This window comes from Frankia sp. ACN1ag (assembly GCF_001414035.1).
GTDB classification, from domain to species: domain Bacteria; phylum Actinomycetota; class Actinomycetes; order Frankiales; family Frankiaceae; genus Frankia; species Frankia torreyi.
Window position 1 is genome coordinate 1 of sequence record NZ_LJPA01000004.1, and the last position, 115,343, is coordinate 115,343.

The following is a 115,343-nucleotide window of genomic DNA, read 5'->3' on the forward strand; positions in this document are numbered from 1 at the left end:
CATGGAGAAACACACGGTGGCCGCTCTTCCGTCCACACCACGCCGCACTCGAAGCAAGAGATCACACACCGACCACTGTCGCTGTAGTACTAGCCACACCAGGCGCACCGCCGCGAGCCGCGCAGCCGATCGAGCAACGGGCGACGGTTCGTGCGTCGGCGGCGGATGCATGGGAGCGCGCCTCCATGGTTCCTCCACAGGGTTCGGCGTCCGATTTATCCCTGCGGAAGAGACGGACGGCGCCGCTACCCTGCACACCGCCTCCCGCGGATGCCCTGGTGTCGCCTGCGAGGCGCCCGGTTCGGCGCAGTGGGATCTTCTTGTCGTCGTCGTTCTCGCCGACCCATCAGGCGTTTGCGGAATGCCAAATTTCGGTCATTTCGCTCTTGCGGTACGCCCAGCGTCCCGGTTCACTGCCGATTTCTCGGTCCGGCCCGCCACGTTCTTCTCGGGCGAGCCCGTCGAACCAGCGCACCGCCCCGCATCGCGGTCGATGTCCGGGCGGTATAGTCCTCTCTGGCGAGTATCGCCATAAAGCAGTGATGATGTGCGTGCCGGGGGCTGCATGACGTCGCGAGAGTTTTTCACACAGCGTTACCGCCGCCTTCTGCTCATCGCGCTCTTTCCTCTGGCGGTGGCCGCATGTTCGGGGTCGTCGTCCGGCCCTGCGGGGGCGCCGTCGGCATCCACTCACGTCGCACTGTCAGGGTCGTCAGAACCGGCGGACCATTCGTTGCCTGCGGACACCGTCACGCCGCGTCCGGAGCACCCCACGCCGACCGATGCCTCGCCCTCGGCCGGCTCCGCCTGGTCGCCGCTCGCCACGTCTCCCTCGCCGTCCGATCCCTCGCCGTCCGACTCCCCCTCCCGGTCCCCGCACGTTCCTCGGCAGGACGTCAGCTCACCGGGTCACGGCGGCCCGCGGGGGGCCAGCTCGGCGGGGGCCAGCTCGGTGAGTCACGCTGCGCCGACGCTTGGCCCGACCCGACCGGCGTCCCCCGACGCAGTACAGGCGCGTCCGGCAGCGGATGAGCCTTCCCCGACCGCGACATCGATGCCCGCGGCCGCCCGTGCCCCCTCCCAGGCGGCCGCTGACCAGCCCGTGGGGCAGGCGGTTGCCGGCGACCAGGCAGAACCGGCACGTAGCCGAGCCGAGCCCGCCAGGTCCTCCCCCGATGGCTCCAGCGTCCTCAACGCCCACGATCTTCCGCCCGCAGGAGTGGATCTCAGCCTTGGCGCAGCCATCGGCGGCGATCTTGCCACCTGCCGGGAAATCGCCCAGGAGTACAGCGGGCCGGGCCCGGTCATCCTCATCAATGGGCTGGACCGCAACGGTGCGGGCCTGGGCCTCCTGCGGAATTACCAGTTCTGCCCGGTTGGATTCGGTCCAGGCACGCGCTTGGCCATCACGTTGACCGCGCCCTCCAATGAGGTGGTACAAAGCATCGAGATCTGCATGATCTGCGACGACCCGGCAGCCGCCGGACTGCTGGACGCGCTGCACTGGACACCCTTTCTCGGCACCCCGACCGGCAGGTACACCGTCGCGGCGACCGACGGACGCCAGGTCTGGCAGACCGCGTTCACCCTGCTCCCGGGAGCCACCAGCCCGCTGCTGGTCATCCGCGACTACAACAACGATCTACATCCCGGCGACGAGGCCGTGGTGGAACTCGCCGGTTTCCGGCCGCGCGACCGGGTCGCGATCGACTTCTATTTCGCGGGCGATTCACCTACGAACAGCGAGTACCGGACGAGCGTCGTCCTGCAGACGGATGACCAGGGAAACGCGCGGTACCGACTGGTCACCGATGCGGATGATCCGCGAGGCGGATGGAACTTGCTGTCCCGACCCGCGGGGGGTTTCCCGCAAGAGCCCCCGAGCTACGACATCATGGTCCGTTTCCACCTTGGCTGACCGGCGGCGAGGACGGACGCGGGCCTGGCTTCGGGCGAAGGCCCTCGGCGGGACATGAGGATGGGTACGACACAGCACCGGCCCGCTGAGCCTGCCGGCACGAAGGACGTGGACGTCTTCGTGTCGCACGTGGTGGACGACGCGCCGTGGGCCACGTGGGTCGCGGCCGTCCTGGAGGACTGGGGACTGTCAGCGCGAGTGCTCGCCTGGGACCTGCCTCCCGGCGCCAACTACGTGCTGTGGACGGACGCCCAGATGACGGCCGCCCGGCTCACCATGGTGATCTCCTCCGCGGCCTACTTCGATACTCCGTGGAGTTCGCAGGTGTGGACGGGGGCACTCGTGTCCCGATCGGTGATCCCGCTGCGGGTGGAGGCCTGTCCGCTGCCCGGCGTGCTGGCGACAATCGCCCACGTCGACCTGTTCGACGCGGACGAGACCGAGGCACGACGCCGTGTTCTCGTCGCCGCCGGCGTCGAGGTGGTCGCGCGGGTCGCGACGAGCGGCTTTCCCACGGATCGGACGACCGCCGGGATCGATACCACGAAGTTCCCGGGCGCCCCGCCGCCGGCCGAGGTCGGGTCGTCGACTGCCGAGGTCAGGGCATCGCCCACCGACGCTCCGCCGGTATCGGCGGACGCGCCCACCAGCCGTTCGCCCGGCGCTGACGCCGCCCGGTCACGACGGTGGCTGCCGCGGGCCGGCCTGGCCCTGCTGACTACGCGGGCGCTCATCGTGACCGTCGGCGTCGCGATTGTCGTCGCCGGTGCCGTCGCGGGCCTGCTGATGATCCGGGGCAACTCCGACGGGCTGCCGTCCGCCCGGATGGTCGGCGATCTCCGGGTCGCCGTCACCGCGTTCGACGAGGTCGACGATGCCGGCAAGCGCCATCCGTCGGCATCGACGACCGACGCGGCGACGCTGGTCGCGGACCAGATGGTGCGCAGTCTCCAGCCCGTCCAGCAGTCACTCGCCGTCCAGGTCTGGGGTCCGTCGAAGATCGGACGGGCGCCCTCCGGCCACGGTGACCAGGCCGGTTGGGCGGATCAGGTAGTCCGCAGGAGCAACGCGAACATCGTGGTGCGGGGCGTCCTGCGGGCGGCCGGGGCCGACCGCGTCGTGTTCACTCCGGAGTTCTTCATCGACCGGAGCCTCGTCCCCGGAGCCGAGGAACTGGCCGGCTACTACCAGTTCGGCGCGCCAGTGACGGCTCCCGCGGGACTGGCCGACAATCCGGTCTTCCAGCGCGAGGTGCGCACCGTTCTCGCCGCCCGTGCCGGTGCGCTGGCCTGGTTCGTCCTCGGCGTCGGGCACTACGCGCTGGGCCACTTCGACGATGCCACCGCCGATCTGCAGAAGGCCGCGGACTCACCCGGCTGGCAGGATTCCGACGGCAAGGAGATCCTTTATCTGTTTCTTGGCAACACCGCCAGCAAGACGGGTCGATACGGCGCTGCGATCGAATGGTTCGACCAGGCGATCCGCATCAATCCGCTGTTCGGCCGTGCCCACACCGGTTACGCCGAGGCCCGCTTTCTGCTGTCCCGCGGACACTGCACGACCGACACGGTGAAGGTCGACGATCTGCGCCAGTCGATCGGCGTCTACCAGCAGGCGGCCGGCGAGGTGGCCCCACCGTACGAAAGACTTCTGAAAAGCAAGATCGACCTTGGCCTCGGTCGGGTCTATGCGTGCCTGAGTCAGGCGGCCGTGAGCGCGGACTGGGACGCGGCCCGGCACCATTTCCATCTCGCCATCGAGGAAGGAACGGGGGATCCCGCCGGCCGGACCGTGCAGTCGGAGGCGTGGGCGGGCCTCGGACTCGTCGAGCTTCCACCGCGGGGTGTAGCCGATCCGGCGGCCTACCAGCGGGCCGTCGACGCCTACCGCAACGCCGTCGCCCTCGCGGACGNCTCGACGCGCAGCGCCCAACTGCTGACGCTGCTCGGCCACGTCCAGTACACCAGCGGTGACCGCACGGGTGCGCAGAAGTCGTTCGAACAGGCCGCGAAACTGGATCCGACCAACCGTGCCCGTTACCTGGCCGAACTCGCGAACCTGTCGAGCCCTACCCCGTCAGCGCCGGCGCCGCAGGCCTGACGCCACGTGTGCCCGACCGGCGAGCGGCCCGCCGACGGGCCCCCGGCCGGGCGGCCAGGTGTTCGAGGGCTCAGGTGCGTAGCTGCTGGCGGAGGCCGGCGAAGGTGTGGATGACCTCGCCCAGCGTGGTGTCGGGTGGGTAGGCCGAGGGCTGGACCGCGGCGGCGGAACCGTCGCCGGCCGGACCGAACCGGATGGCCCACAACATCGTCTCCGCGACCGGCAGGAGGGCGACGACGGCGTCGTTGTCGTCCTCCATCTGGGCGGTCAGCCAGCCGATCCGGTCGGACTGAAGGGCGCAGACGAAGGTGACCTCGCCCGCGCCGCTGACGGGATTGGAGCGCAACTGCGCCCGCTGGCTCGCGACGCCGAGGGCGGCACCGAGCCGCTCGGCGACCCGCTCGCGTTCGTAAAGCGAGGCGTCCTGCGCCAGCCGGACGATGACACCGTGCAGCTCACGCTCGCAGTGGATCTGGGGCTCGATCACGGCGTCCTCGCCGAAGTACCAGGCGAGGACCTCGGGCAGCACGGCCCGCAGGTCCGCCGCGGCCGGCTGCACCATGGCGAGCCCCGGGTACTGCGGGGACCAGGCCGACCACGAGGGGCCGTCCTGGCGCACGATGAGTGTGACGGGCCTACCCACGATGGATCATCTCCAGCGAACTCCTCCGCCGTCCCGCCGCTTTGATCAGTATCCGCGCTCGCGGGGGCGCCTGGGAGCCGTTTGAGCTAAAGGTCGTGCCGATTACGCCCAACACGGCTCTTTCCCCGCGCAACAATCACGCCGGCGGACACGCCGATCGCGGGATGTCGGGACGATCCGGCCGGCGCCGATCGTGCGCGAGACACCGCACGACACGAGACACCGCCACGACAGAGGAGTCGAACACCGTGACGGACGGCAGCCATGGTCGTCATATCCGGCCGGATGAGGGGCCGTTGCTGCGCCGGCTGCGGCTGGCCGCGCTCGCCGACTCGCCCGCCGCCTTCTGGCAGACCCTCGAGGCGGCGCGGGCGCAGCCGGCGGCCGAATGGGCGCGGCGTGCCGGCGCCGGGGCGGACTCCCCGACGGAGCTGGTGGCGATCGTGGAACGGGCCGCCGAGGCGGTCGGCATGGTGCAGGGGTTCACCCCGACCGGCCGGCCCTGGTTACGTGAGCTGGGTGCCATGTGGGTCGCACCCGCGGCCCGGGGGACCGGCGCCGCGGACGTCCTGCTGGCGACCGCGGTGACCTGGGCCGCCCGGGCCGGCGCCGAGGCGGTGAAGCTGTGGGTCGCTCCCGCGAACCTGCCGGCGCGACGGCTGTATATCCGCAACGGCTTCGTTGTCCTCGGCGGTCCGCGACCGGTCACGGACGATCCGGCGGTCAAGACGTTCGTCCCGATGCTGCGGCCGCTCCACCCTCCTCGGGCCGGGCGGCGGCGATGACGTCGTGGACGAAGGAGAGCTTCGCCTGGACCGCGGGCGTCAGGACGAACGGATAGAGGTCGTCGCGCCCCATGCTGCGGTTGATCGCGTTGAGGGCGTAGGTCAGCGGCAGCCACTGGGCGATGATCTCGGCAAGCTCCGGCGAGCTCCGGTCGAGCCCGTCCGTGCCTGGCCGCGGCAGGTCGGCGGGCTCGGCGGCGAGGCTGCGCGGCGCGACCCCGAACGAGTCGAGATCCGGGCCGGCCACCCGCAGACCGAACTCGGCGGCGGTTCGCAACGTGTCGCGGATGTGCAGGTAGTGGGCGAAGGTCTCGGCCCAGTCCTCCCACGGGTGCATCGTGGCGTAGGCGCTGACATGGGTCTCGCGCCAGTTCGGCGGGGGACCGTCGGCGTAGTGCCGGTCGAGGGCGGCGGAGTAGTCGAGGCCCGCGTCGCCGAACAGGTCCCGGAACCGGGCGGCGCGCCCGGGATCGGCGTCGACCAGCGAGGACCAGTAGTAGTGACCGGTCTCGTGCCGGAAGTGCCCGAGCAGCGTGCGGTAGGGCTCCCCGAGCTGGGTTCGGACCGTCTCGCGATGGGCGTCGTCGGATTCGGCCAGGTCCAGCGTGATGACGCCGTCGCTGTGCCCGGTCACCACCTTCTGCTCGGTGCTGCTCAGCAGGTCGAACGCGAGCCCGGTCGCCGGGTCGTCGGCATGGGAGACGACGGGCAGGCCGAGTTCGAGCAGTTGGGCCACGAGCCGGCGCTTGGCCGCCTCCGCCCGTTCGAACTGCTCCTTGCCCACCGGATCCGTGTCCGCCGGCCGCGTCCGCGTCAGCCGGCAGCAGACGCACAGCCCACCGGGCGAGGCGGGGTCCGCCGGGGGCGCGGATCCGCCCACGGCGGGGCGTCCGGCAGCAGCCTCGGCGGCCCTGGCGGCCTCGGCCAGCCGGTTCACGGGCGCCGGCACGGCGATGAGCCAGTTGCAGCCGGCCAGCCGCGCGTTGGCGCAGCGCCGGTAGCGGCGCCGACGCGACGCCGGAACGGCCTCGAGAAGATCTCGGGCGATCGGGTCCGTCCCGGCACCGGCGCGCGGTGCCGCGAAGGGCTGCGGGACCGCCGGGCCATCCGTCGCCGGCCCGGCGCCGAGCCCGGCCCCCACCTCCGCGACCGGTGGCAGCTCGAAGAACTCTGTCGCAGGTTCGTGGACGTCGTCACGGTCCGCGGCGCCTGCCGCCGGCGGCGAGTCGGGCACCAGCGTGAGAACCCGGCCACGGTCCGGCTCGAAACCGAGCGGCGCCCCACATCGCAGGCAGGCGGTGTTCTCGAAGAAGACGAGCTGCCCGCACCGAGCGCATCCGTTGACCTTCACCGGGTTCCCCTCGTCGCACGGCGCCGGCCCGCGGGCGGCAACGGGACAAAGTCCCCGGATCCGCGGTGTACCGGCGCCAATTGGCCACGGCATACCCCGCCGCACCCGCCGCACGCACCACATTTCCCGCCGCGCGCCCAGCCCGCACGGACCCGGGATCCACCGCCGACATCACGAGGTCCGGGGCGGGCACCGCACCGCCTCACCCCGAATGACCCCACCGCCGGTAACCGTCCAGAAACCCGATGGAGATTCGGCATCCCGGACCGGGTCGACCGGGCGCCGCAGGTGATGCCTTCGCGACGGACGTCACGGATACCCCGGTAGGTCCGGTCACGGATCGGGCAGTTATCCTTGACAAGCCCCCGAAAAATCCTCCACGGAGGACCAACGCGAGGAGGTGGCCGCTGTGAGTCCTGGCGGGTGCTCCAGTAACGGCCGCTTCCTGCTAGTGGACGCCAGCCGGCGTTGAGCTCCGGCCGGAGCGCCCCGCGCGCCCGGCCCGCGTCCACGAACCCGGGGTTGACGACTCCCGGGGCACTGCTCGGAAGTCGGCCGAGGTCCGGCCCCGGCCCCCACTCGGGGCGCCGCATGGTCGACCGCCGCTTCTTCGGCCCGGGGTGACGTTCACCTGTCCCGCCGCGGCCTGGCCGGCGCGTCTGCGCGCCGGTGCCGACTTCCGGATCCGTGTGGCCCTCGGCCACGGGATCTGATCGGGCAGTGCACGAGCAGGTGCGGTCGATTGATGTCGTGTCGACCTGAGGCCGCCGTGGCGACAGCGCGTGCGGCCTGCTCGAGGAGCGCGCGCGAACCGGCGCTGGCCGCCTGCGCGCGGGTGGGGAGCTTCCATGACCATCTCAGCAACGCGAACGACGGACCGTCGAGGTCTGGGCACCGATCGTCTCGATCTGCCGGTCTCCGGCCGGGTCGCGCTACTTCCCCGGGTGGATCGGGAGACGGTCAGCCGCTTCGCGGAGACCATCGCCCGTTTCCTGGGCACCGGGCGTTATCTCGCGATCCAGACGGGCATCGTCATCGTCTGGATCGCCCTGAACATCGCGGTGCCGCTGCTGCGCTGGGATCCCTACCCGTTCATCCTGCTGAACCTGGCCTTCTCGACCCAGGCGGCCTATGCGGCACCGCTCATCCTGCTCGCCCAGAACCGTCAGGACGACCGCGACCGGGCCTCCCTCACCGAGGACCGGGCCGTCGCCGGCCGCATGCGCGAGGACACGGAGTTCCTGACCCGCGAGGTCGCGGCCCTGCGGCTCGCTCAGAGCGAGGCGGCGACGCGCCAGTACGTCCGGGGGGAGCTGGCTGGCCAGCTCGAAGCACTGCGCGGAGATCTCGAAAGCCTGCTCCGGGAGGCCGTCGAGCTCCCCCGTCAGCCCCAGGCCGCCCGGCGATCCGGCGAGACCGCCCAGCCCGGCGCGATCACCCAGCCGGGTACGTCGGCTCATTCCGGCGCGGACGACCGTGAGTCGACCGGTTCGGCCGCCTCACCGCCCGCGGCCCGCGACAGCGGTGCGGATTCCGCCGAGGATGCCGACGGGCCCGCCCTCGCCCGCCCCAGGGCGCCGAAGCGCCCCAAGGGTGCCAAGCGCGCCCGAGCCGCAAAGATCGCGTTGACGAACACGCCCGTCGACGCCCCGACGGGCAGCGGCTCCCCGACCGAAGGATCGCCGGCAGACACGGCGAGCCGCGACGGCGCGAGCGAGATCTCCCCGTCACCCGTCGGAGTCAGCCAGGCCGGGCACGCCGGTGGTATCTCCCGGACCGATGAGACCGATGAGACCGAACCGGTCGACGCCGGCCCCGGGTCGACGCCGGCGCACCTCGTCGCGAACGCGGTCGACGGTTCCCGCCCCGCCGCCGCGGGGATCGCGGGCGCGCCGGTGGCGGCCGATCCGGTTGCGGCCGACCCGATGGCAGCCGACGCAGCCAGGGCGGACACGGACGCCGGCGGCTCCGCCACCCACCGGGCGGGCCGGGCGGTGCCCAGTCGCGGACATCATCGTTCCCCGCTGCACGCTGGATCGGCCCGCCGATCGGCGGAACGCCCGAAATCGGGCGATTCACCCACGGTGAACGCCACTTCGCGACACGTCTCGTGACCGCCCGCGCGGGAGCGGCCCGAGCCAGTAGCGTTCTGTAGGTGCGTGCCGGCCGGTCGTGTCGCTCCCGTCCAACCCTGCAAGCCGGTTCAAGCCTGCCAGCCGGTTCAAGCCTGCCAGCCGGTTCAAGCCTGCCAGCCCGCCGCGCCCTGATCCTCACCCTCACGACCATGGGCCTGCTGTTCGCCCCTGTGGCGTGGCTTGCCCCGACCCTGGCCGCCGCCGCAGCCGCGACGCCGACGGCTCCCGGGGCGGGGGGTCAGGCCATCGGCGGTGCTCAGGCCGGAACCGGAGGCCATACGGAAGCGGGCGGCCAGGCGGGCGTCGGCGCCCCGGCGGATCCGACGGTCACCCCCGAGCCGGCGCCCGAGGGCACCCCCGCCCCGCCCGCACCGGCGGGGCTGACCGCGCAGGCCTGGCTGGTCGCGGACGCCGGCAGCGGCGCCGTCCTCGCCGCCTCCCGCCCGCACGCGACGGATCTGCCGGCCAGCACCATGAAGATCCTCACCGCGCTGACCGTGCTTCCCGGCCTGCCACCGGACCGGGTCATCACCGTCGACGAGAACGCCCCCCGGGTGGACGGCACCAAGGTCGGTCTGGTGCCCGGCGTCGGGTACACCGTCCGGGATCTGGCAACGGCGATGATGATCTCCAGCGGGAACGACGCGGCGGTGACCCTCGTCGAGGCCGCCGGCGGCACCGCGGCGGTCCTGGCCCGGATGAACGCGCTGGCCAGGTCTCTGGGCGCGCGCGAGACCGTCGCCGGCGATCCGACCGGGCTGGACAGTCCGGGGCAGGTCACCAGCGTCTACGACCTCGCCGTGCTCGGCCGCGCCGCGCTCAACGACCCGAGCGTGCGGGGATATCTCACCATCCCGCGGGCGTCCCTCGCCGGGCGCGGCGACCAGCGCTTCGAGATCCAGAACCACAACTCGCTGCTCCGCACCTACGACGGCGCCGTCGGGGTGAAGAACGGTTACACGGTGGCGGCCGGCGCGACGTTCGTCGGGGCCGCCACCCGCGGCGGTCGGACACTCATCGTCGCGTTGCTGCGCGCGGCCCCCGCCTACGGCACCGACGCCCGCGCCCTGCTCGACTGGGGATTCGCGCACGCCGGACAGGTGACGCCGGTCGGCTACCTGCCGAACCCCGCGGCGTCCGTGGCCGGCGACGCGACCCGGCCCGCGGCCGCCGCGCAGGCGGTCGCGCGGCCCGCGGCGGCGCCTGTCCACCGAGCGGACCACTCGGGCGGTCTCGTCGGCGACATCGGCCCGATGACCTGGATCGCGCTCACGCTCACGGCGGGCGCCTGCGTCGTGACGGCCCTCACCCGACGCGCGGCCCGCGGGCGTCGGCGGCACCGCGGGCCCGGCCCGCCGGTGGTGGGCACCTCGTCGGCTGTTCCACCGACCGGCGCCGCGCATCGGCTCGGCGCGCGGCCACGCCGAGCCGTGCCCCCTCAGCCAGAACCGCCGGAGGTCTCCGACGGGTGGCGTCGGCGCAGCAATGCGCGCAGCCTGGCGGCCAGCGTCGCGCCCGAGCCGGTGGTCACGGACCCGACGGAGGAGTATGGCGTCGTGGAGCTCGGCTCCGACCGGTTCGACGGCGACGGGTTCGACCCGGGCGGGTCCGGCGGGGCAGTGCCCCGGGCGGACGGAGAGTCGGCCCCGTGGGGCTCGGCGGGCCGCGAGGCGTCCCGGTTCGGCGACCCGTTCGGCCGGTGAGCCTCGGGGGGCACGGCCGTCCCCGAGGGGTACACGTCCGAGGCGTAGGGCGCGGTCACCGTCCAGGCGGCGACGAACAGCGTCCAGCGCATCACGATGTTGATCCAGATGAGCAGCCCGACGATGACCGCGAACGTGCCGTAGACCGGGTTGCCCGTGGTCTTGCCGATCAGCCAGGTCCCCGCGACNTTGAGGATCTCCAGCCCGACCGCGCCGAGGACTGCGCCGCGCACCGACCGGCTCCGGTCGGTCTGCCCGGGCAACCGCCAGAACAGGTAGAGGAACACCGCGGTGTCGATCGCGAGGGCGACGAGCAGGGCCAGGATGCCGGTGACCCACGCGGCGGCCGTGCTGCCGGACAGCCCGATCCAGTCCAGAAACGTCCCGGTTGCCGAGGTCGACAGGCTGGTGACCACGAGTGAGGCCAGCAGTGTCAGCCCCAGGCCGGCGAGGACGGTGATGTCCCGCAGCCGCCGCATGATGATGTTGCCGGCGTCGATGTCCTGGTGCCAGACCAACCGCAGGGCGTCGCGTAGCGCGTCGATCCAGGCGAGACCGGCGAGCAGCAACCCGAGCAGACCGATGATGCCGACACCGACCTTGGCGTTGCCGATCGACGTGACGTCGAGTCTGTCCGCCAACCCCGGCAGGTAGTCGTTGATCTGCCTGGTCAGGCTGTCCTGCACGTCGGGGTAGGCGTCGACCACGAACCCCGTGACCGCGAAGGCGAGCGCGACGATCGGAAAGAACGACAGGAAGGCGAAGTACGTCGCCGACGCCGCCAGCCGGTCCCCGCCGTCGGCCGTGTAGCGGGAGTACGCCCGAATGATGTGGTCAAGAAACGGACGTTTCGCCCTTACCGCCCCGGCGGTGTCGGAAACCGTGCCGACGCCGGCTCGAACCGCCTCACGAGGTTTTGTCACACCCGTCGATGTCCCCCCGACGACGCCTGGTCATTCTTGTGAACCGAGGCCGGCGCGTCGTCCTCCGTCGCCATTCGGTTCGGACTCGTCCCCCTGCTGACCGAACGGGTAGAAGCGTAGTTGCCGCCAGCGGAGGTCGGCCCCTCTTTCGTAGAGTCCGAACCCCCGCACCTCGAACTGTGCCTGATAGTCGGCCAGCGCCTCGTAGGCGCGGTCGAGGCCGTCCTCGGCGATGTCGTGAGCCACGGTGACATGCGGGTGGTAGGCGAAGTTCAGCGGCCGGTCCAGCGGGCCGGACCGCACCGCCGCCGCCAGCGTCGCGCAGCGGGCCGCACCGGCGACGAGAGCGACGAAGACAACGGGCGACAGTGGACGAAAGGTCCCCGAGCCCTGCAGACGAATCGTGAACGGAGCGTTCGGCGGGGCGATATGCGCGAGATGACGTTCTATCGCCGGCAGGTCGGCCAGTCTGACCGTCGTCGGCCCCAGCAGGGTGACATGCGGAACGATGAGAGCGGCATTGGGATCCCCGAGCCGCTCCCGCCAGTCCTGGAGCTCGGTCCGGTAGGGCTCCGGAATGCCGATCGCGACGCCGATGTCGGCCAGGTCCACCGCGTCGACCGGACGGGCCGGATCCGCCGCGCGCACGACGGCGCCTGGTTCGAGTGACCTTTCAGTCATGCGCGACCGGCACCGTGGCACGCGCGGCGCCCGCGGCATCCTAGCCGAAGATCGTAACTCTCGGTACTCGCGGGCGCGCCATCACCGGGTCGGTGACCGGCCGTCGGGGTCGGTGTCGCCGAGGAAAGCATGCCGACATCATGGCCCACGGACCCCGCCTGTCTCCCGCGGACCAGAAGACCGCGACCCGCTCACCCGCAGATCCGGCCAAAACAGCGACAACCCGCCATATGGACAGGGACGATCGTGGGAGGATTCCGACAAGGGCAACCGGCGGACGCCGCCCGCCCGTCGCACCGCGGTCCGGTCACGCCGAGGGATTCACCATCTGGGGGCGGGCCTGCGCCAGCACGTCATCCGACAGGGGTGGCCACACCCGGCGCGCCCAGTCCCCGAAGTCTCGATCACACAACGTGACGCAGGCGAGCCGGGCGACCGGATCCACCCACAGGAACGTTCCGGCCTGGCCGAAATGGCCGAAGGTCGTCGGGGCGTTCGTGCGGCCGGTCCAGTGCGGGTTCTTGCTCCCGCGGATCTCGTAGCCCAGCCCCCAGTCGTTCGGGTCCTGGCGGCCAAAGCCAGGCAGGACGCCGGCCAGCCCCGGGAAGGCGACCGAGGTCGCGGCGGCCGACGTCGCGGCCGACAGGAGGGTGGGGGCGAGCAGCTCGGCGGCGAAGCTGCGCAGATCGGCCAGGGTCGCCGTCACCCCGGCGGCCGCCGAGCCGGTGAGGCTGGCCCGCCGCATCCCCAGCGGCTCGAACACGGCCTCGGCGAGGTAGTCGGCGAAGGCGATCCCCGTCGCCCGGGTTACCACCTCGGCCAGCCGGTCGAAGCCGGCATTGGAGTAGATCCGGCGGGTGCCCGGCGCGGCGAGGACCTTGTCGCCCTCGAACGCCAGCCCGGAGGCATGGGCGAGCAGGTGCGCCACGGTGGACGACTCGGGGCCGGCCGGGTCGGCCAGCCCGATCGCGCCCTCCTCCACGGCGATGAGCACCGCATAGGCGCTGAGCAACTTCGACACCGAGGCAAGCCGGAACGGATGATCGTCCGGCCCCGTCCGGCCGAGCTCTCGGACCGTCCCGGCGTCGGGAGCGTCGTCGAGGCCGAGGACCGTGACCGCCACCGTCCTGACCGGCCACTGNGAAACCTGAACCAGTGCGTCCACGCCACGCACTGTACGAACTCCTCCGCCGGGCCGTGGTCCCCGCCGGACCCGGACGGACCCGGACGACCCGGACCGGACGACGAACGGCCACGGCAGGCACCGGGGGCGCTGGCGCACCGTCCCATGGTCGGCTGCGAGACTGGCGGGCGTGCAGACCCCGTCCTCAGCGCCCACCCCGTCCGGCCCACGTCCGATCCCGGCGGGACCAGCGAAGGACATCGACACCATCACGACGGCGACCCCGATCGTGCGCGTCGACGAGTCGGCGGATCTGCCCGACCGCACGATCGACGTGCTCATCGTCGGTGGCGGTCCGGCCGGCTGCGCGGCGGCGCTGGCGGCGCTGCGGGAACGCCCCGAGGCCAGCGTCGTCATCGCGGACGCCGCCGCGTTCCCCCGGGACAAGACGTGCGGCGACGGCATCGCCCCGCACGGCCTGGACGTGCTGCGCGACCTCGGCGTCACCGACGCCGTCGCCGGCTACCAGCCGGTCGACCGGATGCGGCTGCGCACGCCGGGGGGCGCCGAGGTGGCCACCCCGTCGGCTCGGGCCAGCTACGTGGTCCCCCGGGAGGTCTTCGACGCCCGTCTCGTGGCCGCGGCCCGTGCCCGCGGCGCCCACCTGGTGCGACGCCGGGTGCGGACCCTGGAGTTCGCCGACCGGCCGCGGCCCGACGGGCGGGGGCGCGAACCGGTCGTCGTCGTCAACGGCGCGCTGACGGCCCGGGTCGTCATCGGCGCGGACGGCGCGAACTCGGTTGTGCGACGCGGGCTGAACCTGGCGGCGAACCCGCCGGAAGCCATGGCGATCGCGGTGCGGGCGTATGCCGACCTCCCCGCCGACGAGCGTCCGCCCGAGCAGTTCATCCACATGACCGACGACGGCTGGCCGGCCTACGCGTGGTCGTTCCCGATCGGCGACGGCCGGGCGAACATCGGCTACGGCATGCTGCGCTCCCGCCTGACCGGCGGCGACGACGGGACGAGCGCGAAGACGGTCCTGCACCGCACCCTGGCCCGGATGCTGCCACAGACGCCGGCGGACCCGACCACGCTGCGGGCCCACCACCTGCCGCTGTCGACCCATCGGCCGCGCCAGCCCAACGGTCCGGTTCTCCTCGCCGGCGACGCCGCCTCGCTGATCAATCCCCTGACCGGAGAGGGCATCTACTACGCCCTGCTGTCCGGCTCCCTGGCCGGGCAGGCGGCGGTCGGGGCGGCGAACCCCGCCGGCGCCGGACGGCGATACCGACGCTCGCTCGACGCTGAGCTCGGTCGGCACCTGCGGCACACCGCGCTGCTCGCCGGGCTCGTCGGCCGGCGCCGCACGATGATGGACGCCGCGGTGCGGGCCGCCCGCACCCGCACCGAGCTCTACGACACCCTCGTCGAGATCGGGCTCGGCCGGGGCACGATCCCGGCCAGTTCCCTCACCCGGCTCGCCGTTCGACGCACCATGTCCGGACGGCGCTGACCGCAGCCGGCCCCACCCGGACCAGCCCCACCCGGACCGGCCCGACGCCGTCCGCGCCACCGCGGGACCGCCTTCCAGGCGGAGGAGGACGTCAAGGTCCCAGGTAGGGCACCGCGGAGGTAAGCATGATCACCGATGCCCCGAGCAGCACCAGGATCACGGTGTCGAACGCCCGCCCGCGCACGGCGAGCAGGCCGACCCGCCGCGTGGGCAGCGCAAGGCGGGCGAGTCCCGCCAGGGCCAGCACAGCCCCGACCACCAGCATTCCGCGGCGCCACCGGTCCTGGTAGACGAGCGTCAATCCGACCGCAACGCCAACCAGCACCGACGCGAACACCATCTCGCGCCGCAGCCAGCCGACGATGCCGGACCCGCCGGCTCCGGTCGCGCCGGCCACCGCAGGTGCGGTGGGCCCAGCAGTCGAACCGGGCTCCCCGAGTGCATCCGGCCCCAGGGGTGCACCGGGCCCAGCGAGAGCACCGGACCCCGCGAGGGCATCAGGCTCGACCGAAAAACCAGGCCCAGCATGGGCATCAGGCCTCGAGGCCACGGGTGCCACGAGCGGTCCACGGTCCGCGGAGGCGTCGGGTGGCCAGGCAGATGCGGGCAGCTCCGTCGGATCCGGCCCGGCTGCTCCCGCCGCACGCCGGGCGGACGGTCGCCGGTCCACAGCAGGACCCCGCGCCCCGAGTCTCGGACGGGTATCGACCTCACGGGCCGCCCTGCGTTGCTCCCCGCCGCGGCGCGGCCCGCCGCGCGCGACACGAGTGGACGCAGGGTCGGCCGGCACCGGCGGCACCGGCGGCACCGGCGGCACCGGCGGCACGGGTCGGTCGTCCCGGCGGCGCGGCTCGCGGTGGCGGTCAGCGTCGCCGCGGCTGCGATCGTCGGGGTACCACGGCTGCGGCCGGACGCGCGCCGATCGGTGCCCCGACACCGCACCCTGCCGACCGGGTCCCGCGCCGCCCCGCGCATCCCCCCGGCCCCCCTCCACGGGCCAGCCCCCCTCCACGGGCCAGCCCGCATCGCCGGGCCAATCCGCATCGCCGGGCCAGCCCGCATCGCCGGCCCAATCCGCATCGCCGGGCAAGCGGGCGCCGACGGGACGGCTCCGAGCGTCGTACGGGCCATCGGCCCCGGCCGGATCCTGCTCGGGCCAGTGCGGCCGGGCGGTCACGTCATGCTCGCCCTGGCCGGCGTCGGGCCGGGGCAGGTCCTCGGGCCGGGGCGGGTCGGGCCGGCGTGGCGCGTCGGTCACCCCCACCTCCGGCGCCGGTCAGCTTCGTTTTCGGACGGGCCTGCCGTGCTGATCGTGGCGATGCGCCGCCGTCACCGGCGGTCCCACCGCGACAGGACGGTGCAGAACACTCATCCAACCAGCACGACGGATCCTCAGGACACACGGTAGGCCGTGCCCCGGCCATCCACCCGCCACCCGCCGGATCTGAAGCGTCCAGATCGTCCAAAAGTCGCGTGTTACTGACCCCCAACCGGGGATCACTGGCCAAAGGATTGCCCCAGCGCCCCGGAGCCGGTCACCTGTGGTCGTGCGGGAGCCGGCGCGAGGGACGGGCGCGGGCAGGTCAGGGACGAGCGTGGATCGATGGAAGCGAGGTTGGACAGAAGTGGACGGGCCGAGTCTGCGGATCGAGATCACCGGCGAGGTCTTTTCTCTGCGCACCGAGGTCACGACGGTGGGGCGGGGGCCGGGCGTCGACGTGCCGCTCGCCGATTCCAGCGTCTCCCGGCTGCACGCCGAAATCGTGCGGCGGGGCCCGTATCTCTACGTCTGGGATCAGGGGCTGTCCCGCAACGGCACCCGGGTCAACGGTCAGCCCGTAGGCCGGCGGATCCTCCGCGACGGCGATGTCATCCGGTTCGGTGCGGCGGGCGTGCGCTTCCAGGATCGGCGTCCGCTGATCGAGTTCACCATCGAGGCGGGCAGCGGGGCGACGGCCCGGGACCGGACCGCCGAACTGCGCGTCCCCGACCCGCCCGATCTCACCCGCCGGGAATGGGACGTACTGCGCGCCCTGTCCCGCCCGGCCGGCGCGCCGGGTGCCTTCGTCATCCCGTCGTCGACTCGCGAGGTGGCCGAGGATCTCGTCGTCACCGAGGGAGCGGTCAAGCAACACCTGCTGCGGCTCTACCGCAAGTTCGACATCGCGCCGGGACCCAACCGGCGGGGACGGTTGGCGAACGAGGTGATGCGCCTCGGGATCGTTCGCCTGGACGTGGCGGAGCCGATGCAGCACTCCTGAGTTCCCCGAGCAGCAGGCGCCGGGGAGGCGGCCCTTATATCACAGGCGGGTATGCAAGCAGGTCATCACCCCATTCGGCCACATCGGGAACACAATGCTCAACACCCCCACCTGTGGGCGTCCCACGCGCTTAGGGCAGACTTCCGGCCGCGGTGCCCACTTGGAGGGAGTTCGACGTGGCAGACGAATCGCCTCACAGCAAGAAGCTTCAGGAACTGATGTTCAGAGCCTGGGAAACCTTCGGTGACGCCCGGCACCTGGACAGCGACGACAGGGTGTTCGTCNAGGCGCTGGCGCGGCAGACGGCCGATCGGATCTCGGTGCTGTACGGCGCGAGCTGGCGCGACGCCCTGGACTGGGTCGCGCAGCGCTACGTGCCCAACGGCGACCAGCCGGGCGGGACGGCGGCGGCGGCGAGCGCGCCGACGGCCACCACGGCGAACGGCAGCGCGAGCGGCCGGCGGGGCTCCGCCGCCGCGGAGGCGAACGCCGCGTCCTGAAGCGGTGGCACCGGGCGGCGCGACGCGCCGCTGGGCGGCGCCACCGACGAGTCATCCCGGGGCCCATCGGCGCCGGGATCTGATCCACGGCCGCCTGGTGCGCGGGTCCCCTCGGGGAGCGGGTGGTCCGCCGAGCACGGCACGGCGGCGGTCGCGTCCTCGAACCCGGCCGACGGCCGGCCAGGGCCGGACCCGCCGGGATCGCCTCACCCGACGGGCTCATTGCCTCCGCCGGCCGGACCGGACCCACCCGAGGCCGCGGACCCGGCGGTGGAGCGCGCCGGGCCGTCCCCGCACGGTGCTCCAGCCGCGCCCGAGCCGGCGCGCGCGGGTCCGGACGCCACCCGACGCCCGGACCCGTCGTCCGGCGCGCCGGAGGGGCCGGACGGGCCGGGGCCGCCGCCGGATCCCCCACCCGAACGGCCCGCCGACGCCCACGAACCACGGCCGGCGTCGGCGCCGAACGCGCCGGCTCCCCAGCCCCCGGGTCAAGCGGTCATCGAACCGGAGCATCCGCGGCCGGCGCCACCGGCGCGGTGGGCCCCCCGGCGGTTCCGTTGAACCTGCCCGCCGGCTTCCCCGTCGCCCCGTCGAGGGGCCCGGCGTCAGTGCGCGAAGTGGCGTACCCCGCTGAAGTAGAGCGTCACGCCGGCCTCCCGGGCAGCCGCGATGACGAGTTCGTCGCGCACCGATCCGCCCGGCTCGACCACGGCCCGAACTCCGGCCTCGGCGAGCACCTCGAACCCGTCCGGGAACGGGAAGTAGGCGTCGCTGGCCGCTACCGCGCCCTTGGCGCGGTCCGCCGCCCGGGTCACCGCGAGTCGTGCCGCGTCGACCCGGTTGACCTGTCCCATCCCGACGCCCACGGTNGCGCCGTCGCCGGCGAGCAGGATCGCGTTGGANTTGACCGCACGCACCGCGCGCCAGGCGAAGCGCAGGTCCGCCAGCAGCGCCTCGTCCGCGGGGGATCCCGCCTCCAACGTCCAGCCCGACGGCTCGTCGCCCGGTTCCTCGACCGCGTCCCGCGACTGCAGCAGCAGTCCGCCGCTGACCTGACGCAGCTCGATCCCGCGCTGATGCGGGGGCGCGGGGCACTCCAGCAGGCGGATCGACGGCTTGCGGGCGAGGATCTCCACGGCACCATCCTCGTAGGACGGCGCCACGACGACCTCGGTGAAGATCTCCGCTATCNGCTCGGCGAGCTCCACCGAGACCGGCCGGTTGGTGGCGATCACCCCGCCGAATGCGGAGACCGGGTCGCAGGCGTGCGCCTTGCGGTGGGCCTCGGCGATCGTCGCGCCGATCGCGATGCCACACGGGTTGGCGTGCTTGATCACGGCGACCGCTGGCTCGGCGAAGTCGTACACCGCGCGGCGGGCCGCGTCGGTGTCGGTGTAGTTGTTGTACGACATCTGCTTGCCGTGCAACTGGCGAGCCGTGGCGAGGCCTGGCTGCCCCTGGCCACCCGCCTCGACGTAGAGGGCGGCGCGCTGGTGCGGGTTCTCGCCGTAGCGCAGCACGTCCGAACGGTGCCACTGCGCGGACAGCACGTCGGGCCAGCCGGTCTCCCGGGCGACCTCGTCGGGGGCGACGACCCCGGCGAACCACGAGGACACCGCGACGTCGTAGGCGGCGGTGTGGGCGAACGCCTTCGCCGCGAGGCGGCGGCGGGCCGGCAGATCGTAGCCCGAACCGCGGACCGCCCCGGCCAGCTCCGCGTACTCGTCCGGCGAGACGACCACGGCGACCGACGCATGGTTCTTCGCCGCCGCGCGGATCATCGCCGGGCCACCGATGTCGATCTGCTCGATCGCCTCGTCCTCGCTCGCGCCGCCGGCCACCGTCGCGGCGAACGGGTAGAGGTTGACCACGACCAGATCGAACGGGGCGATGTCGAGTTCGGCCAGGACGGCCGCGTGCTCGGCGTTGCGCAGGTCCGCGAGCAGACCGGCATGGACGTGCGGGTGCAGCGTCTTGACCCGCCCGCCGAGCACCTCCGGAAAGCCGGTGACGGTGCTGACCGGGATGACCGCCAGCCCGTGGCGAGCCAGCACGTCCGCGGTCGACCCGGTGGAGACGACCTCGACGCCCGCGGCCAGGAAGGCCTCGGCGAGGACGTCAAGCCCGCTCTTGTCGTACACGCTGACGAGCGCCCGGCGCAGCGGCCGTCGCCCGGTGGGGATCACCTCAGCGGACTCGGATCCCCGGGCGGCGCCGCTTGCGCCCGCCGTGCCTTCGCCCGATGACGTCATGATTCCTCCTGGACGTGAGCTGAGCCTCTGCCGGTACCTGAACCTCGCACCGACGCGCGCAGGTCGGGGGCGCGCCGGTCCCCGGCCGGAACCGCCTGCGCGCTCCCCGACCGCACGATCTCGCCGATCGTCGCGACGAACAGTCCCCGCTCGACGCCCTGGATCCGGGCGCGAAGGGTCTGCTCGCTGTCGTCCGGCTCGACCGGAACCGGACGCTGGGCGATGATCGGCCCGGTGTCGACCCCCTCGTCGACCCAGTGCACCGTCACCCCGCTCACCTTCACCCCGGCGGCGAGCGCGTCGCGGACCGCGGAGGCGCCCGGGAAGGCGGGCAGCAGCGAGGGATGGGTATTGATGGTCCGGAACCGGCCGATCACCTGCCGACTGAGAATCTTCATGTAGCCCGCCAGGACGAGCAGATCGGGCTCGAACCCGGCGATCCGCTCGGCGGTCGCCGCGTTGAAGGCCTCCCGGTCGGGATGATCCTCGAGCCGGACGGTGAACACCGCGACGCCACTGCCTCGGGCCCGCCGCTCTGCCCCGGTGTCGTGGCGATCGGTGCCGACCGCCACGACGGTCGCGCCGAACTCGGGATCCGCGGTCGCGTCGAGAACCGCCTGCAGGGTGGTTCCCGCACCCGAGGCGAGTACGACGAGGCGANCAGACACTTCACCCTCCGTGACCAGAATGGGACGGCCCGATGGACCCGGGCCGGACGCCCCGAGCGACCGGAGCGTCGGCACGCCGCGGACGCCAGGGGGACGGGCCGCCACCGCGCGCTGACCGCCACCGCGCGACGCTCACGTCCCCGACCGCGGCGAAGGACGACGCGTCCGACTGTACTGACTGGACCACCTGCGCCGCACGGGACAGCCCAGGAGCACCCCGCCGCCGCGATCACGCCGCCGGTGCCCACCCCGTCACGAACTCGGCCAGCCGAGCCTCGATCGCCGTGGCGGACGGGATGTCGCGGCCCGCCGGGGCGGCCAGCGGCGCGGTCATGGACAGCAGCCCCGCCAGCCGGTCGTCGTCGTCCCCACCGGCGCCCGCCCCGCACGAGCAGCCAGCGATAGTCCGGTCGCCGGCGCTGTCCGCCCCCGGGTCGAGCTGGCCGAAGTCGGGCCCGTCGAGCAGGTCGCCGGGCCGGCACAGGTAAAGCTCGGCCAGCCGGGCCAGCACCGTGGCCGAGGGCGCCCGACCGCCCTTACCCGGCCAGCTCTCCCAGTACGACCAGGTCTTACCGGTCTTGGCCGGTCCCCGTTCCGGCCATCGTTCGTTCCACCGGCGCGCCGCCTCCTCCTGAGTCCAGCCATGGGCGAGACGGAACGCCACCAACGCACCGAGCCGATGACGAGCCTTGAGCCTGTGGGCGATGCGACGGTAGGACCAGCCGAGTGCCCGCAGGCGCCTGGCCTCGGCTCGGATGTGGGCGACCGCGACCGGCACGACGACCTCCGTAAGGATGATCCAACGCCGGCACACTAACCCACGCCACGGACATTTTCCGGCGACGATCCCGCCGCCCGACACCGGCCGACGCGGCTCACCGGGTGCGCCGCTTACCAGGTGCGCCGCTCACTGGGTGCGCCGCTCACTGGGTGCGCCGCTCACTGGGTGCGCCGCTCACTGGGTACGCCGCGACGGCCGCGCCGAGAGCCCGGACCCGGGCAGCGACATCCGGCGCCGCCAGAACGACGGCTCCGCGTCCTCGGCCAGGAACGGCCGCTCGGCGCGCCGGGCGGCCAGATCGATGCCGCCGAGCAGCAGCAGGCCGACGGCGGCGACCTCGCCCCCGGCGAGCAGCCCGCACACCCAGCCGGCGGTCGGCCCGTAGTGGCCGTCGACCCCGCCGACCCGCCCGATCGACGCCTGGATCGCCAGCCCGGTGAGCAGACCGCAGGTCACGCCCGCGAGCAGCACGGTCGCGAGCCGGTAGCGCGAGCGGCTCCCGGCGGTGGACCGGTGGACCATTGCCACGAGCACGATGCCCGCGACGATCGGCACCAGAGCCAGGACGACCCACCCGGGCCGCGGCAGCGCGTTCGGGGGCAGCGCCGCCAGCACCGGGAGGTCGGGCAGCTCGGCAGGATGGACCGCATCGACCCGGACCAGGCCGGGTCCGGTCCGGAAGCCGGGCCCCAGGGCGTAGGCCAGGCCCCACAGCACCAGGTTGGGGACGAGCGCGAGCTGCGTCGCCGCGAGCCCGATCCCACCGAGCACCCCGACGTCGAGCGCCCGCTCCGCCCCGGCCACCTCGGGCAGCGTGGCGGCGAGCACCAGGGCGACGCCGAAGGCGGCGATGGCGATGAGCGACGCGAACGCACCCGCCCCGCACAGCAGGGAACTGCGCAGCATCCCGGGCAGCGTGCGCCAGGCGGTCCGCAGCCGGTGGCGACCGGCGAGGGTGCCGAGCAGCGCGGCGGGCAGACCGAGCGCGATCGTGCCCAGCGCCGCGGACAGCAGGGTCGGCCGCGCCGGGCCGGAACGCACGACAAGCGCGACGAGCACGACGAACAACGTCTGCGCGCCGACAACGCCGACGATGTCGGCCATCACCGCCCCCCAGGGGACGCCAATGAGCGCGCCGCGCCGGCCCCGGTTGTCGGCCCCAACCGCCTCGCCGGAACCGCCCGTGCCGCCGGCACCGGAAGCCCGGCCCGTCGCCAGCGCCTGCCGGCCGGTCGGGTCACTGCCTGCGCCGGCCGCACCGCCGCCGGCGGCGTCCGGCGTCCGATCCGTCCCGTCCCAGGGGGATCCGGGCCCACCTGGCCGCCCCCAACCCGGTCGCCCCCAACCCGGTGGGCCCCAGCTCGACGGGCTCCAACCAGGGCGGCTCCGGCCCGCTCGACCTTCGCGGCCGCGGCCCTCGCCGCCCTCGCGCCCGCGGCCCTCGCCGCCCCGGCCTGGGCGCAGCAGTGCGGAACCGCTTGGCGCGGGGGCGGCCGCCGCCCGCCGGTGCGCGGCGCTGAGCGCCGCGGCCAGGGGGAACAGCGCCAGCCCGAGCGGCCGGAAGGAGATGACCCCGTCCGGCAGCCGCAGCGTCGTGCCGTGGGCGACAAGCCACAGGTCGGCCCCGACGCGCAGGGCCGCGGCGGGCCCGGTCGACGAGCCGGTGTCCGCACCCCACACGACCAGGACGATGAACTCGATGAAGACCAGTCCGGCCGCCGACGCGGCGATCGCCGCCGCCGCCGGCCGGCCAACCCGCTGCCACAACCGGTCGAGAAGCTGGCCGGCGGGGCCGGGACGGTGGGGGAAGGCGGGCACGTTAGGACGCTCGCACGCGGCTGCACGCCATCCCGGACAACACGCCGTCCGGATCCCGGAAATGCCGGGAACATCCCGAACGTCCGCGCCGCCCGGCGTCAGGCGGCGGGACGCCAGGCGCAGCGGCTAACGGTCCGCCGGCGGCTGCTGACCGTAGGCGCCCGGAGGCTGCGCCTGGCCATAACCAGGCTGCTGCTGAGGCTGCGGCGCCTGGGGCTGGGACTCCTGGTGCTGGGGCGCCTGAGGCTGGGGCGCCTGCGGCTGGGATGGCTGGCCATAACCAGGCTGCGGCTGGCCGTAGGCAGGCGGCTGGCCATAACCCGCAGGCGGCTGGCCGTAGCCCACGGGTGGCTGGCCATAACCCGCAGGCGGCTGGCCATAGCCACCCTGAGGCGCCTGGCCGTAGTTGCTGGTGGGCGGCGCACCGTAGCCGCTCTGCTGCGGCTGGCCATAACCACCCTGAGGCGGCTGCCCATAACCGACAGGAGGCTGGCCGTAGCCCTGCTGGGGCTGGCCATAACCGGGCTGGCCATAGCCGGGCTGGCCGTAACCGCCCGTCGGGGCGCCGTAGCCGGGCGTCGGCTGCTGGCCATAGGGCTGGCCGTAGGGAGGCTGGCCAGGAGGCGGCCAGGCACCGGGCACGCCAGGGCCACCCGGTCGGCCGCGGCCGGGGATGGTTGCACCGTTCGACAGCGCCGACAGGACACCGAAGACCGTCTGGGCGATGGCGGCGACGAGGGCGAGATAGAAGCCGTAGCTCGGCCCGGCATCCAGACCTTTCGCCACATCGGGGAACCTGATCCACCGGATGAGCAGGAGCAGGGCGGCGAACGCCGAGGCAGCCGGCAGAATCCACAGCGCCGACACCGGGCCGACATCCGGGATGCGGAGGTCGGCGAACAGGCGCGCCACGAGCAGACCGGCTACCGCGAGCACCAGCAGCACCGGGAACCACGAGTTGAACCCGAGCCCCCAGCCGTTCTCGTGCAACTCCGTGCTGCGGCCGAAGAACGCGTAGCTCACCGAGTACCACGGCAGGAAGCTCACGATGAACATGACCAGCCCGGAGGCGATCACGCCGATGTCGTTGGTCGCGACGCTACGACCGCCGATCTGTGCCACGACGGGAACCCCACTTCGTCAGGTCGGTCGGCACGACGACGCCGGTTCGCCCACGCACCGATGCAGGAGTCTTGCAGTCGTGGGGAGGTGAGGGAAGACATCCGCGTCCCTCACCTCCCCACGACCCACGACCCCTGGACCGTCTGGATGACGAGCCGCCGCGGGGCGCGGAGGCTCATCATCTAAACAGATCTACAACGACCGCATGATGTCAGCCATCAGGCGGGCGGTCTCGGACGGGGTCTTGCCCACCCGCACACCGGCCTTCTCGAGGGCTTCCTTCTTGGCCTGCGCGGTTCCGGACGAGCCGGACACGATGGCGCCGGCGTGGCCCATCGTCTTGCCCTCCGGCGCGGTGAAGCCGGCGACGTAGCCGACGACCGGCTTCGTCACGTGCGCCTCGATGTGGGCCGCGGCCCGCTCCTCGGCGTCGCCGCCGATCTCACCGATCATCACGATCGCGTCGGTGCCCGGGTCTGCCTGGAAGGCGTCGAGGGCGTCGATGTGGGTGGTGCCGATGACCGGGTCGCCACCGATNCCGACGCAGGTGGAGAAGCCGAACTCGCGCAGCTCGTACATCATCTGGTAGGTCAGCGTGCCGCTCTTGCTGACGAGGCCGATGCGGCCGCCGGGGGTGATGTCCGCCGGGATGATGCCGGCGTTGGACAGGCCGGGGCTGGCGATGCCCGGGCAGTTCGGCCCGATGATCCGGGTGGTGCCCTTGGACTGGCAGTACGCCCAGAACTCGGTCGTGTCGTGGACCGGCACACCCTCGGTGATGACCACCGCGAGCNGGATGGCCGCGTCGATCGCCTCGATCGCCGCGTCCTTGGTGAACTTCGGCGGAACGAAGATCACCGATACGTTCGCGCCGGCCTGCTCGATCGCGTCCGCGACGGAGCCGAACACCGGCACGCCCTCGACCTGCTGGCCGACCTTGCGCGGGTTCACCCCGGCCACGACGTTCGTGCCCGCGGCGAGCATCCGCTTGGTGTGCTTGGTGCCCTCCGAGCCGGTGATGCCCTGCACCACGACCCGGCTGTTCTCGTCAAGCCAGATAGCCATCGGTTCGCAATCCCTTCGCCCTGGTCAGGCCGCGGCCGCGGCGAGCTCGGCGGCGAGCTTCGCCGCGCCGTCCATCGTGTCGACCGGCTTGACCACCGGGAGGTTCGCCTCGGAGAGGATGCGACGACCCTCCTCGGCGTTGTTGCCGTCGAGGCGCACCACCAGCGGGGTGGTGACGTCACCGACGATCTTCAGCGCCTGCACGATGCCGTTGGCCACGGCGTCGCACGAGGTGATGCCGCCGAAGATGTTGACGAAGACACTCTTGACCGACGGGTCGCCGAGGATGATCGACAGGCCGTTCGCCATCACCTCGGCCGAGGCGCCGCCGCCGATGTCGAGGAAGTTCGCCGGGCGCTTGCCGCCGAACTCCTCGCCGGCGTAGGTCACCACGTCCAGCGTCGACATGACCAGGCCGGCACCGTTTCCGATGATCCCGACCTCGCCCTCGAGCTTGACGTAGTTGAGGCCCTTCTCCTTGGCCTTCTGCTCGAGCGGATCCACCGCGGAGACGTCGACGAACGCGGCGTTCTCCGGGTGCCGGAAATCAGCGTTCTCGTCGAGGCTGACCTTGCCGTCGAGTGCGACGACACGGCCGTCGGCGGTGAGGATGAGCGGGTTCACCTCGACCAGCGTCGCGTCGGACTTCACGAAGACGGTCCACAGCTTCGCCAGCAGCTCGGCGGCCCCGTCCAGCGCGGACTCGGGCAGCTTGGCGGCGACCGCGATCTCGCGAGCCTTCGCCGCGTCGACGCCGGTCAGCGGGTCGATCGCGATGCGGGCCAGCGCGTCCGGGTTGGTCGCGGCCACCTCCTCGATCTCCATGCCGCCCTCACGGGAGGCCATGGCAAGGAAGGTCCGGTTCGCCCGGTCCAGCAGGAAGGAGGCGTAGTACTCCTCCGCGATGTTGCTGGCCTCCTCGACGAGCACCGAATGGACCGTGTGGCCCTTGATGTCCATCCCGAGGATCGCCGTCGCCTTCGCGAAGGCGTCATCCGGCCCATCGGCCACCTTGACACCGCCGGCCTTGCCTCGGCCGCCGGCCTTGACCTGCGCCTTGACGACCACCTTGCCACCGAGTTCGGTGGCGATCGCGCGCGCCTCCTCAGGGGTGGTCGCCGTCTTCCCGGTGGGCACCGGAACGCCATGTTCGGCGAACAGCTTCTTCGCCTGGTATTCGAAGAGATCCACGGTCCGTCCAGTCGGATGCGGTCGTACGGGTTGGGTTACGTAGGGGGGCACAGAACGCCTGCGAGCCTACTGACGAGGCGGTTACGGCGCGCGTCACGCGGAGTGCCCCCGTGCGCAGCCGCCGGCGGCGACGAGCCGGGCGACACAGGGGCCGGCCGGTGCCGCCAATGGTGCCATCGCCCGGGCCCGGCCGGCCGGGTGCCCACGTCAGGCCCATCGATACAGGACAAATGAGGTGCACATCGCGCCCCGAGCGGCGCCGGCACGTCGCGCGGGGCCGGATCGCGCGTACGAGAAAAGACGCTGAGCGTGACCACCGCACGCGGCACCGCGAGCTGCCGTGGCCGAGGTCACGGAGTTGACCATCGGATATATGTCAGAAATCACACGGGAACAACACCGATCGTGGTCGACCTTCTGGCTGTTCCCGCCGGCTCGGCACGGAATTCACCGCACCGCGAGGACGATCAGCAGGCTGACGACCGTCAGCCCGATTCCGGTCCAACCCAGCGCGATCCCGAGGGCGGCGAGCCGCCGCCCCCGCTGGTTGTGCCGCCGAATCTGAGCCTGGGCCACCGAGCCGACCACGATCGCGGCAACGCTGCCCAGCCCGAAAAGCCAACCCAATGCCAGGACAACCGACAGCAGCGCCCGGCCGTTGAGGCCGTGTTCCACCGGGGTGGTGGGCGGGAACCGCCGAGCGTCCGGGCCCTCCCCGTCCCCGCCACCACCCACCGTCACGGGAAGGCGACGCCCGCGACCGCCCGGCGCCGCGACGGTCCCGCCCGGCGCGGCCGCCCGGCGCGGCGGCAGAGCGGGCAGCGGTGGGGCGGGCAGCGGCGCATATGCCGGGCGAGCCGACGACGCCCGGCTCGACGACGCCGGGGTCGACGGCGCCGGGGCCGAGGAGGGAGCCGAACTCGCGGGCCTGATCCACACCTGGAACTCCGACGGATCCGGCGGCCTCGCCGGCGGGGTCGGGTCCGGCGGCCGGATGGTGTCCTCCGCCTGGTCCGCCCGCGGCCGCGGGCGCGTCTCGCGAGACGCGGGCCAGGCGCCCCGATCCGGTGCCCGACTCTCCCCCGGGCCAGGACCGTCCGGGCGCGATCCGGGACGGATCTCGGGTGGCGCGGGACGGATCTCCTGGGGCGCGGGACGAGCCGGGAGTTCCCCGGGCCGCCCCGCACCCGCGGCGCGCGGGTCAGGCCGAGGTTCACGCCGGGGCCGGACGGGCGCCCGCGAGTCCGGTTCGTCGATGTCGTAGGTCCAGGGCGAGACGACCGGTTGGGATCCGGCGGGCGTCGAGGGCCCAGGGGGGACCCTGCCGGCCGGAGGGCTCGGGGTCGACGGCACAGAGGACGACGGCACAGAGGACGAGGGCGCGGAGGACGACGGCGGCAGTGGCGAGGGCGGCAGCGGGGTCAGCCGGGAGGCCGGCAACGGCGGTGGCGGCGGGATCGTCGGCGGCGGCGAGACGGCGGGCCGGAACGCGGACGCGGGCGGCGGCGGGCCGACCGGCCAGGGACCTGAGGCGGGTGGCGGCCCCTGGACGGCGGGCGACCAACCACCCGCGATGGACGGTCGGCCGTCGCCCGACGCGGCGGGGTCGGGCCGCCCGTCCCCCTCGGGCCCGTCGGCGGCACGCTCGCGGTCCCCGCCGGTCCACTCGCCGACGGGCAGGACGGTAAGACCCTCGCTCGCCGCCCGGGCCGTGCCGGTCCAGGTGCGTTCGAGGAAGTCACCCGCGACGGCATCGGCCTCGGTCACCCCCTGGACCTCCCGGCCGACCAGCGAGGCAAGCAGGGCGGAGGCGGTCGGCCGCTGCCGGGGGATCTTGGAAAGGGCCCCGGCCACCGACGTGAGCAGGTAGGCAGGCAGTGCGTCGAGGTCCGGGGTGTCCCGTTGTACGCGCAGGGCGAGCTTGTCCGGTGTCTCGGCGTGGAAGGGGTGGCGGCCGGTCGCCGCGTAGGTCACGCAGCTCGCCCACGCGAAGATGTCCGCCGAGGAGTCCGACGCATCCCCGCGCATCTGCTCGGGCGACATCCACGCCAGGGTCCCGATCACGTGCCCGGTGCGGGTCAGCGTGCTGCTGTCGCTGATGTGGGCGACACCGAAATCGATCACCTTCGGCCCGTCCCACGCCAGCAGGATGTTCGACGGCTTCAGATCACGGTGCACGACGCCCGCGGCATGGATGGCGACCAGCGCGTCGGCCAACCCGACCGCGAGGCCGCGGACGAGGTGGTTCTCCAGCCGGCCGCGGGCCCGGACCGCCTCGGCCAGGCTGATGCCCTCGACGTACTCGGTGACCATCCACGGTGCCGGGGCGTCGGTGTCTGCGTCGAGCACGGCGGCGACCGCGTTGCCCCGCACCCGCAGCGCCGCATGCACCTCGCGCTCGAACCTGCTGCGGAACTCGGCGTCCTCGGCGAGCTCCTCGGCGGCCACCTTCACCGCGACCGGATGTTGTTCCGGGGTGAAGCCGAGATAGACGGTCCCCATCCCCCCGGCGCCGATGCGGTTCTGCAGGCGGTACGGGCCGATCTGGCGGGGGTCGTCCTCCAGCAGCGGTGTGAGCATCCTTCTCCTCACTCCACTGATCTCGCGGGTACTGATCTCGCGGGTACTGATCTCGCGGGTACTGATCTCGCGGGTGTGGTGCGGGCACCCACCCGCTCAGGGGGCTGTGAACGAAAGGGTATGTCGCTGACTGCCGTGAAGCAGACTGCACGGTAGGTCACAGATGTCCCTTCCCTTCTGGCGTCGGGAGACATCCGAGCATCGCCCGGGGTGCGGCCAGTGAGCGTCCCGATGCGGCGTGTCCTGCAACACCGCCTCCGCCCGGGCCACCGCTCCGGCCGTTGCCGGCCCCAAGATGCGGAGATGGACAGTGACAGCCGACCGGGGCGGCAGACGTCCGCCGACTGGCGGGCAGACCTGCTCGCCGGCATCACGTTGAGGCCGGCGGCGGCCCCCGCGGTCAACCGTCTCGGCTGGCCGGACTACGACGGACGGCCGGCGCTTAGGTGGGGTGCCGGCCCGATCGCGGGAGTGCCGGCGGTCGCGGCGGTCTGGGACTTCGCCGTCCACGGCGGCAGCTTCGGCGAGGCGGACGCCGCCGGCTTCGCCGAGGCTGCGGCCGCGGCGGTCGCGAGCCGCCGGCCGCTGGTGTCGTTCCTGCGCAGCGGCGGTACCCGGTTGCAGGAGGGCGTCGCCGGGCTCGTCGGGCTGCCCCGCGCGGCCCTCGCGCTCGCGACGCTCGATGCGGCCGGGGTCGGCCACGTGGCCATCGCCGACCAGCCGACGACCGGCGGAGTCTGGGTCACCATCGGCTCGCGCTGTGACCTGCGCTGCGCGGTCGGCGGGGCGACGGTCGGCTTCGCCGGTCCCCGCGTGGTCGCGGCGACGACCGGGGCGCCGCCGCCCGCCGGCAGCCACACCGCGGCGTCCGCCTTCGCCGCCGGCCTCGTCGACGCCGCGCCCGCACCCGACGGCGTCACCGACTGGCTGCACCGGGCATTGATCGCGCTGACCCCGCCGAGCCCGATCGAGCCGGCGGCACGGGCGAGTCCGCCGAGGCCGTCGATGCCGTCGAGGCCGCTGGCGCCGCCGGTACGCACGGTGCGGGCCGATCTGCCGGCGGGTTTCGAGAAGGTGGCCGCTCGCTCCGGCTGGGAACAGGTGGTGGCGGCCCGGACCGGCGAGCGTGCGGACGGTGCGACGGTGCTGCGCGCGCTGCTGCCCGACGGGGTCGATCTCGTCGGGCCCGATTCGCTGGTCGGTGCCCGCATCGGTGCCCTGCTCGGTGCCGGGACCGCGCCGCACGGCGGTGGCGGGACCGCCCCGCACGGCGGTGGCGGGATCCGCGCGGTGGTCGTTGCGGTCGGGGCCCGGCGCGGCAGCGCGCCGGGCCCGGCGGGGTACCGGCTGCTTGCCCGGGCCGCCCGGCTGGCGGGCAAGCTCGGGGTCGGGCTGGTGACGCTCGTCGACACCCCGGGCGCGGCCGGCGGCGCGCACGCCGAGTCCGCCGGGATCGCCGCGGCGATCGGGGACGCGATGGCGGCGGTCCTGGCCTGCCCCTCCCCGACCGTGTCTGTGGTGCTCGGCGAAGGCGGGTCGGGCGGCGCCCTCGCCGCAACAGTCACCGATATGGTCGCCATGACTCCGAACAGTTACTTCACGGCGCTCTCACCGGAAGGCGCCGCGACGACCCTGCGCATCCCGGTCGAGCAGGCGGCGGACCGGGCGGGGCTGCGCCCGACGGATCTGCACCGGCTCGGTTTCGCCGACTGCCTGCTGCCCGCGACCACCTCGGATCAGGTGGCGCAGGCGGCCGCGGGGCTGCTCGCCGAGCTCTCCTGGCAGGACCCGACACAGCGGCGGGAGTGGCGCCAGCAGCGATGGTCGACAGAACTACGTGACAGTCTGTAATCTTTTTGCGTTTCTCGATCCGGTCCCGGCGAGATCGGGCGAACGCGCACGGGTCCACCCCGCGACGGCGTGACGGCGCGACCAAGGAGGGTGATCGGCCATCGGCGAGCCGCTACCACCAGCACCCAGGCAGGCACCGACCCGCCGCGCGCTCGTCGCGGGTCTACGCGCCACCGGGGACAGCGCCCGCGGACTCGCCGTCGAGACCGCCTGGATCGCCGCTCATCTGGCCCTCTACCCGGCGAGCGCGCTGCGCCGCCAGCCGGACCGAGACGACGAACCGTACTCCCTCGACGGTCTGCCGCCGTTGCAGCGCGGCCTGCTGGTGCGCGCGCCCGATGCGGCCGGGACGCCGATCCTGCTGGTCCACGGGCTGGTCGACAATCGATCGGTCTTCGTCCGCCTGCACCATCAGCTACGCCGGCGGGGCTTTCGCCGGGTGCGGGCGGTCGAGCTGCCCCTGTGGACCACCACCGTCGAGGAGGGAGCCCGGGTGCTCGCCGATGCGGTGGCGGCCGCGGCGGGCGACGGCGGCCGCGTACACATCGTCGCCCACTCCCTGGGCGGCCTGGTGGCCCGCTACCACGTCCAGCGGATGGGCGGCGACCGGCAGGTCGACACGCTGATCACCCTCGCCACCCCGCACGGCGGCACCCGGCTGGCCGAGCTCGTACCCCGAGCGCTGCCCTATCCCCTGCTCGCCCAGTTACGGCCGGGCTCGCCGCTGCTGGTCGAGCTCGACCGCCCAGCGCCGGGGTGCCGGACGCGGTTCGTCGCGGTCGCCGCCGGGCGGGACACGGTGGTCCGCCCGGCCCAGGCCGCGCTTAACCATCCGGACCTGGACGCGGTGAACGTCACCGTCCCCGGGCTCGGTCATCACTCGCTGGCGTTCAACGGGGCGGTGACGCGCCGGGTTGCCGGGTGGCTGGCCGGGACGACGGCGCCGGAGCGGTCGGAGCTTCTCGACCGGGACTCAGAGCTTCTCGACCGGGGCGTAACGCAACAGCAGACGCTTGGTCCCGGCGTCCGCGCCGAAATCGATCGTCGCCTCGGCCGAATCCCCCACCCCGCCGGTGGCGACGACGACGCCGAGGCCGAAGCTGTCGTGGGTCACCCGGTCGCCCTGGCGCAGCTCCAGCACGGGCCGCGCCGAGGGGCGGCCGCGGCCGGCGAACGGTGAGTTCGGCAGCGCCTTGCGGGCCGGTGTGCCCCCGCCGCCCGCACGGCCGCCGCCCTGCCCGGCCGTGCCCGACCCGAACCCGCCCGACCCGAACCCGCCGGTGCCGGAGCCGCCCCAGGGCCGGGCGGCCGGCTCCGGCGCCGCCTCGACGAGACGGCGCCAGTCGACCAGCGCGTCGGGCACCTCGCCGAGGAACCTCGACGGTGGGTTGTACGCCGGCTGCCCCCAGGCGCTACGGACGACCGAGCGGGTCAGGTACAGCCGGGAGCGGGCCCGGGTGACCCCCACGTAGGCCAGCCGGCGCTCCTCCTCCAACTGGGTGGGGTCGCCCAGGGTCCGCAGATGCGGGAAGACGCCGTCCTCCAGGCCGGTGAGGAAGACGACGGGGAACTCCAGGCCCTTGGCGCTGTGCAGGGTCATGAGGGTGACGACGCCGTCGGAGCCGTCGTCGGTGGGGACCTGGTCGGCGTCGGCGACCAGCGAGACCTGCTCGAGGAACTCGGCGAGGGTGCCCTCCGGATTGCGCTCGGTGAACTCCTGGACGACGCCGACCAGCTCCTGCAGGTTCTCCACCCGCCCCTGGGCCTCGACCGTGTCCTCCGCGAGAAGCTCGGACAGGTAGCCGGTGCGTTCGAGGACCGCCTCGACGACGACCACCGGTCCGTCCGCCTCGATCGCGCGTAGCTCGGCGAGCAACGCCGCGAACTCGCGCACGGCCTTCGCCGAGCGGGTGGCGATCCCCGGCACCTCGCCGACGCGCTCCAGCGCCGCAGCGAACCCGATCCGCTCGACCTCGGCGAAGCCGGCGAGCGCCGCCTCGGCACGGTCCCCGATGCCGCGCCGCGGCACGTTGAGGATGCGGCGCAGGTTCACCGTGTCGTTCGGGTTGGCCAGCACCCGCAGGTAGGCGAGCAGGTCGCGGATCTCGCGACGCTCGTAGAAGCGCACCCCGCCGACGACCCGGTAGGGCAGCCCGACCCGGACGAAGATCTCCTCGAAGACCCGGCTCTGCGCGTTGGTCCGGTAGAACACCGCGACGTCCGCGGGCCGGGCCAGCCCCGCGTCGGTGAGCCGGTCGACCTCCTCGGCGACGAAGGCGGCCTCGTCGTGCTCGTTGTCGGCGACGAAGCCGACGATCTTCTCCCCGTCCCCCGCGTCGGACCACAGCCGCTTCGCCTTGCGCTGGTTGTTGCGCGCGATCACCGCGTTCGCAGCGGACAGGATGGTCTGGGTGGAGCGGTAGTTCTGCTCCAGCAGGATCACCGCGGCGTCGGGGAAGTCCTCCTCGAACTCCACGATGTTGCGGATGTTCGCCCCGCGGAAGGCGTAGATCGACTGATCGGCGTCACCGACGACGCAGAGCTCCGCGGGCGGCACGGCGCCCGACGCCCACGTGACGGTCGAGACCGGCGGGTCCGCCGACGCCCCCGACCCCGGCACGTCGGCCTCACCGTGCGCGGGCTGGCCGACGAGTTCCCGCACCAGGACGTACTGGGCGTGGTTGGTGTCCTGGTACTCGTCCACCAGCACGTGCCGGAACCGGCGCCGGTAGTGCTCGGCGACGTCGGGGAACGCCTGGAGCAGATTGACCGTCATCATGATCAGGTCGTCGAAGTCGAGCGCGTTGGCCTGGGCCAGCCGCTGCTGGTAGGCGGCGTAGACCTCGGCGACGGTGCGCTCCTGGTGGCTGCTCGCCCGGTCCCGGGCGGCCTCCCAGTCGATCAGCTCGTTCTTCAGGTTGCTGATCTGCGCGGCCAGCCCGCGTGCCGGGTGCCGCTTCGGGTCGAGGTCGAGATCCCGGGTGACCAGCGTAATCAGCCGCTGCGCGTCCGCGGCGTCGTAGATGGAGAAGGAGGACCCGTAGCCGAGCCGCTTCGCCTCTGACCGCAGGATGCGCACACAGGCCGAATGGAACGTGCTGACCCACATCGCCCGCGCCCGCGGGCCCACCAGCGCGCCGACCCGCTCCCGCATCTCGGCCGCGGCCTTGTTCGTGAACGTGATCGCCAGGATCTCCCCGGGCCGGACGCCCCGGGCCGCCAGCAGGTAGGCGATGCGATGAGCCAGCACCCGGGTCTTGCCGGAGCCCGCGCCCGCCACGACCAGCAACGGCGCGCCGATGTGCACCACGGCGGCCCGCTGCTGCGGGTTGAGCCCGTCGAGCAGGCCTTCGGCGTCGAGCCGGGGTGCCCCGCCGCCCGCGTCGCCACCCGCGGGCGAGGCGAGCACCGCCGGGCCGAACAGGTCGTAGGGCACGCCGCCGCCGACACCCGCGGCCGACTCGCCGAAGGCGCGGGGGGACTCACCGAACAGAGTGCTCATCAGACCTCGATCATACGTTCGACGCCGGACTGGTCGGAGCCGGGCTCGCCGGGGATGTGCCGCCTCCCGGACGGGCCGGGCGGCGGCCTGCCGCGGGGCGGCCCGTCGCGAAGTGCCACCCGGCCGCGACGTCACCGACCCACGTATCGCCACCTTATGGTCACCTCGGCCGCCCACCGCCCGGCGGGCCGGCTCAGGCCGTGGTCCGCAGCTCGCCGACGTCGTCGGTCGCGACCGCGGCCAGCGACTTGACTCGGCTGGCCACCCCGGGATCGATGTTGCCTCCCGACAGGATCGCCACGGTCGGCCCCTGGGCGAGGCCGCCGTGGCGCAGCAGCGCCGCGATCGGCGCGGCTCCGGCCGGCTCCACCGCGAGGCCGGCCCGCCGCAGCAGCACCATCGCCTCCCAGAAGGCGGCCTCGTCCACGGTCACCACCTCGTCGACCAGCCTGGTGGCGAGCGCGAAGGTCAGCGCGCCCGGTTCGCTCACCGCCATACCGTCGGCGATCGTGCGGGGCCTCGCCGCCGAGCGGGGCAGCATCGGCCGCCCTGACAGCCGGCTGCCGGGGATGACCGGGATGACCCGGCCGCGAGCCGCGGCGCCCGGCACATCGGTGACCGGCAGATCGGCAGTCAGCGGGACGGCGCCCGGCAGATCGGCGCCCACCACCGCGGTAAGCCGCCGACCGGCTCGCAGCGATATGGCGAAGGCGGGGGCCAGCACCGACTGCACCCCGATCACGCGCACCCCGGGTCGGCGGGCCCGCAGTGCCGCGGCAACCCCGCTGACGAGCCCGCCGCCGCCCACGCCGACCAGGACGGTGCCCAGGTCCGGCACCTGGTCCAGCAGCTCGAGGCCGATCGTGCCCTGCCCAGCCACCACAGCCGGGTCGTCGAAGGGATGCACGAGCAGGCGCCCGCCGCGAGCGGCGAAGTCGGCGGCCGCCGCGAGCGCGGCCTCCACGCCTCCAGGCACCTCCTCGACCCGCGCGCCCCACCGGCGGGTCCGGGCGACCTTGACGGGGTTCGCCCCCGCCGGCACGAAGATCGTCGCCGGGACGCCGAAGGCGGCCGCCGCGAACGCCACCCCCTGGGCGTGGTTGCCGGCACTGGCCGCGACGACCCCTCGGGCACGCGCCGCCGGGTCCGCGGTCGCCACTCGGTGGTAGGCGCCACGCAGTTTGAACGAGCCGGTGTGCTGCTCGTGCTCGCACTTGAACCACACGGGCGTGCCAAGCGCGGCCGACAGGCCGGGATCATGCACGACCCGGGTGCGCCGCGCCACGCCGTCGAGCACCCCGGCCGCCGCCTCGATGGCCGAGACACTCAGATCCGCCGCGGCACCCGGATCCGCCGCGGCACCCGGATCCGCCGCGGCACCCGGATCCGCCGCGGCACCTGGGTCCGCCTCAATGCTCAGGTCCGCCTCGCCAGGCCCGGGGTCACCGCCCCCGGGCGTGGGTTGGTCGTCTGCGGCTGGTGCGGTCATGATGCCTCTCCCGGCGGCTGTGCGGCCACCTCGCCGTGACCGCGGCAACAAAAAAGCCCCCCGCCGAGCAGGCGGAAGGCATGGCGCGCGGACCCGGAGCTCGGGTGCGCGCCTAAGTAATGGCCATCTTGTGCACGGTCACGATTCCCAGCGTGCTCCGGACTTGCCGGGACGTCAAACCGGGGGCGCCCGGCGGCGGTCAGGCCGCCGGGCCGGCCCCCTGCCGGCGAGCGGTCGGGCCTACTCCCACTCGATGGTGCCCGGGGGCTTCGAGGTGATGTCGTAGACGACCCGGTTGACCTGCCCCACCTCGTTGACGATCCGGTTGGAGATGCGTTCGAGCAGCCCGTAGGGCAGTCGCGCCCAGTCGGCGGTCATCGCGTCCTCGCTGGTGACCGCGCGCAGAACCACCGGGTGCCCGTAGGTGCGCTCGTCGCCCTGCACGCCGACCGACCGCACATCCGCGAGCAGCACCGCGAAGACCTGCCAGATCTCCCGGTCCAGCCCGGCCCGGCGGATCTCGTCGCGGACCACCTCGTCGGCAGCCCGGACCACGTCGAGCCGCTCGGGGGTGACCTCACCGATGATGCGAACGGCGAGTCCCGGGCCGGGGAACGGCTGGCGCCAGACGATCTCCTCGGGCAGGCCGAGCTCCTCGCCGAGGCGGCGGACCTCGTCCTTGAACAGGGTGCGCAACGGCTCGACCAGCCCGAACCGCAGATCCTCCGGCAGGCCACCGACGTTGTGGTGCGACTTGATCTTCGCGGCGGTCGGGGAACCGGACTCGATCACGTCGGGGTACAGCGTCCCCTGCACGAGGTGCTCGATCGTCGCACCCTCGGCCTCGGCGCGGGCCTCCAGCTCGCGGGCCGACTCCTCGAAGACCCGGATGAACTCCCGACCGATGATTTTCCGCTTGCGCTCCGGGTCGGTCACACCGGCCAGCGCCGCGGCGAACCGGTCGGCCGCCTTCACGTGCACGAGATCGACGCCGGTGGACGCGACGAAGTCCCGCTCGACCTGCTCGGCCTCGCCCGCCCGCAGCAGGCCGTGGTCCACGAAAACGCAGGTCAGGGCGTCACCGACGGCGCGGTGCACGAGCGCCGCGGCGACCGCGGAGTCCACCCCGCCGGACAGCCCGCAGATCAGCCGGCCCGAGCCGACCTGGGCGCGCACCGCCGCCACCGCCTCGTCGACGATGTTCACCATGGTCCAGGTCGGCCGGCAGCCCGCGCCCACCAGCAGGAAGTGCCGCAGCACGTCGAGTCCGCGCTCGCTGTGCACCACCTCCGGATGGAACTGGACGCCGTAGAGGCGGCGGGCCGGATCCTCGAAGGCGGCGACGGGGGTCGACGGGGTGGACGCCGTCACCCGGAAGCCGGGCGGCGCCGCGGTCACGGAATCACCGTGCGACATCCACACCTGCTGGGCGACCGGAAGGCCGTCGAACAGGACGCCTGGCTCGGTCACCGACAGGCGAGTCGCTCCGTACTCCGCTGTTCCGGTGCGGGCGACCGAGCCGGCCAGCGCCTGGGCCATCACCTGGTGGCCGTAGCAGATGCCGAGAATGGGCAGCCCGGTGTCGAACAACGCGGGGTCGACCCGAGGCGCTCCCGGCGAGTACACCGACTTCGGCCCACCGGAAAGGATCAGTGCGGACGGTCTGCGGGCGAGGATCTCGTCCACGGGCATGTCCCACGGCACGATCTCCGAGTACACATGGCATTCACGAACCCGCCGAGCGATCAGTTGGGCGTACTGCGCGCCAAAATCGATCACCAACACCGTGTCGTATCCGGGATGCCCCGGCGCACCGGCGCCCACGGGCGTGCCGGGCCTGGCCACCGGCGCCGTCGGGGCGCCCCCCGCCGGGCCCACGGCCCCCGGTCTCGCATCGTGACCAGCATCGCTGCGCTGCAACTCGCTCACCCCGCAAGCCTACGGACCCCGCGGCACCTGTGGGCCAGGCCTGCTCGGGCGGCCTTCCGGGCCCGGCCGCCGCCCGTGGGCGTCGTTCACGCGAGCGGGCGGCGCATCGCGGGCACCCCCCGAAGACCCGTAAGGACGGATGTCGCAGATGCCTGCTTTGCGCCTTCAGTGCCACTCACTGGGACAACCGCTACGTCACGATGGGCGTACGTTGTCGGGCTTCGCGAGGGTTACGCAGACGGTGACTCCGTGCGCCGTGACCACAACTGGCGTGCAGCCACCAACGCGCTTACGGTAGGCGCCTTTCGGATGCCGACTTCGTACCGCTATGGTGCCTGGCAAGGGACATCAGGGCCCGATACCGAGCCATCCTGGTACGACGTGTTCCGGGAGGCTGGCGGAGAGGTTGCGAAGGTACGTGCGCAGACAACCGATGGCCAGCAGCACGGGCATCGCCGCAGATCCGGAGCCGACCTCGGCGCCGGGTTTGCCCGTGGACACCGAAGACGGCGGGCACCGCGACGATCGCCCCACGGCGCCACCGGACCCCGCGGGGTCCGGTCTGGCGCGCCTTCGTCGCGCCGCCACCAACCCCACCAACTGGCGGGTCCGCACCAAGCTGATCGCGATTCTGGCCGTGCCGGTCGTCGCGATCCTGGTCTACTCCTCCATCGAGGCCAGCGCGGTGCTGACCAGCACCCGTGACGTGAACCGAATCTCGGATCTCACCGAGATCAGCCGGTCCGCGTCGACGCTCGCCCATGCCCTGCAGACGGAACGGACGTACAGCACCGGCTTCGTGGCGAGCGGCCCGGTCGGTTCTCGCGACGCCGCCGCCGTCCCGCCCAGCCAGGCGGCGGTGAACGATGCCTACCAGGCCTACAAGGCGGTGGCCAACGGACGGCGTGGTTCCTTCGGCAGCGAGGTTCGGCGAGCCCTCGACGACGTCCAGACCCGGATGGACTCGCTGCCCGCGAAGCGGCAGACGATCCAAAGAGTTGTCGACCCGAAAGCCGTCCAGACGACCTTTCAGCCGATCATCGACTCCCTGGTCAACCTGGTCCAGCTCATCCCACAGGGAAATGACGACCAGCAGCTCGACGACGGTGTCAATACGGCCTACTTCCTCATGTCGGGGACGGAACTCCTCGCGCAGCAGCAGGCCCTCGTCTACAGCCTGCTTCCGCGCGGCAGCAACCAGCTCTTCACTGAAGGTGACTATCGCGAGTTCCTCTCGGCCGAGACGCAGCGAGCACGGGAGCGGGACGACCTCGAAAACGTCGCCGGACCAGCCCAGCACGCCATCTACAACCCGACAATCGACACCGAAAACAATGGCGACATCCGCAACACCCAGATTTACGTCGAGGAGGTCCTGGACGCGCCCATCGGCCAGCCGCTGACCGTCATCGAGTCGGAGAAGTGGAACCGGGCGACCCAGGAGACCATCGACACCAGCACCGCCGCCACGGACAAGCTCCTGGCGCTCGTCGACGACCGGGTCGACACCCTGCGCGGCAACATCCAGCACCGGGCGCTGCTGTCCGGTCTGCTCATCGTGCTCATCCTCGCCGCCGCCCTGCTGTCCGCGCTCGTCGTGGCGCGGTCGCTGGTCCGACCGCTGCTGGCGCTACGGACCGCGGCGCTCGACATCGCCGACCGCCGGCTGCCGGAGGCCGTCCGCCGCCTGCGTGACTCCACCGACCAGGACATCGACGACTCGATCGAACCGGTCGGTATCAACACCGACGAGGAGGTCGGTGAAGTCGCCCGGGCCTTCGACGAGGTCCACCGTGAGGCGATCCGGCTGGCCTCCGAGCAGGCGTCGCTGCGAAACAACGTCAACGCGATGTTCGTGAACCTCTCCCGGCGCAGCCAGGGGCTGGTCGAACGCCAGCTCCGCCTGATCGACGACCTGGAGAACCGCGAGCAGGACCCCGACCAGCTCTCCAACCTGTTCAAGCTGGACCACCTCGCCACTCGAATGCGGCGGAACAACGAGAGCCTGCTGGTCCTCGCCGGCACGGACACCGCCCGCCGCTGGACGCACCCCGTGCCCCTCAACGAGGTGGTCCTGGCCGCCATCTCCGAGGTGGAGCAGTACACCCGGGTGAAGCAGACCTCGGCCGCGCCGGTGTCCATCGCCGGCAACGGTGTCAGCGACGTCGTCCACCTCGTCGCCGAGCTGCTGGAGAACGCCACCTCGTACTCGCCGCCGGTCACCGAGGTGCTCGTGACCAGCCATTCACTCGGCCCCGGCGCCGGCGCGATGATCGAGATCGAGGACCAGGGCATCGGCATGCCGGCCAAGGAGCTCGAGCGGGTCAACGAGCGGCTGGCCAATCCCCCGGTCGTCGACGTGTCGGTGTCGCGGACGATGGGCCTGTTCGCCGTCGGCCGGCTGGCCGGCCGGCACGGTATTCGCGTCCAGTTGCGCGAGTCGGCGTCGGGCGGCATCACCGCCGTCGTCCGGCTGCCCGCGAAGCTGGTCACCGGCGACAGTGCCGCCGGCACCGCGCCCGGCCGTCCCCCGGCCCTGAACCGGCCCTCGACCGCCCCGGCGATCGGCGGCCCCGGCCCCGGCGGACGGCCCGCGGAACGCGCCGAGCGACCGAGTGCCGAGCGACCGAGTAACGGCGTGGCGCCCGACCGCGCGAACGGGGCGGCGACCCCGGCGGGTACCGGCGCGAGCAACGGGATGAGCAACGGGCACCGGCCCGAGTCGGAACCCGCGACGCGGGAGAACGTCTTCGACGACTCCAGCGGTCCGCGGCGCTTCCCCAACACCGGCCCGTTTCCGCTGACCGGCCCGCTGGCCGCGCAGCTCGGCTCCGACCGAACCGGCCCGATGCCCACCACGGACCGGCGCAACTTCGGTCTGGAGGAGTTCTCCCCCGGCCTGGACGACCGCAACGACCGCAACGACGAGACCGGCGGCACGGCGCCGACCCCGTCGACCGCGCCACGCGAGGTCGACGGCGGCACCCCACGCCGGGCTGCCCAGTTCCCGGGTACTGCGCCGCAGGACCGGGCGCCAGACGGCCCCGACGACGACCGCGACCCGCGGGACTTCGACAGCCAGGAGATCGACCTCGGCGTCCGGCCCGGCCACGACACCGGGCCACGCGGCCGCGCGGCGACACCGCCCGGCGGTGCCGCCACCGGCGGCGCGGCTCCCCGCGGTGCGTCACCCGGTGGGGTCACCCCCGACACCGAGGCCATCGACCGGCGCGGGCCGGCGGCCCGGCGCGACCAGCCCGCACCGGACGTCACGAGCCCCGTGTCGTTCGGGGACAACCGCTGGCCGACCCGCCCCCGGCCGGCGGACACCGAGCCCGCCACGGGCGAGCAGCCCGAGGCGGCGCCGAAGCTCCCCGTCCGGGAGCGCCCGAACCTCCGGGACCGCGCCGATCACGACGCACCCCGGCAGCCGGTCGAGCCGGTCATCACACGCCCGGGCGACGTGTTCGCCCGGGCTGAGGACCGGCCCGAACCACAGGCACGGCCGCGCCCCGAGCCCGCCACCGGATCGCAGGCACCGACCGGCCTGCGGCCGCCGATCCGCCCGCAGACGCCGGCCGGTCCCCAGCCACGGACCGGCCCCCAGCCACAGGCAGGACCGCAGACGCCGACCGCGCCCGGCCGCGTCGCGGAGCCGGCGCCTGCCGAGATCACCGGCGAGCAGGCCACGGCCGAGTCGGAGACCGACGACGTCGAAACCTCGCCGATCTTCGACTCCGTATCCGCGTGGTTCCAGCGCCGGACGCCGGCTGACGCGGCATCGGCCCAGCGCAAGGCCCCCGCGGCCGCCGCGGCCGCCGCGCGTGCGGCCGGTGAGCCGCCGGCTGCGGTCCCGGCCCGGCCGGTCGGGCGTCCCGGCATCGGCGGGGCCTTCGGGCAGCGTGGTCCGGCCCGTCCGGCCGCCGAGCCTGGCACGGGTGCCCGCCCGGCGCCGGCGGCCGAGCCGGCCGCCCCGGCGCCGGTACCCGCGTTCGCGGCGCCGCACCAGTCCCCGCCTCCCGGCGGCCCGCTGCGGCCGGGGTCCGGCCCGCAGCCCCAGCCCGCGGCGGCCCAGTCCCACCAGCCGCCGGCACAGCACCAGTCGGTGCCACAGCACCAGTCGGCACAGCCGCCGGACCGGGGAGGCTGGAGCTCTCCCGGGGACGCCGGCTGGCAGGCAGCCGAGTCGTTGCGCCAGCCCAGCACCGGTGGCGTGACGCGATCGGGCCTGCCGGTGCGAGTTCCCATGACCCATCTCGTGCCCGGCAGCGCCGAACCCGCGCCAAGCCGGGGTCCCGCCGAAACCTCGACCAGGTCTCCCGAGGCCGTCGGTGGCCGGCTTGCCAGCTTCTACCAGGGCGTGCGGCAGGGACGTGATGTCGGAGTCGACACCACGAGGAATCCTCGACGTGACCCGNAGGAGGAACGGTGACACCCGTGAGTTCTGAGGCTCAGAACCTCAACTGGTTGATCAACAATTTTGTCGATCGCGTCCCGGGTGTCGCCCACACCGTGGTGGTGTCCGCGGACGGGCTGCTGTTGGCCGTCTCCGACGGCTTCCCCCGCGACCGGGCCGACCAGCTCGCCGCGGTGGCCTCCGGGCTGGTGAGCCTGACCCAGGGGGCGGCGCGCGTGTTCGAGGCGGGCGCCGTGACGCAGAGCGTCGTCGAGATGGAACACGGCTTCCTGTTCATCATGTCGATCAGCGACGGGGCGAGCATGGCCGTGCTGGCAGCGCCGTCGTGCGACATCGGCCTGGTCGGCTACGAGATGGCCCTGCTGGTCAGCCGGGCGAAGGATGTCCTCACCCCGGCGCTGCGCGCCGAGCTGCAGGGAACGCTTCCGCGGTGAACGAGCGGCAGCACAGGGAGTCAGGGTGAGTATCGATCCCGAGAACGCGCCCGGTCCGGTCGTCCGTCCCTACGCGATGACCGGCGGGCGTACTCGGTCACGCTACGAGCTCGCCATCGAGGCGCTCGTCTTCACGACGCCGCTCGGCGAGGAACGGGCCATCGGCCTCAACCTCGAGCAACAGACCATCGCCGCCATGTGCCGGCAGGTGCGATCCATCGCGGAGATCGCCGCCGGGCTCCGGGTGCCTCTGGGCGTCGCCCGTGTGCTGGTCGGCGACATGGCGGACGAAGGCTTCGTCCGCGTCCACCAGCAGCCTGACCGCGACGAGGCACCGGATCTCGCGTTGCTCGAAAGGGTTCTCAGTGGCCTTCGAAAGCTCTGACAACAGACGGGTCAACTCCTCCGTCGCCACGACCTCGGTGAAGATCGTGGTGGCGGGAGGATTCGGCGCCGGGAAGACCACCTTTGTGGGCTCGGTGTCAGAAATTGTCCCGTTGCGTACCGAGGCCGTCATGACCGAGGCGGGAGCCCACGTCGACGACCTCACCCACCTGTCCGACAAGACCACGACCACGGTCGCGATGGACTTCGGCCGCGTCTCTCTCGATGAGGACCTGATCCTGTACCTGTTCGGGACGCCTGGGCAGTACCGCTTCTGGTTCATGTGGGACGACATCGTCCGGGGCGCCATCGGCGCGATCGTCCTGGCCGACACCCGCCGGCTGGCGGACTGCTTCGCCGCCGTCGACTACTTCGAGCAGCGTCAACTGCCGTTCGTCATCGGCGTCAACTGCTTCGACGGAATCCTTCGGCACTCCATCGAGGATGTCCGCGAGGCGTTGCAGATCAGCCCGACCGTGCCGATCATCACCTGCGACGCCCGCAACCGGGACTCGACCAAGAGCGCGCTGATCGCCGTGGTCGAGCACACGATGTCGCGGGCAGCCGCTCGCGCCTGACCCGCTACAACGCCTGACCCGCTACAACGCGAGGGGCCCCGGGACGCGCGTCCCGGGGCCCCTCGCGTTGTGCGTCGGCGGGCCGCCGCTCAGACCGGCGTCGGGAGCGGGCTCAACTGCGCGTCCACCCCGACCTTGCTGTTGCCGCTGTTGTTCACGACCTTGAGCGCGAAGTCGTTGTCGACCTGGTCCCACTGCCCGCCGACCAGGGCGGTACGGGCCACGTTCTTCGGCACGTTCGACTGGGATCCGAACGCCACCGGGCCGACGATCGTCTGGGCGTCGACCTCCTTGACGGCCGCGGNGATCGCCTCCCGGTCCAGCGAGGCGGCGCCGCCGAGTGCCTTCACCGCCACCTCGAACAGCGCATAGGTGAAGCCCAGCGCCTGCGTCCAGCCACGACCGCGGGCGCTGGCGAAGTCACTGGCCAGATCCTGGGAGGTCTTGTTGGTCAGCGAGCTGCGGTAGGGATGTGACGGCGACCAGGCGACCTCGGTGGTCAGCCCGTTGCCGTTGGACCCGAGCGCCCGGACGTCCTCCTGGAAGATCAGCGCCTTCGACACGGTCAGCGCCTTCGGGGTGAAGTCCGCGGTCCGGGTCTGGCGCCGGAAGGCGGCGAAGTCCGCGGCCTGGGCGATCCCGACGACGGCCTGGACGCCGGCGGCCTTGAACGCGGTCAGGTACGACTCGAACGACGCCGCTCCCGGCTGGTAGCCCGAGCTCGCCGGCGAGATCAGCTGAAAATCGAAGTTGCGGATGGTGGGAATTCCGAAGTCTGGATTGGCGAATGCCTGACCGTCATCGTCCGCGGGATACATCAGCCCCACCTTGGTGATCCCGAGCTGGCGCCACATGGCCACATAGGTGGCGACGACGTCCTCCATCCCCCAGTAAAAGTGGTAGGTCCAGTGGAAGGGCATGTCGACGTTACCGCCGCGCCCGTTCCACCAGGACTGCCAGGGGGCGTTCGTCGAGATACAGGGAACCTGGTTGATCTCGCACTGATCGGCGACCGGAATGGCCGTGTCCGAGGTTCCACCGACCAGGACGATGTCGACCTTGTCCTTGAAGATCAGGTCGGTCGCGGCGATCCCGGCCCGGTGCCGGTCGGACTCCGAGTCGCGGACGAAAATCTCCACCGGGTAGCTGCGGCCGCCCACCTTGACCCCGTCGGCGAGGAGCGACTGCATCGTCTGGACGACGTACGAATCGACCACGCTGTAGGAGCTGAGCGGCCCGGTGCGGGAGGTCACGTACCCGAGGCGCACCTTGCGCGGGCCATCGGAGGACGACGACCCGCCGCAGGCGGCGAGCAGCCCGGCGGCCGGCGCGGCCACCGCGGCGGTTCCGGCCCAGCGGAGCAGACTGCGCCGGTCGACGGCCGGTCGACCGGTCCCGACAGCCGCCGGGACGCCGCCGCCCACCCCGCCAGCCACATCCTTCTCGTTGCCGGCGGCTGAACGCCGCCAGCCACCCATACCACGGTCAGACCTGAGCATGGCACCTGATCCTGCCGCACCGCCGTCTAAACCCGACAACCGGGGTAGGTAGCCGACCGGCCGGCATCGCCGACCCCCCGGTTAGAACAGACATTTCGCCGTTCCCGCTTACAGTCAGCATAGGGACGGATGTTCTCAGTTCACTCCGCAGATTCGATGCGGTGCAGTCCCGCCAGCCTTGAGATCCAGGGTGCCCTGCGCCTTGCCGCGGATTCCGTCCCCCGGCTTGGCGATGTGCATCGCCGAGAGATCCTTCAGCGGACCGCTGGTGAACCGCACGTCGCCGATCACATTCCCGCCGTCGTTGCCGGCCACGGGAGTGATCGTGTACTGGCCGGCAGTACCGTTCCAGGTGTAGTCACCGGCCGTGCGTGCGACCACCAGCACCCCCACCACGTCGTGGGACAGACTGATCGGGTCGGTGACGGTGACCAGGCGGCACTGCCAGCTACCGTCGATCATCGCCTTGCCGGTGAGGGCGTCCGGGTTGGTCGTCGCCGGGCCGGACGACGTGTCGGCCGTCGGGCTCGGAGCGGCCGTCCCGCCACCCCCGTTGCCGCCACCGCGCAGCAGGACATAGCCGCCGACCGCCAGCAGCGCCACGACCAGCGCGACCGCCAGCGGGCCGATCCAGCCCTGCCGGAGCCAGGCCAGCCGGTCCTCGAACGGCGGCTCGTCGTCGGGCGTCGCGTCCCGGTGGTCGGTCGGTTCCAGCAGACCCGAGGACGTCGCCGCGCGTGCGGACCGCCGCTGCGGACCCGCATGGCCGCCGGTGGTATCCGCCCGCCGACCCGTGGCGCGGCGGGCCCCCGGCCCGGTCGCACCGCCCCGGGCCGCCCGGTCAGCCGCCGTGCGCCGCCGCCGCTCGCCGGTGTCGGAGCGGCCGTCCGCGCGGCCGTCGGCGGTGGACCGTCCCGCAGACGGGGCGGAGACCGGTTGCAGGCTGTCGGTGTCGGTCACCGGATTCGGCGTGCGGCGGCGATCAGCGGGCACGCTGCGGCCGCTCGGCTTCCGCACGGTCCGGGACGGCTGCCAACCGCTGTCGTCCTCCCCCGCCGGGTCCGCCGCGCTGCCCCGCCCCCGGCCCGATGCTCGCCGAGTGACCAGGGAGGTCATCTCGGCCGGCGTCTCGGGTCGCCGCCCGGTCGGACCGGCCGTGCCGGCGCCGCGCCCGCCCGCCTTGCCGGGCTGCCCGGGACTGCCGGCGGGCTGCCCGCCGGTAGCCGGCGCATCCGGCCGGTACAGCGGCCGGGCCGTCGTCATCGTCTCCTCGATCCGCCGCGGGGGCGGGTCGGCGGCTCGCAGGCCGACCGGGGCCGCGTCCGGCGCAACCGGGGCGGCACCGGACCGGTCTGCGCCCGTCGAGGCCCCCTCCCGGGCGGGGGGGACGAGACGCTCCCCCGCTGGCGAGGCAGCGGGCGCGCGCCAGCCGGTGCCGGCTCCCCCAGCTCCAGGCGCCCCAACTCCAGGCGCCCCGGTTCCGGGCCCGCGGCGGCGGCGTGCCGTCGGCAACGGCCCGGACAGGGGATCGTCCCGATCGGCGAGCGACCCGGGGATGCCGGGCGGCGGCAGCGGGCGGACGAAGCTGCCGGTATCGGCCAACGGGTTGCGCCAGCCCGAAGCGCCGGGCGCGCCCTGCGGCGCATCCCGGGGGCGTTCCGGTCGAGCGGTGGGCGCCGCGGCGGCGCCGGACCGCCCGCGGCCGACCGCAGGCCTCTGCCCGTTCCCGGCGGCGGGTCCCGACAGGCTTGCCGGCTCCGCACCGGCGCTGAGAAGGGGGTCGGAACCCGCGCGGTCGTACAACCCTCCGCTCACGGGCGCCGCCGCCGCGCCGGCGGCGAACGCCTCGCCGGCAGCCTGGCCGCGCCCCCCGGGGTCCCCCGGTCTGCCGGCGCCCGCGGCTCCGGGGACGGACTCCCGCGCAGCCGGGTAGGCGCCCACCCCGCCGAAGCCGCGCGGCGGCACCGACGGGTAGTCGGGGGCCTGCCCGCCCGTCTCCCAGCCCGCCTGGGCCGGGTCGGCCGCGGGTGACGCCGGCAGCCGTAGCCGCGGCGAGCTGTGGCCATTCCACGGGTCCGTCTGCCGGGGGGCCTCCCGCCCGCTGCCCGCGGTGGCGGGCAGGTCCGCCCCGCCCGGCGGCCCGTAGCCGCCGGGGCCGGTCCAACCCGTGCCGCGACCGCCAGGCGCCGCCGGCCGAGCCGGCTGCGGGCCGGCGCCGGTCACGCCGAAGCCGTCCGGCCCCACTCGCTGCTGCGTCCCGGGCTGCGGCTGGCGTGCCGGCGTGAACGGCGAGCCGGTTGGCCGACCGGCCGTTCCCGGCGGCGTGGCTGCGGCTGCAGGCCCGGCTCCAGCCACGGGCAGGGCGGAGGCCGCGGAAAAGCCCGTGGACGCCGGCGAGCCGGCGGGTGCGGGCGGCGGGTACGCGGCCTGTCGCGGTGCCGCGGCCGGGTAGGGCGCCTGGGGCTGGGACGACAGCGGGATCGGACCGGTGCGGGGACCGGTGGCGGGGACCGGACGGGCGGAGATGGGGAAACCGCCGGTGAACGGGTCGGAGTAGCCGCCGGCGGACCGGTCCGCCGCGGGCGCGGCAGGCCGGGGTGAGTCACCGACGCGCACCGAGTCCGCGGACGGACCACCCCACGCCTGCTGGCCACCGGGCCCGGTCCGACCACCGGCCACCGGCGATCCGACCCGGTCGCTGCCCGGGTCCAGTCGGGCGGACGGACCAGCCGGGGTGGTGCCGGCGGGTGCGGGCGGCGCCGGGGGCGACATCGACGGCAGGTTGGTCATCGGCCGGGAACCGGCCGGCGAGGCGGCCTCGACCGGAGGCGCCACGGAGATCGCCGAGGACCCGCCCCCGGGTCGCGGCGCCGGACCATCCCAGGTGCTGGTGACGTCGAAGGGATCGGCGCGGCGCGGCGGCCCGGCGGGCGGCACCGCGGCGGAGTTCTGCGGCCCGGAATTCGGCGGCCCGGAATTCGGCGGCCCGGAGTTCGGCGGGGCGGAGTTCGGCGGGGCGGCGAACTGCGGTGGCCAGGGGGTCGGCGCGAAGGAGACCTGGGCGGGCGCGGCGGACGGGCGGGACTCGGGCTCGCCGACCCGCTCGACGGCGAAGAAGTCGTCGTCGCGGCGGGGCGGAGCCGGCCGGGCCGGCCCGTTCACATCGGCATCGTGGGTCGTCACCGGGCTGCCCCCCGCCTTGGCGCGCGGGTGGACGGGACGGTCGACGCAGGACCCTCGAGCCCCGGGCTACGGTGCATGGTCATCGGGCGGCATCTCCTGCCCCCCAGATCAGCACGATGTGGGCAGCCATCGTGTGGACGTGCATTGTCTGAACCGTGTCGTCGCAACCCGCACCCAGCCAGATCAGTCGGTCGGGAGCAGCGCCGCTCGGAGACGTATGATCCCGGCCTGCGGCCCCGTGCACCGCCTCGCCGCGATCGTGTGGCTATGCGTGATGGACGTCCTACCGTACGGCCGACAAAAAAGCAATAGCTCTCTGGCGGGTCGCCCACAAGCCCGGAAGAATATGGGGTATTAGCTCCGACTGACCATTGTACACGGGTTGTGGTCATCGCTTGTCACGGCAGGCGGCGTACATCTCGCGCACGATCCGCCGCGATGACTCCGACTGGACGCTCGCGTTGAACCGCTTGTACTCCTCCTCCGTGTAGGTGGCCTCCAGTTTGTCCAGCGTGCAGGTGCAGTAGCCCTCGTTGCCGTTGCTGACATCCAGGCAGGAGCTCAGGTACGCCTCGCGGACGGCCTTGGTGTAGTGGCCCTTGCCGGCTGCCGCGGCGCCCACGGCCGACCCGCCGTCCGAGCCGCCGCCCCCGAAGGCGAGGAATCCCGCGACCCCAAGGCCCACGCAGACCAGCACGACGATGGCCGCGATCAGCAGTGGGGGACGCTCGCGGGCCTGCCGGAGGAACCCGCCGACGCGGCCGGCCAGACCTCCCGCGGCGACCGGGCGGCCCACCGCCGACGCCGGCCTGCGCGGTCCCGACGGTGCCCAGCCGGACTCGGGCTCGCCGTCGAATTCGGTGCCGCGACCGAACTCCGCGCCGCGGAAAGGCTCCCTGTCGCCGAACGACTCCCTNTCGCGGGAAGGGTCGTTGTCGGAGTCGGCCTCGTCGTCGAGGTCATCATCCCAGTGCGCCACGCCGGTGGCCCGCGCCGGCGGGGCGCCGGTGCCCGCCGGTGCGCCGGCGCGCCGGAACTCGCCGGTCGAGTCGCCGTCGTGCCAGCCCCCGGGAGTACCGGCGGGCCCGGCCGGGCCGGCGCCCGTGGTGCCGGCCAGGGTCGTCCCGGTAGCCGCGGTCGGTGCGGTGATGTGCGGCGAGGCGCTCGGCCTGGCTGCGTCGCCGTCCGGCGCGGCACCTGGCGACGCCCATCGCCCAAACTGCCCCGTGCCGCCGTAGGACGCCAGTTCCCCCGTCGCCGCACCGGAGCCGGCGGCCGCACCGGAGCCGGCGGCCGGGCCGCCAGCTCCGCTCTCGCCGAGGCCACCGGCCGAACCCGCGCCGCCCGCCGAGCGCACGCCGCCGGTCAGGCCGGAGTCACCGAACAGGCCACGGACACCCGGCGGGGTCGCACCGCCCGGCGGGGTCGCACCGCCCGGCGGTTCGGCCGCGACCGGGCCGCCGGGACGCGGCGCCCCGGGACGGACCTCGTGCCGCACCACGGCGGGCGATCCGAGCCCCGCACCGCGCGCCGGGGCGGCGGCGTCCCGCCCACCGTCCGGCGCGCCGTCCGGGCCGGACCCGAAGCCCGAACTTGGGTAAGCCGAGGGACTCGCCGCGGCGGCGTNGGGAAGGCCGCCCGTGCGCGCATCGCCGCCGTCGTGCGGCCCGGCGTCGAGGGTGCCGGCCGTCTGCGCCCGCGCTGGATCGCCGCCGGAGCTGGCCGGGGGCACGGCGGAAGACGGCTGCCAGGTCTGGGCGGCTTCGTCCCAGAGGTAGGCGCCGTCATCGCTGACCCAGCGGCCGTGCTCGTCGAGGCGCATCTGTCGTCCTTCGTGCCGGAGACGGACGCTCCCAGGGTGCCATGTCCACCACGGGTCCGGATCGGCCGGGTACCGCCGCCACCGTCGGGGCGTGGACTGTTCTGCCGGAGTCGGGTATCGGCCCACCGCGCGGCCGATCGCCCGCCGGGACGGCCGCGGCCAGCTCCGGCGGCAACGGCCCCCGGGCCGGTCAGGAGGCGGCGGTCACCATGATCTCGGCCTTCTGGAACTCCTTGAGGGTCGCGTACCCGGTCGTCGCCATGGCGGTCCGCAGACCGCCGGCGAGGTTGAGCAGGCCCGTTCCGGTGGCCGCGCCGGGCCCTGTGACGATCTGCGCCAGGGTGCCCGTCGGGGTGACCGGCGCCCACCTGCCCCGCGGCAGGTCGGAGTGCAGCACGTCCATCGGCCACATCCCGCCCTGGCCCGGCGCGTCCTGCGCCGCCGCCAGCGCCGCGTCCACCATGACCGCGTCGGCGCCGCAGGCGATCGCCTTCGCCAGGTCACCGCCGGTCTGCAGGTCGCCGTGCGCGACGACGTGGACGTAGCGGCCGCCCGACTCGTCGAGGTAGCGCATGCGGGCTCCGGCGGCGTCCGCGATGGCGGTGGCGAGCGGGACTCCCACGCCGAGCACGTCGTGGGTCCGGTCGCCCAGGCCCGAACCGACGCCGACGATGACCCCGGCGGCGCCGGTCCGCATCAGGTGCAGCGCGGTCGAGAACGACGCGCACCCGCCGACCAGCACCGGGACGTCCAGCTCGCCGATGAACCGCTTGAGGTTGAGGGGCTCACTGCGCCGGGACTGGTGTTCGGCGGAGACCGCCGTGCCGTGGATGACCAACAGGTCGACGCCGGCCGCCAGCACGTGCTGGCTCAGCGCGCGGACCTTCTGCGGGCGCAGCGCCGCGGCGACGACCACCCCGGCGTCGCGCAGCTCGCCGAGACGCCGCGCGATGAGCTCCGGGCGCACCGGCGACTCGTACAGCGCGCGCAGCCGTTCGGTCGCCGCCTGCTGGCCCTCCTTGTCACCGATCTCGCTGAGTTCGGCGATGTGGTTCTCGGGCTGCTCGTATCGGGTCCACAGCCCCTCGACGTGCAGGACGCCGAGCCCGCCGAGCCGGCCGAGTGCGATCGCCGAGGCCGGCGAGGTGACGGCGTCGGCGGCGGCCGCCACCAGCGGCAGGTCGAAGCGGTAGGCGTCGATCTCCCAGGCCAGCGAGACGTCCTGCGGATCACGGGTCCGACGCGACGGGACGATGCCGACGGCGTCGAGACCGTACGCGACCCGCGCGCTCTTGCCGATACCGATCTCGACCTCTGCCACTGCTGGCGCCTCCTGGTTGGGCCGGCGGGCTCACGCCGGCCGGATACTGACGTACCTGCTCCACGTCGCCCGCGCGCGCCGACCCGTCCCGGGCACCTGATCGCCGGTGTCGGGACGGCCGGCAGTGACGACGGACGTAACCGCGGCGGCGGCTCAGCGCGAGGAGTTGTAGCTCAGCGCGAGGAGTTGTAGTTCGGCGCCTCGACGGTCATCTGGATGTCGTGCGGGTGGCTCTCGGTGAGGCCCGCGGAGGTGATCCGGATCAACTGCGCATCGTCCTGCAGCCGCCGGATGGTCGGCGAGCCGGTGTACCCCATCGCGGCCCGCAGCCCGCCGACGAGCTGGTGCGCCACGGCCGCGAGCGGGCCGCGGTAGGGCACCTGCCCCTCGACGCCCTCCGGGACGAGCTTGTCGTCGGAGAGCACGTCGTCCTGGAAGTAGCGGTCCTTCGAGTAGGAACGGGCCCCACCCCGGCTGCGCATCGCGGCGAGCGACCCCATGCCGCGGTAGGCCTTGTACTGCTTGCCGTTGATGAAGATCAGCTCGCCCGGGCTCTCGTCGACGCCGGCGAGCAGGCTGCCCAGCATGACCGTGTCCGCCCCGACCGCGATGGCCTTCGCGATGTCACCGGAGTACTGCAGGCCGCCGTCCCCGATCACCGGCACCCCGTGCTCCCGGGCGACCCGGGACGCCTCGTAGATCGCCGTCACCTGGGGGACACCGACCCCGGAGACCACCCGGGTGGTGCAGATCGAGCCGGGACCCACGCCGACCTTGATCGCGTCCGCGCCCGCGGCGATGAGCGCCGCGGCGCCCGCGCCGGTCGCGACGTTGCCGCCGATCACGTCCAGCGGCCGACCGTCGGCCCCGGTCGGGATGTCGGTCTTGATCCGGCGCACCATGTCCGGCACCGCCCGCTGGTGACCGTGTGCGGTGTCCACGATGAGGAAGTCGACGCCCGCCGCGACGAGGACCTGCGCCCGCTTGTAGGCGTCCTCGCCCACCCCGATCGCGGCACCGACCATCAGCCGGCCGTCGGCGTCCTTGGTGGCGTGCGGGTACTGCTCACGCTTGGTGAAGTCCTTGACCGTGATCAGCCCCCGCAGCCGGCCCTGGTCATCGACGATCGGCAACTTCTCGATCTTGTGTCGGCGCAGCAGATCCAGTGCGTCCTCGGGCGACACGCCGACCGGCGCGGTGATCAGCGGCATCGGCGTCATGACGTCCTGCACCCGGCGGGAGTAGTCCCTCTCGAAGCGGATGTCGCGGTTGGTCACGATGCCGACGAGCCGGCCACCCGGCTCGGTCACCGGAACACCCGAGATGCGGTAACGCGCCATGAGCACGTTCGCGTCCTCGAGGGTGGCCTCGGGCCCGCAGGTCACCGGCGCGGTGATCATCCCGGACTCGGACCGCTTCACCATGTCGACCTGCTGCGCCTGGTCCTCGATCGAGAGGTTGCGATGCAGCACCCCGACGCCGCCCTGGCGCGCCATCGCGATCGCCATCCGCGCCTCGGTCACTGTGTCCATGGCGGAGGACACCAGGGGCACGGCGAGGGAGATGGACCGCGACAGCCGGGTCGTGGTGTCGGCCTCGGCGGGCACGAGATCGGAGGCCGCCGGCAGCAGCAGGACGTCGTCGAAGGTCAGGCCCAGCATCGCCAGCTTCGGCGGCACCGGTGCGTCGGCTCCCAGGAGGTCCACCTGGGAGTCGGCGGAGCCGCCCGCCGACGCCGCGCGAGCCGACGTGCGGGGAGCCGACGTGGAGTGATCGGTGGCGACGGGAGCGTTCATGGCACCTTCCGTTCCGCGATGACCGGTGCCGCGGCGCTGGGGATACCCGCCCGGCGGCCACGGCCCCGCCGGGTTCCCGTGGGCGGCCGGCCCGGCCGCCCACCAGGCGGAACGGAGCATCAACCCGTTACCGGCGAGCCGGTCGCCGGGCGGCGGCATGTACCCCATCGTAGAGGTCGGCGGCGCTTATGGGCGGTTGCGGCGTGACGGAGATCGCGCCGCAGCCGACGGGAGCGGGCCTTTCCGGCGGCCGACCAGCGCCACGCGGGTTACGCAACAGGAGACGGACCTACACGGACCTGTCCACAAGCACCGCACAACGGTGCCGATACTCCTGATCGGGACCACTTAGCAGTCCGGGCAAGCGTAGCGTGGTCGACGTGAGCGACGAGCCTGTCGACCCCTTCGCGGGTGACCCCGAGGATCCGGCCGCCGAGCTCGCGCGCCTCGACTCCGTCGACGACCTCGACCTGCTCGAACCGCTGTCCTTGCACGAGCGGGAGGAGGTCCTCGCCGAGCTGGGAGACCTCGACGTCTTCCGCACGCTGCTCGAGCCGCGCGGCTACCGCGGCCTCGTCGTCGACTGCGAGGGCTGCGCCGAGCCTCATTACTTCGACTGGGAGCTGTTGGCCGGCAACCTGCGCAACCTCCTCAACGAGGGGCGGACTCGCGTCCATGAGCCGGCCTTCTCTCCCGACCCGTCGTGCTACGTGAGCTGGGAGTACGCCCGCGGCTTCGCCGACGGCGTGTACGAGGCGTCAGCCGCATCGGAGGCCGACTCCCGCTGAGCGCCGGGCCCNTCCCGGGCTAGGCGGGAGCCCCGCGGGCGGAGGTGGACGGCGCCTGCGGGCTGGACGGCATCCTTCGGGCCGCCTGGGCACACCCGTGCCGCCATGATCACTTCCGCGGACTCGCAGCGGCCATCGCGGTCGCGAGCGAGGTCGGCGGCGCCCACCCGGCCGATCACTGAGGCGCGCCTGCGCCGCACGACCCTCCTCCAGCACGATCGTCTTGGGCCGCCCGAGCCCGGGTCTCGTCGACCTCGGCGGTCGGGTTTGGCCCCGGGCGGCGTCCCAGCGCCGCCGCGCGTCTTCCGCCGGCCCGCCGCCGATACGACTTTCGGGCTAGCCCGAACAGTCCGTTCCCGGACAGTCCGAGCCGGCCGACCGACGCCGCCCGCCATCCGTTGGCAGATCCCTGCCAGCCGGGGCCGACCCGGGGCGCTCCCGGCCATCGCCTGTCGGCCATCCCGATCGATCGTCCCGTTCGTCTTGTTCGTCCTGTTCGTCCGTTTTGGCGACCCTGTCGGCGACCCGCCGGGCGGCGAAGGCCGCCCCGGCGGCCCCGAGTGGAAGCATTCGCTGGCGACGTTCCCGGCCTGGCCGTGTGACCAGGCGATCGCCGGGGTAGGCGAATCACCGTCCACGAAGTTGTCCGCCGGACCCGCGGACTGGACGTCCCTCCCGATCCCGGGTCCGTCCGGGCAGCCGGTGGCACCGAACGGGAGGGGTCGGCCCGGTCACGGAGCGATCGGACAAACCCGTGGATCCGCGCCGCGTCCGGGCGGGAGCTGTGNCGGCGCGGCACACCAGACCTGACGGCAGGCGACGCGGGGTCGCCCGGGTGAATTTTTCAAGATCACCGGGTGGGTGACCGGTACTACGGTGAGCCCGCGGCGCTTGCCGCTCAGGTCGAAAGGGGGGCTCAGGCCGATGACCGACGTCCGACGACTTCCCGGCCCCGGCGCGGAGAAGTGGGAGTGGCAACTACATGGCGCGTGCCGCGGGGAGAGCACCGAGCTGTTCTTCCACCCGGAGGGCGAACGCGGGCCGGCCCGGGCCGCCCGCGAGGCCGCGGCCAAGGCGATCTGCGCCCGATGNCCGGTCATCCGCGCCTGCGGGGAGTACGCACTGACCGCCCGGGAGCCGTACGGCGTCTGGGGAGGGCTCAGCGAATCGGAACGGGAGGCGATCCTCACCGGCCGCTCGCGGCGGGGGGCGGCTCGCCGCGTCCCCGCCCGGCCGGGGCTCGCGCCGGCCTGCTGACCGGCCCGGCGGCAGGTGGCGACATGGCCGGACATCCGATCCCGACCACGGCGATCACCCGCGACGGGTGAGCAGGCCCACCGGCCGGTCTCGCCCAGCCGTTCGGGTGGCGCCCGCCGGCCGGCCGGCCACCATCGAACGGCCGGTCGTCAGAGGAACACCCGGGAACGAAAGCGGCCCGCTCGAACCCCTGACCGGGGACCGAGCGGGCCGCTTCGCTGCCGCGGGCGGGGCGCCGGCCGGAGTCGCCCGGCCGGGCCTCGCGGGACGGCTCGGCGATCAGAAACCGGGGCCCTGCGGGTGGCTGTGCCCGTGGGAGTGCCCGTGGGAGTGCCCGTGGTCGCCCTCCGGATCCGCCGGCTTCTCGACGACGAGGCTCTCCGTGGTGATGAGCAGCGCCGCGATCGAGGCGGCGTTCGCCACCGCCGAACGGGTGACCTTGACCGGGTCGACGACTCCGGCCGCGATCAGGTCGGTGTACTCGCCGGTCGCGGCGTTGTAGCCGTGACCCGGCTCGAGGTCCTTGACCCTGGCGACGATGACCGCGCCCTCCAGGCCCGCGTTGCGCGCGATCCAGTTCAGCGGGGCGTCGAGGGCGGTACGCACGATCCGGACACCGGCGAGCTCGTCCCCGGTGCGCCCGAGGCCGTCGTCGAGGACGGAGGCAACGTGCGCCAGGGCGGCGCCGCCGCCGGCGACGATGCCCTCCTCGATCGCCGCACGGGTCGCCGAGACGGCGTCCTCGAGGCGGTGCTTCTTCTCCTTGAGCTCCACCTCGGTGTGGGCACCCACCCGGATGACCGCGACCCCGCCGGCGAGCTTGGCAAGCCGCTCCTGGAGCTTCTCGCGGTCCCAGTCCGAGTCGCTGCCCTCGATCTCCGCCTTGATCTGGCGCACCCGGTCGGCGACCGCGCCGGCCTCGCCGCCGCCGTCGATGATGGTGGTGTTGTCCTTGTCCACCACGATGCGCCGGGCCCGGCCGAGGTCCGCCAGGGTCACCGCGTCGAGCGAGAGCCCGACCTCGCCGGCCACCACCTGGCCGCCGGTGAGCACGGCGATGTCCTGCAGCTGCGCCTTGCGGCGGTCCCCGAAGCCGGGCGCCTTCACCGCGACGACCTGGAAGGTCTTGCGGATCGAGTTCACGACCAGGGTGGACAGCGCCTCGCCCTCGACATCCTCGGCGATGATCAGCAGCGGCTTACGCTCCTGCACGACCTGCTCGAGGATGGGCAGGATCTCGTTCAGCGCCGCGATCTTGCCCGGGTAGAGCAGAACGTACGCGTCCTCGAGGACTGCCTCCTGCGAGTCGGCGTCCGTGACGAAGTACGGCGAGATGTAGCCCTTGTCGAACTGCAGACCCTCGGTCAGCTCGAGGTCCAGACCGATGGTCTGGCTCTCCTCGACCGTGATGACGCCGTCCTTGCCGATCTTGTCGATCGCCTCGGCGATCAGCTCCCCGACCCGGGTGTCCTGGGCGGAGATGGCGGCGACCTGGGCGATCGTCTGCTTGGAGCTGACCTCGAGGGCCTGCTCCAGCAGGGCGGCGGAGACGGCCTCGACGGCGGCCTCGATGCCCAGCTTCAGCGACAGCGGCGCCGCCCCGGCGGTGACCTGCTTCAGACCGAAGCGGACCATTGCCTGGGCGAGCACCGTCGCCGTGGTGGTGCCGTCGCCGGCGACGTCGTTGGTCTTGGTGGCGACTTCCTTGGCGAGCTGGGCGCCCAGGTTCTGGTACGGGTCCTCCAGCTCGATCTCCCGGGCGATCGTCACCCCGTCGTTGGTGATCGTCGCCGCGCCGTAGGACTTGTCGATGACGACGTTGCGCCCGCGCGGGCCGATCGTCACCTTGACCGCGTCGGCCAGCGCGTTCACGCCGCGCTCGAGCGCGTGGCGGGCGTCCTCGTTGAACGTGAGAATCTTCGGCATACCTGCTTGTCCTCCCGACACCGATGACCGGTGGGAAACCGCAAGAGCGCGCCCCGCTGGCGGGCCCGGCGCAAACCGGACGGCCGCCAGCGGGGCGCGCCCCTTGCGTTGCTAACCGGCGAGCGGTCTACTTCTCGATGATCGCGAGGACGTCGCGAGCGGAGAGCACGAGGTACTCCTCGCCCGAGTACTTGACCTCGGTGCCGCCGTACTTGCTGTAGAGCACCACGTCGCCGACCTTGACGTCGAGCGGGACGCGCTTGCCGTCCTCGAACCGACCCGGGCCGACCGCGAGGACGGTGCCCTCCTGGGGCTTCTCCTTCGCCGTGTCCGGGATCACGATGCCGGATGCGGTGGTCTGCTCGGCGTCGGAGGGCTGCACAACGATGCGGTCCTCGAGAGGCTTGATAGCAACCTTGGTGGCGGTCGTCACGATCGACCTCCCCCTTCCTGCGCTGGATGAGAGAGCGACCCTGGCGGCCTGCCGTCGCGGGTGAACAGGCGCCTGTTGTCGCTGGCACTCTCACGTGCCGAGTGCCAACCTAGCACCCGCACCACACACGTCAACCAACAAGGTCGGATCTGTCAAGACGGCCGGGATTCGGGCACCGCCCGCCCGACCGCGCCGGCCGCGCCGACTCGCCCCGGCCCCTTCCCGGCGGGCGGCCGCGCAACCGACCCCGACCGCCTTCGGCCACGCAGGATGGGACCCGGACATGATCTGGATGTGGGAGGCCAGGGCGACCCCCGGCCGCCTGGCGGACCTACGGGACTGGGCGATCGACGCGCTCGACGGCCGCGAAGGTGAGGTATATCTCAGTCACCAGCCGGGGGGTGACCTCGTCGTGGTGATCCTCCGGCTGCCCGACCCGCCGCCGACCGACGTGGACGCCGACGCGGCGACCGCCGCTCCCGCCGACCCGGACAGCACCACCAAGGGGCCCGCCACGGCCCCGCTGCCCGCGCCACCCGAGGGACTGGTCGCCGGCGCCCCCCACGCCTGGCCCTTCCGCCAGGTCCACCCCGCCCCGCCGAGTCCACCCGCCCGGCCCAGTCCGTCACGCCCGGCCCAGTCCGTCACGCCCGGCTGAGCCCAACCCCGCCGGCTAGGCCCAACCCGGCCGGCGAGCCCAACCCGGCCCGGCTCACCGAGCCCAGCGCGCCCCGGTGAGCCGGGCCCGCCCGGGTCCCACTTCCGACCGTCCAGGTGTCTGCCTCGGCGGCCGCCGCCTGGTCCGCGGTCAGCCGGCAGCAGCCGCCCGTTGCCCGCGGTCGCCGCCCGGCGCGGGTTCGCCGCCCGTGGGGCAGTCGTCCTGCGGCGGGCACCCGGCGGCCTCGTGGGCCTCGATCTCCCGCCGAGCCGCGTCGCAGGCGGCCGCGCCGTGCGTGGGATCGACGGCCAGCAGCCGCGCGGCGATCCGGCGCAGCAGCGCGACGAACCGCTCCCGCTCCTCCGGCTCCAGCCCGGCGAGCACATGCTGGTCGACGAGGCGGCGGTCCTCCTGGGTCGACGCGTAGAGCCGTGCCCCCTGGTCGGTCGCGGTGATGATGCGGGCCCGCCGGTCGGCCGGGTCGGGGTGGCGCTCGACCAGGCCCGCCCGTTCGAGCTCGTCGACGAGGCGCACCATCACCGTCCGGTCGATGCCGAACCGGCGGGCCACCTCGATCTGGTTTCGCGCCTCGCCGCCGACGGCGGCTCCGAGGACGTGCAGCGCGCGCAGGCCGCCCGGCAGCTCGCCGACCGCGGCGGCCGAGGCCGCGAGGTAGCCGTACTGCACCTGGCCCAGCAGCCAGCCCAGATCCTGCCCGAGGTCCTCGGGCAGGCCGTCGGGCCCGAACTCGGGCTCCGCGGCCGCTGCGGCGTCGCTCACCGCCTCAGGGTACCCGTCCCGGTCAGAGTAATCTCCCCCCAGATGAGTGCTTGCAGAGACGATTTATCCATCAGATAGTCTCTCTGCAGATCTTCGCGACAGCAGAAGATCTCGATTCCCGACGACCTGTGGAACAAACGGAGGCGCCGCAATGCCCAACCTGCTGCACGTGGACGCGAGCCTGGCTCAGGAGGGCTCGACCTCCCGATCGCTGGCCGCCACCTACATCGACGCCTGGCGCGCCGCCCATCCCGAGGGCGCCGTCACCTACCGCGATCTCGCCCTCACGCCCCCGCCGCACCTCGACTGGGCCACCCTGTCGGCCGGCTTCACCCCGCCCGAGCAGCACACCCCGGAGCAGACCGAGGGCGTCAAGCTGCGCGAGGAGCTGATCGGCGAGCTCGAGGCGGCGGACGAGCTCCTGCTGTCGCTGCCGATGTACAACTACTCGGTGCCGTCCACGTTCAAGGCGTGGGTGGACCAGGTGATCCTGGTCGGACGCACCTTGCGGCAGCCGCCGGAGGAGTCGGCGCTCACCGGGAAGCGCGTCACGGTCATCGCCACCCAGGGCGGTTCGTACGGGGTGGGCACGCCCAAGGAGGGCTGGGACCACCAGCTCCCCTTCATCGCCCACGTTCTCGAGTCGCTCGGGGCGACCGACGTCGAGCTGGTCCGGGTGGAGATGACGCTCGCCCCGGTCAACCCGGCGCTGGCCGACTTCACCGACGTGTACGAGCGCAGCCGGGCCGCGGGCGAGAGTGCCCTGCGGGCGCGGGCGGCGGCCTGAGTCAGCGCGACCGGCCGGGGCGCCCCGGCGAGCCGGTCACGGCTCCAGGCGCACCCGGCCGGGCAGCGCGCGTTCGACCTCGTCGAGCAGCGCGGCGTACCCGACCGTGTCGATCGGCCGGGCCCGCATGACGTAGGCGTCGCCGCCGGAGGGCTGGTAATAGCCGCGGCGCACGCCGATGTCGACGAAACCAAGCCGGCTGTACAGCGCCCGCGCGGCATGGTTGTCGGTGCGGACCTCCAGCCCGCAGGAACGGGCCCCGGCCCGACGCGCGTGGCGCAGCAGGGCGATCATCAGCCGGGCGCCGACGCCGCGGCCCCGGACCCGGGGCACGACGCCGACGGTCTGGATGTAGGCGCCGTCGTCGGCGAGCGCCAGCCCCGCGTAACCGATGATCGCCGCCAGGTCGTGGGCGGCCACCCCTCGGGGCTGCCACAGCGCGGTCAGGTAGCGCCGCTGGTCGCCCTGGGCCAGTTCGGACCAGAACAGCTCCGCGGTCCAGGGGTCGGTGGCGAAGACGGTCGGTTCCAGCTCGGCGACGGTGGCGACGTGCCACCAGCGCATCGGGATGAGCACCAGGTCCCAGTCCTGCCCCAGATCCCGGTCCTGCCCCAGATCCTGCCCCAGATCCTGCCCCAGCTCCTGTTCCTGCCCCAGCTCCTGTTCCTGTTCGCGGTTCCGGATCTGTTCGCGGTCCCGGACCTGCTCCTCGGCCCGGTCCTGCACACGGTTCCAGTCCGGTTCGATCGGCGTGGCGGCGCTCGGCGCCACGCCGTCGGGATGCGGTGGCCGCCGCGTCACACCCTGACCGGCTTCGGCGCGTGCGGTTCGGTCGCGTCCGGCCGCCGCAGGTAGAGCGGAGCCAGGACGCTCGGGTCGCGACCGGCCAGCAGGTCCGCCCCGGCGAGACCGACGAGCAGCTCCGGGCGTGGGTACCCGCCCGCCGGCGTGTCCGCGCCCGCCCCGTCAGCCCCGGCCGCGTCGTCGGTGGTGGCGAACCCGGCGAACGGCTCCGGGTACAGCGCCCGGCCGGGGCCGGTGACGGCGTCGACGCCGAGCTCCCGCAACATCTGAGCGACCTGCGCCGGACGCCCCACGGCGGGATCGCCCACCCGCACCCCGCCGACGTAGCGGGCCCAGTAGACCTCGCGGCGCCGCGCGTCGGTGACCACGCCGACCGAGCCGGCCGTGGCCGCGCCGATGCCATCGAGTGAGCAGACGCCGTGCACGGGGATGTCCAGCGCGTCCGCGAAGGCCGCGGCGGTCACCATGCCGACCCGCAGGCTGGTGAAGGGCCCGGGACCGGCTCCCACGACGACGGCCGCGAGGTCCGTCGGGCGCGCGCCCGCCTCGTCGAGGACCGCCCGCATCGACGGCGCGAGCAGCTCCCCGTGGCGGCGAGCGTCGACGGTGACCACGCTCCCCCGGGGCCAGACGTGCACGCCGGGGCCGGCGGGATCACCGGCCGCCGCGCTCACCTGCCGCGCGGGATCGGATGCGGTCAGCTCGGCGAGCGCCACCGCGCACGCGGCCGTGGATGTGTCGAGGGCCAGCACCAGCACTCGTCCAGACTACGGACCGCCGCATCAGCCACGACGAGTACCCACCCCACCGCGGCCCGGCGCAGGCGATGCGCTCAGTCCGGGGCGAGATCGCGCAGCCGCCGCGCCCAGCTCGGACCGGTGGCGACGAGGCGGACCGTCCTGGTCTCGCCGGCCTCGTCGGCGGTGGGCCGGGTGAGCACGAGCTCGAGATGGTCCTGGGCGAGCCCCTCGACCAGCCCCGCGCCCCACTCGACGACGGTCACCGAGGTGTCGGCGTCGGCGTCGAGGTCGAGGTCGTCGACCTCGGTCACCCCGCCGAGCCGGTAGGCATCGACGTGCACGAGCGGGATCCGGCCGTCCGGATAGATCCGCGCGAGCACGAACGTCGGCGAGGTGACCGTCTCCCGCACGCCGAGCCCCGCGGCGATGCCCTGGGTGAGGACCGTCTTGCCCGCGCCGAGCGGGCCGGAGAGCACGAGCAGGTCGCCGGGGCGCAGCAACGCGCTCAGCCGGGCGCCGAAGTCCCGCATCCGGTCCGCCGTGGGCACGACGACCACGTCACGTTGCCGTGCGGCGTTCACGCCCATCNCCTCCTCNCCTCCTCGCCTGCCTGGGCCCGCCGGGACCGGTCAGGCGGCCGTCCCGCCGGCGTCGCGGTCCGCGACCGCCGCCCGTTCGGCCGACGGGGCACCGTCCGCGGCGGCGCCGACCGGGGCGGGCGGGAGTCCCGTCCGCGACCGCGGCAGCGGCAGCGAGACCTCGGCGAGTGACCGCTGCACCAGCCTGCGGATCGCGGCGTTCACCGCCTCGGGCCGCTCCAACATGATGGCGTGGCCGGCGTCCTCCTCGACGACCAGCTCCGCGTCGGGCAGGATCTCGGCGATCGTCCGGCTGTGGGCCACCGGGGTGATCAGGTCGGCGTCGCCGACGACGAGCACGGTGGGGATCCCCGCCAGGCGGGCGGCGGCGGCCAGCCGATCGTTGTCGAGCAGGGTGGGCAGGAACGCGGCGATCACCGCGACCGAGGTGTCCGAGACCATCGTCTCGAGGAACGTGACCACCACCGGCGGCAGATCGGTGGCGCCGAACCCGATCCGGCGGGTCACCTCCCACGACAGGTCGCTGCCCCGCCCGCGAACCCGCTCCAGCAGGCCCGAGGTGTGCCGCATGCCGACGGCGATGCCGGGCAGCACCCGACGCACCACCGCCGTCGCCAGGGCGGGCAGCCCGAGGGTCACCTGGGCCAGCTCCGACGCGCTGGTCGACAGCAGCGCCACCCCGATGATCTGGTCGCCGAAGAGCTCGGGATGGGCATCGGCCAGCCCCAGGACCGCCATACCCCCCATCGAGTGGCCGACGAGGATGATCGGCCCGCTGGGCACCCGGTCGCGGATCACCTGGTAGAGGTCGTCGGCGAGCACGTCGATGGTGCAGCTGCCGACCTCGGACGGCCCGGAGCGCCCGTGCGCGCGCTGGTCGAAGAAGACCATTCGCCCGAGGTCCGCGAGGGCCCGGTGCTGCAGCGTCCAGCACTCGGCGGACACGCAGAACCCGTGGACGAACACCAGTGTCAGCGGCGCGTCCGGCGGACCGGTCTCCTCGACGTGCAGCGGCACGCCGTCGGCCGCGATCACCGTGGCGACCCGGCCGCCGATCGGCCTCAGCTCCGGCTCCGGCGGCGCGTCCGGCCGGTTGCGGCGGCGGTGGATCGCCCGCCGCTGCGCGACCAGGCCGGCCGCGACGGCCGCGCCGACCACACCGACCGATCCCGTGGCGGCGCGCGCCGCCCGGGAACCCGCGAACGGGCTCACGGTCCTCACCATCGGTGCTCCCTCCTCCGGGCTGCCCTGAACCGATGATGCACCGCGGGGGCGCCAGGAGCAGGCGTCACGTGACGCACGCGTAACCACGCTCCGGCCCCGGCGGGTCGGGGCGTGGTCGCGCGTGGGGCGTCGCGACGATCAGGCGAAACCGGGCATCGGGAAGCCGCTGACCAGCTCGGTGACCTGCTCCCGGACCCGACCGATCGTCGCGGTGTCGCCGGCGCCGGCGGCCTTGACGACGTCGTCGATCCAGCCGGCGAGCACCGGCATGTGCGCCGGAGTCAGGCCGCGGGTGGTGATCGCGGCGGTGCCGAGCCGGATGCCGGACGGGTCGAACGGCTTGCGCTTGTCGAAGGGCACCGCGTTGTAGTTCAGCTCGATCCCCGCCGCGTCGAGCGCCTTCGCCGCCGGCTTTCCGCCGATGTCCTTGCCGGTGAGGTCGATCAGGATGAGGTGGTTGTCGGTGCCGCCGGTGACGAGGTCGAACCCGCGCTCCACCAGCGCCTCGGCGAGGGCGCGGGCGTTCGCCACGACCGCGTGGGCGTAGTCGCGGAACGCAGGCGTCGAGGCCTCCCGCAGGGCGACCGCGATGGCCGCCGTGGTGTGGTTGTGCGGGCCGCCCTGCAGGCCGGGGAACACCGCCTTGTCGATCGCCGTGGCGTGCTCGGCGTCGGTGAGCAGCATGGCCCCGCGCGGGCCGCGCAGCGTCTTGTGCGTGGTGGTCGAGATCACCGGAGCGTGGCCGACCGGGGAGGGGTGGGCACCGCCGGCGATCAGCCCGGCGATGTGCGCGATGTCGGCGACGAGCACCGCCCCCACCTCGCGCGCGATCTCGGCGAAGGCCGGGAAGTCGATCGTCCGCGGGATCGCCGTCCCACCACAGAAGATGATCTTCGGTCGCTCGGCGCGGGCGAGGTCCCGCACCTCGTCCAGATCGATCCGGCCGGTGTCCGCACGCAGGCCGTAGCGGACGCTGCGGAACCACTTGCCGGTCGCCGACACGCTCCAACCGTGCGTCAGGTGGCCGCCCATCGGCAGCGACAGCCCCATGACCGTGTCCCCGGGCTGGGCGAAGGCGAGGTAGACGGCCAGGTTCGCCGGCGAGCCGGAATACGGCTGGACGTTGGCGTGCTCGACGCCGAACAGCGCCTTGGCCCGGTCGACGGCCAGCGTCTCGATCGGGTCGACGACCTGCTGACCCTCGTAGTACCGCCGGCCGACGTACCCCTCGGAGTACTTGTTGGTCAGGACGGATCCAGACGCCTCCAGCACCGCGGTGGAGACGTAGTTCTCCGAGGCGATCAGCCTGATCGACGCGTGCTGGCGGGCGGCCTCGGCCTCGACCAGCCCGGCGAGCTCGGGATCGGCGACGGTGAGTTCGGGAAGCGGGGGATTGTGCATGACGACCTCCGGCAGGTCTCGTCCGGCCGGAGGCACCCAGGCGCACGGCACCGACCCGCTCATCGCTCCCCGGTGGTCAGTTCCACCTCTGTGCGCCAGTCGCGACTCCCGTCCAAGTCTAGCCACCGGTCGGCCCGGACCCCGNCAAGGCCGACCTCACCGGCCGCCGACCGCCCCCCTTCACCGCGTATCCCGAGGGACGAATCGGACGCCGAACCCTCTGCCTACGCAGTAGAGCGCGCCGCGGGAGGACCGCCGGAGGCGATCTGACGCAGATCGGTACGGCGCCCGTCACGTCGTGCCCCGGGGTCCGGTCGGTCGGCTGGCCGACAGCACTGCCGGGTCACATCCGGGCCGCCAGGCCGGGCCGAGCCGGGCGGTGTCCCTTACCGTGGAACGAGGCCGGGACGCCCGGCCGGGGCGGTGGATGTTTCGTTGCGGAGGCGGGAATCGTGAAGCTGGCGTGGCGCAGGAGCAGGGACATCCCGGTGAACGCCGGTCGCGGCCTGACCGGCCCGGAGCGGGCCGCCGCGCTCGGGATGGTCGAGGAGTCCGAACCGGAGGCGGAGCTGGAGCTGGAGCCCGCCGCGGCGGCGCCGGCCGCCCCCGGCCCGGTCATGCTGACGCTGACGACCCGTTCCAGGATCGAGCAGGCCGAGCGGGAGGCCGCCGAGGCAGCCGCCCGTCCGGTGCGCCGCCGGATCGAGCGCGGCGCGCTCGGCGGCAGCGCCCCCAGCGGCGGCGGCTGCTCCTCCGGCGGCTGCGGCTGACCCCGCGGGGCCGGCACTGCGGTCGCGCGGGCCAGACGTAGAGGCGCGGGCTAGACGTAGACGCGCGGGACGCGCTGGCCGATCCGGGTGACGATCTCGTAGTTGATGGTGCCCAGCGCTGCGGCCCAGTCGTCCGCGGTCGGCTCGCCGCGGTCGCCCGGGCCGAACAGCCGCACCTCGTCGCCCGCGGCCACCTCGTCGTCCCCGACGTCGAGGACGAACTGGTCCATGCAGACGGTGCCGGCGATGCGCCGCCGGCGGCCACCGAACAGCACCTCTCCGATGTTCGTGGCGGCCCGGGGGATGCCGTCGGCGTAGCCCAGCGGTACCAGGGCGAGCGTCGTCTCCCGCGCCGTGGTGTAGCGGTGGGCGTAGGACACCCCCGTGCCGGCCGGCACCCGCTTGACCAGCGCGGCGTGGCTGACCAGCGACATCGCCGGCCGCAGGCCGAACTGCGCGGGCGGGCCGACCTCCGGGCCCGGGGAGAGCCCGTAGACGGACACCCCGGGCCGCACCAGGTCGAAATGGGCCTCGGGGCTGACCAGGGTCGCCGCGGAGTTCGCGAGGTGCCGCACGGTCGGCGCCAGCCCGGCCTTCTCGGCGATGTCGACAGCGTCCCGGAACGCACCGATCTGGGCCTGCACCGTCGCATGCCCGGGGGCGTCGGCGAACGCGAAGTGGCTCCACACCCCGAACGCCTCGATCAGGCCCTCGGCCTGCAGCGCCGCAGCCAGGTCGCACAACCCCGGCCAGTCGCCGGGCATCGCCCCCGCCCGGCCGAGGCCGGTGTCCGCCTTGAGGTGCACCCGGGCTGGCCGGCCTGCCTGCCGCGCCGCCGCGGCGATCTCCGCGAGGGTCCAGGCTGCGGACGCCGACACGTCGATGCCGGCCGCGATCGCCTCGGCGAAACGCTCACCGGGCGTGGCGAGCCAGCACAGCACCGGCGCGGTGATCCCGGCCGCGCGCAGCGCGAGCGCCTCCTCGAGGACGGCCGTGCCAAGCCAGCTCGCCCCGGCGTCCAGCGCGGCCCGAGCGCAGGGAATCATGCCGTGGCCGTACCCGTCGGCCTTCACGACGGCCATGGTGGCGGCGTCGCCCGCGCGGGCCGCGAGGGCGGCCACCGAGTCGCGGACCGCGTCGAGCTCGACGGCGGCATACGTCCGGGGTTCGCTGCTGGCCGATGCCTCGGTCCCCTGCACGCTCATGGCGGTCACGCTACCCGCCGTGACCACCACCCGGGAGCCCCCGACCCGGCGATGCCAGCAGGTCGGAGATGACCCGAGGCAGCAGGTCGGGCAGGTCGCCGGCGGCGAGCGGCACGGCGGCCCGCTCGGCGGCGCGCCCGTGCAGGTACGCGCCGACCGCCCCGGCACCGGCGGCGGGCAGCCCGGCGGCGAGCAGCGAGCCGATCAGCCCGGTCAGGACGTCCCCCGTGCCGGCGGTACCCAGCCACCCGGAACCGGTCGTGTTCACCCAGGCCGCCCCGGCCGGTTCGACGATCAGGGTGCGGGTGCCCTTGAGCAGGATCACCGCACCCGTCGCCGCGGCGGCCCGCCGGACGGTGGCGAGGCGGTCGGCGGCAAGGTCCTCCGTCGTGCGGTCGGGATCCCAGCCCAGGGCGGCGGCGGTGAGCCGGCCGAACTCGCCTTCGTGCGGGGTGAGGAGAACCGGTGCGTCCCGGGCGCGCAGCGCCGCGGGATCGGCGGTGAGGATCTCCGCCAGCGGGTCGAGGGCGCCCGCGTCGACCACGACCGGCAGGTCGGTGCCGAGCAGTCCGGCCACCAGCTCCCGGACCGCCGGCCCCGGGTCCAGGCCCGGGCCGATCGCCCAGGCCTGGACCCGGCCGACGGCGAGCATGGCCGCGCGGTCCCCGGCCCGGATGGCGGTCACCACCGCCTCGGGATGCGCCAGCCGGACGAAATCCCCCGCCCGACTGGCGACCGGCGTCCCGGAACCGCCGGCGGCCGCGCCGGCGTCGCCCTCCCGCACCGCGTCGCCCTCGTGCGGAGAGGCGCCCTCGTGCGGAGAGGCGCCCTCGCGCAGCGGGTCGCGCTCCGGCACGGCGTGGCCCTCGGTCACGACCCGCAGGTAGCCGGCGCCACCGCGCAGCGCGCCGCCGACGGCGAGCACGGCGGCACCCGGATAGGCGTCGCTGCCCGCGACGAGGCCGAGGACCCCTCGGCGGTACTTGGACGATTCCGGGCCCGGCACCGGGAACATCGCGGCGACGTCGGCGTCGTCGAGCGCCCGCAGGTCGGGTTCGGGCAGCGCCAGCCCGATGTCAACCAGCTCCACACGCCCGGTGTGGGCCGCGCCCGGCATCAGCCACAGGCCGCGCTTGTACGTGCCGAACGTGACGGTGGCACTGGCCCGCACGGCGGGTCCGGCGACGGCGCCGGTGTCCGCGTCGACGCCGCTGGGAACGTCGACGGCCACGGTGCGCTCGGGCGGCGCGAGGGCTGCCAGCCGGGCATGGTCCGCCCGCAGACCGCCGCGTCCACCGATGCCGAGCAACCCGTCCAGGACAAGCTCGGCCCGGCCGAACAGCCCGCGCAGCGTCTCGTCGTCGAGCTCCGGGGCGGGGCCGTGCAGTCTGCCGCCGGCAGCGAGCAGGGCGGCGCTGCCCTCCGGGTGGGTGCGGCCGGGTGCGATCGCGTCGACCCGGGCGCCTCGCGCGGCCAGACGTGCGCCGGCCCACAGGGCGTCACCGCCGTTGTCACCGCCCCCGGCGAGCACGACGATCCGGGCGCCGTGGACGCGGTCGAGGCGGCGGGCGACATGGGCGACCAAGCCGTACACCGCGCGTTGCATGAGGGCACCGGGCGGCAGGCAGGCGAGCAGCCCCGCCTCGGCGTCCCGGATCTGGCTGACCGTGTGCGCGTTCCGCATGCCGCCATGCTGCCCCGCGCCGAGCGGCCGATGCTGCAGGAGCCCCGTGACGCCGGGGTCGCCGCAGCGGCGGCGTTCGACCAGCGGACACCGGGTGGCCGGCGGGCGGCCGGCGATCAGCTCTCGGCGACGACCATCGCGACGGCTACGCCGCCGTCGTGGGTGAGAGACAGGTGCCAGGAGGCGATGTCGAGCCGCGCCGCCGCGGCGGCCACGGTGCCGCGGATCCGCAGCGACGGCCGCCCACCCGCGCCCAGGACGACCTCCGCGTCGTGCCATTCCAACCCGGGGGGTGCCCCGAGCACCTTCGCCACGGCCTCCTTCGCCGCGAACCGGGCGGCCAGCCGCTCCGGTCGGGCCAGACCGCGCTCCGCCGGGGTGAACAGGCGCATCGCGATCCCCGGCGTCCGGGACAGCGTCGCGGCGAAACGGTCGACGTCCACCACGTCGACGCCGACACCGACCACCGCCATCGGGCAAGCGTCCCATACCGGCGCTGCGGCCCACGGCGGACCATGCACCCGCCTCGTCCCGACGCGCCGATCGCGCCGCGGGCGGGCGCACCCCCTCGGATCAGGGCCTCGCCCCGCCCGAAGGGGTGGCACGCCGGCGGATCCGGGCCCGCGGGCCCGGCGGGACCCGCCCCGGGGTCAGGACTTCGCATCCCAGCCCGGCGCGGAGCCGTCGGCCTTCCCGTCACCGTCCTTGCCGGTGGCGTCCTTCCCGGCGGTGTCGGTCTGCTCCGCGGTGTCGGCGCCCTCCGCGGTCGCCGGCTCGCCCTCGTCGCCGGCGAGGATGCGGTAGAGGCTGCGGCGGGTCTCGGTGAGCAGGGACCGGGCGGCGGCGATCTGCGCGTCGTCCCCGGCCTGGGCGACCTGGACCACCGCGGCACCCACCGCGAAGGCCAGGGAGCGCAGGCTGGCCAGCTCGTCGTCGGCGCTGGCCGCGGCGGTCTCCCACGGCTTGCGCTGCCCCACCCGGGACTCGACGTGGGCCCGCCCTGCGTCGGTGAGGTGGAAGACCCGCTTGCCCTCCGCCTCCTCCGCGCGCACGAGCCCCTCGTCGGCGAGCAGGGACAGCACCGGGTAGACCGAGCCGGGGCTCGGCCGCCAGGTGCCGCCGCTGCGCTCGGCCAGCTCGCGGATCATCTGGTAGCCGTGCATGGGCTGCTCGGCGAGCAGGGCCAGCAACGCCTCGCGGACGTCGCCGCGACCCACCCGCGGCCCACGGCCGAAGCCGCCCGGACCACCGAAGCCCGGGCCGAACCCCGGCCCGAACCCGGGACCGGGGAAGCCGCCGAAGGGCGGCCAGCCCGGACCACCGCCGCGGCGCCCGCGCGGCCGGCCCTCACCGGGCCCGCCGTGCTCATGCCGCCCGCCGCCGTGTCCGCCCCGCGCCGTGCGGCTGGTGCGGTCGTGAGCCGCCGACTCCCTCGGCCCGCAACCGCCGGCCTCGCGCTCCGCCCAACCGGCCACCGTCTCGAAGAACTCCGACAGCCGCGCGGGATCGAATCCCGCCGCGCGCCCCCACTTACCCCAGGGCCCCCAGGGGCCTGGAATCGCCTGTGATGTCACGATCTTTCCCTTCATCTCCATGGAAGACCAACGGAAGTCATCCATTCGCCATTGCGTACGCTCACGATATATCGCGATGCTACGTCCGACAAGACAGCCTTGGCGATGCCAGGGACCTGGCCGGTACGATCCGCGCTCGCATTCCGTAGGATTGAACAGTGATCATTTCTGTGTCCGGAGAGAACGGGCACGGCGGGGACGCCGTCACCCCGCTCGAAGCAGCCTTCGAGGAACGTGCCTGCGCACAGCGCGCGGGTACCGACGTGTTCATCGAAGGGGTGAACCTGGCCCTGCTCGGCCGTGTCGAGCAGCTCCGCATCCGGCCCACCAACGCGTCGGGCACGGTCGACGACGACGGGCCGCATGAGGTCCGCCTGGAGGCGGCCGACGACGGGCCGCGCACCGGCTGCACGTGCCCCGAGGGGGCGACCGGCTCGTTCTGCCGCCACGCGGTCGCCGTCGCCCTGGTCGCCACCGGCTCGGCGGGACTCGCCGACGACGACGACGAGGATGCCGACGACGAGGAGAACGGCGGGATCATCGGCGAAGGCTCGCTGTTCACCGACGACCCGGTGCACGCCGCGATGCGGGTGTTCCTCAGCCGCGTCCCCCGCGCCGAGCTCGTGGAAACCCTGCTCGACGCCGCAGACGACAACGAGGCGGTCGCCGACGCCCTCTGGGAGGCCACCGTCGCCTGGCACGGCCGCCAGCACGGCGCCGCCCCCTCCTCCTGACCCTGCCAGCTATCCCGAGGCCAGGGCTCCCCGTGAAGCGCCGAAGGCCCCGCCGCCGATCCCAGGAAGATCGCCGAAGGCGATCTGACGGAAACCCGGCAGCCACCCCGAGGCCAGGGGTCCCCGTGAAGCGCCGAAGGCGCTTCACGGGGGTAGGCCCTATTCGACCGTGACGGACTTGGCGAGGTTGCGCGGCTGGTCGACGTCGAGGCCGCGGGCGAGGGCGAGTTCGCAGGCGAACACCTGTAGCGGCAGGGTCGTCACCAGGGGCGCGAACAAGGACGACGTTGCCGGCACGCGAATGAGATGGTCGGCGTAGGGCTCCACCGCGACGTCGCCGTCCTCGGCGATCACGATGGTCCGCGCGCCACGCGCCCGGACCTCCTGGATGTTCGAAACGATCTTGCCGTGCAGGTGCGCACGCCCGCGCGGTGAGGGCACGACGACGATCACCGGCAGGCCCGGTTCGATGAGCGCGATCGGCCCGTGCTTGAGCTCGCCGGCCGGGAACCCCTCGGCATGCATGTAGGCGAGTTCCTTGAGCTTGAGGGCCCCCTCCAGCGCCACCGGGTAGCCCACGTGGCGGCCGAGGAAGAGCACGGCCTTGGCGTCGGCCAGGCCACGGGCGAGCTCGCGGATCGGTTCGAGCCGGCCCAGCGTCCGCTCCACCAGGTCGGGCATCCGTTGCAGCCGTTCGACGTAGGCGGCGACCTCGTCGCCGTAGAGCACGCCGCGCACCTGCGCCAGGTACAGACCGACGAGCAGGCAGGCCGCGACCTGGCCGAGGAAGGTCTTGGTCGAGGCGACGCCCACCTCCGGCCCACAGCGGGTGTACAGCACCGCGTCGGACTCCCTGGGGATCGTCGACCCGTTCGTGTTGCAGATCGCCAACACCCGGGCCTTCTGCTCCCGGGCGTGCTTGACGGCCATGAGCGTGTCCAGCGTCTCGCCGCTCTGGCTGATCGCTATGACGAGGGTGGAGCGGTCCAGCACGGGATCCCGGTAGCGGAACTCCGAGGCCATCTCGACCTCGCAGGGCAGCCGCGTCCAGTGCTCGACGGCGTACTTCGCGATCAGGCCGGCGTGGTAGGCCGTCCCGCAGGCGACGATGAAGACCTTGTCGACGTCCCGGAAGTCCTGGGCGGACAGCCGCTCCTCGTCGAGGACGATCGCGCCGTCCGCGGACAGCCGACCCCGCAGGGTGTCGGCGAGCGCGGTCGGCTGCTCGTTGATCTCCTTGAGCATGAAGTACGGGTAGCCGCCCTTCTCCGCGGCGCCCGCGTCCCAGTCGACGTGGTACCGGCGCCCCTCGACGACCTCCCCGGCGAAGTCGGTCACGGTGACGCCGTCCCGGCGGGCCTCGACCACCTGGTCCTGGCCGATCTCCATCGCCTCGCGGGTGTGGGCGATGAACGCCGAGACATCGCTGGCGAGGAAGGCCTCCCCCGTCCCCAACCCGACGACCAGCGGGCTGTTGCGCCGGGCGCCGACGACCACCTCGGGNAAGTCGCGGTGCAGCACGACGAGGGTGAAGGCACCCTCCAGCCGGCGGCAGACACGCTGCAGCGCCACGGTCAGCGGGTGCGCTCCCGGCTCGGCGGTGCGGTCGGCCGGCACGCCGGGGCCGGGCGCGGGACCCGTGCCGGGGCGGGTCGGCCGGGGGGTGACGTCCTCCGGGACCGCCGCTGCCTGCGCGGCGGCGGCGTTGCCCAGTTCGACCTCCAGCAGGTGAGCGACGACCTCGGTGTCGGTCTCGCTCGCGAGCTCGTGCCCGATCGCCTCCAGCTCGGCGCGCAGCGCGGCGAAGTTCTCGATGATGCCGTTGTGGATGACGGCGATCGCGCCGGTGCAGTCGGTGTGGGGGTGGGCGTTGGCGTCGGTCGGGCCGCCGTGGGTGGCCCACCGGGTGTGCCCCATCCCGGTCGTCCCGGGCATCGGATCCGCCTCCGAGCCCTCGGACAGCAGCTTCTCCAGGTTGGCGAGCTTGCCGGCCCGCCGCGCCGTCCGCAGGGCCCCGGCACCGACGACCGCGACGCCGGAGGAGTCGTAGCCGCGGTACTCGAGGCGCCGCAGGCCGTTCAACGCGACGTCCAGGGCCGACTGGTCACCGACGTACCCGATGATCCCGCACATGCGACTCAGCGTACGCAGGTTCCCCGGGCGGGCGGACGTGGCCGGCCGTACACCTGGCGAGTTGTCCTGGCGTGGCCTCCCCGGCGGGTTCGGGCGGCCGGGCTCAGCGAGGGGCCGGCAACGCGGCGCGTACGACGGCCGCGAGGCGCTGGGCGGTGTCCCGCGCGACGGCGTCGGTCTCCGCCTCCACCATGACGCGGACCAGCGGCTCGGTGCCCGAGGGCCGCAGCAGCACCCGGNCGCCGTCGCCGAGCTCGGCCTCCGCCGCCGCGACGGCCGCCCGCAGCTCCGGTGAGGTGCCCACCCGGGTCCGATCGACACCGTGCACGTTGACGAGCACCTGCGGCAACCGGGTCATGGCCTTGGCGAGCTCACCGAGGGGCTGGCCGGTCTCGGCGACGCGGCCGAGCAGCCGCAGCGCCGTCAGCAGCCCGTCGCCGGTGGTGGCATGGTCGAGGAAGACGACGTGCCCGCTCTGCTCGCCGCCGAGCACGTAGCCGCCGGCACGCATCGCCTCCACCACGTACCGGTCGCCCACGGGCGTGGTCACGACGGTGATCCCGGCCTCGCGCATCGCGTGGTGGAAGCCCAGGTTCGACATCACGGTGACGACGACCGTGTCGTCGGCCAGTTCGCCGCGCTCGGCCAGGGCGAGCGCGCAGATGGCGAGGATCTGGTCGCCGTCGACGACGTCGCCGGCGGCGTCCACGGCGAGGCAGCGGTCCGCGTCGCCGTCGTGGGCGATGCCGACATCGGCGGACTGTTCCACTACCGCCGCCCGCAGGCTGTCCAGATGGGTGACGCCGCTGCCATCGTTGATCGCCGCGCCGTCGCCGTCGGCGTGCAGCGCTACGACGTCCGCCCCGGCGGCGCGCAGCACCCGCGGTGCGAGCGCAGAAGCCGCGCCCTGGGCGCAGTCGACGACGACCCGCAGTCCGTCGAGCCGCACCGGAAGGGCGGCGAGCAGGTGGTCCGCGTAGCGGTCGAGAAGCCCTGGTTCGTCCCGGATCCGCCCGACGTCGGCGCCGACGGGTCGGGGGCCGGGTGGTTGTGCCATCCGCCCCTCGATGGCGTCCTCGACCTCGTCGGGGAGCTTCAGACCACCGGCGGCGAACACCTTGATGCCGTTGTCCGGCATGGGATTGTGGCTGGCGGAGAGCATCACGCCGAAGGTCGCGCCGCTGGCGGCGACCGCGTGTGCCACGGCCGGGGTCGGAGCGACACCGATGCGGGCGACGTCGGCACCCGAAGCGGCCAGACCGGCGACGACCGCGGCCTCGAGGAACTCCCCGGAAGGACGGGTGTCCCGGCCGACGACCACGAGCGGCCGGGGTCGCGCCGACCCGGCGGATCGGCCCGCCGCGCCCAGCAGTTCCACGGCCGCGGAGGCCAGCGACAGCGCCTGCTCCGCGGTGAGGTCGACGTTCGCCACGCCCCGGACACCGTCGGTACCGAAGAGCCTCGTCACTGAGGTCCCCCATGAAGTCGAAGGTTCAGGCGGAGACCGAGGCGCGCACCGGCGGCACCCGTCCCCTCCGTGGAGGCGCCCACCGCGGGGACACGTCCACGGAGGAGACGCAAGGTTAGCGCTTGCTGTACTGCGGAGCCTTGCGGGCCTTCTTCAGCCCGTACTTCTTGCGCTCCTTGACCCGCGCGTCACGAGTCAGGAAGCCGGCCTTCTTGAGAGTAGGCCGTGACTCCTCCTCCGCCAGCGTCAGCGCGCGGGCGAGAGCGAGCCGAAGTGCGCCGGCCTGACCCGACACCCCGCCGCCGTGCAGCCGGGCGACGATGTCGTACGACTCGGCCTTGTCCAGCGCCTTCAGCGGCTCGTTGACGAGCTGCTGGTGCACCTTGTTCGGGAAGTACTCCTCCAGCGTCCGCCCGTTGAGCGTCCACTTCCCGTTGCCGGGGAGCAGGCGCACGCGGACGACCGCCTCCTTGCGCCGCCCGGTGGCGCGGGGGTTGCCCTGTACGTCGGTCACGACAGCCACGTCGCGTTCCTTCCTCGGTTGATGCGTGGTTCCCGTAGCCGGCGCCCGGGGCGGATCAACACCGCCCGCTGACCGGCTGGAGGAGGTCAGCGGTTACTGCGCGACCTGAATGATCTCGAACGGGGTGGGCTGCTGCGCGTCGTGCGGGTGCGTCGGCCCCGCGTAGACCTTCAGCTTGGTGCCCTGGGCGCGGCCGAGCTTGTTCTTCGGCAGCATGCCCTTGATGGCCTTCTCGATGATGATCTGCGGCCGCGTGTCGAGCAGCTCGCCGTACGAGGTGCTGCGCAGACCGCCCGGGAAGCCCGAGTGCCGGTGGTACTGGGCCTGCTGACGCTTGTTCCCGCTCAGCGCGACCTTGCCGGCGTTGACGACGATGACGAAGTCGCCGGTGTCGATGTGCGGGGCGAAGTACGGCTTGTGCTTGCCGCGCAGCAGCGCGGCGGCCTGGGTCGCCAGCCGACCGAGCACCACGTCGGTGGCATCGATGACGTGCCACACACGCTGGACATCCGCGGGCTTGGGCTGGTACGTGCGCACAGGTCTGCCTTCTCGTTCGGACGATCCCGCCTGGAACTCCGAGGGGCCTCGGGCGGATCTCGTCAAGAATGGTGAGCGCGCAGACGGGACGTGTCACGCGCAGCAGTCTTTGAGGTTACCAGGCGATCGGAGCGGACCGTCGAGCGGCCCGACCAGCCATCGCCGGCAGGATGCCAGCCGCACCACGCGTGCCCGACCCACCCGGCCCGTCGAAACCTCGCTGACTGGTCAGTGTATCGGGCGGACAGCGGGCGGGGCGCCCGCGCGGGGATGCCCGCAGACGGGCTGGCACCCTCTGGCGAGCTAGCTATTCTGGCCGAGATGACTGAATTGGGTGGCGAGGGACACGAGAGGCGTGCGGAGTCGGGCGCTCCGCGGCGCGACCGACCGGACCGCGCCGCCCGGTCGGACGACCCGACCGGTTCCGCCGGCAGGCCGTCCGGACCCGCGGGGGATGGCGCAGCGGCTCCCACCGGCGCGGCCGATCTGCCGAGTCCGGCGTCGGCCGGAAGTCAGGACCTGCGCGGTCGCTACGTCAGCTACGACGGTTGGACGCCCCCGAGCGACGATCCCCTGTTCGGCGGCCCACGCAGCTACGCGTTCTCGTTCGACCACCTCGCCGCCGCCGGCCCAGATCCGGACCCGGCCGGGTCGACCTCGTCCGAGGTCTCGACGCCCGAGTCGTNAGCGTCCGAGCAGCCCTCGCACGGGCAGCCGTCGCACGAGCAGCCCTCGCACGAGCAGCCGTCGTACGGGTGGCCGTCGTCCGAGCGGCCGATGGCGGCTTACCCGGACCGGTCGGCCGCGCTACACAGCCCGACGGACGGCACCGGCGCGGCAGGGACGCGCCCGGGCGCTGCCACGGCGGCGTGGCCGGGCCGCCACGAACGTCCGGCGGCCCGGCCGGCCGCCGAGGCCGAGGACTTCGGGATACCGCGGCCAGGGACGGAGCACGCGCCGTCCGAACCGGCGAGCGGCTGGTCGATCCGGGGCTGGTCGGGCGCGCCCGGCCAGCTGACGGGCATCACTCCCCTCACCAACCCGAATCCCCTCATCAACCCGAATCCCCGGACCGAGCCGAATCCCCGGACCGCCACCGGCTCCCCGACCGGCACGACCACCCCTTCCGCCTCGACCGACCTCGGCGACCTGGACGAGCAGGCAGCCGTCGACGGATACGCGGACGGGGACGGGTATCCCGACCGGGACGGGTATCCCGACGAGCCCGGCGGCGGGGAGCACACCGACGCCGGTCCTCCTTCCTCGGCCGAGAAGGGCGAGCGGCCTGGCCTGGCGGGCCGGGCCCGCGGTTCCCGGCGGCTGCTGGCCATCGTCGCCGGGGCCGTCCTGGTGCTCATCGCGGCCGTGGCGGCCGTCGCGTTGCGCGGCGGGGACGACAAGGGCGCCGCCGCGCCGCCCGCGACGGCCTCACTGCCGCCGATACCGGCGAACTTCCTCGACAGCGCCGCGGTCGACTCGGATCCGATAACCCCCGAGGAGTTCTTCCCCGAGCCGTCCGTCGCGGTCGACGGGCGGGGCTACCAGCGACTCGCCCGCAAGCTCGACTCCGGCTGCCCGAACCTCACCGGCGACCTGATCGGCCAGTTGAAGGCCCCGCACTGCCGGCAGGTGGTGCGCTCGCTGTTCCTCAGCCACCCCCAGCAGGGCGGACGGCAGGTACTCGCGGGAGCAACCGTGTTCTCCCTGGACACCAGCGCGACGGCCACCCAGGCCGCGCAGGTGCTCAACCAGGGCCGCGGCGGCATCGTGCCGCTGCCGATCCCGGCGGGCACGATCCAGAACGCGCAGATCACCGGGCCGGGCGGGAACAACTCCTGGCGCAGCGCGCTGAGCCGCGGGCACTACCTCGTCTACACCCAGATCGCGTACGTCGACGGCACCTCGGGCGCGGCCACCGACCCGGCGCTGCGCAACGCCCAGACCGACCTGGCCACGCTCGCCACCGAGCCGATGGGCGACCGGGCGGTGCTCGGGCACGGCCCGCGCCGCTGACGTTCCGGACCTTGCCGCCCACCACACCACCAGCCGGACGGCCGGGAGCGCCCGCCGGGAGACCGCCCTTCCCGGCGGACCTCAGCCGGACGGGGTGGTGGGCACGCGCACGGCCCGGGTGACCTCGGCCCGCGCCGCCAGCTCCGCGTCCGGGGGGTAACGCACCTCGACCAGCGTCAGTCCGTGCGCGGGGGCGACGGTGACAGCCGGATCCCGCAGTCCACGGTGCAGGACCGCGGCCGGCCACTGCGGCGGCCGGCGTCCCTCACCCACCGCCAGCAGCGCCCCGACGAGCGCCCGGACCATCGAGTGGCAGAAGGCGTCCGCCTCCACGTCGGCGACGATCACCCCGTCGGGGCGGCGCAACACATCGAGGCGAAGCAGGGTGCGCACGGTCGTCGCCCCCTCCCGCCGACGGCAGAAGGCCGCGAAGTCGTGCTCCCCGACCAGCAGCAGCGCCGCCGAGGCCATCGCCGGTACGTCCAGCGGCCGCGGCCAGGCGAGCGTGTCGAAACGCCGCAGCGGCTCGGCGCCGAACGGTGCGTCGGTGATGCGGTAGACGTAGCGCCGGGACAGCGCTGAGAACCGGGCGTCGAACCCGGCCGGGGCGGGGGCGAGGCCGGTGACCCGGACCGACCGGTCGAGGACACCGTTGAGCCGCCGGGCGAGCCCGCCGAGCGGCACGTCCGTGGGCAGGTCGACGTGGGCCACCTGCCCGGCGGCGTGCACCCCGGAGTCGGTGCGCCCGGCCACCGTCAGGCGCACGGCCGGCAGCCGGGCGACCCGGATGAGAGCGTCCTCCACGTCGCCCTGCACGGTCCGCTGGCCAGGCTGGCGGGCCCAGCCGGCGAACGGCGTGCCGTCGTAGGCGATGTCCAGGCGCAGCCGAACCAGGCCCGCCGCCCTCGCCGTCACGTCCGCCACGGCGCCGGGCACCGCGTGGGGCACGCACGGACCGGATCCCACGACATCGGACATCTGTCTCTCCCGGTACGGCGGCGCGCCGGTGGGGCACGACGCGGCGGACCCGACGGCACCCCGACGGGCACCCCGACGATGGAACGAACGCGGCGACATGAACGGCGAAGGCCCGCCGCCCATGATGGGCGGCGGGCCTTGCGGGAGCTACTGGCGGGACGCGGGCAGCGGCGGCAGTCCGCGTCCTCGACGAAGAATCGCCGTGGTCAGGACTTCGACTCGGCCGAATCGTCGTCGTCCGTCGCCTCGGCGGTGACCGCCGGCGACTCGGACGCCTGGGCAGTGGGGGTCTCCTCGGCGGCGGGGGCCTGCTCCTCGGCGGACTGCGCGGCCACGGCGGCGGCGGTCGGCGACTCGTTCGCCAGGTCCTCGGCGGCCTCGGCGGTGGCGCCGGTCGGCTTGCGCCGCTCGGCGAAGCGGGTACCGCGCGCGCGCTCGGCCTCGTCGACGGCCTGCTGGCCGACGGTCAGCGCCTCCACCAGCTCGATGCGGGCCAGCGGGGCGTTGTCACCCTTGCGGTTGCCGAGCTTGACGATCCGGGTGTAGCCACCGTTGCGGTTGGCGTACCGCGGGCCGATCTCGGTGAACAGGGTGTGCACCACCGAGTTGTCCCGCACGTGGCGCATGACGCGGCGCCGGGCGTGCAGGTCGCCGCGCTTGGCGAAGGTCACCAGCCGCTCGGCGTACGGGCGCAGCCGCTTGGCCTTGGCCTCGGTGGTGGTGATGCCGCCGTGCTCGAACAGCGCGGTGGCGAGGTTGGCCAGCAGCAGCCGCTCATGTGCGGGGCTGCCGCCGAGCCGGGCGCCCTTCGTTGGCGTGGGCATGATGAGTGCTCCTCGTTCCTTTCACTGTCCCGCCAGGCTGCCCGCCCGTAGGACGGCGGCATGCGCCACCGGAGGTCGTCGAGGGCCCCCGCCGGTGGGCGGGGGCCCTCGTGAAGGTCAGTACTGTTCGGTCTCGACGAACTCCGCGCCGTCGTCGGACGGGTCGGAGAACGCCGGGTTGTAGCCGTCGGTGCCGTAGGTGTCCACGGCCTGACGCGGGTCGAATCCGGGCGGGGAGTCCTTGAGCTGCAGGCCCATCGCGCCGAGCTTCGTCTTGACCTCGTCGATCGACTTCTGCCCGAAGTTGCGGATGTCGAGCAGGTCGGCCTCGCTGCGGGAGACCAGCTCGCCGATCGTGTGGATGCCCTCGCGCTTGAGGCAGTTGTAGGAGCGGACGGTCAGGTCCATCTCCTCGATCGGCAGCGCGAGGTCGGCCGCCAGCGCCGCGTCCGCGGCCGACGGGCCGATGTCCACGCCCTCCGCCTCGGCGTTGAGCTCCTGGGCCAGCCCGAACAGGCCAACCAGGGTCTTGCCGGCGCTCGCCATCGCGTCGCGCGGGGAGATCGACGGCTTCGTCTCCACATCGACGATGAGCCGGTCGAAGTCGGTGCGCTGCTCGACGCGGGTCGCCTCGACCTTGTAGGTCACCTTCAGCACCGGCGAGTAGATCGAGTCGATCGGAATCCGCCCGATCTCCTGGCCGGCCTGCTTGTTCTGGGCCGCGCTGACGTACCCGCGGCCCCGCTCGACGGTCAGCTCGATCTCGAGCTTGCCCTTGTCGTTGAGGGTGGCCAGGCGCAGCTCGGGGTTGTGCACCTCGACGCCGGCCGGCGGGGCGATGTCCGCCGCCGTGACCTCACCGGGGCCCTGCTTGCGCAGGTACATCACCGTCGGCTCGTCGTTGTCGGAGCTGACGACCAGTTCCTTGAGGTTCAGGATCAGGTCGGTCACGTCCTCCTTGACGCCGGGCACGGTGGAGAACTCGTGCAGCACCCCGTCGATGCGGATGCTGGTCACCGAGGCGCCGGGGATGGAGGACAGCAGGGTCCGGCGCAGCGAGTTGCCGAGTGTGTAGCCGAAGCCCGGCTCCAGCGGCTCGATCACGAAACGTGACCGGAACTCGGAGATCGGGTCCTCGACGAGGGTGGGACGCTGAGCGATCAGCATGAGTACGTCCTTCCGACCACGGCGACCGCCATATGACGCCGTGTGGTGCGGGCTCCCGGGTCGGGAGCCGGCGGGTGGGACATCGGTCCGTTCCACCCGCGGGCCCGATGCCCGCCCGCCCACCCGCTGAACCACCCGGGCGGCGCACATGGCACCGGTTGTCGCTTCTCCAGTGTGCCTCGCCGCCACACGGCGGTGGCGGCGGGCACAGTGCCACCGACCCGGCGGCGGGAGGACGGCTCGCCCCGCCGCTGGCGAGCCGGCGGCCGAGCCACCTCCCGCCACCGGCGGGGGCGTCCGGAACTACTTGGAGTAGAGCTCGACGATCAACTGCTCCTGGACCTGGGTGTCGATGACCTGCCGGGCCGGCAGGGAGTGCACCAGGATCCGCATCTGGCTCGGGATGGACTCCAGCCACGCCGGGACGGCCCGGCCCTGGCCCGCGGTCTCCCGGGCGACGATGAACGGGGTGAGCTCCCGGGCCTTCGGCGCGATCTCGACGATGTCGTTCTCGCTGATCCGGTAGCTCGGGATGTCGACCTTGCGCCCGTTGACCTGGACGTGGCCGTGCCGGACGGCCTGGCGGGCGGCGTCGCGGGACGGCGCGAAGCCGCCCCGGTAGACGACGTTGTCGAGGCGCGACTCGAGGATCTTCAGCAGCTCGTCACCGGTCTTGCCGGCCCGCCGGTTCGCCTCGTCGTAGTAGCCCCGGAACTGCTTCTCCAGGATGCCGTAGATCCGCGCGCACTTCTGCTTCTCGCGCTTCTGCAGCAGGTACTCGGAATCCTTGGTGCGGCCCCGACCGTGCTCGCCCGGCGGGTAGGGCCGGATCTCGATCGGGCACTTCGGGGTGTCGCACTTGCTGCCCTTGAGGTACAGCTTCGTCTTCTCGCGGCGGCAACGCTTGCAGTCCGCGCCGGTGTAACGGGCCATCTAGTCCTTCTCTCTCGTCTCCTGGCGCGAACTCGAACGCGACGCCACGACTCCGGCCGGGACGCCGTCCCGGCCGCGATCGCCACGCCGCACGGTCACACCCTGCGCCGCTTCGGCGGGCGGCAACCGTTGTGGGGGGTCGGGGTGACGTCCTGGATCGCCCCGACCTCCAGGCCAGCGGCCTGCAGCGAGCGGATCGCGGTCTCCCGGCCGGAACCGGGGCCCTTCACGAACACGTCGACCTTGCGCATCCCGTGCTCCTGCGCCTTGCGGGCCGCGTTCTCGGCGGCCATCTGCGCGGCGAAGGGGGTGGACTTCCGGGAGCCCTTGAAGCCGACGTGGCCGGCGGAGGCCCAGGAGATCACGTTCCCGGTGGGATCGGTGATCGAGACGATCGTGTTGTTGAACGTGCTCTTGATGTGAGCGTGCCCGTGGGCGACGTTCTTCTTTTCCTTGCGCCGGACCTTCTTGGCGCCGGCGGCGCGAGTCTTGGGAGGCATCTTCGCGTGTGGTCTCCGTCTGCGAGGTCGTCGATCAGTGGTCGTCCGAGGCCGGGCCGAGCGGCCCGCCGGGCGCCCTGACTACTTCTTGCCGGCCTTCTTCTTACCGGCGATGGCACGGCGCGGGCCCTTGCGGGTGCGGGCGTTGGTGTGCGTCCGCTGACCGTGGACCGGCAGGTTCCGCCGATGCCGGAGACCCTGGTAGCAGCCGATCTCCATCTTGCGGCGGATGTCCTGCTTGATCTCCCGGTTGAGGTCGCCCTCCACCCGGTAGTTCGCGTCGATCCACTCGCGCAGCCGGACGATCTCGTCCTCGCTCAGGTCGCGGACGCGGGTGTCCGGGTTGACCCCGGTGGCGGCGAGGGTCTCCCGGGAGCGGGTACGGCCGATCCCGAAGATGTAGGTCAGGGCGATCTCGACCCGCTTCTCGCGGGGGAGGTCGACGCCGGAGAGGCGTGCCATGTACGGATGTTTCCTTCCTGCAACCGGAGGTCTCGGGCGATGCCGCCCCGACCGGCGCAGTGCCGGCCGGGCCCCGGCCTCCGACCGGGGGTGAGACGTCCCGCGCGGGACGCCTGGCATCGCTTGGGTGCGGTGCTCCTCAGCCGGGCCGCGCGGCGCGCGTACGCGCGCCGCCGGCGGGGCGAGGCCCACCCGTCAGTGGCTTCAGCCCTGACGCTGCTTGTGACGCAGGTTGTCGCAGATGACCATGACACGCCCGTGGCGGCGGATCACCTTGCACTTGTCACAGATCTTCTTGACGCTGGGCTTGACCTTCACGGCTGTTGCGGACCTCCTGCGCAGCCGCGGGCCGCGCGTGGCGATGGGATGGTGGTACGGGCGATGTGGAGGAGATCGACTACTTGTAGCGGTAGACGATGCGGCCGCGAGACAGGTCGTAGGGCGAGAGCTCGACCACGACGCGGTCCTCCGGCAGGATCCGGATGTAGTGCTGACGCATCTTGCCGCTGATGTGGGCGAGAACGCGATGACCGTTCTGGAGCTCGACCCGGAACATTGCGTTCGGGAGCGGCTCCACCACACGGCCCTCGATCTCGATGGCCCCGTCCTTCTTCGGCATGTCCTCCGCTGTCCTGACGTCGACGACTGAATCGGCGGTTCGGCCGCGACCGGTCGAGCTGACCGGACATTCGTCCGGAAAGACCCAGGTCAGAGGCCCGGACCCCAGAAGGGACCACGGACCGCCAACCACACTGCCACCGACCGCAACTGCCACGTATCAGGACTGCTATCGACGCGGTGGAGCACACCGGCGTGAGGAGACCGCCAACTGAAGAGTGTACGTGGCCCATCCGTCAAGGGCCAACACAGGCTCAGCCGATGCCGGACGGGGCATCGGCGGGCTGCCCGCAGGCGACGCCGAGCGCGGCGAGTCGAGCAACCCCACCGTCGGGCTCGGTCAGCACCCAGGGGCCTCGCGAGGTGATCGCCACCGAGTGCTCGGTGTGCGCGGCGAGGCTGCCGTCCTGGGTCACGACGGTCCAGTCGTCGGAGAGCACGGTCGTGTCCGGCGAGCCCGTGGTGATCATCGGCTCGATCGCCAGCGCCAGTCCTTCGACCAGGCGGATGCCGCGGCCGGGCCGGCCGTAGTTGAGCACGTGGGGGGGCTGGTGCATCTCGGTGCCGATTCCGTGGCCGCCGTAGTGGTCGACGATGCCGTAGCCGTGCGGGCGGATGTGGCGCTCCACAGCGGCGCTGATGTCGGTGAGCTTGCCACCGAGCTGGGCGGCGGCCAGGCCGGCCCACAGCGAGCCCTCACAGGCCGCGATCAGGTCGAGGGCCTCGCGGGACACCTCACCGACCGGGACGGTGATCGCCGCGTCCCCGTGCCAGCCGTCCACGATCGCGCCGCAGTCGATCGAGATGATGTCGCCCTCGCGCAGCAACCGCCTGCGCGTCGGGATCGCGTGGACGACCTCGTTGTTGACCGAACTGCAGATCGACGCCGGGTACGGCGGCTGGGCATAGCCCTTGAACGAGGGGATTCCGCCGTCGCCGCGGATCGTCTTCTCCGCGAGCGCGTCGAGGTCCGCGGTCGTCACGCCGGGGGCGACCGCCTCGCGCAGCCGGGCGAGCGTCTTGGCGACGAGCAGGCCGGCCACCCGCATCTTGGCGATCTCCGCCGCGGTCTTGATCTGGACGTGCTCTCGTCGCGCCACGCTCTCGCCTCGGTCTGTGTCCGTGTCCTGATCCGATACCCGATGCTAACCGTCAACCCGATGGCGGCAGCACGGACGATCATCCGAACCGCCGACGCCCACCCCGAGGACCGACGCAGGACCGCCGCCCACCGCGAGAGCGGGCAGGCGCTGGGCGGCGGGCGTCTCAGTCCCCGTAGTGCCGCAGCGCGTCGAGCGCCCGATCGGTGACGTTGTCCACCGGGCCGGTGGCGTCGATGCCGATCAGGATGCCCTTCTCGGCGTAGTACGCCACCAGCGGCGACGTCTGGTCCGCGTACACCTCGAGCCGGTGGCGCACGGTCGCGGCCTGGTCATCGTCGCGCTGGAACAGGTCGCCGCCGCACCGGTCGCACAGGCCCTCGACCGACGGCGGGTCGAAGTCGAGATGCCAGATGTGCCCGCAGGCGCGGCACGTCCGCCGGCCGGAGAGCCGCCGCACCACCTCGTCGTCGTCGACAACGAGCTCCAGGACCACGTCCAGGCGGGTTCCCATCCCGTCGAGCATCTGCCCGAGCACCTCGGCCTGGGGCACGTTGCGGGGGAACNCGTCAAGCAGGAAGCCCTTGACCGCGTCGTCCTCGGCGAGCCGGTTGCGAACCATCCCGATGGTGACCTCGTCGGGCACGAGGTCACCGGCATCCATGAAGGTCTTGGCCTTGACGCCCAGTTCGGTTCCCTGTCGCACGTTCGCTCGGAAGATGTCCCCAGTCGAGATCTTGGGGATGGACCGCGCCTGGGCAATGAACGCGGCCTGCGTACCCTTTCCGGCACCGGGCGGTCCCACCAGTACGAGGCGCACTACCGGAGGAAACCTTCGTAATTGCGGAGCATGAGCTGGCTTTCGATCTGCTTCACGGTTTCCAGCCCCACCCCCACCATGATCAGGACCGAGGTGCCCGCGAAGGGGAACGGCTGGTCCTTGGTCAGGTTCAACAGTGCCAACGGAAGGACGGTGATCACTCCGAGGAACAGCGAGCCGGGGAGAGTGATCCGGTCTAGTACGTGTTTGAGGTACTCCGCCGTCGGGTTACCCGGTCTGATCCCGGGGATGAACCCACCATACTTCTTCATGTTGTCCGCGACCTCCGTTGGGTTGAAGGTGATCGCAACATAGAAGTAGGTGAAGGCGATGATGAGTGCGAAGTACGTCACGAGGTAGAGCGGATGGTCCCCGCGAGAGAGATACCTCTGCTCGAAGTCCTGAAAGCCCTGGTTGCTCCACACCTGCCCGGCGAGCTGCGGGAGCTGGAGCAGGGAGGAGGCGAAGATAACGGGGATGATCCCGGCCTGGTTGACCTTGATGGGCAGGTAGGTGGAGGTGCCCCCGTACATCCGCCGGCCGATCAGCCGCTTCGCGTACTGGACCGGGATCCGTCGCTGGGACTGCTCGACGAACACCACGAAGACCATGATCGCGAGCCCCAGCAGAATCACCAGACTGAACACCACGCCGCCGGCGACCTGGAGGATCCGGCTGCCCTCGGAGGGAAGGCGCGCCGCGATCGAGGTAAAGATCAGCAGAGACATGCCGTTGCCGACGCCACGCGCCGTGATCAGCTCGCCCATCCACATGATGACCGAGGTACCGGCGGTCATCGTGATGACGATCGTCGCGACCCGGAACAGGCTCGTGTCCGGGATGATGGCGGCCGAGCAGCTCGGGAAGAGCCGTCCGCTGCGGGCCAGCGCCACGATGCCGGTCGCCTGCAGAACGCCGAGCGCGATCGTCAGGTAGCGGGTGTACTGGGTGAGCTTCTGCTCGCCCGAGCTGCCTTCCTTCTTGAGCTGCTCGAGGCGGGGGATCACGACGACGAGCAACTGGATGATGATGCTCGAGGTGATGTAGGGCATGATGCCCAGCGCGAAGATGGAGAGCTGGAGCAGTGCGCCACCGCTGAAGAGGTTGATCAGCGAGTAGACGTTGCTGCTGTCCGCGCTCGCGCTGTTGAGGCAGGTGTTGACCGCGCGGGTTGAGACGCCGGGCGACGGCATGACGCTGCCGAACCGGAACAGCACCACGATCCCGACGGTGAACAGCAGCTTCTTGCGCAGGTCAGGAGTGCGGAATGCCCGCGTGAAGGCGGTGAGCACGGCTCCTCCTGCTGGGATTGCGGACCGACGGGGAGTGGACATCCTGCCCTGTGCGGAGCGCCTACGGCGGCCGGCGGCCGACGTCGGTTAGGCGACTGTAACAGGACACCCGGTCCACTCGTCCGGACATCACGCCCAGTAAGCAGCGGTGGCCGGGAAGAACCAGTCTGATGCCGGTGCGCGCCGCCTGTTGCGCGGGCTGCCCGGACAAGCAGGGCGAGGGACGGCCGTGGGGCCGCCCCTCGCCCGGGGTCTCAACTCTGGGTGACGCTCCCGCCGGCAGCCGCGATCTTCTCCCGCGCGGATGCCGAGAACGCGTCGGCGCTGACGTGCAGCGCGACGTCGATGTCGCCGTTGCCCAGCACCTTCACCGGCAGCTTGGCGCGCACGGCCCCCTTGGCCACGAGGTCGGCCTTGGCCACCTCGCCGCCCGCAGGGAACAGCTCGGCCAGCGTGGACAGGTTCACCACCTGGTACTCCACCCGGGCCGGGTTGCTGAAGCCCTTGAGCTTGGGCAGCCGCATGTGCAGGGGCATCTGGCCACCCTCGAACCGGGCGGGCACCTGCTTGCGGGCCTTGGAGCCCTTGGTGCCACGACCGGCCGTCTTGCCCTTGGAGCCCTCACCGCGACCGACGCGGATCCGGCTGCGGTGGGCGCCGGGCGCCGGACGCAGGTGATGCACCTTCAGGCCACGGCCACGCTCGGTCTGCGCCGAGCCGGCGTCGCCCTTGGCGGTCTCACCGTTGGGGGTCTCGCCCTTGGGGGTCTCGCCCTTGTCGGTCTTGGTCAGTTCGGCCATGGCTAGGAGTCCACCTCCTCGACCCGGACAAGATGGGTCACAGTCCTGATCATCCCGCGAACCTCGGGACGGTCGTCACGGACGGTTGTGGCGTTGATCTTCCGCAGGCCGAGGGTCCGGAGCGTGGCCCGCTGGTTGTGGGTGCCGCCGATCCCCGAACGGATCTGCGTGATGCGCAGCTTGGCCATCACACACCGGCCCCGGCCGCGCGGGCGCGCAGCATGGCCGGCGGGGCGACGTCCTCGAGCGGCAGACCGCGTCGGGCCGCGATCTCCTCGGGCCGCATGAGGCCGCGCAGGGCGGCCACCGTCGCGTGCACGATGTTGATCGGGTTCGACGAGCCGAGCGACTTCGACAGTACGTCGTGCACACCGGCGCACTCCAGCACGGCGCGCACCGGACCGCCGGCGATCACACCGGTACCGGGCGAGGCCGGCTTGAGCAGGACGACGCCCGCCGCCTCCTCACCCTGCACCGGGTGCGGGATCGTCGAGCCGATCCGGGGCACCTTGAAGAAGTGCTTCTTGGCCTCCTCGACGCCCTTGGCGATGGCGGCGGGGACCTCCTTGGCCTTGCCGTAGCCGACGCCGACGGTCCCGTCGGCGTCACCGACCACGACGAGGGCCGTGAAGCTGAAGCGACGACCACCCTTGACGACCTTGGCGACGCGGTTGATCGCGACGACCCGCTCGACGTAGGCGTTCTTCTCCTGGGCCGGGCCGCCGCCCGACCGGTCCCGGCGTTCCCGACGGTCCGAGCCGCCGGACCCGCCGCCGCGGCGCTGCTGGCCTGGCATCTACAACATCTCCCTGTGCTGGCTGTACTGGGTGGCTTGGGGCTGAGCGGTCATCAGAAGTCCAGCCCGCTTTCCCGCGCCGCATCCGCGAGCGCGGCGATGCGACCGGCGTAGGTCCGGCCGCCGCGGTCGAACACGACCGCGTCGATCCCGGCCGCCTTCGCCCGCTGGGCGACCAGTTCGCCGACCTTGCGGGCCTGGGCCGACTTGTCGCCCTCGCCACCGCGCAGGGTGACGTCCAGGGTGGACGCCGAGGCGAGCGTGTGGCCGGCGGCGTCGTCGATGACCTGGGCGTAGATGTGCCGCGAGGACCGGGTGACGACGAGCCGGGGGCGGGACTGGGTGCCCGCCACCTTCTTGCGCACGCGGACATGCCGACGGAGCTTCGCGGTCCGCCGACGCGCGCTGGCGCCGAGGCTCACTGCCATGATCTATCTCCTACTTCCCGGTCTTCCCGACCTTGCGGCGGACGACCTCGCCCTGGTAGCGCACGCCCTTGCCCTTGTACGGGTCGGGCTTGCGCAGTCCGCGGATCTTCGCGGAGACCTCACCGACCAACTGCTTGTCGATCCCGTGGACCACGAAGCGGGTCNGGGTCTGCACCTCGAAGCGGATGCCCTCGGNGGCCTTGACCGGGACGGGGTGGCTGTAGCCGAGCGCGAACTCCAGGTCGGAGCCCTTCGCCTGGACGCGGTAACCGACGCCGACGATCTCCAGGGTCTTGGAGTACCCGGTGGTGACGCCGGTGACCATGTTGGAGACCAGGGTGCGGGTCAGGCCGTGCAGCGAGNGGGACCGGCGTTCGTCGTCCGGGCGGGTCACGACGAGCTGACCCTCCTCCCGGTTGACTCCGATCGGCTCGACCACGACGTGGCTCAGGGTGCCCTTGGGCCCCTTGACGGTAACGGTCGCCCCCTCGACGGTGATGTCGACACCGCTGGGGACGGGAATGGGCAGGCGCCCGATCCGAGACATCGCTCGCCTTCCTTACCAGACGTAGGCGAGGACTTCCCCGCCCACGCCCCGCTTGCCCGCCTGCTTGTCGGTCAGCAGCCCCGACGAGGTGGAGATGATGGCAACGCCCAGTCCCCCGAGCACCCTGGGGAGGTTCGTCGCCTTGGCGTAGACCCGCAGGCCCGGCTTGCTGATGCGCTTGATCCCGGCGATCGAACGCTCGCGGTTCGGGCCGTACTTCAGATCGATGACCAGGGAGTGGCCGACGCCGCCAGCCGAGGTCGCGTCCTCGACGTGCCAGCTGGAGATGTAGCCCTCCTGCTGGAGGATCTCGGCGATGTGGGTCTTGATCTTGCTGTGGGGCATCACCACTCGGTCGTGGTAGGCCCGGCTGGCGTTGCGGACACGCGTGAGCATGTCCGCAATCGGGTCGGTCATCGTCATGGCTTGACGCCTTTCTCACGGCGGTTCCCGCCGGCGCCGGGGATCGTCCCCGGCAGCCGTCGTGTGGGCCTGCCGCGATCGGGGGGAGGTGCGGAGGTGGAGCGGTCTATCGGGAAGCTCCCGTGTCTACCGGGAAGCTCCCGTGTCTACCGGGAAGCTCCCGTGTCTACCGGGAAGCTCCCGTGTCTACCAGGAGCTCTTGGTGATGCCGGGCAGCTCGCCGCGGTGCGCCATCTGCCGCAGGCAGACCCGGCAGAGTCCGAAGACCCGGTACACGGAGCGGGAGCGGCCGCAACGCTGGCAGCGCGTGTAACCGCGCACCGCGTACTTCGGCTTGCGGTTCGACTTCTCGATCAGTGCCTTCTTGGCCATCTGTCTAGTTCTCCCGGAAGGGGAAGCCCAGCGCCCGCAGGAGCGCCCGGCCCTCGTCGTCGGTGGTCGCGGTGGTGACGACCGTGATGTCCATGCCCCGAACCCGGTCGATCCGGTCGATGTCGATCTCGTGGAAGATCGACTGCTCGGTGACGCCGAACGTGTAGTTGCCCGCGCCATCGAACTGCTTCGGCGACAGTCCGCGGAAGTCACGGATGCGCGGCAGCGCGATGGAGACCAGGCGGTCGAGGAACTCCCACATCCGGTCGCCGCGCAGGGTCACCTTCGCCCCGATCGGCATTCCCTCGCGCAGCTTGAACTGGGCGATGGACTTCTTCGCCCGCCGCACGGCCGGCTTCTGGCCGGTGATCGCGGCAAGGTCGCGCACGGCGCCGTCGATGAGCTTCGCGTCCCGGGCGGCGTCGCCGACGCCCATGTTGACGACGACCTTCACGACGCCGGGGATCTGCATGACGTTGCGGTAGGAGAACTCCTCCCGCAGCGTCGTGGTGATCTCGTCGCGGTACCGCTGCTTGAGCCGTGGGACCGGGCGAGCACCGGTGGTCCGGTCTTCGGTGGTCACAGTCATTTGATCTCGATTCCCAACTGCTCGACTGCTCGCTCGGCCTACAGCTCGGCGCCGGTGCGCCGGGAGATGCGGACCTTGGTGCCGTCCTCGTTGATGCGGTACCCGATCCTGGTCGGCCGTCCGTCCGACGGGTCGACGATCATCACGTTGCTCACGTGGATCGGCNCCTCCTGGGTGACGATGCCCCCGGACTGCGAGCCCCGCGCGCTCTGCTGGACGCGGGTGTGCCGGGTGATCCGGTTCGCGCCCTCGACGAGGACCTTGTTCTGCTCGGGGTAGGCCCGGATGACCTTCCCCTTCAGTCCGCGGTCCTTGCCGGTGATGATCTGGACCGTGTCACCCTTCTTGATCTTCAAAGTGGCCACGGTCACAGCACCTCCGGCGCCAGCGAGATGATCTTCATGAACTTCTTGTCACGCAGCTCCCGGCCGACCGGCCCGAAGATGCGGGTGCCCCGGGGGTCACCACCGTCCCGGATAAGCACCGCCGCGTTCTCGTCGAAACGGATGTAGGAGCCGTCCGGCCGCCGGCGCTCCTTGGTGGTGCGCACCACGACCGCCTTGACCACGTCGCCGCGCTTCACGCCGGCGCCGGGCAGGGCATCCTTGACCGTGCCGACGATGATGTCGCCGATCCCCGCGTAACGACGCCCAGAGCCGCCAAGCACCCGGATGCAGAGAATCTCCCGCGCTCCGGTGTTGTCGGCGACCCGAAGTCGCGACTCCTGCTGAATCACTTTCCGCTCCTGATCACCCGGTACCGCTGATCAACCGGTACTGCATCGGACCCGGTCACCCGGGCGCCGGGGGCTGGTTCGCCCACGGGGCCGACTTGCCCCTGGGGCTTCCTCGCCCCGGAACTACTTGGCCTTCTCCAGGACCTGCACGACCCGCCACCGCTTGGTGGCCGACAGCGGCCGGGTCTCCATCAGCAGCACGCGGTCGCCGACACCGACGGTGCCGTGCTCATCGTGCGCCTTGACCTTCTTCGTCCGGCGGATCGTCTTGCCGTACAGCGGGTGCTGCACGCGGTCCTCGACCGCGACCACGACGGTCTTGGTCATCTTGTCGCTGACCACGAGGCCCTCGCGGACCTTGCGGAAGCCGCGGTCCGCGACCGCCGCCTCGGTGTTCTGCGAAGCCTCCTGGGAGGCCGTCTCGTCTGCCACTGCCCTCACGCCCGTTCCGACTGCGTCGCGTCATCGTCCGCCGCACCGGCGACCAGCGCCGGATCGCCGGTGATACCCAGCTCCCGTTCGCGCATCACCGTGTAGATCTTGGCGATGTCACGCCGCACGGCACGCAGCCGCCGGTTGTTGGAAAGCTGCCCGGTCGCCGCCTGGAACCGGAGGTTGAACAGCTCCTCCTTGGCCTCCCGGAGCTTGTCGACGAGCTCGTCGCCCGACAGGCTCCGCAGCTCGTCCGCGGTAGCGACAGCCATCACGCACCACCTTCACGAACCACGAAACGGCACTTCATCGGCAGCTTGTGGATCGCGCGCCGCATCGCCTCCCGGGCCACGGGCTCCGCGACTCCGGACAGCTCGAACAGCACCCGGCCCGGCTTCACGTTCGCGACCCACCACTCGGGCGAGCCCTTGCCGGAACCCATCCGGGTCTCGGCGGGCTTCTTGGTCAGCGGGCGGTCCGGGTAGATGTTGATCCAGACCTTGCCGCCACGGCGGATGTGGCGGGTCATCGCGATACGCGCCGACTCGATCTGCCGGTTCGTCACGTAGGCCGACTCCAGGGCCTGGATCCCGTACTCGCCAAATGTGACGCGGGTTCCGCCCTTGGCCGCACCGGTCCGCCCGGGGTGGTGCTGCTTGCGGTGCGCGACCTTCCGGGGAATCAGCATGATCTATTCCTCCGCCTTCTCCGGAGTGCCCGTCGTCGCGGCGGCGGCCGGCGTGGCGGCCGACTCGGTCGCGGCGGTGGCGGGCGCGGTCGGCTCGGCCGCCGGGGCCTGCGACGGCGCGGCCTCGGGCGCGGTGGTCTCGGGTGCGGTCGACTCGGGTGCGGTCGTCTCAGGTGCAGCGGTCTCGGGAGCAGCGGTCTCGGGAGCCGGCGCGTTCCCGCCGCGCCCCCGGCGCTCGCTGCGCGCCGCGGCGCGACCGGCGTCGGTACCGCCCTGCGTGGTGCCGGACGAGCCGGAACGCGGCCCGCGGCGCGGACGGTCCCGACGGGTCTGACGCTGCAGCGCCTCCTGCGCCTCGCGCTCGGCCCGGCTCTGGACAATGTCGCCCTTGTAGATCCAGACCTTCACGCCGATGCGGCCGAAGTTCGTCCGGGCCTCGTAGAAGCCGTAGTCGATGTCCGCCCGCAGGGTGTGCAGCGGCACCCGGCCCTCGCGGTAGAACTCCGACCGGCTCATCTCGGCGCCGCCGAGGCGACCCGAGCACTGGACCCGGATGCCCTTGGCGCCGCCCTTCATCGCCGTCTGCATCGCCTTGCGCATGGCGCGGCGGAAGCTGACGCGGCTGGAGAGCTGCTCGGCCACGCCCTGGGCGACGAGCTGCGCGTCGACCTCGGGGTTCTTGACCTCGAGAATGTTGAGCTGCACCTGCTTGCCGGTGAGCTTCTCCAGGTCGCCGCGGATGCGGTCGGCCTCGGCCCCGCGGCGTCCGATCACGATGCCCGGGCGCGCGGTGTGGATGTCCACCCGCAGTCGACCCTGGGTCCGCTCGATGTCGACCCGGCTGATACCGGCCCGCTCCATGCCCCGCGACATCATCTTGCGGATCTTCACGTCCTCGCCGACGTACGCCTTGTACTGCTTGTCGGCGTACCAGCGGGAGGTGAACTCCGAGGTGATGCCAAGCCGGAACCCGTGCGGGTTGACCTTCTGTCCCACTACCGGGCCCTCCTAGTCGTCTTCGCGCCCCGACCGGCCGCGGAGACCGGCTCCCGGCTCTCCACCACGACGGTGATGTGGCTGGTGCGCTTGCGGATCCGGTAGGCCCGGCCCTGGGCGCGGGGCCGGATGCGCTTGAGCGTCGGCCCCTCGTCCACGTAGACCTCACCCACCCACAGGGTGGCGGGGTCGAGGCTGTGGTTGTTCTCGGCGTTCGCCGCGGCGCTGGCGACGACCTTGTAGACGTCGTCGCTGGCCGCCTGGGGGGCGAACCGGAGGATGTCCAGCGCCTCGCTGACCGACCGGCCGCGCACCAGGTCGACGACCCGGCGAGCCTTCGTCGGCGAGACCCGCACGTAGCGGGCCGACGCCTTGGCGCCCGGCAGGCCGGCGCGGGTCACGCCCTCGACGAGATCGTCAGCCACGGCGCGACCTCCGGTCCTCCTTGACGTGGCCGCGGAACGTCCGGGTCGGGGCGAACTCGCCGAGCTTGTGCCCGACCATGCCCTCGGTGATGAAGACCGGGACGTGCTTGCGGCCATCGTNCACGGCGATCGTGTGCCCCAGCATGTCGGGGATCACGGTGGAGCGCCGCGACCAGGTCTTGATGACGTGCTTGGTGCCCTTCGAGTTCTGCACGTCCACCTTCTTGAGCAGGTGGTCGTCGACGAACGGGCCCTTCTTCAGACTGCGTGGCATGGCTGTGTCTCCTCCTTCCTGCTCAGATCCGGTGGGTACGGGGGGCGGACGGCGGGCTCACGGGCGCCGGGGTCCGGGTGCGTGAGGTCACTACCGCCGCCTGTTCTGCTTGCGACGACGCACGATGAGCGCGTCGGACGACTTGTGGTTGGCGCGGGTCCGCCCCTCCGGACGGCCCTTCGGGTTGACCGGGTGGCGACCACCGGAGGTCTTGCCCTCACCACCACCGTGCGGGTGGTCGACCGGGTTCATCGCGACACCACGCACGGTGGGCCGGCGGCCCTTCCAGCGCATCCGGCCGGCCTTACCCCAGTTGATGTTGCTCTGCTCGGCGTTGCCGACCTCGCCGACGGTGGCGCGGCAGCGGACGTCCACGTTGCGGATCTCGCCCGAGGGCATCCGCAACTGGGCGTAGGGGCCGTCCTTCGCGACGAGCTGCACGCTGGCGCCGGCGCTGCGGGCGATCTTCGCGCCGCCGCCGGGACGCAGCTCGATGGCGTGCACCACGGTGCCGGTCGGGATGTTGCGCAGCGGCAGGGCGTTGCCGGGCTTGATGTCGGCGCCCACCCCGGAGCTGACCTGGTCACCCTGCTTGAGCTTGACCGGCGCGATGATGTAGCGCTTCTCGCCGTCGGCGTAGTGCAGCAGCGCGATGCGGGCCGTGCGGTTCGGGTCGTACTCGATGTGCGCGACCTTCGCCGGCACGCCGTCCTTGTCCCGCCGGAAGTCGATGATCCGGTAGGCCCGCTTGTGGCCGCCGCCCTGGTGCCGGGTGGTGATCCGGCCGTGGACGTTACGTCCGCCCTTGGAGTGCAGCGGGCGGACCAGCGACTTCTCCGGGTGGTCACGGGTGATCTCGACGAAGTCGGCCACGCTCGCGCCACGACGCCCCGGCGTCGTCGGCTTGTACCTACGAATTCCCATGGCTTCCTACCGTCCCTGGCCCGTCGACCGGTGGGCCGCCGCCGCGGCGCGGCGCACGCGCTCAGGCACCGGGGCCTCCGAAGATCTCGATCGTGTCACCGGGAGCCAGGCTCACCAGGGCCCGCTTGGTCGCGGACCGGTGTCCCCAGCCGTGCTTGGTCCGCTTGCGCTTGCCCTGCCGGTTGATGGTGTTCACCCGCAGGACGCGCACGCTGAAGATCTGCTGGACCGCGAGCTTGATCTGGGTCTTGTTCGCGTCCGGGTGCACGATGAAGGTGTAGACGTTCTCGTCGAGCAGGCCGTAGCTCTTCTCGGAGACGACCGGCCGCAGGATCACGTCACGCGGGTCGGGAATCACTTGTTCTCCTCCGCCCCGGCCGCGGCGGGCGACGCCGGACGGCTGTCGCGGGCGAGGAACGCGGCCAGCGCCTCCTCGGTGAAGACGACGTCGTCGCTCACCAGCACGTCGTAGGTGTTGAGCTGGCCCGGATCGAGCAGGTGCACCGCCGCGACGTTGCGCAGGCTCTTCCAGGTCAGTTCGTCAGTGCGGCTCGCGACCACCAGCACGCGGCGGGTGTCCGCGACCGTGCGCAGCGCCGTCACCGCAGCCTTCGTCGACGGCGTCTCGCCGGAGACCAGCGAGGACACGACGTGGACCCGGTTGTTGCGCGCCCGATCGGACAGCGCGCCGCGCAGCGCGGCGGCCTTCATCTTCTTCGGGGTGCGCTGGTCGTAGCTGCGCGGGGTCGGGCCGTGCACGACGCCACCGCCGGTGAACTGCGGAGCGCGCAGTGAGCCCTGCCGGGCGCGGCCGGTGCCCTTCTGCCGGTACGGCTTGCGACCACCGCCGCGGACCTCGCCGCGGGTCTTGGTGGCGTGGGTGCCCTGTCGGGCCGCCGCGAGCTGCGCGACCACGACCTGGTGGATCAGCGGGACGTTCAGCGGCACGTCGAACACGCCACCGGGCAGCTCAGCGCTGCCACCGTCACCGCCGTTCGGCGCGTGCACCGAGACGGTGCGCGTGGTGGTGGCATCCGGATCGGATGCGGTCGCCACCGGGCTCATGCCGAGACCTCCTCACCGGCGCCGACCGTCGCGGCCGGGGCGATCGCCTCGGGCGCCGGGCGCTTGGCCGCGCTGCGCACGAAGACGAGACCGCCGTCCGGGCCGGGAATCGCGCCCTTCACCAGCAGAAAGCCACGCTCGGTGTCGACGGCGTGGATGGTCAGGCCCGGCGTGGTGGTGCGCGCGTGGCCCATCCGGCCCGCCATGCGCAGGCCCTTGAAGACGCGGCCGGGGGTGGCGCAGCCGCCGACCGAACCCGGCGAGCGGTGCTTGCGCTCGACGCCGTGCCCGGCGCCCAGGCCCTTGAAGCCGTGGCGCTTCATGACACCGGCGAAGCCCTTGCCCTTGGAGGTGCCGGTGACGTCGACGACGGTCCCCGGGACGAACACCTCGCCGGTCAGCTCCTGGCCGGGCCGGTAGTTCGCGGCATCGGCGGTGCGCAGCTCGACGAGGNGGCGCCGCGGCGTCACCCCGCTCGTGGCGAAGTGCCCACGGGTCGGCTTGTTGATCTTACGCGGGTCGATCTCGCCGTAACCGAGCTGGACGGCCGAGTATCCGTCCGAGTCAGGCGTCTTGACCTGCGTGACGACGTTGGGTCCGGCCTTGATGACGGTGACCGGCACGACGCGGTTGTTCGCGTCCCATACCTGGGTCATCCCGAGCTTGGTGCCCAGGAGCCCTCTGTAGTTGCGGATGAGCATGACTGCGCCGGCCCCTCTTACAGCTTGATCTCGATGTCGACACCGGCGGGGAGATCGAGACGCATCAGCGAGTCGACCGTCTTCGGCGTCGGGTCAAGGATGTCGATCAGCCGCTTGTGCGTCCGCATCTCGAAGTGCTCGCGGCTGTCCTTGTACTTGTGCGGCGACCGGATGACGCAGTAGATGTTCTTCTCCGTCGGCAGCGGCACCGGTCCCGCGACCTGCGCACCCGTCCGGGTCACCGTCTCGACGATCTTCCGCGCCGAGCTGTCGATGACCTCGTGGTCATAGGCCTTGAGCCGAATGCGGATCTTCTGTGCCGCCATGGTGGGCTTCGCCTGTCCTGTCTGTCTCGTCCGGCCGGTACCGCTACCGGGTCACCGCCCGTAGATCCACGCCGCCGCCGGTGGCGCGAGGCCCGTGCCCCGCCGCCGGCGAAGGGAATCTGCCGGTTACCGCTGTCTCGTGCCGGCCTGAGCGTCGATCGATCGACGCTCAGGCCGGATTACCTGCCACGTCGGCAGCCGGGTGGCGCCGGCAGCCGGGCCGCCCGGGTGGTGCGGGCAATCGCGCCGCCCGAGCAGCAATGTGGGCGGTGGGCCCGGGGGCTCCGGACCCACCGCCCACCGCTACTACTTGAGAACCTTCGTGACCTGGCCCGCGCCGACGGTCCGGCCACCCTCGCGGATGGCGAAGCGCAGACCCTCCTCCATGGCGATCGGCTGGATGAGCTCGACCGTCATCTCGGTGTTGTCGCCCGGCATGACCATCTCGGTGCCCTCGGGGAGGGTCACGACGCCGGTCACGTCGGTGGTGCGGAAGTAGAACTGCGGCCGGTAGTTCTTGAAGAACGGCGTGTGGCGGCCGCCCTCGTCCTTGTTCAGGATGTAGACGCGCGCCTCGAACACCGTGTGCGGGGTGATCGTCTTGGGCTTGACGATGACCTGGCCGCGCTCGACGTCCTCGCGCTTGATGCCGCGCAGGAGCAGGCCCACGTTGTCGCCGGCACGCCCCTCGTCGAGCAGCTTGCGGAACATCTCGACGCCGGTCACGGTCGTCGTGGTGGTCTCCGGCTTGATGCCGACGATCTCCACGGTCTCGTTGACCTTGACGATTCCACGCTCGACGCGGCCGGTGACGACCGTGCCACGACCGGTGATCGTGAAGACGTCCTCGATCGGCATGAGGAACGGCCGGTCAATGTCACGCTGCGGCTCGGGGATCGAGTCGTCGACCGCGGCCATGAGCTCGAGGAGCTTGGCGCCCCACTCCTTGTCGCCCTCCAGCGCCTTGAGCGCGGAGACGCGGATGACCGGGACGTCGTCACCCGGGAACTCGTACGAGCTGAGCAGCTCGCGAACCTCGAGCTCGACGAGCTCGAGGATCTCCTCGTCGTCGACCATGTCGGCCTTGTTCAGCGCGACGACGATGTAGGGCACGCCGACCTGACGCGCGAGGAGCACGTGCTCCTTCGTCTGCGGCATCGGGCCGTCGGTCGCGGACACCACCAGGATCGCCCCGTCCATCTGGGCGGCTCCGGTGATCATGTTCTTGATGTAGTCCGCGTGCCCCGGGCAGTCGACGTGCGCGTAGTGCCGCTTGTCGGTCTGGTACTCGACGTGCGCGATCGAGATCGTGATACCGCGGGCCTTCTCCTCCGGCGCCTTGTCGATCTGGTCGAACGGCGTGAAGGGGTTGAGCTCCGGGTGCGCGTCGTGCAGGACCTTGGTGATCGCCGCGGTCAGCGTGGTCTTGCCATGGTCGATGTGACCGATGGTGCCGATATTGACGTGCGGCTTCGTCCGCTCGAACTTCTGCTTCGCCACGGGTGTCCCTCCAAGGACGGGTGGTGTCGTGCTGTGTAGTCAGGTCGGGGAGGTGCTCACGCCACGAGGGCGGTCACTCCCCCCTCGCCTTGGCGATGATCTCCTTGGCGACGTTCGCAGGAACCTCGGCGTAGGAGTCGAACTGCATCGAGTAGCTGGCCCGGCCGGACGTCTTCGACCGCAGGTCGCCGACGTAGCCGAACATCTCCGACAGCGGCACCTGCGCCCGCACGATTCGGGAGCCGCCCCGCTCCTCCATCGCCTGGATCTGTCCGCGGCGGGAGTTCAGGTCGCCGATGACGTCCCCCATGTGGTCCTCGGGGGTGGTCACCTCGACGGCCATCAGCGGCTCGAGGAGCACGGGATCGGCCTTGCGGGCCGCGTCCTTGAACGCCATCGAACCGGCGATCTTGAAGGCGAGCTCGGACGAGTCCACGTCGTGGAACTGGCCGTCCAGGAGGGTGACCTTGACGTCGACCAGCGGGTAGCCGGCGAGCACGCCGAACTCCATGGCCTCCTGGCAGCCGGCGTCCACCGACGGGATGTACTCCCTGGGGATGCGGCCGCCGGTGACCTTGTTCTCGAACTCGTAGCCGCCGCCGTCGCCGCCGGAGGGCTCCAGGTTGATGATCACTCGGGCGTACTGGCCGGACCCACCCGTCTGCTTCTTGTGGGTGTAGTCGACCTTCTCCACCTTGCGGCGGATGGTCTCCCGGTAGGCCACCTGCGGCTTGCCGACGTTCGCCTCGACACCGAACTCGCGGCGCATGCGGTCGACCAGCACGTCGAGGTGCAGCTCGCCCATGCCGGCGATGATCGTCTGCCCGGTCTCCTCGTCGGTCCGGACCTGGAAGGTCGGGTCCTCCTCGGCGAGCCGCTGGATGGCGGTGCCCAGCTTCTGCTGGTCGGCCTTCGTCTTCGGCTCGATCGCGACGTGGATGACCGGCGCCGGGAACGTCATCGACTCCAGGATCACCGGGGCGTTCGGGTCGCAGAGCGTGTCACCGGTGGTGGTGTTCTTCAGCCCCACCACGGCGACGATCTGCCCCGCACCGACGCCGTCCCGGTCCTCCCGGTGGTTGGCGTGCATCTGCAGGATGCGCCCGATGCGCTCCTTGCGGTCCTTCGTCGAGTTCAGCACCGGCGAGCCGCCGGTCAACCTGCCGGAGTACACCCGGATGTACGTCAGCTTGCCGACGTACGGGTCACTCATGATCTTGAAGGCAAGCGCCGAGAACGGCTCGTCCTCGCTGGGCTCGCGGCGAACCTCGGTGTCCTCGTCGTTGACCGCGTGGCCGACGGTGGCGCCGATGTCCAGCGGGTTCGGCAGGAACTCGACGACCGCGTCGAGCATCGGCTGGACGCCCTTGTTCTTGAACGCGGAGCCGCACAGCACCGGGTTGAGCTTGCTCGCGAGGGTTCCGCGCCGCAGGCCGGCCACGAGCTGCTCCTCGGAGGGCTCGACACCCTCGAGGTAAAGCTCCATGAGCTCGTCGTCATTCTCGGCGACCGTCTCCAGGAGCTTGTCGCGCCACTCCTGCGCGGCCTCGAGGTGATCGCGCGGGATGTCGACGGTCTCGTAGGAAGCGCCCTTGTCCTCGCTCTGCCAGAGGAGGCCCTTCATCCGGATCAGGTCGATGACGCCGCGGAAGTCGGACTCCACGCCCCAGGGGAGCTGGATGACGNCCGGCGTCGCGTCGAGCCGTTCGACCATCATGTCGACGCAGCGGTGGAACTCGGCGCCGACACGGTCCATCTTGTTGACGAAGGCGATCCGCGGCACGTTGTACCGGTCGGCCTGCTTCCAGACCGTCTCGCTCTGCGGTTCGACACCGGCGACGGCGTCGAACACCGCCACGGCGCCGTCGAGGACGCGCAGCGACCGCTCGACCTCGACCGTGAAGTCGACGTGGCCGGGCGTGTCGATGATGTTGATGGTGTGGTCGCGCCAGATACAGGTGGTGGCCGCGGAGGTGATGGTGATCCCCCGCTCCTGCTCCTGCTCCATCCAGTCCATCGTCGCGCCACCCTCGTGAACCTCACCGATCTTGTAGTTCACACCGGTGTAGAAGAGGATGCGCTCNGTCGTGGTGGTCTTGCCCGCGTCGATATGGGCCATGATCCCGATGTTGCGGGTACTGGCCAGCGAGGAACGTACGTCAGATGGCATGTCGAGCTACCAGCGGTAGTGGGCGAAGGCCTTGTTGGACTCCGCCATCTTGTGGGTGTCCTCCCGGCGCTTCACGCTGGCGCCGAGGCCGTTGCTCGCGTCGATGAGCTCGTTCATCAGCCGCTCGGTCATCGTCTTCTCGCGACGAGCCCGGGAGTAGCCGACGATCCAGCGCAGAGCGAGAGTCGTGCTGCGGCCGGCGCGAACCTCGACCGGCACCTGGTAGGTGGCGCCACCGACCCGGCGGCTGCGCACCTCCAGGGTGGGCTTGACGTTGTCGAGCGCCCGCTTGAGCGTGACGACCGGGTCGTTGCCGGTCTTGTTCTTCGCGCCTTCCAGCGCGCCGTACACGATGCGCTCCGCGACCGACTTCTTGCCGCTCATCAGCACCTTGTTCACCAGCGCGGTCACCAGCGGCGACCCGTACACCGGGTCAACCACGACGGCGTGCTTGGGCGCGGGCCCCTTGCGCGGCATCAGCCCTTCTCCTTCTTCGCGCCGTAGCGGCTACGAGCCTGCTTGCGGTTACGGACGCCCTGCGTGTCGAGAGCGCCTCGGACGATCTTGTACCGAACGCCCGGAAGGTCCTTCACTCGACCGCCGCGAACCAGGACGATCGAGTGCTCCTGCAGGTTGTGGCCGACGCCGGGAATGTAGGCGGTGACCTCGATCCCGCTGTTCAGCCGGACACGCGCGACCTTGCGCAGCGCCGAGTTCGGCTTCTTGGGGGTGGTCGTGTAGACGCGGGTGCACACACCACGACGCTGAGGGCTCCCCTTGAGTGCCGGGGTCTTGGTCTTCTCGACCTTGTCCTGCCGGCCCTTGCGGACCAGCTGCTGGATCGTGGGCAACGCCGCTCCCGTTCCTGTGACGCCTCGTCGTACTGCCTTGGGCAACCAGACCGGTACGCCGGCCTACCTGCTTTCCTTGCGAACCGCACCAGGGCCACCGCGGTGACCTCGACCGGCTTCTCCGACCCACGCGGTCGGGCGTGTCGCGCCGTTTCGCCCGAAGAGGATCACAAATTCGATTGATCCAACTGCGGTGGACAGCGCGCCATCCCGCCCGGCCGCTTCGCGGAACCGAGCCCGACAGTCGCCGACGGACACCCAGGCGGTGACTTTACGTCAGCCTGCCAGGCACCACGGCGCCACATCGAAGTGCAAGACGCACGCCGGAGTCACGTGGACTCCGGCCACAGGAATCAACAGTACTCCACGGCCGCGTCACGTGTCGAACGGGGTATCGGCCGACGTCCGACGCAGACACCGCAGCCCCACAAGCCCGCGACCTCGGACGGCGGGCGCGGCCGTCGCGCGCGACACAGCACACCGGCGGCCCAGAAACTCGCAATCGACCAGAACCCGGTACAGCCCGGGCATCCCACCGACCCGCGTCGAACGGGCCCACCGGAGCCGACAATCCACTACCCGCATGGCGGGGCGGCCGGACTCCGGCATCAGCACCGAAGGCAGNGGGCCGGACACCGGAACCCGGGACCTCCGCGTCCCTGGTACCCCTCGGCCCTGGCACATCCATGGTTCTGGTGGATCCATGGCCGTAGTACATCCACGGTCCTGGTCCTGGCACGCTGTACGAGACAGCACGATACCGGCACCGGAGGTCCTCGAGGACATGTTTGACGCAGTTGGCTCGCCGCCGCCGCCGGCCGCCCCGCCCGCCCGGCCGACCCGGGCCGAGCTGCTCGCCGCCTACGACACCGCGGTCCCGGACCTCCTCGCCCCGCGGACCACCGTGCTGCTGTGCGGGATCAACCCGTCCCTGGAGTCCGGGGCGACCGGCTTCCACTTCGGCACGCCGAGCAACCGGCTGTGGCCGGTCCTGCACCTCGCCGGGTTCACCCCGCGCCGGCTGCACCCCAGCGAGACCGCAGAGCTGACCAGCCGCGGCATCAGCATCACCAACCTGGTCAACCGGTCCACCGCACGCGCCGACGAGATCAGCGACGACGAGGTGCGGGCCGGCGTCGCCCCGCTCACCGAGCTCGTCGAGCGGATCTCGCCGCGCTGGGTGGCCTTCCTCGGCCTGGCCGCCTACCGGGTCGGCTTCGGCCGGCGCCGTGCGCAGGTCGGTCGGCAGCCGGAGACCCTGGGCCCGGCGGGCGTCTGGCTGCTACCCAACCCCAGCGGTCTGAACGCCCACTACCAGCTGCCCGATCTGGTCCGGGTGTACGGCGAGCTGCGCGAGGCCGCCTACGCCGACCAGTGACGCCGGAGTCCCGGAGCCGTCGGTCCGACGCCGTCCTCGCGCCGCAACACGCACGCCGCGCCGACACCACGACCGGCCCGGTGACCTGGGAGCGGCCCCACCTGCCTCTTCCACGGGGACAGATCGGGCACCGAACCCTGTGGAAGAGACAGGAAGGCGCTCTCCCACGCATCCGCCCCCATCGCCCGAGCCGTCGCCCGTCTCCGTCACACCGCTGGACGTCACGGAATGTGACAAGCGGACGGGAAGGAACCCCTGCGGGGCTGCCCTAGCGTCGAGCGTCCTCGAGCAGGTCGGCGGGTAGCCGGTCGCCGACGGGGGCGAGGAAGTCGGCGTCGGGCGGCGCTTCGACCTCGATGCGCGCGCCGCCGGCCCAGGCGGCGTCGAAGGCGAGCCGCCAGGAATGCAGGAAGGTGCGGGTCGCCGGCGCCTTGTCGAACAGGGGGTCGCCGTCGATCGGATGGCCGATCCAGGCCAGGTGCACCCGGATCTGATGGCGCCGTCCGGTCCGCGGCGTCGCGGCGAGCAGGGTGTGCTCGCCGCCCTCCCGGAGTCGGGCGAACGTGGTGACCGAGGGATAGGTCCGTACGTGGCCGAAGACCGCCTCGGGCGGGACGGACCAGTGCCCCTCGTCCGCCCCCTCGGTGGACGCGAGCGGATGGCCGGACGCGGGCGCGTCGGCGGACCCGAACAGGGACGCGGTGATGTCGGCGCGGTTCGCGGCCACCCGGACCCGGCTCTTGCGGCCGACGCTGAGCGGCAGGTCGATGGTCCCCGTCGCGGGCAGGCCGCGGGTGCGGGTCAGGGCGAGGTAGCGCTTGTCGACCGTGCGCCGCTGGAACTGCCTGGTCAGGTCGCCGTGGAAGCGCAACTCCTTGGCGAACAGCACGATCCCGGACGTGACCTTGTCGATCCGGTGCACGGGGAACAGCTCTTCGCCGGCGTCGGCGGCGAGCCGCACAAGGTCGGTGTCGTGCCGCTCCCCCATGACCGAGATGCCGGCGGGCTTGTCGAGCGCGAGGACCGCCTCATCCTCGTGGATCGTGTGCAGGCGCCGGATAGCGGCCCAGTCCATCACCAGCCCCCACTCGTCGGTCAGCCATCGTCATCTCGGCCATCCCGGTCCGACTTCCTTGCCGTTCTGGGGGCCTCCGCGCCCGAAACGTCCCCCAGAACGGCAAGAAGCCATCGCTGGCGCGGGCGCGCGGGCGCGCGGGCCCGGCGTGGAGTCGGGCGTGGAACGCCGCCGGCCCGGTGTCCCCGGACAGGGGGCACCGGGCCGGCGGGATCGGCTCAGCGGTTCCGGGTCAGCGGAAGTCGCCCGAGCTGCGGTAGTCGAACTCGTCCAGCGGGACGGCCTGGCCGGAGCCGGTGCCGAACGCGCCGTACTCCACGCTGCCGCCGTCCTCGTACGCGCCGACGGAGTACATCGCGGCGCGCGCCTCCTCGGTCGGCTCGACCCGGATGTTGCGGTACCGGGAGATGCCGGTACCGGCCGGGATGAGCTTGCCGATGATGACGTTCTCCTTCAGGCCGACGAGCGAGTCCGACCGGGCGTTGATCGCCGCGTCGGTGAGCACTCGGGTCGTCTCCTGGAAGGAGGCCGCCGACAGCCACNACTCGGTGGCCAGCGACGCCTTGGTGATCCCCATCAGCACCGGGCGAGCCGAGGCCGGCTGGCCGCCGGACTCCACCACCCGGCNGTTCTCCGACTCGAACCGGGCCCGCTCACACAGCTCGCCGGGCAGCAGGTTGGTCTCGCCGGACTCCAGNACGTTCACCCGCTTGAGCATCTGGCGGATGATGATCTCGATGTGCTTGTCGTGGATCGACACACCCTGCGACCGGTACACCTCCTGGACCTGGTCGACCAGGTGGAGCTGGACCTGGCGCGGGCCGAGGATGCGCAGCACCTCGTGCGGGTCGACGGCACCGTCGACCACCTGGTTGCCGACCTCGATGCGGTCGCCCTCGCGGACCCGCAGGCGCGAGCGCCGCGAGACCGGGTAGGCGATCTCCTCGCTGCCGTCGTCCGGCACCACCACGACCTTGAAGGTCTTCTCGGTTTCCTCGATCTTCACGCGACCGGAGACCTCGGTGATGGGCGCCTTGCCCTTCGGGCTACGGGCCTCGAACAGCTCGACGACACGCGGCAGACCCTGGGTGATGTCATCGCCAGCGACACCACCGCTGTGGAAGGTACGCATCGTCAGCTGGGTGCCGGGCTCGCCGATGGACTGGGCGGCGACGATCCCGACGGCCTCGCCGACGTCGACCAGCTTGCCGGTGGCCAGCGAACGCCCGTAGCACTGGGCGCACACCCCCATCCGGGACTCGCAGGTCAGCGCCGAACGCACCCGGACCGACTCGATGCCGGCCTCGATGATCTGGCCGATCGCCACGTCCCCGGCGTCGGTGCCGGCGGGCACGATGATCTCGCCGTGCTCGTCGACGGCGTCGGAGGCCAGCGTCCGCGCGTACGCCGAGGTCTCGGCGTAGCGGTCGCGCACGAGCACGCCGTCCGCGCCGCGCCGGGCGATCCGGGTCAGGATGCCCCGCTCGGTGCCGCAGTCCTCCTCGCGGACGATGACGTCCTGGCTGACGTCGACGAGCCGGCGGGTCAGGTAGCCGGAGTCGGCGGTCCGCAGCGCGGTGTCGGCGAGACCCTTGCGGGCACCGTGGGTCGAGATGAAGTACTCGAGCACGGTGAGGCCCTCGCGGAAGTTCGCCTTGATCGGCCGCGGGATGATCTCACCCTTCGGGTTGGAGACCAGGCCACGCATGCCGGCGAGCTGCCGGATCTGCATCATGTTTCCGGCGGCTCCGGAGTTGACCAGCACGTAGACCGGGTTGGTCTGCGGGAAGTTCTTCTCCATCGCCTCGGCGATCTTGTTCGTCGCCTCGGTCCAGATCTGCACCAGCTCGCTGCGGCGCTCCTCGTCGGACAGGAAGCCGCGGTCGAACTGCTTCTGCACCCGGTCGGCGCGCTGCTCGTAGTCGTCGAGGATCTCGGCCTTGTTCGGCGGCGCGACGACGTCCTCGATCGCGACGGTGACCCCGGACCGGGTGGCCCAGTAGAAACCGGCGCTCTTCAGGGCGTCCAGGGTCGCCGCGACCTGGATCTTCGGGTACCGCTCGGCCAGGTCGTTGACGATCGCGGCCTGGGCCTTCTTGTTGAGCTGGGCGTTGATGAAGGGGTAGCCCTCCGGCAGCGCCTCGTTGAGCAGGCAGCGGCCGAACGTGGTCTCCAGGGTGAACACGTCCCCGGTGACCCAGTCGGCCGGCGGCACCCAGTCCGACGGCGGGGTGGTGTCGCGCAGCCGGACGCTGATCCGCGCCTGCAGCGCGATCTCCCGGGCGTCGAAGGCCATCTGCGCCTCGGCGACCGAGGAGAACGCCCGCCCCTCCCCGACGGCGCCCTCGGCCAGCGTCGACAGGTGGAACACGCCGGTCACCATGTCGAGGCTGGGCATCGCCAGCGGCCGGCCGGACGCCGGCGAGAGGATGTTGTTGCTCGACAGCATCAGGATCCGTGCCTCGGCCTGCGCCTCGGCGGACAGCGGCAGGTGCACCGCCATCTGGTCACCGTCGAAGTCGGCGTTGAAGGCCGTGCAGACCAGCGGGTGGATCTGGATGGCCTTGCCCTCGACGAGCTGCGGCTCGAAGGCCTGGATGCCGAGGCGGTGCAGGGTCGGCGCCCGGTTGAGCAGCACCGGGTGCTCGGTGATGACCTCCTCGAGCACGTCCCAGACGACCGGGCGGGCCCGCTCCACCATCCGCTTCGCCGACTTGATGTTCTGCGCGTGGTTGAGGTCCACCAGGCGCTTCATCACGAACGGCTTGAACAGCTCCAGCGCCATCTGCTTGGGCAGACCGCACTGGTGCAGCTTGAGCTGCGGACCGACGACGATGACCGACCGGCCGGAGTAGTCGACCCGCTTGCCGAGCAGGTTCTGGCGGAACCGGCCCTGCTTGCCCTTGAGCATGTCGGACAACGACTTCAGCGGGCGGTTACCCGGGCCGGTGACCGGCCGGCCGCGGCGGCCGTTGTCGAACAGTGCGTCGACGGCCTCCTGCAGCATCCGCTTCTCGTTGTTGACGATGATCTCGGGCGCGCCGAGGTCGAGCAGCCGCTTGAGCCGGTTGTTCCGGTTGATCACCCGGCGGTACAGGTCGTTGAGGTCGGACGTGGCGAACCGGCCGCCGTCGAGCTGCACCATCGGCCGCAGGTCCGGCGGGATCACCGGGACGCAGTCGAGCACCATCCCCATCGGGGAGTTGCGGGTGTTCAGGAACGCCGAGACGACCTTGAGCCGCTTGAGCGCGCGGGCCTTCTTCTGCCCCTTGCCGCTGCGGATGGTCTCGCGCAGCGACTCCGCCTCCGCGGCCAGGTCGAAGTCGGCGAGCCGGCGCTGCAGCGCCTCGGCGCCCATGCCGCCGTCGAAGTACTGGCCGAACCGGTCGCGCAGCTCGCGGTAGAGCAGCTCGTCCGGCTCCAGGTCCTGGACCTTCATGTTCTTGAAGCGGTCGAAGACCCGGTCCAGATCATCGATCTTGCGCTGCGCGCGGTCACGGATCTGGCGCATCTCGCGCTCGGCCGACTCGCGGACCTTGCGCCGCGCGTCGCCCTTGGCACCCTCGGCCTCGAGCTGCGCGAGGTCGGTTTCGAGCCGCTTCTGCCGGGTCTCGACGTCGGCGTTCTTCTTGTCCTCGAGCTGCTGCTTCTCGACGCCCATGCGGGCCTCGAGGGTGGGCAGGTCGCGGTGGCGCGCCTCGGCGTCGACCTTGGTGATCATGTAGGCGGCGAAGTAGATGACCTTCTCGAGGTCCTTCGGCGCCAGGTCCAGCAGGTAGCCGAGCCGGCTCGGGACACCCTTGAAGTACCAGATGTGGGTGACCGGGGCGGCCAGCTCGATGTGCCCCATGCGCTCACGGCGCACCTTGGCGCGGGTGACCTCGACGCCACAGCGCTCGCAGATGATGCCCTTGAACCGGACCCGCTTGTACTTGCCGCAGTAGCACTCCCAGTCCCGGGTCGGACCGAAGATCTTCTCGCAGAAGAGCCCGTCCTTCTCCGGCTTCAGGGTGCGGTAGTTGATCGTCTCCGGCTTCTTGACCTCACCGTGCGACCACTGACGGATGTCGTCCGCGGTGGCAAGACCGATGCGCAGTTCGTCGAAGAAGTTGACGTCCAGCAAGACTGTCGCCTGCTCTCTCTTTCTCGGTCGGGACGCTGGAGTCGGATGGACCGCCGGGGGTCCGCCGCCGCCTCACGGCGGGCGGATCGGGCCCCCGGCGCCCGCTCAGACCTCCTCGACGCTGCTCGGCTCCCGCCGGGACAGGTCGATCCCGAGTTCCTCCGCCGCACGGAAGACGTCCTCGTCGGTGTCACGCATCTCGATCTGCACACCGTCGCTGGAGAGGACCTCGACGTTGAGGCACAGCGACTGCATCTCCTTGATGAGCACCTTGAACGACTCCGGGATGCCGGGCTCCGGAATGTTCTCGCCCTTGACGATCGCCTCGTAGACCTTGACTCGGCCCACGACGTCGTCGGACTTGATGGTCAGCAGCTCCTGCAGGGCGTAGGCGGCGCCGTACGCCTCCAGCGCCCACACCTCCATCTCGCCGAACCGCTGGCCACCGAACTGCGCCTTACCACCCAGGGGCTGCTGGGTGATCATCGAGTAGGGACCGGTCGACCGAGCGTGGATCTTGTCGTCGACCAGGTGAAGCAGCTTGAGGATGTAGATGTAGCCGACCGCCACCGGGTAGGGGTACGGCTCGCCGGTGCGGCCGTCGAACAGCGTGGCCTTGCCGGAGGAGCCGATGAGCTGGACCCCGTCCCGGTTCGGGAGGGTGGAGTCGAGCAGACCGGTGATCTCCTCCTCGCGGGCGCCGTCGAAGACCGGCGTGGCCACGTTGGTCCCGGGGGTGGACGAGTCCGCCCCGATCCCGCGCAGCCGCTCCTTCCAGTCCTCGGTGCCGGCGTCCACCTGCCAGCCGGTCTTGGCCACCCACCCGAGGTGGGTCTCCAGGATCTGGCCGATGTTCATCCGGCGGGGGACGCCGTGCGGGTTGAGCACGATGTCCACCGGCGTGCCGTCCTCGAGGAACGGCATGTCCTCCTGCGGGAGGATCTTGGCGATGACGCCCTTGTTGCCGTGCCGGCCGGCGAGCTTGTCGCCGTCGGTGATCTTCCGCTTCTGGGCGACGTAGACCCGGACCAGCTCGTTGACGCCGGGCGGCAGCTCGTCGCCGTCCTCGCGGGAGAACACCCGCACGCCGATGACCTTGCCGGACTCGCCGTGCGGCACCTTCAGCGAGGTGTCGCGGACCTCCCGGGCCTTCTCCCCGAAGATCGCCCGCAGCAGCCGCTCCTCGGGGGTCAGCTCGGTCTCGCCCTTCGGGGTGACCTTGCCGACCAGGACGTCACCGGGCGAGACCTCGGCGCCGATCCGGATGATCCCGCGCTCGTCGAGGTCGGCGAGGACCTCCTCGGCGACGTTGGGGATGTCGCGGGTGATCTCCTCCGGGCCGAGCTTGGTGTCCCGGGCGTCGACCTCGTGCTCCTCGATGTGGATCGAGGACAGCACGTCGTCCTGCACGAGGCGCTGCGACAGGATGATCGCGTCCTCGTAGTTGTGCCCCTCCCACGGCATGAAGGCGACCAGCAGGTTCTTGCCGAGCGCCATCTCGCCGTTGTCGGTGCACGGGCCGTCCGCGATGACCTGGCCGGCCTCGACCCGGTCCCCCTCGAACACGATCGGCTTCTGGTTGATGCAGGTGCCCTGGTTCGACCGGCGGAACTTCGCCAGCCGGTAGGTACGCCGGGTGCCGTCGTCGTGCATGACGGTGATGTAGTCCGCCGAGAGGTCCTCGACGACGCCGGCCTGGACGCAGACGACCACGTCGCCGGCGTCCTTGGCCGCGCGGGCCTCCATCCCGGTGCCGACCAGCGGCGCCTCGGAACGCAGCAGTGGCACCGACTGGCGCTGCATGTTGGAGCCCATGAGCGCGCGGTTGGCGTCGTCGTGCTCGAGGAACGGGATCATGGCCGTGGCCACGGACACCATCTGCCGCGGCGAGACGTCCATGTAGTCGACCTCGTCCGGCGGGATGAACTCGACCTCACCGCCCTTGCGGCGGACCAGCACGCGGNCCTCGGCGAACGTGCCGTCGGGGCTCAGCGGCGTGTTGGCCTGCGCCTTGACGTGCCGGTCCTCCTCGTCCGCGGTGAGGTAGTCGATCTGGTCGGTGACCCGGCCGTTGACGACCTTGCGGTACGGCGTCTCGACGAAGCCGAACGGGTTGACCCGCGCGAACGTCGACAGCGAGCCGATGAGGCCGATGTTCGGGCCTTCCGGCGTCTCGATCGGGCACATCCGGCCGTAGTGGCTGGGGTGCACGTCGCGGACCTCGAAGCCGGCCCGCTCCCGGGACAGACCACCGGGACCCAGCGCCGACAGGCGGCGCTTGTGGGTCAGGCCGGCCAGCGGGTTGGTCTGGTCCATGAACTGCGACAACTGGCTGGTGCCGAAGAACTCCTTGATGGAGGCGACGACCGGCCGGATGTTGATCAGGGTCTGCGGCGTGATCGCCTCGACGTCCTGGGTGGTCATCCGCTCGCGGACGACCCGCTCCATCCGGGCGAGCCCCAGCCGGACCTGGTTCTGGATCAGCTCACCGACCGTGCGCAGCCGCCGGTTGCCGAAGTGGTCGATGTCGTCGACCTCGTACTCGGCCGGGTCGGCGCCCGCGTGCAACTTGACGACGTACTCGATCGTGCGCACGATGTCATCCTCAGTGAGGACGCCGACGTCGTGGGCGATCTCCAGAGTGAGCTTCTTGTTCACCTTGTAGCGGCCGACCTTCGCCAGGTCGTAGCGCTTGGGGTTGAAGAAGAGGTTCTCGAGCAGGGTCTGCGCCGACTCCCGCGTCGGCGGCTCGCCCGGGCGCAGCTTGCGGTAGATGTCCAGCAGCGCGTCGTCCTGGCTGGCCGTGTGGTCCTTCTCCAGGGTGATGCGCATCGACGGGAAGTCGCCGAACCGCTCCAGGATGCGCGCCTCGTCCCAGCCCAGCGCCTTGAGCAGGACCGTCACCGACTGACGGCGCTTGCGGTCGATCCGAACCCCGACGGTGTCCCGCTTGTCGATCTCGAACTCGAGCCAGGNCCCGCGCGACGGGATCACCTTGCAGGAGTACAGGTCCTTGTCCGACGCCTTGTCCAGGCTGCGTTCGAAGTACACCCCCGGCGACCGGACGAGCTGGCTGACCACCACACGCTCGGTCCCGTTGATGACGAAGGTGCCCTTGGGGGTCATGAGCGGGAAGTCGCCCATGAAGACCGTCTGGCTCTTGATCTCACCGGTGGTGTTGTTGGTGAACTCGGCCGTGACGAACAGCGGGGCCGAGAAGGTCATGTCCTTGTCCTTGCACTCCTCCACGGAGTACTTGGGCGGCTCGAACCGGTGGTCCCGGAAGGACAGGGACATGGAGCCGGAGAAGTCCTCGATCGGGGAGATCTCCTCGAAGACCTCCTCCAGACCTGAGGTGATCGGAACATCGTCCCGGCCCGAGTCGATGGCCTCCTGAACCCGCTCCGCCCAGGCGTCACTACCGATCAGCCAATCGAAGGACTGCGTCTGAAGAGCAAGGAGATCCGGGACCTCGAGGGGCTCGATGATCTTAGCGAACGAGATGCGGGAGGAAGAGCGCGAGGCGGCCAAGGTGGTCCTTCCGGGTGGCCTGATCGTCGGGCTGGCGTCGCGGACGTCAAGGATCCGTCGGGGGGGTGGTCAGGTGATCAGTGTCTCGCTACGGTTGTCGGGAACAGCGACGGGGGGTGCCCCGTCGGTGAGAGGATGACCGCGAGGCGCATCGGTGCGGCGGTGCCGGGTGTTCCGGCGGCCGGTCGCGCGGCCGGAGTCGGCCCTCGTCCCGCAGCAAGTCCGCCGATCCGGCGTCCGTCGGTCCGCAGAACCGCAAAAATCCGTCGCGGCAGGCGTTCGGCTGACTGCGGGCACGCCAAAGCGCCGTCGCGGCGCAAGCGCGCGGCAACGCCGGTGTCCGCTGAGAACAACGGGTCGGTGCACGGGCAAAGGTCTGCTCAGAGTCCTCGGTGTGGCTGCCATACAGCCGTGCCACGCACCAGCACGGCCAGCGCGCCTTCACGTCGAACCGGAACCCACCGCGTGCGCGGCCCCGACACCATGGTCGAGACCGCCCGGCGGCGCGTACCGGACCCCCACAGAGAGCCCGACCTCACCGGAGAACCGGTGTCGGCGGAGCCGATGCGACGAAAAGGGCAGCGCAAACTAGCAGTGTAGCCGAAGGGCACACCGCTGGCAAGGGCGTGCGTGGCAGGACCACGCGGGGGGAACGTAGAGCACCGCATCTGCTTCCCGACGAGCGTTCGCGACATGATGGAACTCCGATCTACAGGGGCCGTCAACCCCCTTCGGAAAACGTCACGAACGACCCGACCTGCTCATCCGCTTACGTTGCAGCGTGTCTCGGCGATTCGCCAGGCACAGACGCCGCGTGCCGGGACACCTCGGAGGTGCCCCGGCACGCGGGATGCGCCACGGCCGCGTCGAGCGGCCGCACCGGCCCGCGGCGGCGCGGAAACGCCGCCCGGGCCGGGCCCGAAAGACGGGCGGTGTTACTTGACGGTGACCGACGCGCCAGCGCCCTCGAGGGCCGCCTTGGCCTTCTCCGCGGCCTCCTTGGCGACCTTCTCCAGGACGGGCTTGGGCGCCCCGTCGACGAGGTCCTTGGCCTCCTTCAGCCCGAGGCTGGTCAGCGCCCGGACCTCCTTGATGACCTGGATCTTCTTGTCACCCACGGACTCGAGGATGACGTCGAACTCGTCCTGCTCCTCGGCGGCCGGAGCCTCGCCGCCCGCGCCGCCGGCGGCCGGCGCCGCAGCCACGGCGACGGGCGCCGCGGCGGTCACGCCGAAGGTCTCCTCGAACTGCTTCACGAACTCCGAGAGCTCCAGCAGGGTCAGTTCCTTGAACGCGTCGAGCAGCTCTTCGGTCGACAGCTTCGCCATGATGGCGTTTCCTTCCTCGTCATGCCGATGATCTCGGCCGGCCGGGTGGGCGACCGGTGATCGGGGTGGCTCGTGGGTGGTGCCGGCTGGGCGCGGTGGCCCAGCCGGCGCGGGTGCTCCGCGGGCGGCGGCCGCCGGACCGGCGACCGTCATCCCGCGGCGCGCAGGCTTACTCCGCGGGGGCCTCGGCGGCCTCGGCGGCGGGCGTCTCGGCGGCGGACTGGCTCGCCCGCTGCTCGCGCAGCGCCTCGGCCAGCCGGGCGACCTGCGACAGCGGGGCGGCGAACAGGCCGACCGCGCCGGACAGTGAACCCTTCATCGCGCCGGCGAGCTTCGCCAGCAGGATCTCGCGGGACTCCAGATCCGCAAGCTTGCGGATCTCGTCGGCCGTCATCGCCTTGCCCTCGACGACGCCGCCCTTGACCACGAGGGCCGGGTTGGCACGGGCGAAGTCGCGCAGGCCCTTGGCCGCCTCGACCGGGTCGCCGGTGACGAAGGCGACGGCGGTCGGGCCGACGAACAGATCGTCGAGCCCGGTGACGCCGGCCTGCTCGGCCGCGATCTTGGTCAGCGTGTTCTTGACCACCGCGTAACGTGCGCCCTCGCCGAGGGTGCGCCGCAGCTCGGTGAGCTGGCTCACCGTCAGACCGCGGTACTCCGTGAGGACCGCGGCGGTCGCGCCACGGAACTCCTCGGCGATCTCCGCCACCGCGGCGGTCTTCTCAGGTTTCGCCATGGGGCTCCTTCGGGGTGTCGGCCGGCCATCCGTTCAACCCCGGGAGACGACAAACGCCCCGGCGCAGGCGCACGGGGCGTGAAGAGCGACATCGGGCGGGGAGGACGGCGCACCTGCGCCGACCGCCTCGGAACTGCCGCGGTCCTTTGCATCCGTCACCTGCGCGGGCCGCCCGGGGAAGTCGGGCCTTCGGCCGTCGCTATGTCCGGGCGGGATCTCCCCCACCTGGGCGACGACGGCGACCAGCGGTCTTCGGCGTAAAACGTGTTCGTACGAAGTGTACGCGATGATCCCGCGTACACGTTCACCGGCCTNCCCGGCCTACCCGCCTTACCTTGCCTTTCCAGAGGGACGAAACGGACACGGAGACCTCTGGAAAGGCAAGAAGGCAAGAACGCCGAACATCAGGCGCAGGCGCAGGCGCGTGGCCCGAGGCCCCGCGACGGCGACCTCAGGCGGGGACGCCCTCTTCGAGCAGGTTGCGGGTGCGGTTCGGGTCGACCGGGATGCCCGGGCCCATGGTGGTGGCGAAGGTGACCTTCTTCAGGTAACGACCCTTCGCCGCCGAGGGCTTCACCCGGACGATCTCGTCCAGGGCGGCCGTGTAGTTCTCGATGAGCTGGGCGTCGGTGAAGTTCGTCTTCCCGATGACGATGTGCAGGTTGCCCTGCTTGTCGACCCGGAAGTTGATCTTTCCGCCCTTGATGTCGGCGACGGCCTTGCCGATGTCCAGCGTCACGGTGCCGGTCTTCGGGTTCGGCATCAGCCCGCGAGGGCCGAGGATGCGGGCGATCCGCCCGACCTTGGCCATCTGGTCCGGCGTCGCCACCGTCGCGTCGAAGTCCAGGAAGCCCTCCTGGATGCGGGCGACCAGGTCGTCGCTGCCGACGATGTCGGCGCCGGCGGCGGTGGCCTCGGCGGCCTTCTCACCGGCGGCGAAGACGGCGACGCGCGGCGACTTGCCGGTGCCGTGCGGCAGGTTGACGGTGCCGCGGACCATCTGGTCGGCCTTGCGCGGGTCGACCCCGAGGCGGATCGCGACCTCGACGGTCGCGTCGTACTTCGTGGTCGAGGTCTCCTGGGCGAGCCGGACGGCATCCAGCGGGCTGTAGAGGTTCTCGGGGTTGATCTTTTCGGCGGCGGCCCGGTAGGCCTTGCTGCGCTTCATGCTGTCTCCTCGTGGTGCCGGCGGACGGTCGGCCAGGCTCGCCACGGCGCGGATCTCGTCCGGGCCGCGGAGGCTGGCACCGACCGCCCTCCCACGGCGTCGGTTCGGTGTGGCGGGTACGGAAGGCTAGTCGCCGACCGTGATCCCCATCGAGCGGGCAGTCCCCGCAATGATCTTCTCGGCCGCCTCGATCGTCGTGGCGTTGAGGTCGGGAAGCTTGGTCTGGGCGATCTCGCGCACCTGGGCCGGGGTCAGCTTGGCGACCTTGTCCCGGTGCGGGGTCCCGCTGCCCTTCTCCACGCCCGCGGCCTTGAGGATGAGCCGCGCGGCCGGCGGGGTCTTCGTGACGAAGGTGAACGACCGGTCCTCGTACACGGTGATCTCGACCGGCACGACGTTGCCGGCCTGCGACTCCGTCGCCGCGTTGTACTGCTTGCAGAACTCCATGATGTTCACGCCGTGCTGGCCCAGCGCGGGGCCGACCGGCGGCGCCGGCGTGGCCTTGCCGGCGTTGATCTGGAGCTTGATGATCGCGGTGATCTTCNTCTTCTTGGGCGGCATGTGCTCGTCTTCCTACCGGAGTTCCACGGACCGAATCAGATCTTCGCGACCTGATTGAACTGCAGCTCGACGGGCGTCTCCCGACCGAAGATCGAGACCAGCACCTTCAACCGCTGGGCGTCGAGGTTGATCTCGCTGATGGTCGCCGGAAGCGTGGCAAAGGGGCCGTCCATGACGGTGACCGACTCCCCGACCTCGAACTCCTGGACCCGGACGGTCTCGACCTTCTTCTCCTTCGGCGCCGCCGGGGCGAGGATGGACAGGACTTCCTCGCGCCGCAGCGGTGAGGGCCGGTTGGTGAGCCCCACGAACCCGGTCACACCCGGCGTGTTACGGACCGCGGACCA

General features: G+C 72.3%; 96 protein-coding genes, 29 pseudogenes and 1 riboswitch (1 of these 126 running past the window's edge). Of the genes and pseudogenes, 23 read left to right on the plus strand and 102 right to left on the minus strand.

Annotated features, from left to right (window positions below):
* Positions 1-1,219: 1,219 nt before the first annotated feature.
* The 3 genes from UK82_RS03980 (at position 1,220) to UK82_RS42300 (ending at position 4,018) form a co-directional block, all read left to right on the plus strand.
* Positions 1,220-1,918, plus strand: a complete 699-nt coding sequence (locus UK82_RS03980; RefSeq protein WP_044884258.1) for a hypothetical protein — start codon at positions 1,220-1,222, stop codon at positions 1,916-1,918.
* A gap of 60 nt (positions 1,919-1,978) precedes the next feature.
* Positions 1,979-3,830, plus strand: a 1,852-nt coding sequence (locus UK82_RS42295) for a toll/interleukin-1 receptor domain-containing protein (protein ID WP_396230448.1), incomplete at its 3' end; no start/stop codon positions are given.
* A 23-nt stretch (positions 3,831-3,853) separates the two neighbouring features.
* On the plus strand, positions 3,854-4,018 hold the full coding sequence (locus tag UK82_RS42300) for a hypothetical protein (RefSeq protein ID WP_396230452.1): 165 nt from the start codon (positions 3,854-3,856) through the stop codon (positions 4,016-4,018).
* 70 nt (positions 4,019-4,088) lie between these two features.
* Here the strand turns inward: UK82_RS42300 and UK82_RS03990 are convergent, their stop codons facing one another.
* Positions 4,089-4,661: a hypothetical protein gene (locus tag UK82_RS03990; protein WP_044884256.1), complete on the minus strand. Its 573-nt coding sequence runs from the start codon at positions 4,659-4,661 to the stop codon at positions 4,089-4,091.
* A gap of 248 nt (positions 4,662-4,909) precedes the next feature.
* Here UK82_RS03990 and UK82_RS03995 point away from each other — a divergent pair, with 248 nt between their 5' ends.
* Positions 4,910-5,446 carry a GNAT family N-acetyltransferase gene (locus UK82_RS03995; protein ID WP_044884255.1) on the plus strand — a complete coding sequence of 179 codons (537 nt, stop codon included), beginning with the start codon at positions 4,910-4,912 and terminating at the stop codon, positions 5,444-5,446.
* Here UK82_RS03995 and UK82_RS04000 read toward each other — a convergent pair.
* Complete coding sequence (locus tag UK82_RS04000; RefSeq protein WP_055406367.1) at positions 5,385-6,797, minus strand: putative zinc-binding metallopeptidase; 1,413 nt, start codon at positions 6,795-6,797, stop codon at positions 5,385-5,387. The two genes, UK82_RS03995 and UK82_RS04000, sit on opposite strands and share 62 nt — an antisense overlap.
* Before the next feature lie 848 nt (positions 6,798-7,645).
* Here UK82_RS04000 and UK82_RS35505 point away from each other — a divergent pair.
* Positions 7,646-8,911, plus strand: coding sequence for a DUF1003 domain-containing protein (locus tag UK82_RS35505; protein WP_055406369.1), 1,266 nt, complete (start codon positions 7,646-7,648; stop codon positions 8,909-8,911).
* 170 nt (positions 8,912-9,081) lie between these two features.
* Positions 9,082-10,635 carry a D-alanyl-D-alanine carboxypeptidase family protein gene (locus UK82_RS04010; protein ID WP_055406371.1) on the plus strand — a complete coding sequence of 518 codons (1,554 nt, stop codon included), beginning with the start codon at positions 9,082-9,084 and terminating at the stop codon, positions 10,633-10,635.
* Between the two features lie 104 nt (positions 10,636-10,739).
* Here the strand turns inward: UK82_RS04010 and UK82_RS41330 are convergent.
* The 4 genes and pseudogenes from UK82_RS41330 to UK82_RS04025 all read right to left on the minus strand — a co-directional run.
* Positions 10,740-10,823, minus strand: a pseudogene (locus UK82_RS41330) (hypothetical protein); the annotation flags it as partial.
* A gap of 1 nt (position 10,824) precedes the next feature.
* Positions 10,825-11,558: pseudogene (locus UK82_RS30975) on the minus strand (YihY/virulence factor BrkB family protein); the annotation flags it as partial.
* 30 nt (positions 11,559-11,588) lie between these two features.
* On the minus strand, positions 11,589-12,239 hold the full coding sequence (locus UK82_RS04020) for a 2'-5' RNA ligase family protein (protein WP_052680998.1): 651 nt from the start codon (positions 12,237-12,239) through the stop codon (positions 11,589-11,591).
* Positions 12,240-12,546: 307 nt separating this feature from the next.
* On the minus strand, positions 12,547-13,380 hold an 834-nt coding region (locus UK82_RS04025), incomplete at its 5' end, for a serine hydrolase (protein WP_236705492.1).
* Positions 13,381-13,552: 172 nt separating this feature from the next.
* On the opposite strand from UK82_RS04025, the gene UK82_RS04030 reads away from it, so the two are divergent.
* On the plus strand, positions 13,553-14,878 hold the full coding sequence (locus UK82_RS04030; RefSeq protein ID WP_052680997.1) for an NAD(P)/FAD-dependent oxidoreductase: 1,326 nt from the start codon (positions 13,553-13,555) through the stop codon (positions 14,876-14,878).
* A gap of 91 nt (positions 14,879-14,969) precedes the next feature.
* On the opposite strand, the gene UK82_RS04035 is transcribed toward UK82_RS04030, so the two are convergent.
* Positions 14,970-15,275: a DUF3017 domain-containing protein gene (locus UK82_RS04035; protein ID WP_055406375.1), complete on the minus strand. Its 306-nt coding sequence runs from the start codon at positions 15,273-15,275 to the stop codon at positions 14,970-14,972.
* Between the two features lie 1,228 nt (positions 15,276-16,503).
* Between UK82_RS04035 and UK82_RS04045 the strand changes: the two genes are divergently transcribed.
* Both UK82_RS04045 and UK82_RS04050 read left to right on the plus strand, forming a co-directional pair.
* Entirely contained in the window at positions 16,504-17,139 is a 636-nt protein-coding gene (locus UK82_RS04045) for an FHA domain-containing protein (protein ID WP_044884248.1), read from the plus strand.
* Between the two features lie 285 nt (positions 17,140-17,424).
* Positions 17,425-17,639 (plus strand): annotated as a pseudogene (locus UK82_RS04050) (hypothetical protein); the annotation flags it as partial.
* 605 nt (positions 17,640-18,244) lie between these two features.
* Here UK82_RS04050 and purH (UK82_RS35515) read toward each other — a convergent pair.
* The 12 genes and pseudogenes from purH (UK82_RS35515) to UK82_RS04090 all read right to left on the minus strand — a co-directional run.
* Positions 18,245-18,508: pseudogene (gene purH / locus UK82_RS35515) on the minus strand (bifunctional phosphoribosylaminoimidazolecarboxamide formyltransferase/IMP cyclohydrolase); the annotation flags it as partial.
* Between the two features lie 34 nt (positions 18,509-18,542).
* Positions 18,543-18,830 (minus strand): annotated as a pseudogene (purH, locus tag UK82_RS35525) (bifunctional phosphoribosylaminoimidazolecarboxamide formyltransferase/IMP cyclohydrolase); the annotation flags it as partial.
* Position 18,831: 1 nt separating this feature from the next.
* Positions 18,832-19,891, minus strand: a pseudogene (purH, locus tag UK82_RS35530) (bifunctional phosphoribosylaminoimidazolecarboxamide formyltransferase/IMP cyclohydrolase); the annotation flags it as partial.
* The coding region (gene purN, locus UK82_RS04060) for a phosphoribosylglycinamide formyltransferase (RefSeq protein WP_396230449.1) at positions 19,888-20,551 on the minus strand (664 nt) is incomplete at its 5' end. The pseudogene purH (UK82_RS35530) and the gene purN, both read right to left, overlap by 4 nt.
* Before the next feature lie 237 nt (positions 20,552-20,788).
* Entirely contained in the window at positions 20,789-21,337 is a 549-nt protein-coding gene (locus tag UK82_RS04065) for a helix-turn-helix domain-containing protein (protein ID WP_055406510.1), read from the minus strand.
* Positions 21,338-21,514: 177 nt separating this feature from the next.
* A complete protein-coding gene (locus UK82_RS04070) occupies positions 21,515-23,158 on the minus strand; it encodes a DUF6350 family protein (protein ID WP_055406384.1) in 1,644 nt (547 codons plus the stop codon).
* A 126-nt stretch (positions 23,159-23,284) separates the two neighbouring features.
* Positions 23,285-24,280 carry a hypothetical protein gene (locus UK82_RS04075; RefSeq protein WP_055406386.1) on the minus strand — a complete coding sequence of 332 codons (996 nt, stop codon included), beginning with the start codon at positions 24,278-24,280 and terminating at the stop codon, positions 23,285-23,287.
* Positions 24,281-24,472: 192 nt separating this feature from the next.
* Positions 24,473-24,817: pseudogene (locus tag UK82_RS35535) on the minus strand (succinate--CoA ligase subunit alpha); the annotation flags it as partial.
* A 1-nt stretch (position 24,818) separates the two neighbouring features.
* Positions 24,819-25,073, minus strand: a pseudogene (locus tag UK82_RS35540) (succinate--CoA ligase subunit alpha); the annotation flags it as partial.
* Between the two features lies 1 nt (position 25,074).
* Positions 25,075-25,345: pseudogene (locus tag UK82_RS35545) on the minus strand (succinate--CoA ligase subunit alpha); the annotation flags it as partial.
* 24 nt (positions 25,346-25,369) lie between these two features.
* Positions 25,370-26,536, minus strand: coding sequence for an ADP-forming succinate--CoA ligase subunit beta (gene sucC / locus UK82_RS04085; RefSeq protein WP_044884241.1), 1,167 nt, complete (start codon positions 26,534-26,536; stop codon positions 25,370-25,372).
* 447 nt (positions 26,537-26,983) lie between these two features.
* Positions 26,984-29,116 carry a protein kinase domain-containing protein gene (locus tag UK82_RS04090; RefSeq protein WP_055406390.1) on the minus strand — a complete coding sequence of 711 codons (2,133 nt, stop codon included), beginning with the start codon at positions 29,114-29,116 and terminating at the stop codon, positions 26,984-26,986.
* Between the two features lie 303 nt (positions 29,117-29,419).
* On the opposite strand from UK82_RS04090, the gene UK82_RS04095 reads away from it, so the two are divergent.
* Positions 29,420-30,967 (plus strand): carboxyl transferase domain-containing protein, encoded by a 1,548-nt coding sequence (locus UK82_RS04095; protein WP_055406391.1) that lies wholly within the window; start codon positions 29,420-29,422, stop codon positions 30,965-30,967.
* 325 nt (positions 30,968-31,292) lie between these two features.
* Positions 31,293-31,637: pseudogene (locus UK82_RS42305) on the plus strand (esterase/lipase family protein); the annotation flags it as partial.
* Between the two features lie 303 nt (positions 31,638-31,940).
* On the opposite strand, the gene pcrA reads toward UK82_RS42305, so the two are convergent.
* The 3 genes from pcrA to guaA all read right to left on the minus strand — a co-directional run bounded on the left by pcrA (position 31,941) and on the right by guaA (position 37,803).
* Positions 31,941-34,469, minus strand: coding sequence for a DNA helicase PcrA (pcrA, locus tag UK82_RS04105; RefSeq protein ID WP_055406395.1), 2,529 nt, complete (start codon positions 34,467-34,469; stop codon positions 31,941-31,943).
* Between the two features lie 193 nt (positions 34,470-34,662).
* A complete protein-coding gene (locus UK82_RS04110) occupies positions 34,663-35,958 on the minus strand; it encodes a threonine/serine dehydratase (RefSeq protein ID WP_083507056.1) in 1,296 nt (431 codons plus the stop codon).
* Positions 35,959-36,198: 240 nt separating this feature from the next.
* Positions 36,199-37,803 carry a glutamine-hydrolyzing GMP synthase gene (guaA, locus tag UK82_RS04115; RefSeq protein ID WP_396230453.1) on the minus strand — a complete coding sequence of 535 codons (1,605 nt, stop codon included), beginning with the start codon at positions 37,801-37,803 and terminating at the stop codon, positions 36,199-36,201.
* A gap of 517 nt (positions 37,804-38,320) precedes the next feature.
* Between guaA and UK82_RS04120 the strand changes: the two genes are divergently transcribed.
* The 4 genes from UK82_RS04120 to UK82_RS04135 all read left to right on the plus strand — a co-directional run.
* On the plus strand, positions 38,321-42,304 hold a 3,984-nt coding region (locus UK82_RS04120; RefSeq protein WP_236705493.1), incomplete at its 3' end, for a sensor histidine kinase.
* Positions 42,305-42,315: 11 nt separating this feature from the next.
* Entirely contained in the window at positions 42,316-42,738 is a 423-nt protein-coding gene (locus tag UK82_RS04125) for a roadblock/LC7 domain-containing protein (RefSeq protein ID WP_009740465.1), read from the plus strand.
* 25 nt (positions 42,739-42,763) lie between these two features.
* The gene (locus UK82_RS04130; protein ID WP_011602350.1) at positions 42,764-43,123 is read left to right on the plus strand and encodes a DUF742 domain-containing protein; all 360 of its coding nucleotides are present in this window, start codon (positions 42,764-42,766) and stop codon (positions 43,121-43,123) included.
* Entirely contained in the window at positions 43,104-43,700 is a 597-nt protein-coding gene (locus UK82_RS04135; RefSeq protein WP_044884233.1) for an ATP/GTP-binding protein, read from the plus strand. The genes UK82_RS04130 and UK82_RS04135 overlap by 20 nt, the downstream gene beginning before the upstream one ends.
* Positions 43,701-43,789: 89 nt before the next feature.
* On the opposite strand, the pseudogene UK82_RS35555 reads toward UK82_RS04135, so the two are convergent.
* The 6 genes and pseudogenes from UK82_RS35555 to guaB form a co-directional block, all read right to left on the minus strand.
* Positions 43,790-44,004 (minus strand): annotated as a pseudogene (locus tag UK82_RS35555) (twin-arginine translocation pathway signal protein); the annotation flags it as partial.
* A 1-nt stretch (position 44,005) separates the two neighbouring features.
* Positions 44,006-45,199, minus strand: a pseudogene (locus UK82_RS04140) (ABC transporter substrate-binding protein); the annotation flags it as partial.
* Between the two features lie 135 nt (positions 45,200-45,334).
* On the minus strand, positions 45,335-48,382 hold the full coding sequence (locus UK82_RS04145) for a hypothetical protein (protein ID WP_152989801.1): 3,048 nt from the start codon (positions 48,380-48,382) through the stop codon (positions 45,335-45,337).
* A gap of 388 nt (positions 48,383-48,770) precedes the next feature.
* Positions 48,771-49,298: pseudogene (locus tag UK82_RS35560) on the minus strand (hypothetical protein); the annotation flags it as partial.
* Between the two features lie 1,096 nt (positions 49,299-50,394).
* On the minus strand, positions 50,395-51,525 hold the full coding sequence (locus UK82_RS04155) for a GuaB3 family IMP dehydrogenase-related protein (RefSeq protein WP_044884229.1): 1,131 nt from the start codon (positions 51,523-51,525) through the stop codon (positions 50,395-50,397).
* A gap of 173 nt (positions 51,526-51,698) precedes the next feature.
* Entirely contained in the window at positions 51,699-53,186 is a 1,488-nt protein-coding gene (gene guaB / locus UK82_RS04160) for an IMP dehydrogenase (protein WP_199865345.1), read from the minus strand.
* Between the two features lie 506 nt (positions 53,187-53,692).
* Between guaB and UK82_RS04165 the strand changes: the two genes are divergently transcribed.
* The 3 genes and pseudogenes from UK82_RS04165 to UK82_RS35570 all read left to right on the plus strand — a co-directional run.
* A complete protein-coding gene (locus tag UK82_RS04165; RefSeq protein ID WP_009740476.1) occupies positions 53,693-54,109 on the plus strand; it encodes a DUF5319 domain-containing protein in 417 nt (138 codons plus the stop codon).
* Between the two features lie 924 nt (positions 54,110-55,033).
* Positions 55,034-55,200 (plus strand): WhiB family transcriptional regulator (locus UK82_RS35565; protein ID WP_236705534.1); only part of this gene is annotated, 167 nt, incomplete at its 3' end.
* A gap of 1 nt (position 55,201) precedes the next feature.
* A pseudogene (locus UK82_RS35570) lies at positions 55,202-55,366 on the plus strand (WhiB family transcriptional regulator); the annotation flags it as partial.
* A gap of 279 nt (positions 55,367-55,645) precedes the next feature.
* Here the strand turns inward: UK82_RS35570 and groL are convergent.
* Together groL and groES are read right to left on the minus strand one after the other, a co-directional pair.
* The gene (groL, locus tag UK82_RS04175) at positions 55,646-57,292 is read right to left on the minus strand and encodes a chaperonin GroEL (RefSeq protein ID WP_044884228.1); all 1,647 of its coding nucleotides are present in this window, start codon (positions 57,290-57,292) and stop codon (positions 55,646-55,648) included.
* A 127-nt stretch (positions 57,293-57,419) separates the two neighbouring features.
* A complete protein-coding gene (gene groES / locus UK82_RS04180) occupies positions 57,420-57,728 on the minus strand; it encodes a co-chaperone GroES (RefSeq protein WP_035921112.1) in 309 nt (102 codons plus the stop codon).
* Positions 57,729-58,008: 280 nt separating this feature from the next.
* Between groES and UK82_RS04185 the strand changes: the two genes are divergently transcribed.
* The gene (locus UK82_RS04185; protein ID WP_236705494.1) at positions 58,009-58,383 is read left to right on the plus strand and encodes a hypothetical protein; all 375 of its coding nucleotides are present in this window, start codon (positions 58,009-58,011) and stop codon (positions 58,381-58,383) included.
* A 150-nt stretch (positions 58,384-58,533) separates the two neighbouring features.
* Here UK82_RS04185 and UK82_RS04190 read toward each other — a convergent pair whose 3' ends face one another.
* Entirely contained in the window at positions 58,534-59,163 is a 630-nt protein-coding gene (locus UK82_RS04190; protein WP_044884227.1) for a MarR family winged helix-turn-helix transcriptional regulator, read from the minus strand.
* 151 nt (positions 59,164-59,314) lie between these two features.
* On the opposite strand from UK82_RS04190, the gene UK82_RS04195 reads away from it, so the two are divergent.
* Positions 59,315-59,950 carry an FMN-dependent NADH-azoreductase gene (locus tag UK82_RS04195; protein ID WP_044884226.1) on the plus strand — a complete coding sequence of 212 codons (636 nt, stop codon included), beginning with the start codon at positions 59,315-59,317 and terminating at the stop codon, positions 59,948-59,950.
* A 36-nt stretch (positions 59,951-59,986) separates the two neighbouring features.
* Here UK82_RS04195 and rimI read toward each other — a convergent pair whose 3' ends face one another.
* The 5 genes from rimI to glyA form a co-directional block, all read right to left on the minus strand.
* Positions 59,987-60,514, minus strand: a complete 528-nt coding sequence (gene rimI, locus UK82_RS04200; protein ID WP_052681001.1) for a ribosomal protein S18-alanine N-acetyltransferase — start codon at positions 60,512-60,514, stop codon at positions 59,987-59,989.
* A gap of 233 nt (positions 60,515-60,747) precedes the next feature.
* Positions 60,748-61,512 carry a tRNA (adenosine(37)-N6)-threonylcarbamoyltransferase complex dimerization subunit type 1 TsaB gene (gene tsaB / locus UK82_RS04205; protein WP_044884225.1) on the minus strand — a complete coding sequence of 255 codons (765 nt, stop codon included), beginning with the start codon at positions 61,510-61,512 and terminating at the stop codon, positions 60,748-60,750.
* A 74-nt stretch (positions 61,513-61,586) separates the two neighbouring features.
* Positions 61,587-62,081, minus strand: a complete 495-nt coding sequence (tsaE, locus tag UK82_RS04210; RefSeq protein ID WP_370657178.1) for a tRNA (adenosine(37)-N6)-threonylcarbamoyltransferase complex ATPase subunit type 1 TsaE — start codon at positions 62,079-62,081, stop codon at positions 61,587-61,589.
* 42 nt (positions 62,082-62,123) lie between these two features.
* Positions 62,124-63,317: an alpha/beta fold hydrolase gene (locus tag UK82_RS04215; protein ID WP_044884224.1), complete on the minus strand. Its 1,194-nt coding sequence runs from the start codon at positions 63,315-63,317 to the stop codon at positions 62,124-62,126.
* A 138-nt stretch (positions 63,318-63,455) separates the two neighbouring features.
* On the minus strand, positions 63,456-64,718 hold the full coding sequence (gene glyA, locus UK82_RS04220) for a serine hydroxymethyltransferase (protein ID WP_044884303.1): 1,263 nt from the start codon (positions 64,716-64,718) through the stop codon (positions 63,456-63,458).
* Positions 64,719-64,745: 27 nt separating this feature from the next.
* A riboswitch (ZMP/ZTP riboswitch) is annotated at positions 64,746-64,831 on the minus strand.
* Positions 64,832-65,170: 339 nt separating this feature from the next.
* Between glyA and UK82_RS04225 the strand changes: the two genes are divergently transcribed.
* Complete coding sequence (locus UK82_RS04225; protein WP_052680996.1) at positions 65,171-65,488, plus strand: hypothetical protein; 318 nt, start codon at positions 65,171-65,173, stop codon at positions 65,486-65,488.
* Between the two features lie 50 nt (positions 65,489-65,538).
* Here UK82_RS04225 and alr read toward each other — a convergent pair whose 3' ends face one another.
* From alr to UK82_RS04245, 4 genes are all read right to left on the minus strand, one after another.
* Complete coding sequence (gene alr / locus UK82_RS04230; protein WP_055406512.1) at positions 65,539-66,693, minus strand: alanine racemase; 1,155 nt, start codon at positions 66,691-66,693, stop codon at positions 65,539-65,541.
* 10 nt (positions 66,694-66,703) lie between these two features.
* Positions 66,704-68,377, minus strand: a complete 1,674-nt coding sequence (locus tag UK82_RS04235) for a bifunctional ADP-dependent NAD(P)H-hydrate dehydratase/NAD(P)H-hydrate epimerase (protein WP_055406406.1) — start codon at positions 68,375-68,377, stop codon at positions 66,704-66,706.
* 116 nt (positions 68,378-68,493) lie between these two features.
* The gene (locus tag UK82_RS04240) at positions 68,494-68,850 is read right to left on the minus strand and encodes a holo-ACP synthase (RefSeq protein WP_044884223.1); all 357 of its coding nucleotides are present in this window, start codon (positions 68,848-68,850) and stop codon (positions 68,494-68,496) included.
* Between the two features lie 177 nt (positions 68,851-69,027).
* Complete coding sequence (locus UK82_RS04245; RefSeq protein ID WP_370657179.1) at positions 69,028-69,951, minus strand: PadR family transcriptional regulator; 924 nt, start codon at positions 69,949-69,951, stop codon at positions 69,028-69,030.
* 158 nt (positions 69,952-70,109) lie between these two features.
* Here UK82_RS04245 and UK82_RS04250 point away from each other — a divergent pair, with 158 nt between their 5' ends.
* A complete protein-coding gene (locus UK82_RS04250) occupies positions 70,110-70,685 on the plus strand; it encodes an SWIM zinc finger domain-containing protein (protein WP_055406408.1) in 576 nt (191 codons plus the stop codon).
* Positions 70,686-70,844: 159 nt separating this feature from the next.
* Here the strand turns inward: UK82_RS04250 and glmS are convergent.
* The 49 genes and pseudogenes from glmS to rpsL all read right to left on the minus strand — a co-directional run.
* Positions 70,845-72,188, minus strand: a 1,344-nt coding sequence (gene glmS, locus UK82_RS04255) for a glutamine--fructose-6-phosphate transaminase (isomerizing) (protein WP_236705495.1), incomplete at its 5' end; no start/stop codon positions are given.
* Position 72,189: 1 nt separating this feature from the next.
* Positions 72,190-72,818: pseudogene (locus UK82_RS35575) on the minus strand (glutamine--fructose-6-phosphate aminotransferase); the annotation flags it as partial.
* Positions 72,819-72,921: 103 nt separating this feature from the next.
* A partial coding sequence (locus UK82_RS35580; protein ID WP_236705535.1) for a hypothetical protein occupies positions 72,922-73,057 on the minus strand: 136 nt, incomplete at its 5' end.
* A 1-nt stretch (position 73,058) separates the two neighbouring features.
* A pseudogene (glmM, locus tag UK82_RS04260) lies at positions 73,059-74,286 on the minus strand (phosphoglucosamine mutase); the annotation flags it as partial.
* A 115-nt stretch (positions 74,287-74,401) separates the two neighbouring features.
* Positions 74,402-74,809: a 30S ribosomal protein S9 gene (rpsI, locus tag UK82_RS04265; protein WP_044884218.1), complete on the minus strand. Its 408-nt coding sequence runs from the start codon at positions 74,807-74,809 to the stop codon at positions 74,402-74,404.
* A 93-nt stretch (positions 74,810-74,902) separates the two neighbouring features.
* A complete protein-coding gene (gene rplM, locus UK82_RS04270) occupies positions 74,903-75,346 on the minus strand; it encodes a 50S ribosomal protein L13 (RefSeq protein ID WP_009740497.1) in 444 nt (147 codons plus the stop codon).
* A gap of 2,094 nt (positions 75,347-77,440) precedes the next feature.
* Positions 77,441-78,337, minus strand: a complete 897-nt coding sequence (gene truA / locus UK82_RS04280; RefSeq protein ID WP_236705496.1) for a tRNA pseudouridine(38-40) synthase TruA — start codon at positions 78,335-78,337, stop codon at positions 77,441-77,443.
* Positions 78,338-78,543: 206 nt separating this feature from the next.
* Positions 78,544-79,161, minus strand: coding sequence for a 50S ribosomal protein L17 (rplQ, locus tag UK82_RS04285; RefSeq protein WP_044884216.1), 618 nt, complete (start codon positions 79,159-79,161; stop codon positions 78,544-78,546).
* A 117-nt stretch (positions 79,162-79,278) separates the two neighbouring features.
* On the minus strand, positions 79,279-80,328 hold the full coding sequence (locus UK82_RS04290) for a DNA-directed RNA polymerase subunit alpha (RefSeq protein ID WP_044884215.1): 1,050 nt from the start codon (positions 80,326-80,328) through the stop codon (positions 79,279-79,281).
* Between the two features lie 303 nt (positions 80,329-80,631).
* Positions 80,632-81,261, minus strand: coding sequence for a 30S ribosomal protein S4 (gene rpsD, locus UK82_RS04295; RefSeq protein ID WP_044884214.1), 630 nt, complete (start codon positions 81,259-81,261; stop codon positions 80,632-80,634).
* A gap of 95 nt (positions 81,262-81,356) precedes the next feature.
* A complete protein-coding gene (gene rpsK / locus UK82_RS04300; protein ID WP_009740503.1) occupies positions 81,357-81,761 on the minus strand; it encodes a 30S ribosomal protein S11 in 405 nt (134 codons plus the stop codon).
* Between the two features lie 81 nt (positions 81,762-81,842).
* On the minus strand, positions 81,843-82,223 hold the full coding sequence (gene rpsM / locus UK82_RS04305) for a 30S ribosomal protein S13 (protein ID WP_009740504.1): 381 nt from the start codon (positions 82,221-82,223) through the stop codon (positions 81,843-81,845).
* 204 nt (positions 82,224-82,427) lie between these two features.
* Positions 82,428-82,541, minus strand: a complete 114-nt coding sequence (gene rpmJ, locus UK82_RS04310) for a 50S ribosomal protein L36 (protein WP_003956441.1) — start codon at positions 82,539-82,541, stop codon at positions 82,428-82,430.
* A 79-nt stretch (positions 82,542-82,620) separates the two neighbouring features.
* Entirely contained in the window at positions 82,621-82,842 is a 222-nt protein-coding gene (gene infA, locus UK82_RS04315; RefSeq protein ID WP_006541558.1) for a translation initiation factor IF-1, read from the minus strand.
* A 253-nt stretch (positions 82,843-83,095) separates the two neighbouring features.
* On the minus strand, positions 83,096-83,941 hold the full coding sequence (map, locus tag UK82_RS04320; RefSeq protein ID WP_055406414.1) for a type I methionyl aminopeptidase: 846 nt from the start codon (positions 83,939-83,941) through the stop codon (positions 83,096-83,098).
* Between the two features lie 166 nt (positions 83,942-84,107).
* The coding region (locus UK82_RS35585; protein ID WP_236705497.1) for a nucleoside monophosphate kinase at positions 84,108-84,507 on the minus strand (400 nt) is incomplete at its 5' end.
* 1 nt (position 84,508) lies between these two features.
* A pseudogene (locus UK82_RS35590) lies at positions 84,509-84,761 on the minus strand (nucleoside monophosphate kinase); the annotation flags it as partial.
* Positions 84,761-86,053 carry a preprotein translocase subunit SecY gene (gene secY, locus UK82_RS04330; RefSeq protein ID WP_011602314.1) on the minus strand — a complete coding sequence of 431 codons (1,293 nt, stop codon included), beginning with the start codon at positions 86,051-86,053 and terminating at the stop codon, positions 84,761-84,763. The pseudogene UK82_RS35590 and the gene secY, both read right to left, overlap by 1 nt.
* A gap of 254 nt (positions 86,054-86,307) precedes the next feature.
* Positions 86,308-86,853, minus strand: coding sequence for a 50S ribosomal protein L15 (gene rplO, locus UK82_RS04335; protein WP_110431424.1), 546 nt, complete (start codon positions 86,851-86,853; stop codon positions 86,308-86,310).
* A 2-nt stretch (positions 86,854-86,855) separates the two neighbouring features.
* Positions 86,856-87,041, minus strand: a complete 186-nt coding sequence (rpmD, locus tag UK82_RS04340) for a 50S ribosomal protein L30 (protein ID WP_011602312.1) — start codon at positions 87,039-87,041, stop codon at positions 86,856-86,858.
* A complete protein-coding gene (gene rpsE / locus UK82_RS04345) occupies positions 87,041-87,649 on the minus strand; it encodes a 30S ribosomal protein S5 (RefSeq protein ID WP_009740511.1) in 609 nt (202 codons plus the stop codon). The genes rpmD and rpsE overlap by 1 nt, the downstream gene beginning before the upstream one ends.
* A gap of 53 nt (positions 87,650-87,702) precedes the next feature.
* A complete protein-coding gene (gene rplR, locus UK82_RS04350; RefSeq protein WP_044884210.1) occupies positions 87,703-88,077 on the minus strand; it encodes a 50S ribosomal protein L18 in 375 nt (124 codons plus the stop codon).
* Positions 88,078-88,087: 10 nt separating this feature from the next.
* Positions 88,088-88,241, minus strand: a 154-nt coding sequence (gene rplF, locus UK82_RS35595) for a 50S ribosomal protein L6 (protein ID WP_236705536.1), incomplete at its 5' end; no start/stop codon positions are given.
* A gap of 32 nt (positions 88,242-88,273) precedes the next feature.
* Positions 88,274-88,439 (minus strand): annotated as a pseudogene (locus UK82_RS35605) (50S ribosomal protein L6); the annotation flags it as partial.
* Between the two features lies 1 nt (position 88,440).
* A pseudogene (gene rplF / locus UK82_RS35610) lies at positions 88,441-88,624 on the minus strand (50S ribosomal protein L6); the annotation flags it as partial.
* Between the two features lie 12 nt (positions 88,625-88,636).
* Positions 88,637-89,047 (minus strand): 30S ribosomal protein S8, encoded by a 411-nt coding sequence (gene rpsH, locus UK82_RS04360; RefSeq protein WP_044884208.1) that lies wholly within the window; start codon positions 89,045-89,047, stop codon positions 88,637-88,639.
* A gap of 186 nt (positions 89,048-89,233) precedes the next feature.
* A complete protein-coding gene (locus UK82_RS04365; RefSeq protein WP_011602308.1) occupies positions 89,234-89,419 on the minus strand; it encodes a type Z 30S ribosomal protein S14 in 186 nt (61 codons plus the stop codon).
* Positions 89,420-89,423: 4 nt separating this feature from the next.
* Positions 89,424-90,008: a 50S ribosomal protein L5 gene (gene rplE / locus UK82_RS04370; protein WP_044884207.1), complete on the minus strand. Its 585-nt coding sequence runs from the start codon at positions 90,006-90,008 to the stop codon at positions 89,424-89,426.
* 38 nt (positions 90,009-90,046) lie between these two features.
* Positions 90,047-90,173, minus strand: a pseudogene (locus UK82_RS35615) (50S ribosomal protein L24); the annotation flags it as partial.
* A gap of 1 nt (position 90,174) precedes the next feature.
* Positions 90,175-90,373: pseudogene (gene rplX, locus UK82_RS35620) on the minus strand (50S ribosomal protein L24); the annotation flags it as partial.
* A 2-nt stretch (positions 90,374-90,375) separates the two neighbouring features.
* The gene (gene rplN, locus UK82_RS04380) at positions 90,376-90,744 is read right to left on the minus strand and encodes a 50S ribosomal protein L14 (protein ID WP_009740518.1); all 369 of its coding nucleotides are present in this window, start codon (positions 90,742-90,744) and stop codon (positions 90,376-90,378) included.
* A gap of 123 nt (positions 90,745-90,867) precedes the next feature.
* The gene (gene rpsQ / locus UK82_RS04385; protein WP_044884206.1) at positions 90,868-91,176 is read right to left on the minus strand and encodes a 30S ribosomal protein S17; all 309 of its coding nucleotides are present in this window, start codon (positions 91,174-91,176) and stop codon (positions 90,868-90,870) included.
* A gap of 5 nt (positions 91,177-91,181) precedes the next feature.
* Positions 91,182-91,451, minus strand: a complete 270-nt coding sequence (gene rpmC / locus UK82_RS04390; protein WP_011602304.1) for a 50S ribosomal protein L29 — start codon at positions 91,449-91,451, stop codon at positions 91,182-91,184.
* On the minus strand, positions 91,448-91,864 hold the full coding sequence (gene rplP / locus UK82_RS04395; RefSeq protein ID WP_009740521.1) for a 50S ribosomal protein L16: 417 nt from the start codon (positions 91,862-91,864) through the stop codon (positions 91,448-91,450). Before rplP ends, rpmC begins: the two co-directional genes overlap by 4 nt.
* 3 nt (positions 91,865-91,867) lie before the next feature.
* Positions 91,868-92,860, minus strand: coding sequence for a 30S ribosomal protein S3 (gene rpsC, locus UK82_RS04400; protein ID WP_044884205.1), 993 nt, complete (start codon positions 92,858-92,860; stop codon positions 91,868-91,870).
* Positions 92,860-93,285 carry a 50S ribosomal protein L22 gene (gene rplV / locus UK82_RS04405; protein ID WP_044884204.1) on the minus strand — a complete coding sequence of 142 codons (426 nt, stop codon included), beginning with the start codon at positions 93,283-93,285 and terminating at the stop codon, positions 92,860-92,862. The genes rpsC and rplV overlap by 1 nt, the downstream gene beginning before the upstream one ends.
* The coding region (locus UK82_RS35625; RefSeq protein ID WP_236705537.1) for a ribosomal protein S19 family protein at positions 93,278-93,405 on the minus strand (128 nt) is incomplete at its 5' end. The genes UK82_RS35625 and rplV, both read right to left, overlap by 8 nt.
* A gap of 1 nt (position 93,406) precedes the next feature.
* A pseudogene (locus tag UK82_RS35630) lies at positions 93,407-93,559 on the minus strand (ribosomal protein S19 family protein); the annotation flags it as partial.
* 90 nt (positions 93,560-93,649) lie between these two features.
* Positions 93,650-94,483, minus strand: coding sequence for a 50S ribosomal protein L2 (gene rplB, locus UK82_RS04415; protein ID WP_009740525.1), 834 nt, complete (start codon positions 94,481-94,483; stop codon positions 93,650-93,652).
* 61 nt (positions 94,484-94,544) lie between these two features.
* Positions 94,545-94,841, minus strand: coding sequence for a 50S ribosomal protein L23 (gene rplW, locus UK82_RS04420; protein WP_009740526.1), 297 nt, complete (start codon positions 94,839-94,841; stop codon positions 94,545-94,547).
* Positions 94,838-95,548, minus strand: coding sequence for a 50S ribosomal protein L4 (gene rplD / locus UK82_RS04425; RefSeq protein WP_044884203.1), 711 nt, complete (start codon positions 95,546-95,548; stop codon positions 94,838-94,840). The genes rplW and rplD overlap by 4 nt, the downstream gene beginning before the upstream one ends.
* Positions 95,545-96,001, minus strand: a 457-nt coding sequence (rplC, locus tag UK82_RS35635) for a 50S ribosomal protein L3 (protein ID WP_236705498.1), incomplete at its 5' end; no start/stop codon positions are given. The genes rplD and rplC (UK82_RS35635), both read right to left, overlap by 4 nt.
* Before the next feature lies 1 nt (position 96,002).
* Positions 96,003-96,249 (minus strand): annotated as a pseudogene (gene rplC, locus UK82_RS35640) (50S ribosomal protein L3); the annotation flags it as partial.
* A 17-nt stretch (positions 96,250-96,266) separates the two neighbouring features.
* On the minus strand, positions 96,267-96,575 hold the full coding sequence (gene rpsJ, locus UK82_RS04435) for a 30S ribosomal protein S10 (RefSeq protein ID WP_007514815.1): 309 nt from the start codon (positions 96,573-96,575) through the stop codon (positions 96,267-96,269).
* Positions 96,576-96,881: 306 nt separating this feature from the next.
* Positions 96,882-98,075 (minus strand): elongation factor Tu, encoded by a 1,194-nt coding sequence (tuf, locus tag UK82_RS04440; RefSeq protein WP_044884201.1) that lies wholly within the window; start codon positions 98,073-98,075, stop codon positions 96,882-96,884.
* A gap of 73 nt (positions 98,076-98,148) precedes the next feature.
* Positions 98,149-99,760 (minus strand): elongation factor G (gene fusA / locus UK82_RS04445; protein ID WP_236705499.1); only part of this gene is annotated, 1,612 nt, incomplete at its 5' end.
* A 1-nt stretch (position 99,761) separates the two neighbouring features.
* A pseudogene (locus UK82_RS35645) lies at positions 99,762-100,158 on the minus strand (GTP-binding protein); the annotation flags it as partial.
* A gap of 93 nt (positions 100,159-100,251) precedes the next feature.
* A complete protein-coding gene (gene rpsG / locus UK82_RS04450; RefSeq protein WP_044884199.1) occupies positions 100,252-100,722 on the minus strand; it encodes a 30S ribosomal protein S7 in 471 nt (156 codons plus the stop codon).
* Positions 100,722-101,096, minus strand: coding sequence for a 30S ribosomal protein S12 (gene rpsL, locus UK82_RS04455; RefSeq protein WP_009740532.1), 375 nt, complete (start codon positions 101,094-101,096; stop codon positions 100,722-100,724). Before rpsL ends, rpsG begins: the two co-directional genes overlap by 1 nt.
* A gap of 784 nt (positions 101,097-101,880) precedes the next feature.
* On the opposite strand from rpsL, the gene mug reads away from it, so the two are divergent.
* Entirely contained in the window at positions 101,881-102,474 is a 594-nt protein-coding gene (mug, locus tag UK82_RS04460) for a G/U mismatch-specific DNA glycosylase (protein WP_044884198.1), read from the plus strand.
* Positions 102,475-102,742: 268 nt separating this feature from the next.
* On the opposite strand, the gene UK82_RS04465 is transcribed toward mug, so the two are convergent.
* The 13 genes and pseudogenes from UK82_RS04465 to nusG form a co-directional block, all read right to left on the minus strand.
* Positions 102,743-103,549, minus strand: a complete 807-nt coding sequence (locus UK82_RS04465; protein WP_044884197.1) for an RluA family pseudouridine synthase — start codon at positions 103,547-103,549, stop codon at positions 102,743-102,745.
* A 232-nt stretch (positions 103,550-103,781) separates the two neighbouring features.
* Positions 103,782-104,091: hypothetical protein (locus UK82_RS35650; RefSeq protein ID WP_236705500.1), on the minus strand; the 310-nt coding region annotated here is incomplete at its 5' end.
* 1 nt (position 104,092) lies between these two features.
* Positions 104,093-104,176: pseudogene (locus UK82_RS35655) on the minus strand (hypothetical protein); the annotation flags it as partial.
* Position 104,177: 1 nt separating this feature from the next.
* Positions 104,178-104,246 (minus strand): annotated as a pseudogene (locus UK82_RS35660) (hypothetical protein); the annotation flags it as partial.
* A 1-nt stretch (position 104,247) separates the two neighbouring features.
* A pseudogene (locus UK82_RS04470) lies at positions 104,248-107,672 on the minus strand (DNA-directed RNA polymerase subunit beta'); the annotation flags it as partial.
* A gap of 105 nt (positions 107,673-107,777) precedes the next feature.
* Positions 107,778-109,635 (minus strand): DNA-directed RNA polymerase subunit beta (locus UK82_RS35665; RefSeq protein WP_236705501.1); only part of this gene is annotated, 1,858 nt, incomplete at its 5' end.
* Position 109,636: 1 nt separating this feature from the next.
* Positions 109,637-110,647: pseudogene (locus UK82_RS35670) on the minus strand (DNA-directed RNA polymerase subunit beta); the annotation flags it as partial.
* A gap of 1 nt (position 110,648) precedes the next feature.
* Positions 110,649-111,203, minus strand: a pseudogene (locus UK82_RS35675) (DNA-directed RNA polymerase subunit beta); the annotation flags it as partial.
* Positions 111,204-112,138: 935 nt separating this feature from the next.
* On the minus strand, positions 112,139-112,531 hold the full coding sequence (gene rplL, locus UK82_RS04480) for a 50S ribosomal protein L7/L12 (RefSeq protein WP_044884297.1): 393 nt from the start codon (positions 112,529-112,531) through the stop codon (positions 112,139-112,141).
* A 169-nt stretch (positions 112,532-112,700) separates the two neighbouring features.
* The gene (gene rplJ / locus UK82_RS04485; protein WP_055406431.1) at positions 112,701-113,267 is read right to left on the minus strand and encodes a 50S ribosomal protein L10; all 567 of its coding nucleotides are present in this window, start codon (positions 113,265-113,267) and stop codon (positions 112,701-112,703) included.
* A gap of 451 nt (positions 113,268-113,718) precedes the next feature.
* On the minus strand, positions 113,719-114,435 hold the full coding sequence (gene rplA, locus UK82_RS04490) for a 50S ribosomal protein L1 (RefSeq protein WP_044884194.1): 717 nt from the start codon (positions 114,433-114,435) through the stop codon (positions 113,719-113,721).
* Positions 114,436-114,561: 126 nt separating this feature from the next.
* On the minus strand, positions 114,562-114,979 hold a 418-nt coding region (gene rplK / locus UK82_RS04495), incomplete at its 5' end, for a 50S ribosomal protein L11 (protein ID WP_236705502.1).
* A 52-nt stretch (positions 114,980-115,031) separates the two neighbouring features.
* Positions 115,032-115,343, minus strand: the end of a protein-coding gene (nusG, locus tag UK82_RS04500; RefSeq protein ID WP_055406435.1) for a transcription termination/antitermination protein NusG. The gene runs 549 nt beyond the window's last position; the window shows 312 of its 861 coding nt (coding positions 550-861); the start codon falls outside the window, past its right edge; the stop codon is at positions 115,032-115,034.

Bases quoted from the DNA above. Each gene is read 5' to 3' on its own strand.
- UK82_RS35505 (WP_055406369.1), top strand. From the start codon at position 7,646: ATGACCATCTCAGCAACGCGAACGACGGACCGTCGAGGTCTGGGCACC.
- UK82_RS04010 (WP_055406371.1), top strand. From the start codon at position 9,082: ATGGGCCTGCTGTTCGCCCCTGTGGCGTGGCTTGCCCCGACCCTGGCC.
- UK82_RS04020 (WP_052680998.1), bottom strand. From the start codon at position 12,239: ATGACTGAAAGGTCACTCGAACCAGGCGCCGTCGTGCGCGCGGCGGAT.
- UK82_RS04090 (WP_055406390.1), bottom strand. From the start codon at position 29,116: ATGCTCACACCGCTGCTGGAGGACGACCCCCGCCAGATCGGCCCGTAC.
- UK82_RS04095 (WP_055406391.1), top strand. From the start codon at position 29,420: ATGGACAGTGACAGCCGACCGGGGCGGCAGACGTCCGCCGACTGGCGG.
- pcrA (WP_055406395.1), bottom strand. From the start codon at position 34,469: ATGAGCACTCTGTTCGGTGAGTCCCCCCGCGCCTTCGGCGAGTCGGCC.
- UK82_RS04110 (WP_083507056.1), bottom strand. From the start codon at position 35,958: ATGACCGCACCAGCCGCAGACGACCAACCCACGCCCGGGGGCGGTGAC.
- guaB (WP_199865345.1), bottom strand. From the start codon at position 53,186: ATGCTGGGCCTGACCTTCGACGACGTCCTGCTGCTGCCGGCGGCCTCC.
- groL (WP_044884228.1), bottom strand. From the start codon at position 57,292: ATGCCGAAGATTCTCACGTTCAACGAGGACGCCCGCCACGCGCTCGAG.
- UK82_RS04185 (WP_236705494.1), top strand. From the start codon at position 58,009: ATGATCTGGATGTGGGAGGCCAGGGCGACCCCCGGCCGCCTGGCGGAC.
- UK82_RS04195 (WP_044884226.1), top strand. From the start codon at position 59,315: ATGCCCAACCTGCTGCACGTGGACGCGAGCCTGGCTCAGGAGGGCTCG.
- rimI (WP_052681001.1), bottom strand. From the start codon at position 60,514: ATGCGCTGGTGGCACGTCGCCACCGTCGCCGAGCTGGAACCGACCGTC.
- tsaE (WP_370657178.1), bottom strand. From the start codon at position 62,081: ATGGGCGTGAACGCCGCACGGCAACGTGACGTGGTCGTCGTGCCCACG.
- UK82_RS04215 (WP_044884224.1), bottom strand. From the start codon at position 63,317: ATGGTGAGGACCGTGAGCCCGTTCGCGGGTTCCCGGGCGGCGCGCGCC.
- glyA (WP_044884303.1), bottom strand. From the start codon at position 64,718: ATGCACAATCCCCCGCTTCCCGAACTCACCGTCGCCGATCCCGAGCTC.
- alr (WP_055406512.1), bottom strand. From the start codon at position 66,693: ATGAGCGTGCAGGGGACCGAGGCATCGGCCAGCAGCGAACCCCGGACG.
- UK82_RS04235 (WP_055406406.1), bottom strand. From the start codon at position 68,377: ATGCGGAACGCGCACACGGTCAGCCAGATCCGGGACGCCGAGGCGGGG.
- UK82_RS04240 (WP_044884223.1), bottom strand. From the start codon at position 68,850: ATGGCGGTGGTCGGTGTCGGCGTCGACGTGGTGGACGTCGACCGTTTC.
- truA (WP_236705496.1), bottom strand. From the start codon at position 78,337: ATGTCCGATGTCGTGGGATCCGGTCCGTGCGTGCCCCACGCGGTGCCC.
- rplQ (WP_044884216.1), bottom strand. From the start codon at position 79,161: ATGCCCACGCCAACGAAGGGCGCCCGGCTCGGCGGCAGCCCCGCACAT.
- UK82_RS04290 (WP_044884215.1), bottom strand. From the start codon at position 80,328: ATGCTGATCGCTCAGCGTCCCACCCTCGTCGAGGACCCGATCTCCGAG.
- rpsD (WP_044884214.1), bottom strand. From the start codon at position 81,261: ATGGCCCGTTACACCGGCGCGGACTGCAAGCGTTGCCGCCGCGAGAAG.
- rpsK (WP_009740503.1), bottom strand. From the start codon at position 81,761: ATGCCTCCCAAGACTCGCGCCGCCGGCGCCAAGAAGGTCCGGCGCAAG.
- rpsM (WP_009740504.1), bottom strand. From the start codon at position 82,223: ATGGCACGCCTCTCCGGCGTCGACCTCCCCCGCGAGAAGCGGGTCGAG.
- infA (WP_006541558.1), bottom strand. From the start codon at position 82,842: ATGCCGAAGAAGGACGGGGCCATCGAGATCGAGGGCCGTGTGGTGGAG.
- rplO (WP_110431424.1), bottom strand. From the start codon at position 86,853: ATGGCCGAACTGACCAAGACCGACAAGGGCGAGACCCCCAAGGGCGAG.
- rpmD (WP_011602312.1), bottom strand. From the start codon at position 87,041: ATGGCCAAGCTGCGCATCACGCAGATCCGTTCGGGGATCGGCGGCACC.
- rpsE (WP_009740511.1), bottom strand. From the start codon at position 87,649: ATGCCAGGCCAGCAGCGCCGCGGCGGCGGGTCCGGCGGCTCGGACCGT.
- rplR (WP_044884210.1), bottom strand. From the start codon at position 88,077: ATGGCAGTGAGCCTCGGCGCCAGCGCGCGTCGGCGGACCGCGAAGCTC.
- rpsH (WP_044884208.1), bottom strand. From the start codon at position 89,047: ATGACGATGACCGACCCGATTGCGGACATGCTCACGCGTGTCCGCAAC.
- UK82_RS04365 (WP_011602308.1), bottom strand. From the start codon at position 89,419: ATGGCCAAGAAGGCACTGATCGAGAAGTCGAACCGCAAGCCGAAGTAC.
- rplE (WP_044884207.1), bottom strand. From the start codon at position 90,008: ATGACTGTGACCACCGAAGACCGGACCACCGGTGCTCGCCCGGTCCCA.
- rplP (WP_009740521.1), bottom strand. From the start codon at position 91,864: ATGCTGATTCCCCGGAAGGTCGCGCACCGCAAGCAGCACCACCCCGGG.
- rplB (WP_009740525.1), bottom strand. From the start codon at position 94,483: ATGGGAATTCGTAGGTACAAGCCGACGACGCCGGGGCGTCGTGGCGCG.
- rplD (WP_044884203.1), bottom strand. From the start codon at position 95,548: ATGAGCCCGGTGGCGACCGCATCCGATCCGGATGCCACCACCACGCGC.
- rpsJ (WP_007514815.1), bottom strand. From the start codon at position 96,575: ATGGCGGCACAGAAGATCCGCATTCGGCTCAAGGCCTATGACCACGAG.
- rpsG (WP_044884199.1), bottom strand. From the start codon at position 100,722: ATGCCGCGCAAGGGGCCCGCGCCCAAGCACGCCGTCGTGGTTGACCCG.
- mug (WP_044884198.1), top strand. From the start codon at position 101,881: ATGTTTGACGCAGTTGGCTCGCCGCCGCCGCCGGCCGCCCCGCCCGCC.
- UK82_RS04465 (WP_044884197.1), bottom strand. From the start codon at position 103,549: ATGGACTGGGCCGCTATCCGGCGCCTGCACACGATCCACGAGGATGAG.
- rplL (WP_044884297.1), bottom strand. From the start codon at position 112,531: ATGGCGAAGCTGTCGACCGAAGAGCTGCTCGACGCGTTCAAGGAACTG.
- rplJ (WP_055406431.1), bottom strand. From the start codon at position 113,267: ATGGCGAAACCTGAGAAGACCGCCGCGGTGGCGGAGATCGCCGAGGAG.
- rplA (WP_044884194.1), bottom strand. From the start codon at position 114,435: ATGAAGCGCAGCAAGGCCTACCGGGCCGCCGCCGAAAAGATCAACCCC.